The organism is Lysinibacillus sp. EB271-A1-10B, assembly GCF_058791335.1.
The window spans coordinates 57672-139872 of the sequence record NZ_JBYTDL010000011.1 but is presented as its reverse complement, the minus strand read 5'-3'; the positions used below and the strand labels follow the sequence as shown (position 1 = coordinate 139872).

The 82201-nt window shown below is 39.1% G+C and carries 94 protein-coding genes, 1 rRNA gene, 1 pseudogene and 2 other annotated features; of the genes and pseudogenes, 7 read left to right on the top strand and 89 right to left on the bottom strand.

Going from position 1 to position 82201, the window contains the following annotated elements; translation table 11 throughout:
* Nucleotides 1–152 (bottom strand): 16S ribosomal RNA (locus AC3WSK_RS15655); the annotation flags it as partial.
* Between the two features lie 399 nt (nucleotides 153–551).
* Here AC3WSK_RS15655 and AC3WSK_RS15650 point away from each other — a divergent pair.
* A complete protein-coding gene (locus tag AC3WSK_RS15650) occupies nucleotides 552–1211 on the top strand; it encodes a hypothetical protein (RefSeq protein ID WP_427483833.1) in 660 nt (219 codons plus the stop codon).
* 156 nt (nucleotides 1212–1367) lie between these two features.
* Here the strand turns inward: AC3WSK_RS15650 and AC3WSK_RS15645 are convergent, their stop codons facing one another.
* On the bottom strand, nucleotides 1368–2042 hold the full coding sequence (locus tag AC3WSK_RS15645) for a KinB-signaling pathway activation protein (RefSeq protein WP_079562349.1): 675 nt from the start codon (nucleotides 2040–2042) through the stop codon (nucleotides 1368–1370).
* 153 nt (nucleotides 2043–2195) lie between these two features.
* Between AC3WSK_RS15645 and gerD the strand changes: the two genes are divergently transcribed.
* A complete protein-coding gene (gerD, locus tag AC3WSK_RS15640) occupies nucleotides 2196–2798 on the top strand; it encodes a spore germination lipoprotein GerD (RefSeq protein ID WP_427483834.1) in 603 nt (200 codons plus the stop codon).
* Between the two features lie 53 nt (nucleotides 2799–2851).
* On the opposite strand, the gene AC3WSK_RS15635 is transcribed toward gerD, so the two are convergent.
* The 75 genes and pseudogenes from AC3WSK_RS15635 to AC3WSK_RS15265 form a co-directional block, all read right to left on the bottom strand.
* Nucleotides 2852–3907: a P-loop NTPase gene (locus AC3WSK_RS15635; protein ID WP_349660276.1), complete on the bottom strand. Its 1056-nt coding sequence runs from the start codon at nucleotides 3905–3907 to the stop codon at nucleotides 2852–2854.
* A gap of 71 nt (nucleotides 3908–3978) precedes the next feature.
* On the bottom strand, nucleotides 3979–4692 hold the full coding sequence (locus AC3WSK_RS15630) for an N-acetylmuramoyl-L-alanine amidase (RefSeq protein WP_079562352.1): 714 nt from the start codon (nucleotides 4690–4692) through the stop codon (nucleotides 3979–3981).
* A 233-nt stretch (nucleotides 4693–4925) separates the two neighbouring features.
* A complete protein-coding gene (locus tag AC3WSK_RS15625) occupies nucleotides 4926–5876 on the bottom strand; it encodes a DUF4822 domain-containing protein (RefSeq protein WP_427483835.1) in 951 nt (316 codons plus the stop codon).
* Between the two features lie 225 nt (nucleotides 5877–6101).
* The gene (gene rpsI / locus AC3WSK_RS15620) at nucleotides 6102–6494 is read right to left on the bottom strand and encodes a 30S ribosomal protein S9 (protein WP_004233744.1); all 393 of its coding nucleotides are present in this window, start codon (nucleotides 6492–6494) and stop codon (nucleotides 6102–6104) included.
* Nucleotides 6495–6519: 25 nt separating this feature from the next.
* Nucleotides 6520–6957, bottom strand: a complete 438-nt coding sequence (rplM, locus tag AC3WSK_RS15615) for a 50S ribosomal protein L13 (RefSeq protein ID WP_053596074.1) — start codon at nucleotides 6955–6957, stop codon at nucleotides 6520–6522.
* A gap of 567 nt (nucleotides 6958–7524) precedes the next feature.
* On the bottom strand, nucleotides 7525–8265 hold the full coding sequence (gene truA / locus AC3WSK_RS15610) for a tRNA pseudouridine(38-40) synthase TruA (RefSeq protein WP_492414222.1): 741 nt from the start codon (nucleotides 8263–8265) through the stop codon (nucleotides 7525–7527).
* A gap of 14 nt (nucleotides 8266–8279) precedes the next feature.
* Nucleotides 8280–9077 carry an energy-coupling factor transporter transmembrane component T family protein gene (locus AC3WSK_RS15605; protein WP_079562355.1) on the bottom strand — a complete coding sequence of 266 codons (798 nt, stop codon included), beginning with the start codon at nucleotides 9075–9077 and terminating at the stop codon, nucleotides 8280–8282.
* Nucleotides 9074–9946 carry an energy-coupling factor ABC transporter ATP-binding protein gene (locus AC3WSK_RS15600; protein WP_197142504.1) on the bottom strand — a complete coding sequence of 291 codons (873 nt, stop codon included), beginning with the start codon at nucleotides 9944–9946 and terminating at the stop codon, nucleotides 9074–9076. The genes AC3WSK_RS15605 and AC3WSK_RS15600 overlap by 4 nt, the downstream gene beginning before the upstream one ends.
* A complete protein-coding gene (locus AC3WSK_RS15595) occupies nucleotides 9922–10767 on the bottom strand; it encodes an energy-coupling factor ABC transporter ATP-binding protein (protein ID WP_079562357.1) in 846 nt (281 codons plus the stop codon). The genes AC3WSK_RS15600 and AC3WSK_RS15595 overlap by 25 nt, the downstream gene beginning before the upstream one ends.
* Nucleotides 10768–11279: 512 nt before the next feature.
* Nucleotides 11280–11660, bottom strand: coding sequence for a 50S ribosomal protein L17 (rplQ, locus tag AC3WSK_RS15590; RefSeq protein WP_012296051.1), 381 nt, complete (start codon nucleotides 11658–11660; stop codon nucleotides 11280–11282).
* Between the two features lie 57 nt (nucleotides 11661–11717).
* Nucleotides 11718–12662, bottom strand: a complete 945-nt coding sequence (locus AC3WSK_RS15585; RefSeq protein WP_004233733.1) for a DNA-directed RNA polymerase subunit alpha — start codon at nucleotides 12660–12662, stop codon at nucleotides 11718–11720.
* 140 nt (nucleotides 12663–12802) lie between these two features.
* Nucleotides 12803–13192, bottom strand: coding sequence for a 30S ribosomal protein S11 (gene rpsK, locus AC3WSK_RS15580; RefSeq protein ID WP_053482801.1), 390 nt, complete (start codon nucleotides 13190–13192; stop codon nucleotides 12803–12805).
* A gap of 25 nt (nucleotides 13193–13217) precedes the next feature.
* On the bottom strand, nucleotides 13218–13583 hold the full coding sequence (rpsM, locus tag AC3WSK_RS15575) for a 30S ribosomal protein S13 (protein ID WP_049662875.1): 366 nt from the start codon (nucleotides 13581–13583) through the stop codon (nucleotides 13218–13220).
* Between the two features lie 24 nt (nucleotides 13584–13607).
* Nucleotides 13608–13721, bottom strand: coding sequence for a 50S ribosomal protein L36 (gene rpmJ / locus AC3WSK_RS15570; RefSeq protein WP_000868344.1), 114 nt, complete (start codon nucleotides 13719–13721; stop codon nucleotides 13608–13610).
* Nucleotides 13722–13758: 37 nt separating this feature from the next.
* Nucleotides 13759–13977, bottom strand: coding sequence for a translation initiation factor IF-1 (gene infA / locus AC3WSK_RS15565; protein WP_004233690.1), 219 nt, complete (start codon nucleotides 13975–13977; stop codon nucleotides 13759–13761).
* Between the two features lie 86 nt (nucleotides 13978–14063).
* Nucleotides 14064–14141 (bottom strand): annotated as a pseudogene (locus AC3WSK_RS15560) (type I methionyl aminopeptidase); the annotation flags it as partial.
* A gap of 250 nt (nucleotides 14142–14391) precedes the next feature.
* Entirely contained in the window at nucleotides 14392–15045 is a 654-nt protein-coding gene (locus AC3WSK_RS15555; RefSeq protein WP_079562358.1) for an adenylate kinase, read from the bottom strand.
* A gap of 70 nt (nucleotides 15046–15115) precedes the next feature.
* Nucleotides 15116–16411 carry a preprotein translocase subunit SecY gene (gene secY, locus AC3WSK_RS15550; protein ID WP_492414221.1) on the bottom strand — a complete coding sequence of 432 codons (1296 nt, stop codon included), beginning with the start codon at nucleotides 16409–16411 and terminating at the stop codon, nucleotides 15116–15118.
* Nucleotides 16411–16851: a 50S ribosomal protein L15 gene (gene rplO / locus AC3WSK_RS15545; RefSeq protein ID WP_079562360.1), complete on the bottom strand. Its 441-nt coding sequence runs from the start codon at nucleotides 16849–16851 to the stop codon at nucleotides 16411–16413. The genes secY and rplO overlap by 1 nt, the downstream gene beginning before the upstream one ends.
* A gap of 34 nt (nucleotides 16852–16885) precedes the next feature.
* Nucleotides 16886–17068 carry a 50S ribosomal protein L30 gene (rpmD, locus tag AC3WSK_RS15540; RefSeq protein ID WP_049662869.1) on the bottom strand — a complete coding sequence of 61 codons (183 nt, stop codon included), beginning with the start codon at nucleotides 17066–17068 and terminating at the stop codon, nucleotides 16886–16888.
* Between the two features lie 13 nt (nucleotides 17069–17081).
* Entirely contained in the window at nucleotides 17082–17585 is a 504-nt protein-coding gene (rpsE, locus tag AC3WSK_RS15535) for a 30S ribosomal protein S5 (protein ID WP_053482806.1), read from the bottom strand.
* Between the two features lie 21 nt (nucleotides 17586–17606).
* Complete coding sequence (gene rplR, locus AC3WSK_RS15530) at nucleotides 17607–17966, bottom strand: 50S ribosomal protein L18 (protein ID WP_075807301.1); 360 nt, start codon at nucleotides 17964–17966, stop codon at nucleotides 17607–17609.
* Between the two features lie 32 nt (nucleotides 17967–17998).
* A complete protein-coding gene (rplF, locus tag AC3WSK_RS15525) occupies nucleotides 17999–18538 on the bottom strand; it encodes a 50S ribosomal protein L6 (protein ID WP_079562361.1) in 540 nt (179 codons plus the stop codon).
* A 30-nt stretch (nucleotides 18539–18568) separates the two neighbouring features.
* On the bottom strand, nucleotides 18569–18967 hold the full coding sequence (gene rpsH / locus AC3WSK_RS15520) for a 30S ribosomal protein S8 (RefSeq protein ID WP_008181717.1): 399 nt from the start codon (nucleotides 18965–18967) through the stop codon (nucleotides 18569–18571).
* A gap of 29 nt (nucleotides 18968–18996) precedes the next feature.
* The gene (locus AC3WSK_RS15515) at nucleotides 18997–19182 is read right to left on the bottom strand and encodes a type Z 30S ribosomal protein S14 (RefSeq protein WP_004233656.1); all 186 of its coding nucleotides are present in this window, start codon (nucleotides 19180–19182) and stop codon (nucleotides 18997–18999) included.
* A 21-nt stretch (nucleotides 19183–19203) separates the two neighbouring features.
* Entirely contained in the window at nucleotides 19204–19743 is a 540-nt protein-coding gene (gene rplE, locus AC3WSK_RS15510) for a 50S ribosomal protein L5 (protein ID WP_079562362.1), read from the bottom strand.
* 28 nt (nucleotides 19744–19771) lie between these two features.
* The gene (gene rplX, locus AC3WSK_RS15505; RefSeq protein ID WP_079562363.1) at nucleotides 19772–20080 is read right to left on the bottom strand and encodes a 50S ribosomal protein L24; all 309 of its coding nucleotides are present in this window, start codon (nucleotides 20078–20080) and stop codon (nucleotides 19772–19774) included.
* A gap of 35 nt (nucleotides 20081–20115) precedes the next feature.
* Nucleotides 20116–20484: a 50S ribosomal protein L14 gene (gene rplN / locus AC3WSK_RS15500; protein WP_004233650.1), complete on the bottom strand. Its 369-nt coding sequence runs from the start codon at nucleotides 20482–20484 to the stop codon at nucleotides 20116–20118.
* 45 nt (nucleotides 20485–20529) lie between these two features.
* Nucleotides 20530–20793: a 30S ribosomal protein S17 gene (gene rpsQ, locus AC3WSK_RS15495; protein ID WP_053482810.1), complete on the bottom strand. Its 264-nt coding sequence runs from the start codon at nucleotides 20791–20793 to the stop codon at nucleotides 20530–20532.
* An 18-nt stretch (nucleotides 20794–20811) separates the two neighbouring features.
* A complete protein-coding gene (rpmC, locus tag AC3WSK_RS15490) occupies nucleotides 20812–21012 on the bottom strand; it encodes a 50S ribosomal protein L29 (RefSeq protein ID WP_049662852.1) in 201 nt (66 codons plus the stop codon).
* Entirely contained in the window at nucleotides 21002–21436 is a 435-nt protein-coding gene (rplP, locus tag AC3WSK_RS15485) for a 50S ribosomal protein L16 (RefSeq protein ID WP_010860599.1), read from the bottom strand. The genes rpmC and rplP overlap by 11 nt, the downstream gene beginning before the upstream one ends.
* A 1-nt stretch (nucleotide 21437) precedes the next feature.
* Nucleotides 21438–22091, bottom strand: a complete 654-nt coding sequence (rpsC, locus tag AC3WSK_RS15480) for a 30S ribosomal protein S3 (protein WP_049662850.1) — start codon at nucleotides 22089–22091, stop codon at nucleotides 21438–21440.
* A 3-nt stretch (nucleotides 22092–22094) separates the two neighbouring features.
* Nucleotides 22095–22439, bottom strand: coding sequence for a 50S ribosomal protein L22 (gene rplV / locus AC3WSK_RS15475; RefSeq protein WP_004233639.1), 345 nt, complete (start codon nucleotides 22437–22439; stop codon nucleotides 22095–22097).
* A 22-nt stretch (nucleotides 22440–22461) separates the two neighbouring features.
* On the bottom strand, nucleotides 22462–22740 hold the full coding sequence (rpsS, locus tag AC3WSK_RS15470) for a 30S ribosomal protein S19 (protein ID WP_049662848.1): 279 nt from the start codon (nucleotides 22738–22740) through the stop codon (nucleotides 22462–22464).
* 60 nt (nucleotides 22741–22800) lie between these two features.
* Nucleotides 22801–23631 carry a 50S ribosomal protein L2 gene (rplB, locus tag AC3WSK_RS15465; protein ID WP_079562364.1) on the bottom strand — a complete coding sequence of 277 codons (831 nt, stop codon included), beginning with the start codon at nucleotides 23629–23631 and terminating at the stop codon, nucleotides 22801–22803.
* Nucleotides 23632–23678: 47 nt separating this feature from the next.
* Nucleotides 23679–23963 (bottom strand): 50S ribosomal protein L23, encoded by a 285-nt coding sequence (gene rplW, locus AC3WSK_RS15460; RefSeq protein WP_079562365.1) that lies wholly within the window; start codon nucleotides 23961–23963, stop codon nucleotides 23679–23681.
* Nucleotides 23963–24586 (bottom strand): 50S ribosomal protein L4, encoded by a 624-nt coding sequence (gene rplD / locus AC3WSK_RS15455; RefSeq protein WP_079562366.1) that lies wholly within the window; start codon nucleotides 24584–24586, stop codon nucleotides 23963–23965. Before rplD ends, rplW begins: the two co-directional genes overlap by 1 nt.
* Before the next feature lie 26 nt (nucleotides 24587–24612).
* Nucleotides 24613–25242 carry a 50S ribosomal protein L3 gene (rplC, locus tag AC3WSK_RS15450; RefSeq protein WP_079562367.1) on the bottom strand — a complete coding sequence of 210 codons (630 nt, stop codon included), beginning with the start codon at nucleotides 25240–25242 and terminating at the stop codon, nucleotides 24613–24615.
* 43 nt (nucleotides 25243–25285) lie between these two features.
* Complete coding sequence (gene rpsJ / locus AC3WSK_RS15445; protein WP_004233624.1) at nucleotides 25286–25594, bottom strand: 30S ribosomal protein S10; 309 nt, start codon at nucleotides 25592–25594, stop codon at nucleotides 25286–25288.
* A gap of 450 nt (nucleotides 25595–26044) precedes the next feature.
* Complete coding sequence (locus AC3WSK_RS15440; protein WP_492414220.1) at nucleotides 26045–27361, bottom strand: Na+/H+ antiporter family protein; 1317 nt, start codon at nucleotides 27359–27361, stop codon at nucleotides 26045–26047.
* A gap of 165 nt (nucleotides 27362–27526) precedes the next feature.
* Entirely contained in the window at nucleotides 27527–29494 is a 1968-nt protein-coding gene (locus AC3WSK_RS15435) for an FtsX-like permease family protein (protein WP_079562369.1), read from the bottom strand.
* Complete coding sequence (locus tag AC3WSK_RS15430) at nucleotides 29484–30245, bottom strand: ABC transporter ATP-binding protein (RefSeq protein ID WP_079562370.1); 762 nt, start codon at nucleotides 30243–30245, stop codon at nucleotides 29484–29486. The genes AC3WSK_RS15435 and AC3WSK_RS15430 overlap by 11 nt, the downstream gene beginning before the upstream one ends.
* A gap of 96 nt (nucleotides 30246–30341) precedes the next feature.
* Nucleotides 30342–31358 carry a sensor histidine kinase gene (locus AC3WSK_RS15425; RefSeq protein WP_079562371.1) on the bottom strand — a complete coding sequence of 339 codons (1017 nt, stop codon included), beginning with the start codon at nucleotides 31356–31358 and terminating at the stop codon, nucleotides 30342–30344.
* Nucleotides 31359–31364: 6 nt separating this feature from the next.
* A complete protein-coding gene (locus tag AC3WSK_RS15420; RefSeq protein WP_427483887.1) occupies nucleotides 31365–32048 on the bottom strand; it encodes a response regulator transcription factor in 684 nt (227 codons plus the stop codon).
* A 295-nt stretch (nucleotides 32049–32343) separates the two neighbouring features.
* A complete protein-coding gene (gene tuf / locus AC3WSK_RS15415) occupies nucleotides 32344–33531 on the bottom strand; it encodes an elongation factor Tu (protein WP_079562372.1) in 1188 nt (395 codons plus the stop codon).
* A gap of 139 nt (nucleotides 33532–33670) precedes the next feature.
* The gene (fusA, locus tag AC3WSK_RS15410) at nucleotides 33671–35749 is read right to left on the bottom strand and encodes an elongation factor G (RefSeq protein WP_492414219.1); all 2079 of its coding nucleotides are present in this window, start codon (nucleotides 35747–35749) and stop codon (nucleotides 33671–33673) included.
* Nucleotides 35750–35794: 45 nt separating this feature from the next.
* Nucleotides 35795–36265 (bottom strand): 30S ribosomal protein S7, encoded by a 471-nt coding sequence (gene rpsG, locus AC3WSK_RS15405; RefSeq protein WP_079562374.1) that lies wholly within the window; start codon nucleotides 36263–36265, stop codon nucleotides 35795–35797.
* 150 nt (nucleotides 36266–36415) lie between these two features.
* Nucleotides 36416–36835: a 30S ribosomal protein S12 gene (gene rpsL / locus AC3WSK_RS15400; RefSeq protein ID WP_008181595.1), complete on the bottom strand. Its 420-nt coding sequence runs from the start codon at nucleotides 36833–36835 to the stop codon at nucleotides 36416–36418.
* 98 nt (nucleotides 36836–36933) lie between these two features.
* Complete coding sequence (locus AC3WSK_RS15395; RefSeq protein WP_079562375.1) at nucleotides 36934–37182, bottom strand: ribosomal L7Ae/L30e/S12e/Gadd45 family protein; 249 nt, start codon at nucleotides 37180–37182, stop codon at nucleotides 36934–36936.
* Between the two features lie 138 nt (nucleotides 37183–37320).
* A complete protein-coding gene (rpoC, locus tag AC3WSK_RS15390; protein ID WP_079562376.1) occupies nucleotides 37321–41007 on the bottom strand; it encodes a DNA-directed RNA polymerase subunit beta' in 3687 nt (1228 codons plus the stop codon).
* Between the two features lie 208 nt (nucleotides 41008–41215).
* A complete protein-coding gene (gene rpoB, locus AC3WSK_RS15385; RefSeq protein ID WP_170938996.1) occupies nucleotides 41216–44791 on the bottom strand; it encodes a DNA-directed RNA polymerase subunit beta in 3576 nt (1191 codons plus the stop codon).
* Between the two features lie 241 nt (nucleotides 44792–45032).
* Nucleotides 45033–45635 carry a class I SAM-dependent methyltransferase gene (locus AC3WSK_RS15380; RefSeq protein ID WP_079562378.1) on the bottom strand — a complete coding sequence of 201 codons (603 nt, stop codon included), beginning with the start codon at nucleotides 45633–45635 and terminating at the stop codon, nucleotides 45033–45035.
* Nucleotides 45636–45712: 77 nt separating this feature from the next.
* Nucleotides 45713–46075, bottom strand: coding sequence for a 50S ribosomal protein L7/L12 (rplL, locus tag AC3WSK_RS15375; protein WP_079562379.1), 363 nt, complete (start codon nucleotides 46073–46075; stop codon nucleotides 45713–45715).
* Nucleotides 46076–46147: 72 nt separating this feature from the next.
* A complete protein-coding gene (rplJ, locus tag AC3WSK_RS15370; RefSeq protein ID WP_079562380.1) occupies nucleotides 46148–46648 on the bottom strand; it encodes a 50S ribosomal protein L10 in 501 nt (166 codons plus the stop codon).
* A gap of 32 nt (nucleotides 46649–46680) precedes the next feature.
* Nucleotides 46681–46827 (bottom strand) — a sequence feature (ribosomal protein L10 leader region).
* A gap of 61 nt (nucleotides 46828–46888) precedes the next feature.
* Nucleotides 46889–47587, bottom strand: a complete 699-nt coding sequence (gene rplA / locus AC3WSK_RS15365) for a 50S ribosomal protein L1 (protein WP_079562381.1) — start codon at nucleotides 47585–47587, stop codon at nucleotides 46889–46891.
* A 119-nt stretch (nucleotides 47588–47706) separates the two neighbouring features.
* Nucleotides 47707–48132: a 50S ribosomal protein L11 gene (gene rplK, locus AC3WSK_RS15360; protein WP_004233593.1), complete on the bottom strand. Its 426-nt coding sequence runs from the start codon at nucleotides 48130–48132 to the stop codon at nucleotides 47707–47709.
* A gap of 227 nt (nucleotides 48133–48359) precedes the next feature.
* Nucleotides 48360–48893 (bottom strand): transcription termination/antitermination protein NusG, encoded by a 534-nt coding sequence (gene nusG / locus AC3WSK_RS15355; protein ID WP_079562382.1) that lies wholly within the window; start codon nucleotides 48891–48893, stop codon nucleotides 48360–48362.
* Nucleotides 48894–49394: 501 nt separating this feature from the next.
* On the bottom strand, nucleotides 49395–49580 hold the full coding sequence (gene secE, locus AC3WSK_RS15350; protein ID WP_053596042.1) for a preprotein translocase subunit SecE: 186 nt from the start codon (nucleotides 49578–49580) through the stop codon (nucleotides 49395–49397).
* A gap of 47 nt (nucleotides 49581–49627) precedes the next feature.
* Complete coding sequence (gene rpmG / locus AC3WSK_RS15345; protein ID WP_492414218.1) at nucleotides 49628–49774, bottom strand: 50S ribosomal protein L33; 147 nt, start codon at nucleotides 49772–49774, stop codon at nucleotides 49628–49630.
* A gap of 76 nt (nucleotides 49775–49850) precedes the next feature.
* Nucleotides 49851–50498: an RNA polymerase sporulation sigma factor SigH gene (sigH, locus tag AC3WSK_RS15340; protein WP_079562384.1), complete on the bottom strand. Its 648-nt coding sequence runs from the start codon at nucleotides 50496–50498 to the stop codon at nucleotides 49851–49853.
* Nucleotides 50499–50566: 68 nt separating this feature from the next.
* On the bottom strand, nucleotides 50567–51079 hold the full coding sequence (locus tag AC3WSK_RS15335) for an NYN domain-containing protein (protein WP_079562452.1): 513 nt from the start codon (nucleotides 51077–51079) through the stop codon (nucleotides 50567–50569).
* Between the two features lie 2 nt (nucleotides 51080–51081).
* On the bottom strand, nucleotides 51082–51834 hold the full coding sequence (rlmB, locus tag AC3WSK_RS15330) for a 23S rRNA (guanosine(2251)-2'-O)-methyltransferase RlmB (protein ID WP_427483841.1): 753 nt from the start codon (nucleotides 51832–51834) through the stop codon (nucleotides 51082–51084).
* Nucleotides 51834–52253: a Mini-ribonuclease 3 gene (locus tag AC3WSK_RS15325; RefSeq protein WP_276207763.1), complete on the bottom strand. Its 420-nt coding sequence runs from the start codon at nucleotides 52251–52253 to the stop codon at nucleotides 51834–51836. Before AC3WSK_RS15325 ends, rlmB begins: the two co-directional genes overlap by 1 nt.
* Before the next feature lie 5 nt (nucleotides 52254–52258).
* A complete protein-coding gene (gene cysS / locus AC3WSK_RS15320) occupies nucleotides 52259–53659 on the bottom strand; it encodes a cysteine--tRNA ligase (RefSeq protein ID WP_492414217.1) in 1401 nt (466 codons plus the stop codon).
* Nucleotides 53656–54306 (bottom strand): serine O-acetyltransferase EpsC, encoded by a 651-nt coding sequence (gene epsC, locus AC3WSK_RS15315; RefSeq protein WP_079562388.1) that lies wholly within the window; start codon nucleotides 54304–54306, stop codon nucleotides 53656–53658. Before epsC ends, cysS begins: the two co-directional genes overlap by 4 nt.
* A gap of 159 nt (nucleotides 54307–54465) precedes the next feature.
* Nucleotides 54466–54684: a binding site (T-box leader), on the bottom strand.
* A gap of 50 nt (nucleotides 54685–54734) precedes the next feature.
* Nucleotides 54735–56195, bottom strand: a complete 1461-nt coding sequence (gene gltX / locus AC3WSK_RS15310; RefSeq protein WP_079562390.1) for a glutamate--tRNA ligase — start codon at nucleotides 56193–56195, stop codon at nucleotides 54735–54737.
* A 91-nt stretch (nucleotides 56196–56286) separates the two neighbouring features.
* The gene (ispF, locus tag AC3WSK_RS15305; protein ID WP_053482833.1) at nucleotides 56287–56763 is read right to left on the bottom strand and encodes a 2-C-methyl-D-erythritol 2,4-cyclodiphosphate synthase; all 477 of its coding nucleotides are present in this window, start codon (nucleotides 56761–56763) and stop codon (nucleotides 56287–56289) included.
* 273 nt (nucleotides 56764–57036) lie between these two features.
* Entirely contained in the window at nucleotides 57037–57729 is a 693-nt protein-coding gene (ispD, locus tag AC3WSK_RS15300) for a 2-C-methyl-D-erythritol 4-phosphate cytidylyltransferase (protein ID WP_079562453.1), read from the bottom strand.
* A gap of 12 nt (nucleotides 57730–57741) precedes the next feature.
* Nucleotides 57742–58827 carry a PIN/TRAM domain-containing protein gene (locus AC3WSK_RS15295; RefSeq protein WP_079562391.1) on the bottom strand — a complete coding sequence of 362 codons (1086 nt, stop codon included), beginning with the start codon at nucleotides 58825–58827 and terminating at the stop codon, nucleotides 57742–57744.
* 342 nt (nucleotides 58828–59169) lie between these two features.
* Nucleotides 59170–60546: a DNA repair protein RadA gene (gene radA, locus AC3WSK_RS15290; RefSeq protein ID WP_079562392.1), complete on the bottom strand. Its 1377-nt coding sequence runs from the start codon at nucleotides 60544–60546 to the stop codon at nucleotides 59170–59172.
* 96 nt (nucleotides 60547–60642) lie between these two features.
* On the bottom strand, nucleotides 60643–63087 hold the full coding sequence (locus AC3WSK_RS15285) for an ATP-dependent Clp protease ATP-binding subunit (protein WP_079562393.1): 2445 nt from the start codon (nucleotides 63085–63087) through the stop codon (nucleotides 60643–60645).
* Entirely contained in the window at nucleotides 63077–64186 is a 1110-nt protein-coding gene (mcsB, locus tag AC3WSK_RS15280) for a protein-arginine kinase McsB (protein ID WP_079562394.1), read from the bottom strand. Before mcsB ends, AC3WSK_RS15285 begins: the two co-directional genes overlap by 11 nt.
* Nucleotides 64183–64731 carry a UvrB/UvrC motif-containing protein gene (locus AC3WSK_RS15275; RefSeq protein ID WP_079562395.1) on the bottom strand — a complete coding sequence of 183 codons (549 nt, stop codon included), beginning with the start codon at nucleotides 64729–64731 and terminating at the stop codon, nucleotides 64183–64185. The genes mcsB and AC3WSK_RS15275 overlap by 4 nt, the downstream gene beginning before the upstream one ends.
* 14 nt (nucleotides 64732–64745) lie before the next feature.
* On the bottom strand, nucleotides 64746–65216 hold the full coding sequence (locus tag AC3WSK_RS15270) for a CtsR family transcriptional regulator (RefSeq protein ID WP_079562396.1): 471 nt from the start codon (nucleotides 65214–65216) through the stop codon (nucleotides 64746–64748).
* A gap of 202 nt (nucleotides 65217–65418) precedes the next feature.
* Nucleotides 65419–65724 (bottom strand): DUF4870 domain-containing protein, encoded by a 306-nt coding sequence (locus AC3WSK_RS15265; RefSeq protein WP_079562397.1) that lies wholly within the window; start codon nucleotides 65722–65724, stop codon nucleotides 65419–65421.
* Nucleotides 65725–65845: 121 nt separating this feature from the next.
* On the opposite strand from AC3WSK_RS15265, the gene AC3WSK_RS15260 reads away from it, so the two are divergent.
* Both AC3WSK_RS15260 and corA read left to right on the top strand, forming a co-directional pair.
* On the top strand, nucleotides 65846–66529 hold the full coding sequence (locus AC3WSK_RS15260) for a class I SAM-dependent methyltransferase (protein ID WP_079562398.1): 684 nt from the start codon (nucleotides 65846–65848) through the stop codon (nucleotides 66527–66529).
* Nucleotides 66530–66593: 64 nt separating this feature from the next.
* A complete protein-coding gene (gene corA, locus AC3WSK_RS15255; RefSeq protein WP_079562399.1) occupies nucleotides 66594–67553 on the top strand; it encodes a magnesium/cobalt transporter CorA in 960 nt (319 codons plus the stop codon).
* Nucleotides 67554–67625: 72 nt separating this feature from the next.
* On the opposite strand, the gene AC3WSK_RS15250 is transcribed toward corA, so the two are convergent.
* Nucleotides 67626–67835 (bottom strand): hypothetical protein, encoded by a 210-nt coding sequence (locus AC3WSK_RS15250; protein ID WP_492414216.1) that lies wholly within the window; start codon nucleotides 67833–67835, stop codon nucleotides 67626–67628.
* A gap of 306 nt (nucleotides 67836–68141) precedes the next feature.
* Here AC3WSK_RS15250 and AC3WSK_RS15245 point away from each other — a divergent pair, with 306 nt between their 5' ends.
* Nucleotides 68142–69452, top strand: a complete 1311-nt coding sequence (locus AC3WSK_RS15245; RefSeq protein WP_079562401.1) for a globin-coupled sensor protein — start codon at nucleotides 68142–68144, stop codon at nucleotides 69450–69452.
* 48 nt (nucleotides 69453–69500) lie between these two features.
* Here the strand turns inward: AC3WSK_RS15245 and AC3WSK_RS15240 are convergent, their stop codons facing one another.
* From AC3WSK_RS15240 to adh, 5 genes are all read right to left on the bottom strand, one after another.
* Complete coding sequence (locus AC3WSK_RS15240; protein WP_079562402.1) at nucleotides 69501–69980, bottom strand: acyl-CoA thioesterase; 480 nt, start codon at nucleotides 69978–69980, stop codon at nucleotides 69501–69503.
* Between the two features lie 67 nt (nucleotides 69981–70047).
* Nucleotides 70048–71475, bottom strand: coding sequence for an aldehyde dehydrogenase family protein (locus AC3WSK_RS15235; RefSeq protein ID WP_492414215.1), 1428 nt, complete (start codon nucleotides 71473–71475; stop codon nucleotides 70048–70050).
* Nucleotides 71476–71517: 42 nt separating this feature from the next.
* The gene (locus AC3WSK_RS15230) at nucleotides 71518–72480 is read right to left on the bottom strand and encodes a DUF4003 family protein (RefSeq protein ID WP_079562404.1); all 963 of its coding nucleotides are present in this window, start codon (nucleotides 72478–72480) and stop codon (nucleotides 71518–71520) included.
* Between the two features lie 176 nt (nucleotides 72481–72656).
* Nucleotides 72657–73016, bottom strand: a complete 360-nt coding sequence (locus tag AC3WSK_RS15225; protein ID WP_079562405.1) for a DUF779 domain-containing protein — start codon at nucleotides 73014–73016, stop codon at nucleotides 72657–72659.
* 21 nt (nucleotides 73017–73037) lie between these two features.
* Entirely contained in the window at nucleotides 73038–74558 is a 1521-nt protein-coding gene (gene adh / locus AC3WSK_RS15220) for an aldehyde dehydrogenase (protein ID WP_492414214.1), read from the bottom strand.
* Nucleotides 74559–74881: 323 nt separating this feature from the next.
* Between adh and rluF the strand changes: the two genes are divergently transcribed.
* Together rluF and AC3WSK_RS15210 are read left to right on the top strand one after the other, a co-directional pair.
* Nucleotides 74882–75583, top strand: coding sequence for a 23S rRNA pseudouridine(2604) synthase RluF (gene rluF, locus AC3WSK_RS15215; RefSeq protein ID WP_079562407.1), 702 nt, complete (start codon nucleotides 74882–74884; stop codon nucleotides 75581–75583).
* Nucleotides 75584–75605: 22 nt separating this feature from the next.
* Nucleotides 75606–76325 carry a DUF6904 family protein gene (locus AC3WSK_RS15210; RefSeq protein WP_492414213.1) on the top strand — a complete coding sequence of 240 codons (720 nt, stop codon included), beginning with the start codon at nucleotides 75606–75608 and terminating at the stop codon, nucleotides 76323–76325.
* Nucleotides 76326–76370: 45 nt separating this feature from the next.
* Here the strand turns inward: AC3WSK_RS15210 and AC3WSK_RS15205 are convergent, their stop codons facing one another.
* From AC3WSK_RS15205 to AC3WSK_RS15180, 6 genes are all read right to left on the bottom strand, one after another.
* Entirely contained in the window at nucleotides 76371–76865 is a 495-nt protein-coding gene (locus AC3WSK_RS15205) for a cupin domain-containing protein (protein WP_492414212.1), read from the bottom strand.
* 311 nt (nucleotides 76866–77176) lie between these two features.
* On the bottom strand, nucleotides 77177–77884 hold the full coding sequence (locus AC3WSK_RS15200; RefSeq protein ID WP_079562411.1) for an ABC transporter ATP-binding protein: 708 nt from the start codon (nucleotides 77882–77884) through the stop codon (nucleotides 77177–77179).
* A complete protein-coding gene (locus AC3WSK_RS15195; RefSeq protein WP_079562412.1) occupies nucleotides 77884–78663 on the bottom strand; it encodes an ABC transporter ATP-binding protein in 780 nt (259 codons plus the stop codon). The genes AC3WSK_RS15200 and AC3WSK_RS15195 overlap by 1 nt, the downstream gene beginning before the upstream one ends.
* A complete protein-coding gene (locus AC3WSK_RS15190; RefSeq protein ID WP_079562454.1) occupies nucleotides 78663–79598 on the bottom strand; it encodes a branched-chain amino acid ABC transporter permease in 936 nt (311 codons plus the stop codon). Before AC3WSK_RS15190 ends, AC3WSK_RS15195 begins: the two co-directional genes overlap by 1 nt.
* Before the next feature lie 13 nt (nucleotides 79599–79611).
* Nucleotides 79612–80487, bottom strand: coding sequence for a branched-chain amino acid ABC transporter permease (locus AC3WSK_RS15185; protein WP_079562413.1), 876 nt, complete (start codon nucleotides 80485–80487; stop codon nucleotides 79612–79614).
* Nucleotides 80488–80749: 262 nt separating this feature from the next.
* Nucleotides 80750–81967: an ABC transporter substrate-binding protein gene (locus tag AC3WSK_RS15180; protein ID WP_079562414.1), complete on the bottom strand. Its 1218-nt coding sequence runs from the start codon at nucleotides 81965–81967 to the stop codon at nucleotides 80750–80752.
* Nucleotides 81968–82201: the final 234 nt, after the last annotated feature.

The window sequence follows — 82201 nt, the reverse complement described above, 5'->3', positions numbered from 1 at the left end:
GTTATCCCAAACTATAAGGTAGGTTGCCCACGTGTTACTCACCCGTCCGCCGCTAACGTCAAAGGAGCAAGCTCCTTCTCTGTTCGCTCGACTTGCATGTATTAGGCACGCCGCCAGCGTTCGTCCTGAGCCAGGATCAAACTCTCCATAAAAGAAATTTGATTAGCTCAAATTGTTTTGCTGGCATCATGTTTGATGTCCAAAATTTTGTTTCGTTCACTAACTCAAGGTTAGCTACTAAAAACTTTATTGATTACGTTTTGCTTGTTCAGTTTTCAAGGTTCATTTTTTAATTTACTGTGTCACCTCTTGGCGACTTATACATAATAACATCGATTGTTCATGAAAGTCAACACTATATCATAAGTTTTTTTAAGACTTTATTTTTGTATCAATTATGCCTCGGCATAATTGCGTCCGGAATCGGCTTTGTACTTGCACAAAGCCGATTCCGTGACATCCGCCGAAGCATTGACTTCTGTAGCTGACGTTTCACTTTCGCTACGAAAACATTTGCTGAAAGAAGTTAAAAATTTAGAAACGAGGTTGTTATGATGATTCGTAAAACGTTGATTTCTCTGATTTTCATCGTAATATTGTTTGTCTTTATAAAGCCGATAAATTCTACTATGATTTCTGTATTCAACATCGCCGATGCTCCAGCAGTTGTAACAAAAGGACATTATGGCACATCACTTGTTGTCGAAATTTCTTTCTCTGATGAAGCCCTGCTGGACTGGCTTAAAACTGTAAAAGAACCTTATCCGCTTCTTTTGTTAGATGCTGAGTGGATTAAACGTTCACCTGAGCACATAAAAGTCATTCAAGAACGCAAGCTACCTACAGGATTATTAGGACCCGAGGATTCCTTGGATAAGCCAGTTGATCTTGCCGCCGTTCAAAAAGATATTAATATTTACGAAAAGTATTTACAAGAAACCCCACTTTGGTTTGCAACACGAAATCATCAGTATTCGCAGGATTTACAAAATAACTTATTTCAGCAGCAGATGAATATACTTTCTCCCTCCCTAATCTGGAAAGGTGAAAAGGCACCTAAATTACAAAAGGGAGATTTTGTTTTTCTAACTTTACACCAAAATAATAAAGTCTCAATTAAAGAGCTCAATACATTCCTACAACAAAATAAATTTATGTCGATTGAGGAAAATATATTCGGCTATAAAGTTCAAACTAAAAAATCACCATAAAGTGATACTTTAATCAATGGGGTTTTCTTCATCCCCACTAGTCTTCCCCAACGGACAGTTGATCTCCCATATACCTTTACTTTCAAAGTTACTACCCCTTAATGCGAGATAAAAAAAGTTGCCTCTACGAATATAGAGGCAACTTCTTTTTTATGATTATGCGTTTTTAGCTTGTTCACGACGTGCTTTACGGCGTGCTTCTAATTTTTGACGATCTTCTTCGGATTTTGCATTATATTTTGGTAATACTAATAATTGATAAGCATTTACAGCGAGTAGTGGGAATAGTAATAGTGCAACATACTCGTTAATATTTTCATCTCGACCCATTAATGCAATTGTCCATTCTAGTGTTGTAACAACAATCATAAAAAATAAAGCCGAAATGAAAACGTGTTTTTTTCCAGTTAATTTTACTTTTTGAATAGCTGTTGCTATAGCACCGAATATTAATAAAATTAACAAACCACTATAGAACACCCAGCTTTGTCCATCTTTCACACCAGGTATAAAACGGAAGAATATAATATCAAAAATAGTAATAGCAATTAATACTAGCTGTACCCAATTCCATAATGTAAGTGTTCTAAAAATATTAACCCCTACTTGATGAAGCGTTAAATAAGCAAAAAAGCCTGCCTGTGCAATAACACTCATTGTAAACCCTAAGAAAACCATCCATAAAAGCCCGGCCAAAAATTCTCCCCAGTGACCGTTTGCAATATATGGTTGGAAGAAGTCCCATCGAATAAACAAACTGCAAATTCCGTTGACTGCGCCACCAACGAGCATTGCAAAGAAGAAAAACTTAGCCCAATTTCGTATCGTCACAACTAAAAGTCCCCCAATTTCTTATGTATATCTGTACTTATTTTAACAATGCATTGTTAAAAAAGCTATTTCTCATCTTAACCAATACATAAAGTCCTCATAAATGTGAACAATAATTGAAAGAGTCTATCTATAAGAAAGGACTGATTATTCATGCGAAAATTCTTCTTACTACTAATTCTAATGCTGTTTCTTTCTGCCTGTTCACAAGAGAAAGCCTCTACCATGTCCTATGAAGAAATAAAAAAAATAATGATCGACTCTTTACAAACCGAGGATGGTAAAAAGGCGCTGCGAAAGCTTTTAGAGGAACCAAGTTTCCGTGAATTATTGGTTTTGGAACATGATGAAGTGAAGAAAGCTACTGAGGCTACCTTGCTTTCCAAAGAAGCAGAAGACTTTTGGAAGAAAACTTTCGAAGATCCAAAATTTAAAGAAACCGTAGCTAAAAGTATGCAGAAGCAACAACAGGATATTATGAAGGAATTAATAAAAGACCCCACTTTCCAAAAAGATATGGAGGCTTTCTTTGGCCAGCCAGATATGCAAAAGCAATTAGAGAACATTCTAAAATCCTCCAATATGAGAAAAGAAGTGGAAACTGTCGTCAAAGAAACGATTGAAAGTCCACTTATGCAAGCAAAATGGCAGGAGCTTATTAGGAAAAGCGGTGGCGAGACAAGTAAGGCTGGCGCTGGCGGTAAAAAAGAAGCTGGTAGCGGTGGAGAAGGTAGTGAACAAAAAGGCCCTCAGTAATCACTTATATGTAAAAACGGATTTCCTCCATTGTTTGAGGAAATCCGTTTTCATTATTTATTTAATTTATTAATGATGTTCGTCGCGATGTCTAAATAGATTTGTCCTGTTGTGTGTTTTTCAGCATAAACAGAAGGTGCAAAATCTTCTTCTGACCAATCAGGTTGACCAAGAGGAATTTGACCAAGTAGCTCTGTACGTAGCTCTTCTGCTAACTTTGGTCCTCCACCTTGACCGAATACGAATTCACGGTCACCCGATTTCGATTCATACCATGCCATGTTTTCAATAACACCTAAAATTTCATGGTCTGTTTGTAAAGCCATTGCACCTGCACGAGCTGCAACAAACGCTGCCGTAGGATGTGGTGTTGTTACGACAATTTCTTTTGATGAAGGAAGCATTTGGTGAATATCTAATGCAACGTCACCTGTACCTGGTGGTAAATCCAATAGTAGATAGTCTAGCTCGCCCCATTCTACATCACGGAAAAACTGATCTAACACTTTACCTAACATTGGTCCGCGCCATACAATCGGTGCGTTATTTTCAACAAAGAAGCCCATTGAAATCATTTTCACACCTAAACGATCAACAGGGAAAATTCGATTGTCTACCACTTTAGGCATATCTGTCACGCCCATCATATCAGGCACACTGAACCCATAAATATCAGCATCAATTAAACCAACCTTCTTACCTAGACGAGCTAATGCAACTGCTAAGTTAACTGATACTGTAGATTTCCCTACCCCGCCTTTACCAGAGGCAATTGAAATAACTTGTACTGTGCTAAGCGGAGATAAAATATCTTGTGCTTCAGCTTCAGTTGCTACACCACGGAAGCTCTGTAGTTTTTCTGCTGACAGCTCTTCGAAACGAATCCCAACTGTATTTGCACCCGCTTCTTTTAAAACTTCAACAATTTTCATTTGTAGCTGTAATTGTTCAGGTGTATTTGTTTTAGCAATCGCAATTTTTACACTCACATGATTCTTCTCTTCTTTTATTGTTACGTTTGTAATACCGTCTGTTTCAGCGAATGATTTATGTAAAAATGGATCTTGTAGTTGTCCTAGTATTTCTCGTACTTGTTGTTCATTTATCACGACGAACACTCCCCTTATATTATCTCAATGTTAGTATATCATAATGATTTGATTTCCGTTGTGTTGTTGCTCTATTCAATTTTTGCTAATAAATACTCTTCTATACCTTCAACAATGGCATCTCCCATTTTTTCTTGGTATTTCTTATCTATTAATAGTGCACGTTCCTCATCATTACTTATAAATCCTGTTTCTACTAGTGCAGCAGGTACCACAGCCTTTTTCAGTAAATATATTTGTTTGATAGACATTGCTTCTCGATCAGTATTTTTCAAATTAGTGCGAATGGAATCTTGAATACTCTTTGCTAAAAATTCACTTTCAGCATGTCCTTCTTGATGATAAAACACCTGTGCTCCACGCCATTTTGTTTCAGGAATGGCATTTGCATGAATTGTAATAAAAATATCCGGTTTTTCTTTTTCTACTATGTCTTTTCTTAAAAAGATGTCCTGCTTTTTTCGTTCTCTCAAAGTTCCAAACTTTTCTGAGGACGCATGCTCATCGATTACATCTCCATCTTTTGTTCGTGTCATTACGACTGTTGCGCCTTTTTTCTTTAATTGCTTCTCAACATGCTGAGCAATTGCAAGTGTAATCTCCTTTTCAATTACTTCACCCTTCGAAGCACCTCCATCTTGACCGCCGTGTCCCGCATCAATGACAATTTTTATGCCACCAAGTGGGTCCGGTAAGAAGAAGTTACGGTTCGAAGCATTCGTTTCATATGCCACGAACACTATACTCATTAGCATAATTACTCCTAGTGCAAGCCAGCGCTTCACCCATATCCACCACCCTTTTATATGTAGTGTACGAAGTTAGTGATTGAACTATGCTAGAAAGTAAAAAAACTCTTTAAGTAATTAGAAAGGAACTCTTAGCCTACTTTTTGCGGGTATTTGTTTATTGAAAGAAGTTAAAATTGAGTGTTTGATTAGTAGTAGAAGATACTTTTTGGGTAATGATAAAACGGCATTAATCCATTTGTACTCTAAGGACTAACGCCGTTAATTTCTTATTTTAGTGTAAATTCAGGTTTAATCTTACCTGTATAAGGTTCATGCTCAACAAATACTGTTATATCCTTACCATCTTTATCTTTCCCAGTTCTTTGATACGTGAATTTCTTATTATTTAACTCGGTAATTTCGAGCACAGCCCCATATTTATTGTCGCCAATTGAAACATGAGCTCTTAATTTATTTCCATCGATAACATTAAAGTACCCATAGTCACCGCGACTTTCACCTGTTTCAGGATTGAAAAATTCATATTTATTTGTATTAGCATCATATTTCGCAAGGCTAATGAAATTTCTATTATATTGTGTTACATCATTTTTATTTACATCTAATACAACGCTTCCTTGCCAAAGCGTATCAGCTAAGATCTTATCTCCATCCACATCCTTAACAACAGTGCCCGTCGAATTATTTAAAGCTTTAGCTGATTCAGTAAATGTTAGCTTTTTTTCCTTATAAGGGACATGCTCAACGAAGACCTCTACATCTTTACCATTTGCATCTTTACCCATTTTTTTATACGTAAACATATCATTTTTTATCTTAGTAATCTCTTCAATTGCTTGGTAATTTTTCGTTTCTGAAATCAATATTCTATGCTTTCCGTCATTCGTAAAAAAGAAAACCCCTTTATCGTCAAGACTTCCAGCTGTATTTGGATCGAAGAGTTCATAGCGTCCTGAGTCAGCGTCATATTTCGCAAGGCCCATTAAGTTTGAATTCTCTGCTGTTACATCTTTATTATTTTTATCGTAAACTTTTGAGGCTTGCCAGTTTGTACTACTAAGAATGTTGGCATTTGCTTGACCTTTTGTCATTTCTACTTGTCTCTGATCTTCAGTATTCCCTGTTTTTACTTCCTCCGTTTTTTTTACGTCAGTTTTATTCTGACATGCACCAAGAAGTGCCATTACTGCAAGTGATACTATTAGTAGCTTTTTCATATATTGACCTCCACTTTCAGAATAAACAACTTAAAAGTAGTATCCGCCATTTCTATATAAATTACACATCATAATCGCTACTAACATTACAGATAATAAAAGTGCCTCAGCACTTCTTGCAATACTTGAAGTTCACTAAGAACCCAGGTATAACTTTTTCCAAACAAAAAAACCCTTTCTCGAAAATATTCGAGAAAGGGTTTGGAAACGTTGATATACGTAATATTAACGTTTTGAGAACTGAGGTGCACGACGAGCGCCGCGTAGACCTGGTTTTTTACGTTCTTTCATGCGTGAATCACGAGTAAGTAATCCAGCAGATTTTAATGCAGCACGGAAATCTGGGTCTACTTGAAGTAGAGCACGTGCGATACCATGACGTACTGCACCAGCTTGACCAGTGTATCCACCACCGTTAACGTTTACGTGGATGTCATAGCTTCCTGTAGTTTCAGTAGCTACTAATGGTTGTTTAATTACTTCACGTAATGCAGCGAATGGTACGTATTCTTCGATTTCACGTTTGTTGATAACAATTTTACCTGTACCTGGTACTAAACGTACGCGAGCTACAGAGCTTTTACGGCGACCAGTGCCGATGTATTGAACTTGTGCCAAAGTAATATCCTCCTCTTAATTTATATTATCCGCGAAGCTCGTATGCTTCTGGTTTTTGTGCAGCGTGTGGGTGCTCTGTTCCAGTGTAAACGTTTAGTTTACCGAACATTTTGCGACCTAAAGAGTTTTTAGGAAGCATCCCTTTAATTGCTAATTCGATCATTCTTGTTGGGTACTTGTCTAACATTTCACCAGCAGTACGAGTTTTTAATCCACCCGCAAATTGAGTATGGTGACGGTAAAGTTTACCCTCTAATTTGTTACCAGTTAAATGGATTTTGTCAGCGTTGATGATGATTACGTGATCACCTGTGTCAACGTTTGGTGTGAATGTTGGTTTATGTTTACCACGTAAGATAGCAGCTACTTCAGAAGCTAAACGTCCAAGAGTTTGGCCTTCTGCATCAACTACTAGCCATTTACGGTCTACTTCGTGACCTTTAGCCATGAATGTTGTACGCATGTATATATCCTCCTAATCGATTCGATTACCGTTATTTTTCATTAAACTACACTATAAGTTTTCGGGGCTTATTTGTGGTGGTAATGAAAATACCATCTGTTATCATATAATGAATGACTTTTAAAGTCAAGCAATTTCAATAAACACCTGGAGAAGTTGTTCAGATTCATTTCTTGGTTAAATTAGGGCTTTCATTAGCCTTCATTTTTAAAATATAATGTTATTTCGTGTCAAGATTTCTATAACATTCGAGGGCACAATTCAAAATCCAGACGCAATTACGTAAGGGCGGAATTGATATAGGTTGATTGGAATGGAGACTGGGCGACTCCTTCGTGACCAACATCGGTGCTACTGCCACTACGTTAGCACTACGCTTTCGCACAAAAAACATCTGTTGGCCCGAGACCCTACAGCGAAGCGGCTCATCGGACGCCCCCAGGAAGCTCTGCTCTGTGCGAGAGCGTAGCGGCAGCAACAAATGTTTTCTGTAGCGAAAGCAAAGCGGCAGCGACAAAGCGCCCAGTCGGAACGGAAATCAACTACACGCTATGGTGACGAACCTTTTTAATAGAAGACTTTCTCAAGATATAGACCTTGTGGCGGTGCAGTTTTACCCGCCTTATCGCGATTCATAGATTTAACGATTAACTCCACGTTCTCCATATCACGACGTCCTATACCAACTTCCCAAAGCGTACCTGCGATAATACGGACCATATTATATAAGAAGCCATTGCCTTCAATTACCATATGTAGCTCCTCACCATACCATTCAAATCGTAGCGTAGTCACTGTGCGTACCTTATCTTTGACACTTGTATTAGCTGCACAAAAGCATGAAAAATCATGTGTACCGATAATAGCCTTTGCCGCCTCCTGCATTGCCTTAACATTTGGCTTCACACCATTTGTCTCTACTGTGTAATGTCTGCGGAATGGACTTTGTACAGCCTCACATGACCATATATATCGGTACCGCTTCCCTGTTACACTGTAGCGAGCATGAAAATCAGCAGCTTCTTCTTCAATCGACATTACTCGAATATCTCTTGGCAGTTGAACGTTTAATGCCTTCATGTATTTATCTACTGGAATCGCGAGTGGTGAATCAAAATGCAATGTTTGACCTGTTGCATGCACTCTTGCATCTGTACGTCCACTAGCTGTTACCTTGATCTTTTCCCCTTTATGCATAATGGCTAGAACACGTTCAAGCTCTGCCTGTACTGTACGCTCTCCAGGCTGTACTTGGTAACCAGAAAATTGCGTTCCATCATAACTTATAATTGCTTTTAATCGTCGCATAAAGATTACTCCTTTTAACTTCTATAGAAGAATAGTAATACGGCCATTCCTACTAATAACATAAGTGCAAATGTATCACTCATATCCCACTTTAGCTTGCGATATCTCGTACGCCCTTCGCCTCCACGGTAGCCTCTTACTTCCATAGCTGTTGCTAAATCCTCAGCTCGTTTAAAAGCACTTACAAAGAGAGGTACCAATAATGGCACAACCGCTTTAATACGATCCTTTATTGGTCCTGAAGATAAATCCGAACCACGTGCCATTTGTGCTTTCATAATTTTATCTGTTTCATCCATTAACGTTGGGATAAAACGCAATGAAATAGACATCATTAGAGCTAACTCATGTACTGGCACTTTCACCGCTTTTAATGGATTTAGCAGCACTTCAATGCCATCCGTAATGGAAATCGGTGACGTTGTAAGTGTTAAGATAGATGTCATAAACACTAGAACTAGAAAGCGTATCGAAATAAATATCCCTTGTCGGATACCTTCCTCATAAATAGTGATAAACTTCCACTCAAATACAATGGCGCCTTCTTTCGTCATAAATATATGAATTAAGAAGGTAAACGCCATTAAAAAAAGTACTGGCTTTAGACCGTTAATTAAAAAATACAATCGAATCCGTGACACTAGCACAATGAGTAAGGTAAACGCTAATAGCAAAGCATATGTCACAGTATTGTTTGCTAAAAAAACAATAATGATGAATGCAAACACAAATATAAGCTTTGACCGTGGATCGAGCTTATGAACGGGAGAATCCCCTGGAAGAAAGCGACCAAATATCATTTTCTCCATCATGACTGTCCACGCTCCTCTCTTAGGACCCGAGCAATTTCAATTGCTAACTCTTCTTCAGTTAAGCATATCTTCGAGAATGATTTGTTTATCATTTTTTCAATTTTTTGTTGAAATCGTACGATACGAGGTGGTTCTAAGCGGAAATTTTTTAATGTCTCTACATCTTTAAAAATTTCTTGAGGTGTGCCACTTAGTACATTTTTCCCTTCATGCATAATGACAATACTATCTGCATAACGAGCTGCGTCCTCCATACTATGGGTAACGAGTATCGTTGTTAGCCCACGTTCCTTGTGTAGCTTATAAAACATATCCATAATCTCTTTTTGACCACGAGGATCAAGCCCTGCAGTTGGTTCATCTAAAACAATCACTTCAGGTTCCATCGCCAAAACACCAGCAATTGCTACCCTGCGCATTTGTCCACCCGATAAATCAAAAGGTGATTTTTCAAGTACGTCCCCTGGTAAGCCTACTAAGCCTACTAGCTCCTTTGCTCGTGCTTCTGCCTCTTGCTCAGAAACACCAAAGTTCATAGGACCAAACATAATATCCTTTAATACCGTTTCTTCAAATAACTGATGCTCCGGGAATTGAAACACAATGCCAACCTTTTGACGTACAGCCTTTAAATCTTTGGCCTTTTTTCCAGCTACAACAACACGATCCCCAATATGTACTTCTCCAGATGTTGGTTTTAGAAGTGCATTAAAATGTTGAAGAATTGTCGATTTACCGGAACCCGTATGTCCGATAATTGCCTGGTACGTATGTGAAGGAATTTCAAAATCCACATCAAATAAAGCACGTTTTTCAAAAGGTGTACCCTGTGCATAAGCATAGCTTACTTGTTGAAGTTTGATGTCCATAAATCATTCACCAACTCTTCTTCTGTCATATGTTGTCCCATTAATGGAACACCTTCCTTTTGCAATAACTTTGATAACTTCATGGCAAATGGCAAGTCTAATCCAAACTCAACTAGCTTGTCCCCAAGTGTGAAAATTTCAGCAGGTGTACCCTCAGCAAATTTCTTTCCGTCATTCATAAAGAGAACACGATCTGCAAGCATAGCTTCTTCTAAATCATGCGTAATAGATAGTACTGTTAACCCTGTTTCAGCACGTAAAGTTTGAACTGTTTGTAGTACCTCAACACGACCTTGTGGATCTAGCATAGAAGTAGCTTCATCAAGAATAAGGAGCTTAGGTTTCAACGCGAGTGCGCCTGCAATGGCAACGCGCTGCTTTTGCCCACCCGATAAATGATGTGGCTCATGATCTAAAAAATTGTTCATTTTTACTTGGTCGAGTGCTGCATGGACACGTTCTACCATCTCTTCAAACGGTACTCCGTTATTTTCAAGAGCAAAAGCAACATCATCCTGCACTGTCGCTCCAACAAACTGATTGTCTGGATTTTGAAAAACCATGCCCATTTGTGAACGGCTTTCCCACAGGTTTTCTTCACTCAATGGTTGTCGTAAAATACGGACATCCCCTTGCTGTGGATAAAGCAAACCATTCATAAGCTTTGCAATAGTGGATTTACCGGAACCGTTATGGCCAACAATGGCAATCCATTCCCCTTCCTGTACCGCAAAGCTTACATTTTCGACAGCATTGCGACTTTCTTTTTCTTCTGGTGTATATGAAAATGTCACATTATTTAATGATAAAATTTCTGGCATTTCTAGAACTCCTCTCTACATGCTCAGCTCTACTAACTAACTTACACTTTTTTATGTATGAATTCTACTACAATCAGTATGTCAATAAAAGAAAAGTGCTAAAATCACTTTCCATTCTTTTGTCTGCCCTATATTAGTGTACGTATAATTTAAAGGTTATCTTTAAAAAATACATCATATATTGAGCGGGCCACCTCAATCGTCCCGGTGACTACCATTATAAAATCAGCCTATAAAAAAAAGCACCACTAAATTGGCGCTAACTCTTACTTCCCTAAAAAATAAAAAAGCGCGCACCTCATTCGATAGAAATGCGCTAGTCGTTACATTTTCAAGAAACACGGGTGCTCAAGCCCTTGTTCCCTCTGAATGAGGTGCGGAGAGCTAAACGAGACGCCACACAACAGTGTCCGCTCATCATAACGCTCAGCTTAATTATTTGTCGTATAAATCGTTTTATAAAGAAAGAGGGTGGTGATTCCACCCTCTTCACCACTTGTTTTCTCTTATGATTAAACTAATTCAATCACAACAACAGGTGCACCGTCACCACGACGAGGACCTACTTTAAGAATACGAGTGTAACCACCTTGACGTTCTGCATAACGTGGTGCAACATCATCAAATAACTTTTGAAGTGCAAATGAAGTTGTTTCGTTACCTTCAGCATCAGTAGTTGTTACTAGTTCACGACGGATGAATGCAGCAGCTTGACGGCGTGCGTGTAAATCTCCGCGTTTACCTAAAGTAATCATTTTTTCAACAGCTTTACGTACTTCTTTAGCGCGAGCCTCAGTAGTTTCGATACGCTCGTTGATGATTAAATCAGTAGCTAAGTCACGTAACATCGCTTTACGTTGAGAACTTGTACGACCAAGTTTTCTGTAACCCATGGATGTTTCCCTCCTTTATAAAAAATTATCTGATCTTGTAAGTTTTGTTTAAATCGCTTAGTCTTCTTTGCGTAACCCTAAACCAAGCTCTTCTAACTTCGCTTTTACTTCTTCAAGTGACTTACGTCCAAGGTTACGAACTTTCATCATGTCGTCTTCTGACTTATTCGCAAGTTCTAGTACTGTATTAATACCAGCGCGTTTTAAGCAGTTATAAGAACGAACAGAAAGATCAAGTTCTTCGATAGTCATCTCTAAAACTTTTTCTTTTTGATCTTCTTCTTTTTCGACCATGATTTCAGCAGTTTGTGCCTCATCTGTCATGCCAACGAAGATGTTTAGATGCTCGGTTAAAATTTTTGCTCCGAGCGAAATCGCCTCTTTCGGACCGATGCTACCATCTGTCCACACATCAAGAGAAAGTTTATCGTAGTCAGAAGACTGACCTACACGAGTATTTTCCACTTGGAAATTGACGCGTGATACTGGAGTGTAAATAGAGTCGATCGGGATCACGCCGATAGGAAGATCCTCACGTTTGTTTTGATCAGCAGGAGTGTAACCACGGCCGCGTTGAGCGTACATACGCATACGTAAATGACCGTTTTTAGCGATTGTTGCAATATATAGATCCGGGTTTAAAATTTCTACATCACTGTCATGTGTAATGTCAGCAGCTGTAACTGTACCATCGCCTTTTACATCAATCTCAATAACTTTTTCTTCGTCAGAGTAGATTTTAAGAGCTAGTTTTTTCACGTTCAAAATAATTGAAGCTACATCCTCTACAACGCCTTCTACAGTTGAGAATTCGTGAAGAACACCGTCAATTTGAATTGAAGTGACAGCAGCTCCTGGTAATGAAGACAGAAGGATACGACGTAAAGAATTACCCAAAGTGTTTCCATATCCGCGTTCAAGCGGTTCTACAACAAACTTTCCATATTTGGAATCTTCGCTGATCTCCACCGTTTCAATCTTTGGTTTTTCAATTTCGATCATTTTTATTTACCCTCCTTCAAAACATCGAATGTATAGGTTCTTTCCATCATAGATTCGATCGTCATTGACGTATCGTTTATTATCTGCACAAGACAGTCTGTACAAAAAATGATGTTCTCATACAATATGAGACGCACCCATTACACGCGACGACGTTTTGGCGGACGGCAACCATTATGAGGAACTGGAGTAACGTCTTTAATAGCAGTTACATCTAAACCAGCAGCTTGAAGTGCACGAATTGCAGCTTCACGACCTGCACCAGGACCTTTAACAGTTACTTCCAACGTTTTCAGACCATGTTCAAGGGATGCTTTAGCAGCAGTTTCTGCAGCCATTTGAGCAGCGAATGGTGTAGATTTACGTGAACCACGGAAACCAAGAGCACCAGCACTTGACCAAGATACAGCGTTACCTTGCATATCTGTAATCGTTACGATTGTATTGTTAAATGTAGAACGAATGTGTGCGATACCAGATTCGATATTCTTTTTCACACGACGTTTACGAGTTTGTTGTTTACGAGCCATGTTAAGAAGGAACCTCCTTTACTTATTATTTTTTCTTGTTCGCTACAGTTTTACGAGGACCTTTACGCGTACGCGCATTATTCTTCGTATTTTGACCACGAACAGGTAAACCACGACGGTGACGGATACCACGGAATGAACCGATTTCCATCAGACGTTTGATATTTAATGAAGTTTCGCGACGTAAGTCACCTTCAAGTTTGTAAGAGTCTAATTGTTCACGGATTTTGTTTAACTCATCTTCAGTTAAGTCGCGTACGCGTGTATCTTCTGAAATACCTGCGTCAGCTAATACTTTCTGAGCTGTAGTTTTACCAATACCGTAAATGTAAGTTAATGAAATTACCACGCGTTTGTCGCGAGGAATATCAACACCAGCAATACGTGCCATGTACGTTGTGCACCTCCTTTAGAATTAACCTTGTTTTTGTTTGTGTTTAGGATTTTCACAGATTACCATTACTTTACCGCGTCGGCGAATTACTTTACATTTTTCGCAGATCGGTTTCACAGATGGTCTCACTTTCATCTAACCTAACCTCCTTAGTAGTCCGGAGCGCAAAAGATTATTTAAAACGGTATGTGATACGACCGCGAGTTAAATCATAAGGAGATAACTCGATAGTAACCTTATCTCCAGGTAGAATGCGGATAAAGTGCATACGAATCTTACCAGAAACGTGTGCTAGAATCACATGTCCATTTTCTAATTCTACCTTAAACATCGCGTTTGGCAAAGTCTCAACAACTGTCCCTTCGACTTCAATTACATCATCTTTCGCCATCTACTCTGTCTCCTCTCTATATGCAAATTAAAGTTCTCATCGTTACATCAAACGGATATCTGCTGCAACTATAGAAGCAACCTCGTTTCAACATATGTTTGGATTGTATGAGAGATGTTTGAAAGACGCTCGTCTGGTTTCGCTTCACACAATCCACGGAATATACAGAACCATTTAGGGCACTGAACCTCCCATGTTTACACGAATACCGGAATGTCTTTGATGAGATATTCATACCCGTTACACAGATGCTTCCACGAAACCCATTATACTCTTTCAAAAGTCATGTTGCACTTTTTAAAAGAAATATATACCGGGCACAATATGCTTTTGCAACTCTCAAAAAAAATTATGTTTCGTTGTTGCTCCCGCATGCCTCCCGCGGAAGCAGTATTCTGCGCCCGGAGCCGGGTATCAGCTGCGGCTGCCCTGTAAAAGAGCATCAAGATCAGCAAACACTTTGTTAATATCTTGCTGTCCATCTATATTTGTTAACACACCTTTTACTTCATAGTAGTTCAGTAATGGTTGTGCTTGTTTCATATTTACTTCCAGACGGTTTGCAACCGTTTCAGGATTATCATCCGCACGTGTGTAAAGCTCGCCACCATCTTTATCACATTTTCCTTCCTCAGCTGGAGGATTGAAAATTAGATGATAAGATGTTCCACAAGTTTTACAAATACGACGACCTGATAGACGAGCAACTAGCTCATCTTTTTCAACTTGGATGTTAATTGTATGTTCAATAGCTTTACCAAGATCAGCAAGGATGCTGTCTAAAGCTTCAGCTTGAGGAACAGTACGTGGGAATCCATCTAATAAGAAGCCCTTTTCACAATCATGTTTAGCAAGTCGCTCGCGAACAATACCAATCGTTACTTCATCAGGTACTAGAGCACCTTGATCAATGAACGATTTAGCTTGCAAGCCTAGTTCTGTACCATCTTTCATAGCAGCACGGAACATATCGCCTGTAGAAATATGAGGAATCGCGTACTTCTCAACGATTTTATCTGCTTGAGTACCTTTACCAGCACCTGGCAGACCCATTAAAACGATATTCATACGGAAATATTCCTCCCACAAAAGGTTTGCTGATTTCAGGAAACGATGGAACGTTCCCTAAAAACCAACATTATTTCATAAAGCCTTTGTAGTGACGTTTAACAAGTTGAGATTCTAGCTGTTTCATCGTTTCGAGCGCAACGCCGACTACGATAATTATACTAGTACCACCGATCTGCACTGTGGCAGGTAGATTCATAAAGTTTATGATTATAATCGGCATTACTGATATAACAGTTAAGAAAATCGCACCGACAAATGTCAGACGATATAACACGCTTGTTAAATACGTTTGAGTACTTTCACCAGGACGAATACCTGGAATGTAAGCACCTTGCTTTTTCAAGTTATCTGCCACATTTTCTGGATTCACTTGTATGAATGCATAGAAATATGTGAACGCGATGATCAAGGCAACGTAAACAATCATCCCAACAGGTTTTGTATAATCAAACGTGTTTTGAATAAATGTTGATACGCCACTTTCACCAAAGAACGGAACTAACGTACGAGGTGTCATCAGAAACGCTGATGCAAAAATTACCGGAATAACCCCTGCAGCATTTACTTTTAACGGTAAATGCGTTTGTTGAGAACCTGTTTGTTGATTGCGTCCAGTAACTCGTTTTGCATATTGAATTGGAATTTTACGTAGTGCTTGTTGCACATAGATAACTCCAACAACAACTGCTAGCAAAACTAAAGCAAGTAAACCAAGAATCACTAGATTGATAAATAACTTATCACCAGCACCCTCGATTTGCTGTGCATAGATTTGGTTAATGCCAGTCGGTAATGCCGCAACGATACCTGCGAAAATTACAACTGAAATACCATTTCCAACACCATGCGCAGTAATTTGGTCAGCAAGCCATACTAGGAATGCTGTACCCGCAGTTAATACAATTGAAATCGTAACATATGTTATAATCCCTTCTTCTTTAATCAAAGATCCACCATACATTCTATTAAAACCAAATGACATTGCGAATGATTGGATAAAGGCAAGAATAATTGTAAAGTAACGAGTAAATTGTGCAAGTTTACGTCTTCCGACTTCACCTTGCTTTGCCCACTCAGCAAATTTCGGTACTACGTCCATTTGCAATAACTGAACAATAATTGAAGCAGTGATGTAAGGCATAATCCCCATCGCGAAGATTGAGAAGTTCTTTAAAGCACCACCGCCAAAAGTATTCAGGAAACCAACGAGGTTAAACTCATCAGTTGCCTTTAATACATTTGCGTCAACGTTTGGTACTGGTACGAACGTACCAATACGGAAAACGATTAACATTAAAAGAGTAAAAATGATTTTATTTCGTATATCTCGAACACGCATAAAGTTAGAGATCGTCTGAAACATTAAATCACCTCAGTAGTTCCGCCGGCATTTTCAATTGCTTCTTTAGCCGAAGCTGAGAATTTATGAGCTTTTACTGTAAGCTTTTTGTTAAGAGTTCCGTTTCCAAGAACTTTAATTCCAGCTTTTTCATTGCTCACTAAACCTGATTCAAGTAATAATGCAGTTGTTACTTCTGCACCATCTTCAAAACGGTTTAATGTGTCAAGATTAACGATCGCGTACTCTTTACGGTTAATGTTAGTAAAGCCGCGTTTCGGTAAACGACGGAATAAAGGGTTTTGACCACCTTCGAATCCTGGGCGTACACCGCCGCCAGAACGAGAGTTTTGACCTTTATGACCTCTACCTGCAGTTTTACCGTTACCAGAACCGATACCGCGACCTACGCGGTTACGTACTTTACGGGAACCTTCTGCTGGTTTTAACTCATGAAGTTTCATATTGGATGGCACCTCCTTGTTCGTTAATTAAAAATTAGTTTTCTTTTACAGTAACTAAGTGAGCTACTACATCAATCATACCGCGAGTAGCTGCATTATCAGCTTTCTCAACAGTTTGGTTTAATTTACGTAAACCTAGTGCTTCAATAGTTTTGCGTTGTGCTGGTTTAGAACCAATCACAGATTTTGTAAGGGTGATTTCTAATTTGTTAGCCATTATCTTTCCCCCCTTATCCTAATATTTCTTCCACTGATTTACCACGTAATTTAGCTACGTCCTCTACGCGTTTTAATTCAGTTAAACCTTGAATAGTTGCACGCACCATATTGATTGGTGTGTTAGTTCCAAGAGATTTTGAAAGAATATCAGTAATACCAGCAAGTTCTAGTACGGCACGTACTGGACCACCAGCGATAACCCCTGTACCAGGAGCAGCAGGTTTAATTAGGATTTCTCCTGCACCAAAGCGACCTTGCACTAAGTGTGGAGTTGTTCCACCTACGCGTGGCACTTCGATTAAGTTTTTCTTCGCATCTTCAACAGCTTTACGGATAGCATCTGGCACCTCTTGAGCTTTACCAGTACCGAATCCAACGTGACCGTTTTTATCGCCAACAACAACTAATGCTGTGAAGCGGAAGCGACGTCCACCTTTAACAACTTTAGCAACACGGTTAATAGTAACTACGCGTTCTTCAAGTTCTCCAAGTTTGTTTGCGTCAATTCGACTCATGAAATGTGTCCCTCCTTTTTATTAGAATTCTAAACCGTTCTCACGTGCAGCTTCAGCTAAAGCTTTAACACGTCCATGATATAAGTAACCACCACGGTCAAATACTACAGCAGTAATATTTTTTTCCGTAGCGCGTTTTGCGATTGTTTCACCGACTTTAGTTGCAGCATCAACATTGCTACCAGCAGCTTCAAAACCATTTTCTTGAGAAGATGCGCTAACAATTGTTACGCCTGCTACGTCATCGATAAGTTGAGCGTAGATGTTCTTGTTTGAACGGAATACGTTTAAGCGTGGACGCTCAGCAGTACCCGAAATTTTAGAACGTACGCGCGCATGACGTTTTTTACGAACCTGATTTTTATCTTGTTTCGTAATCACAAGGGTCACTCCTTTCTAATGCTTAGACAGCATTATTTACCTGTTTTACCTTCTTTACGACGAACATATTCGCCTTCATAACGGATACCTTTACCTTTGTAAGGCTCTGGTGGACGCACGTCACGGATGTTAGATGCAAGAGCACCAACACGTTCTTTGCTAATACCTTTAACGATGATCTTAGTGTTTGAAGGAACTTCAACTTCTAAACCATCTTCAGGTGTGAACTCAACTGGATGTGAATAACCTACGTTAAGAACAAGTTTTTTACCTTGTAATTGCGCACGGTAACCGACACCGATTAGTTCTAATGATTTTTCGAAACCTGCAGAAACACCAGTAATCATGTTCGCTAAAAGCGCACGTGTTGTACCGTGGTTTGTGCGGTGTTCTTTTGAGTCAGAAGGACGAGATACAGAAATCACGTTACCTTCTTGCTCAATTTTCATATCTTGGTGGAAAGAACGAACAAGTTCGCCTTTAGGACCTTTAACGGTAACTGTGTTGTCAGCTGCAACAGTAACAGTTACGTTAGCTGGTACCTCGATAATTTTTTTACCTACACGAGACATTTAGTTGCACCTCCATTCATTTATTGCTAATTACCAAACGTATGCTAGAACTTCGCCGCCAACTTGTTTAGCGCGAGCTTCTTTATCTGTTAATAGACCTTGTGAAGTTGACACTAAAGCGATACCAAGACCGTTCAGTACTTTAGGCACTTCATTTGTTTTAGCATATACTCGTAGACCAGGTTTAGAAATACGTTTTAAGCCAGTGATAACGCGTTCGTTATCTTTACCGTATTTTAAGAAGATACGGATAATACCTTGCTTGTTGTCTTCCACGTATTCTACGTCACGTACGAAACCTTCACGCTTTAAAATTTCAGCGATTTCTTTTTTCACGTTGGAAGCTGGTACTTCTAACTTCTCGTGACGAACCATGTTCGCATTACGAATGCGAGTAAGCATATCTGCAATCGGATCAGTCATTGTCATTACATTTACCTCCTTCCCAAATTAGGGGATTACCAGCTGGCTTTTTTCACGCCAGGAATTTGTCCCTTATATGCAAGTTCTCGGAAACAAATACGGCAAAGTTTAAATTTACGATATACAGAGTGTGGACGGCCACAGCGTTCACAACGTGTATATTCTTGCACTTTAAACTTTTGCTTACGTTGTTGTTTAACGATCATAGATTTTTTAGCCACGTTTTCGCCCTCCTTGTTTAATTACTTTTGGAACGGCATACCGAATTGTGTCAATAACTCGCGAGCTTCTTCATCAGAATTCGCTGTCGTTACGATCACGATGTCCATACCGCGTACTTTTGAAACTTTATCGTAATCGATTTCTGGGAAAATTAATTGCTCTTTAACACCTAAAGTGTAGTTACCGCGACCGTCGAATGCTTTTTTAGAAACACCACGGAAATCACGTACACGAGGTAGTGAAATTGAGATTAATTTGTCCAAGAATTCATACATACGCTCACCGCGTAATGTAACTTTAGCACCGATAGGCATACCTTCACGTAGACGGAAACCTGCGATCGATTTTTTCGCTTTAGTTACAACTGGTTTTTGACCAGTGATAATTGTTAATTCTTCTACAGCTGCATCTAATGCTTTTGAGTTTTGAACTGCATCACCAACACCCATGTTGATAACGATTTTGTCAACTTTCGGCAATTGCATAACTGATTTATATCCAAACTTGCTCATAAGAGCAGTTGAAACTTCATTTAAATATTTTTCTTTTAGGCGGCTCATTTGTGTACCTCCCTTCTTTTTATAGAAATTAGTCGATTACTGCACCTGATTTTTTTGCAACACGAACTTTTTTACCGTTTTCGATTTTATAACCTACACGAGTCGGCTCGCCAGATTTAGGATCGATTAGCATTACGTTCGAAACGTGAATTGCAGCCTCTTGGCTTACAATTCCACCTTGTGGATTCAATTGGTTAGGTTTTACGTGTTTTTTCACGATGTTCACACCTTCAACAAGAACGCGATCTTGTCTAGGGTAAGAAGCAAGGATAACGCCTTCTTTGCCTTTGTCCTTACCAGTGATCACCTTAACCTTGTCACCTTTTTTTACATGCATGCTGTCGCACCTCCTTGATTGGCACTATCATGAAATTAAAGAACTTCTGGAGCTAGAGAAACGATTTTCATGAAGTTGCTGTCACGTAATTCACGTGCAACAGGTCCGAAAATACGAGTTCCGCGTGGTGATTTATCATCACGAATAATTACACAAGCATTTTCATCAAATTTGATGTACGTACCATCTTTACGACGTACGCCTGATTTAGTACGAACGATAACAGCTTTAACAACGTCACCCTTCTTAACAACGCCACCTGGTGTTGCTTTCTTAACTGTACAAACAACGATATCACCGATGTTAGCAGTTTTACGGCCAGAGCCACCAAGGACTTTAATTGTAAGAACTTCACGTGCACCTGAGTTGTCAGCAACTTTCATACGACTTTCTTGTTGGATCACTTAGGTTACCTCCCTTCGGAAATTGGTTGTTCCGAAATAGTGTTATTAAATAATAACCGCTTTTTCTACAACTTCAACTAGACGGAAACGTTTAGTAGCTGATAGCGGGCGAGTTTCCATGATACGTACGATATCACCGATTTTCGCTGTGTTTAACTCATCATGAGCTTTAAACTTTTTAGAGTATTTTACACGTTTACCATAAAGCTTGTGCTTTTTGTGAGTTTCAACTAAAACAGAAATAGTTTTGTCCATTTTATCTGAAACAACGCGGCCCGTGTAAACTTTGCGTTGATTACGCTCAGTCATACTTGAAAACCTCCTTTATCAGTTATTTGCACTGATTTCTCTTTCACGAATAACAGTTTTCATACGCGCGATTGCTTTACGCACTTCACGAATACGAGCTGTGTTTTCTAATTGACCAGTCGCCAATTGGAAGCGAAGGTTGAAAAGCTCTTCTTTCAGTGATTTCACTTTCAATTCTAATTCAGAAGTGGCAAGGTCACGGATTTCATTAGCTTTCATTAGATTCACCACCAGTTTCTTGACGTTTTACGATCTTACATTTAACAGGAAGCTTATGTGATGCTAAACGAAGTGCTTCACGTGCTATCTCTTCAGATACACCAGCGATTTCGAACATTACTTTTCCTGGTTTTACTACTGCAACCCAACCTTCAGGAGAACCTTTACCAGAACCCATGCGGACTTCTAGAGGTTTTTTAGTGTAAGGTTTGTGTGGGAAGATTTTAATCCAAACTTTACCGCCACGTTTCATGTAACGAGTCATCGCGATACGTGCAGATTCGATTTGACGGTTAGTAATCCAGCTAGCTGTTTGAGCTTGTAAGCCCCATTCGCCGAAAGATACTTCTTTACCGCCTTTCGCTTCGCCACGCATGTTTCCGCGGTGTTCACGACGGTATTTTACGCGTTTAGGCAATAACATATTATTTGCCTCCTTCCACAGATTTCTTCGTAGGAAGAACTTCACCACGGTAGATCCATACTTTAACGCCTAATTTACCGTAAGTAGTGTCAGCTTCTGCGTGTGCATAGTCGATGTCAGCACGTAGAGTATGAAGTGGAACAGTTCCTTCACTATAGTGTTCAGCACGCGCGATATCAGCGCCACCTAAACGACCAGATACTTGTGTTTTAATTCCTTTTGCACCAGCACGAATTGTGCGTTGGATCGCTTGCTTTTGCGCACGACGGAATGATACACGGTTTTCTAATTGACGAGCGATGTTTTCAGCTACTAGACGAGCGTCAAGATCAGCACGTTTAATTTCGATAATGTTGATGTGTACACGTTTACCAGTTAAATCGCTAAGGTATTTACGAAGATTCTCAACTTCAGAACCACCTTTACCGATTACCATACCTGGTTTCGCAGTGTGAATTGTAATGTTTACACGGTTTGCAGCGCGTTCGATTTCTACTTTAGAAACAGAAGCGTCTTTAAGAGCCGTTTCAATATATTTACGCACTTTGATGTCTTCGTGAAGTAGAGTTGCATAGTCTTTTTCAGCGTACCATTTTGACTCCCAGTCACGAATAATACCAACGCGCAGTCCTATTGGATGTACTTTTTGACCCACGGATTAACCCTCCTTCTTCTCAGATACCACTAGAGTGATGTGGCTTGTGCGTTTGTTAATTGCGCTTGCACGTCCTTGTGCACGTGGACGGAAACGTTTTAATGTTGGACCTTCATCAACGAATACTTCAGAAACTACTAAAGAGTTGATGTCAAGATCGTAGTTATGCTCAGCGTTAGCAACTGCAGATTTTAATACTTTTTCAACGACTGGAGACGCCGCTTTTGGAGTATGACGTAAAATTGCAACTGCCTCACCAACTTGCTTGCCTCGGATTAAGTCTACAACTAGACGGACTTTACGAGGAGCAATGCGAACAGTACGAGCGATAGCTTTAGCTTGTGTCATTAGGATTTACCTCCTCTCAAAATTAGCGTCTTGTTTTCTTGTCGTCTGCACCGTGACCTTTGTAAGCACGTGTTGGTGCGAATTCACCAAGTTTGTGGCCTACCATATCTTCTGTTACGTATACAGGAACGTGTTTACGTCCATCATAAACAGCAATCGTTAAACCGATAAAAGTCGGGAAAATTGTAGAACGGCGAGACCAAGTTTTGATAACTTGTTTTTTCTCAGAAGCCTCTTGCGCTTCCACTTTTTTCATTAAGTGGTCATCAACAAAAGGTCCTTTTTTCAAGCTGCGACCCATGTAGGAACCTCCCTCCGTGATTCCACCACGGCTCTCACATAGAACCGTAGTTTAACCACTTTATTTTTTACGACTACGGATGATGAATTTATCCGTTTTGTTTTTCTTCTTGCGAGTTTTGTAACCAAGTGCTGGTTTACCCCAAGGAGTCATTGGTGATTTACGTCCGATTGGAGAACGTCCTTCACCACCGCCGTGTGGGTGATCGTTAGGGTTCATTACAGAACCACGAACTGTTGGGCGTTTACCTAACCAACGGCTACGACCTGCTTTACCGATGTGTACTAGTTCGTGTTGTTCGTTACCAACTTGACCGATTGTAGCGCGGCAAGTAGCTAACACTAAACGTACTTCACCAGATTGTAGACGAACGATTACGTATTTGTCTTCACGACCAAGTACTTGTGCAGAAGTACCAGCAGAACGTACTAATTGTCCACCTTTACCAGGTTTTAACTCGATGTTATGGATTGTAGTACCCATTGGAATGTTTGCTAATGGTAATGTATTACCTACTTTAATATCAGCATCTGGACCAGATACGATTGTTTGACCAACCTCTAGACCTTTTGGTGCTAAGATGTAAGCTTTTGCTCCATCAGCGTAGTTGATTAATGCGATATTCGCAGAACGGTTTGGATCATATTCAATAGTAGCAACTTTAGCCGGAATGCCATCTTTTACACGTTTGAAATCGATAACACGGTATTGCTTCTTATGTCCACCGCCATGATGACGAACAGTGATTTTACCTTGGTTGTTACGACCAGCTTTGCGTTTAGTTGGTTCAAGCAATGATTTCTCAGGCTTGTTAGTTGTAATTTCCGCAAAGTCTAAAGACGTCATATTACGACGACCATTAGAGGTAGGTTTATACTTTTTAATCGCCATTGTGTTTCCCTCCTTCTTGATTGTTCAAATCATAAATCCATAAAGGATTACATTTCGAATAATTCGATTTCTTTGCTATCAGTAGTTAATTTAACAATCGCTTTACGACGTTTGTTAGTGTAACCACCGTAGCGGCCAACGCGTTTGAATTTACCTTTGTAGTTAAGAACGTTTACTTTCTCAACTTTCACACCAAAGATTTCTTCTACAGCGTCTTTTACTTGAGTTTTGTTAGCGCGAGTGTCTACTTCGAAAGTATACTTTTTCTCTGCCATAAGTTCTGAAGAACGCTCAGTAATGACTGGACGTTTTAAAATATCACGTGCTTCCATTATCCAAGCACCTCCTCAACTTTTTCTACTGCAGACTTTGTGAATACAACTTTATCGTGACCTAATAGATCAAGAACGTTGATTCCGTTTGCAGTTAAAACTGTTACACCAGGGATGTTACGAGCAGATAATGCTACGTTTTCATCTAGGTCAGCAGTTACGAATAAAGATTTTTTCTCTAAAGAAAGATCTTTAAGGATTTTTGTGAATTCTTTTGTTTTTGGTGCTGCTAGTGAAAGAGCATCAAGAACTAAGAAGTTCTGTTCTACTACTTTAGCTGATAAAGCAGATTTAAGAGCTAAGCGACGAACTTTTTTCGGTAATTTATAAGAATAGCTACGTGGAGTTGGGCCGAATACGACACCACCACCGCGCCATTGTGGAGAACGGATAGAACCTTGACGAGCACGACCAGTTCCTTTTTGACGCCATGGTTTACGACCACCACCAGCAACTTCAGAACGGTTTTTAACCTTGTGATTACCTTGACGTAGAGAAGCACGTTGTGCAACTACAGCGTCGAATAATACTGCTTCATTTGGTTCGATTCCGAAGATCGCATCGTTTAATTCGATTTCACCAACTGAAGCACCTGTTTGACTAAGTACAGATACTTTTGTCATTCCTGTTTCCTCCTTTCCTTAGGTGATTACTTAGCTTTAATTGCAGTTTTAACTGTAACTAGAGCTTTTTTAGAACCAGGAACATTACCTTTAACAAGTAGTAAGTTACGTTCCGCATCAACTTTCACGACTTCTAAGTTTTGGATTGTAACTACTGTGCCACCCATTTGACCAGGTAATTTCTTTTGTTTGAATACGCGGTTCGGAGCAACTGGACCCATTGAACCAGGACGACGGTGGTAACGAGAACCGTGGGCCATAGGACCACGAGATTGACCATGGCGTTTAATTACACCTTGGAAACCTTTACCTTTAGTAACACCTGTTACATCAATTACATCGCCTTCTGCGAAAATTTCTACTTTGACTTCTTGACCAACTTCGTATTCTTCAACGTTCACGTTGCGGAATTCACGAATGAAGCGCTTAGGAGCAGTGTTCGCTTTTGCTACGTGACCTTGTTCTGGTTTGTTAGAAAGCTTAACGCGCTTGTCTTCGAAACCAACTTGGATAGCTTCGTAGCCATCTGTATCAGCAGTTTTCTTTTGAAGAACTACGTTTGGAGTAGCTTCGATAACTGTTACCGGGATTAAATCGCCGTTTTCAGCAAAAACTTGTGTCATACCAATTTTTCTACCTAAGATTCCTTTAGCCATTTGTCACACCTCCTGTAAGTTTTGAATAGTTATATTTTTACCATTAAAGTTTGATTTCGATATCAACGCCAGATGGTAAATCAAGTTTCATTAACGCGTCAACAGTTTGTGGTGTTGGGTTAACGATATCGATCAGACGTTTATGCGTACGCATTTCGAATTGTTCACGAGAATCTTTGTACTTGTGAACGGCACGAAGAATCGTGTACACAGACTTCTCAGTTGGAAGTGGAATCGGACCTGATACACTTGCACCTGAACGTTTTGCAGTTTCCACAATTTTCTCAGCAGACTGATCTAAAATACGGTGATCATACGCTTTTAAACGAATACGAATCTTTTGTTTTGCCATTATTTTCCCTCCTTCTCGCCTATTTTCTAGACATTCTCCACGAAAATTTTCCGTCACACCGCCATGGCAAAGCGGCCGGGTGTGTCGGCAACCTCTCGTTTCATCGCAGTCAAAGACCAACATTCAACATTATACCCAATAAAAAAAGAATAAGCAAGTCTTTTCGCTAAATTCTTTTAAATGTTGTTGATATTCTTACTACTAATATTTCTCGTTCCTCTAAACCGTTTACTAGTATATAAAATTCTCATGCACTTTGCAACACATAAGGTTGTTATATCAACGTTTTCGAATATTTCAAACAATAACAAACTGCAAGAACTAGTTTGTAAAGGACTGGTGAACTCAATTTGAAGATGATGCACTTAGTTATGACGGCATTAACAATCTATAATCTCATAAAGACAAAAAAAGCAGCCTCTAATAGTTAGAAGCCGCTCTTTCTATTACTTATAAGAAAAATACACATGCAACCCAGCCAAATATAATAAGTGGGATGTTTATAAAAATAAACGTTGGCACACATGTATCCCAAATGTGATTATGCTGTCCATCTACATTTAAACCTGCAGTTGGTCCAAGAGTAGAATCTGAAGCAGGAGAGCCTGCATCACCTAAAGCACCTGCTGTACCTATAAGACAGATAATCGCCAAAGGACTCATTCCTAACCCTTGTGCGAGAGGCACAAATAAGGTTGCAATAATAGGTACTGTCGCAAAGGATGAACCAATCCCCATCGTCACTATTAAACCGATGACCAACATTATCAATATAGCTAGACTCTTATTGCCTTGGAGAATTGATAGCGAGTTTGCGATTAAGCTATCTACATGACCCGTGGCGTTAATAACAGATGCAAAACCATTTGCAGCGATCATCACAAAACCGATAAAGGCCATCATCTTCATTCCCTCAGAAAGAATCTCATCTGCCTCTCTCCATTTAAGTGCACCAGTAAAATACATCATCATAATTCCTGCAAAGGCGCCTACAATCATCGAATCAGTATAAATTTGTGCACATAGAGAGACAATTAAAGCCACAGTCGTAGAAAAAATAACGAACTTACTGACCTGAACGTTTAAAGACTCTGTATCAACATCTTTATTTTGATATTGTCTAGGTTTTCGATATACGAAAAAGGCTACACATAATCCAATTAACATCCCCAGAACGGGTATAGCCATCGCTACTGGTACATCACGTGAAGATGCCTCCATACCTGCCTTGGTAACTTGAGTAGAAACGATATCTTGGAAAATAGCTCCGAAGCCAGCAGGTACGAAGCTATACGTTCCTATTAAACCAACAGCAATTAATGTAGCAATCACTCGTCGGTCTACTTCTAACATATTTAATACCCTTAAAATCGGAGGGATCAATAACGGGATAAAGGCTATATGAATTGGAATTAAGTTTTGCGAGAAAATAGACATCATAAAGATCAGTAGGAAAATTAAAACCTTTACTAAACCTTTTCGATTACTTGTACCATTTTTATTTAATATGTTTAAAATCCCTGCAATCATTAATTCAGGAATTCCTGTTTTTGAAATGGCAATAGCGAAACCACCAAGCAACCCATAACTTAAAGCAATCGTTGCGCCTGCTCCTAATCCTTCTGTAAATGATTGTACAGTTGCTTCAATACCCATGCCGCTTGTTAGACCTCCTGCGAAGGCGCCCAACACAAGAGAAAGAACAACATTGATACGGAGCAAGCTTAATATTAACATGACAGCCACGGCCACAATTACTGCGTTCATTTTAACACTTCACTTTCGTACACTAGATTACTAATATACTAAACTTTAATCGTCTAATACTTGAAAGTCAAGTTGTTTTTATACCCTGGAAAAATCCCCTAGATTCAAACAACAAAAAAACAGTATGACCTTAACTAATCATACTGCTTTTAGACTTCTTCCTATTTATAACGATCCACGAATGACTTTTTTATAATAACCAACAGAAAGTACAGCGAAGATAGCATATAACGCTATATAGCAGCTCATAGCAATCCACAATGGTGCGGTTAACTCTGAACCGAATAAAAACCATCCTGACTTAACAGCAAAGTAACTATGAAGTAGCCCTATTATTAATGGAACACCAAAATTAAAGGCTTGTTTCATATAAATACCTTTCATAATATCTTTTTCAGCGAAGCCAATTTTTCTTAATATCGTATAAGAGCCTCGCTCCTCTTCAGCCTCAGACATTTGCTTAAAGTATAAAATACTACCTGTTGTCATTAAAAATGCTAATCCTAAAAATGCTGCGGTAAATATTGTAATTCCTAATGATTCAATATTCCCCTTACGTTCTTCTTCATAGGATTGTATAAGGTTTGGATAATTTTCTTCATTTAATTGTATATATAACTTCTCTGCTTGAGCTAAATCACTTTTATTCTTTATCTTAATAGAAGTTTGTTTGTGCCATTCAGAAGCGCTTGAATAAGTAGCTAGTTTTTCAAACAATGCATCTGAAACTACAAAAATCGGTCCCCCAGGCCCAGCAGTCACAGTACCACTTATAATACTTTCATGTTGAACATCTTTGACATGAAGCGTTTCTTCTTTAGGTACCTCTGGACCTCCAGGAGTGACAACAACATCACGATCCTTTTCAAGTGGAAACATCTCTGCCATATAACCACCATAGTTTGTTAATATAACATCATTATCCGAAACGGAAGCTTCAGGAACTATTTGTTGATAATCAGAAAGTGGGATTGTATAAATGATTCCTTCTAAACCAAAAAGGGGATTATCTTTATTTTGCTGTTCTTTCGATAATAGCTGTGAAAAGGAAGCTGAAACACTCTGCAATCGGAAATCGCTTTTATCAAAAGCAATATGATTGTCCTCTAGCTTCTTTAAAAATTCCTGGTCCTTATCTTCAAGTAAAACGTAATCACCAGGTACTCGGCTATATGCCGACGATTCTGATGAATAATACGAAATATACGCTAAAGTTGTAACCCCAAGTGAAACACCTGTTAAAACCGTAATAAGCGTTAAGGATTTCGCATTACCCTTCATACGATGCATAATCGGTGTTAATGCTAATACATCACGCACAGTTAAATGTCCATTTTTCTTAAGACGAATTGAATTCATAATAAATGCTACAGAGAAACGGAAAACAAGGAACGTCCCACCTATGGTAGTTGCTAAAATAATAATCATATTAAGTGTTAAATTACCCTGAGAGTTAATATCAAAGAGCTTCGTTGATGCATAGTAGCCATATGCAATAAATACAAGTCCCAAAAAGCCAATAACCATTTGTAATGGGCTGAAACGTTTTACGCGCTCATCGGCTTGCTTAGAAGCACTGAATAATGATAGTAATGATACACGGTAAATCATCAAAGCCATTTGCACAAGTACGATGACTAGTAGAATGGCAAATACTGAGATAGACTGCTGTAATGCCTCTGTACTAAATGTCATCGTCACAAGTGCCTCTTTTTCGAGTACGCGCAGTAAAACCATTGCAAATAAGCGTGAACTAAAGAACCCTGCAAGTATACCTAAAACGACCGCGCCTACAAATAATAAGATACTTTCTACCGCTAATAAACGTACGATAAGCCCCTTTGTCATCCCTATTAGCTGATACAAGCCTATCTCCTTACTACGACGCTTCATAAATAGATGGTTGGCATATAGGACGAAAAATAAGACAATAAAGTACAGCATATAGGTTGCTGCTTTAAAACCCGCTGTGGCCGTACCGCTCTTCTCTACTGTAGCGAGCACTTCAGCATTATTTTGCAATGTCACAAAAGAAAAATATAAAGTCACACTAAAAATAAGTGCGAAAAAATATAAATAATAATGCTTCATATTTTTCTTCATACTGCGCAATACGAGTTTACTAAGACTCATAGCCGTCACCGCCTAGCACACTTTGCGTATGCATGATTTCTTGGAAAAATGCCTGTCTCGTTTTATCTCCTTTATATAGCTCACTATAAATAAGTCCGTCCTTTAAAAATAAAACACGTGTACAAAAACTTGCTGCTACCGCATCATGCGTAACCATCATAATTGTTGCTTTTTTTGACTCATTAATACTTTGTAGATTTTTCAAAAGTGCAGTAGCTGATTTAGAGTCAAGTGCGCCTGTAGGTTCATCAGCAAATACAAGTGAAGGATTTGTAATTAGTGCCCGAGCTGCCGATGTACGTTGCTTTTGACCACCTGATATTTCATTTGGATATTTGTTTAAAATCTCAGCAATACCTAATAAATGTGTAAGCTCCTTTACACGACTCTCTGCAACAGCCTTTGGTAGTCTGCCAATAGCTAATGGTAGTAGAATATTCTCTTTCACCGTTAGTGTATCTAATAAATTATAATCTTGGAATATGAACCCCAATTGTTCACGACGGAAATTAGCTAACTCCTTCTCCTTCATACCACGTAAGTTTTGACCATTTATTTCAATAACACCTTCTGTAGCAAAGTCGATTGAACACAAAACATTTAAGAGTGTTGTCTTCCCAGATCCTGAAGGTCCCATAATGCCAACAAATTCACCTTGATTTACTTCTACATCAATACCCTTTAACACTTCTTGGGCTGTTGATTTTTTACCATATACTTTTTTTACTTTACGACCAATTAAAACCGCCACTTGTAAACGCCCCTTTCTATAGTTCAAGTGTACCCTGTCTACGTCGGCAATTCGTGTGTTTTACATGACAATATAAAAAGGTAGGTGACAATTTCGTCATCTACCTGTTAGTTTGACATATTCATTTTGTAATGGAAAACGTAATGTAAATATCGAGCCTTCACCTACACTAGATTGGACGGTAATACGGACGCCAATTTTCTGTGCCACATTATGTGCTAAGTATAGACCCATACCTGTAGATTGTGCAGACTCCCTTCCGGCTGTTCCAGTGTACGATTTATTAAATATTCGTGGTAGATCCTCCTGACGAATACCAATACCTGCATCTTTTATATGTAATAGTGTTGCCCCAGTAGCATCTACTTCAGTAAATATCAATACCTCTGAATTTGCGGGACTATATTTAATCGCATTGGACAGAATTTGTCGGATGATAAAGGCTAGCCATTTGCCGTCCGTCGTCACTGTATCTGTTAACTCTTCCACATCAAAACCAATACCTTTTTCTATACACCATGCCTGCATAGCTCTTATTTCTTTATAGACAACGGTTTTTAGTTCAATGTCCATCATATAATTATCTTTTTCAATAGAAGCTAATCGTGTTTGGTGTAGCTGCTGATCAACCAATAAATGCAGTCTTAGCCATTCTGTCTCTAATTTACGACGTAATGTCAAATCTTCTACGCGATCCAGCATTAAATTAACTGCAGTTAAAGGTGCCTTTACTTCATGAACCCATGCTAGAAGTTCATCCGAATATTCCTGCAGCTGTACCTTTGCTTGATTTAACTCTGTGTTCTTACCGTAGAGAACTTCTTCAATTTTCGTAAAGTATGCCGTTTGAAAAGGCGATAACACTAAATTTTTGCTATGCACGTCATCAAATTGGTTTTCAACATTTCCTAGGAAATTTTTCAGCCGCCCTACTTCTACTACGTATCGCCAAAAAAGAAAGATCATAAAGCTAATAAGCATGCTAATGTTAATATACAAAATCGAGATTCCCACTAATCCAACGTCTAAAGAAAATAAAACATTGATCAAAACGATGATAAAAACAAAAAAGCCTATCCATGCGAGGCGTTCTCTTAAAAATAAAATGAGCATTGTCCATCACGTCCCTTGTGTTAAAGCCATATAACCTAGTCCCTTTTTAGTTAAAATCACTTCTTGTAACCCTATTTCCTCAAGCTTAGTACGTAATCGATTAACATTTACCGATAATGTATTATCATTGACAAAGCGTTCATCGTCCCATAACTTTCTCATTAAATCATCTCTAGAAACAATTTGATCGACCTTCTCCACTAATACACGTAAAATAAAGAGCTCATTTTTAGTTAATGAAGCAAGCTTACCCTCATACATAATTTCACTGCGCGCATAGTCAATAACTGCACCATTAAACCGTGTAACATCCATTGATTCTTCTATATAATCATATGTACGACGTAAAACGGCTTGTACCTTTGCAAGTAATACCTCCATATGGAACGGCTTTTGTACAAAATCATCTGCACCCATTTGCATTGCCATAACCATATCCATTGGATGGTCTCGTGAAGATAGAAAGAGAATGGGCACCTTTGAAATATGACGTAATTCACGACACCAATGAAAGCCATCATAGGCAGGTAGCTGAATGTCTATCAATACAAGCTGGGGTTTTTCCTCAATAAAATCGTCCATTACCTTTTGAAAATCTTTAGCACCTACAACTTGAAGAGACCACTGTGCAAAACGTGTCTGGATCATTTCGAAAATGGATGGATCGTCTTCTATCAACAATATTTTCATCTCCACTTGCAAACCCTCCTTCCAAGAAATGTTTATTATGTATATTGAAAGGGATGCGATTCTACACTCTACAGGCTGTATTAGATTTTATCCCCAGCAATTTCGTAGATAAAAGATTTTCTTCCCACTTTATCATGCTGAAATTCTTATGCTCTTTGGCATTTCAGCCAGTATGTATACATAAGATAATCTAATTAAAATAAAATTATCAAATGTTTTTAACTTATTTTAACATAAAAAACCAATCTGTAAGCGTCCCTACAGATTGGTTTTGAAAATAAGCTAAATGCTTAAATTATTTTTGGATAGAAGCAACTACGCCAGCGCCTACAGTACGGCCACCCTCACGGATAGAGAATTTAGTACCTTCTTCAAGAGCGATTGGAGCGATAAGTTCTACTGTCATTTCGATGTTATCGCCAGGCATTACCATTTCAACGCCTTCTGGTAAGTTACAGATACCTGTTACGTCAGTTGTACGGAAGTAGAACTGAGGACGGTAGTTAGTGAAGAATGGAGTATGACGGCCACCCTCTTCTTTTGATAAAACATAAACTTCAGCTTTGAAGCTTGTGTGTGGAGTGATTGAACCTGGTTTAGATAATACTTGACCACGTTGGATATCTTCACGAGCTACACCACGAAGTAAAGCACCGATGTTGTCACCAGCTTCAGCATAGTCTAATAATTTACGGAACATTTCTACACCAGTTACAGTTGTAGATTTAGCTTCTTCAGTAATACCTACGATTTCAACTACGTCACCAACTTTAACTTGACCACGTTCAACACGGCCAGTTGCAACTGTACCACGACCAGTGATAGAGAATACGTCCTCTACTGGCATCATGAATGGTTTGTCAGTTTGACGTTCTGGAGTTGGGATGTAAGAATCTACAGCGTCCATTAATTCAACGATTTTTTCTTCCCATTCTGCTTCGCCTTCAAGAGCTTTAAGAGCAGAACCTTTGATTACTGGAAGATCGTCACCTGGGAAGTCATATTCAGATAGTAGGTCACGGATTTCCATTTCTACTAATTCTAATAATTCTTCGTCGTCTACCATATCACATTTGTTCATGAATACTACTAAGTATGGAACACCTACTTGACGAGATAAAAGGATGTGTTCACGAGTTTGTGGCATTGGGCCGTCAGCAGCAGATACTACTAAGATACCGCCGTCCATTTGTGCAGCACCAGTGATCATGTTTTTAACATAGTCAGCGTGTCCTGGGCAGTCAACGTGTGCATAGTGACGAGTATCAGTTTCGTATTCTACGTGAGAAGTATTGATTGTGATACCACGTTCTTTTTCTTCTGGAGCGTTATCGATATCAGCGTATGATTTAGCTTCTCCACCCATTTTTTTAGAAAGAACTGTTGCGATAGCAGCAGTTAAAGTAGTTTTACCATGGTCAACGTGTCCGATTGTACCAATGTTAGCATGCGTTTTTGAACGGTCGAATTTTTCTTTAGCCATTAGAGATTGCCTCCTCAAAATTATATGTTTATATTTTTTAAAAATTTATAGAATGATTGCTGATGGCGAACGGGCCCATCCGCCATCCCACAATCATAGCTTACAAATTAGTTATACTTTATGCAAGATGAAAATTCAATTATTCACCTTTATTTTTTTTAACGATTTCAGCAGCGATCGATTTTGGAACTTCTTCATAATGATCGAATGTCATTGAGAATACCCCACGACCTTGTGTTGCTGAACGAAGAGTTGTTGCATATCCAAACATTTCCGATAAAGGAACCATTGCACGAACAACTTGTGAGTTACCGCGAGCTTCCATACCCTCAACGCGTCCGCGACGAGAAGTAATGTTACCCATGATATCACCAAGGTATTCTTCTGGAATTACAACTTCTACTTTCATCATTGGTTCTAAGATAACCGCGTCACATTGTTTAGCAGCTTCTTTAAGAGCCATAGATGCAGCAATTTTGAACGCCATCTCATTCGAGTCAACGTCATGGTAAGAACCGAATACTAATTTCGCTTTAATGTCGATAAGTGGGTAACCAGCTACTACACCGCGGTCAAGAGAGTCACGAAGACCAGCTTCTACAGCAGGAATGTATTCACGAGGTACTACACCACCAACGATAGCGTTTTCGAATTCGAAGCCTTTACCTTCTTCATTTGGAGAGAACTCAATCGTTACGTCACCATATTGTCCACGACCACCAGATTGGCGAGTGAATTTACCTTGAACTTTTGCAGAGCTACGGAATGTTTCACGGTAAGATACCATTGGAGCACCTACGTTAGCTTCTACTTTAAATTCACGGCGCATACGGTCAACTAAGATATCAAGGTGAAGCTCACCCATACCTGAGATGATTGTTTGACCAGTTTCTGTGTCAGTGTGAGCACGGAAAGTTGGATCCTCTTCTTGAAGTTTTTGTAAAGCTTGACCCATTTTATCTTGGTCAGCTTTTGATTTTGGTTCTACAGAAAGAGAAATTACTGGCTCAGGGAATTCCATTGATTCAAGAATAACTAGGTTTTTCTCGTCACATAGAGTATCACCAGTAGTAGTATCTTTAAGACCTACTGCTGCTGCGATGTCCCCAGCGAATACTTTAGATATCTCTTCACGAGAGTTTGCGTGCATTTGTAGGATACGACCTACACGCTCACGTTTACCTTTAGAAGAGTTTTGTACGTATGAGCCTGATTCTAATGTTCCAGAGTACACACGGAAGAAAGTTAATTTACCTACGAATGGGTCAGTCATAACTTTGAATGCAAGAGCTGAGAATGGCTCTTCATCTGAAGAATGACGTTCTAATTCTTCGTCGCCATCAACATCAGTACCTTTGATTGCTGGTACATCTAATGGAGATGGTAAGTAATCGATAACTGCATCTAACATTGGGCGTACGCCTTTGTGTTTGAATGCTGTACCACAGATTACTGGGTAGAATTCTACTGCGATCGTAGCACGACGGATAGCCGCTTTAAGTTCAGCAACAGAAATTTCTTCGCCTTCTAAATATTTTTCCATGATTTCTTCATCAACACTTGCAACAGCATCGATTAATTTTTCACGGTATTCTTCAGCTTGTGCGCGGTGTTCTTCAGGGATTTCACCTTCAGTCACTGCTGTACCTTTTTCGTCACCATAGAAAGTAGCTTTCATTTCAACTAAGTCAATGATTGCTGAGAACTGATCTTCAGCGCCGATAGGTAATTGGATAGGGTGAGCGTTTGCTTGTAAACGTTCGTGTAGAGTTCCTACAGAATATAGGAAGTCTGCACCTGTTTTATCCATTTTGTTAATGAACACGATACGTGGAACGCCGTAAGTTGTAGCTTGACGCCATACTGTTTCAGTTTGAGGCTCAACACCAGATTGAGCATCAAGAACTGTTACAGCACCATCAAGTACGCGTAGTGAACGTTCAACTTCTACAGTGAAGTCTACGTGTCCAGGAGTATCGATGATGTTTACACGGTGGCCGTTCCATTGAGCTGTTGTTGCAGCAGAAGTGATTGTAATACCACGTTCTTGCTCTTGCTCCATCCAGTCCATTTGAGAAGCGCCTTCATGAGTTTCACCAATTTTGTGAATCTTACCTGTGTAATAAAGGATACGCTCAGTTGTTGTTGTTTTACCAGCATCAATGTGAGCCATGATCCCAATATTACGTGTATTCTCTAGGGAGAATTCGCGTTTCATAGGTATTTCTCCTTCCATATTGGGCGTATGCGGTTTAGATATTGATTACCAACGGTAGTGAGCGAATGCTTTGTTCGCTTCTGCCATTTTGTGCATATCTTCACGTTTTTTAACTGATGCACCTGTGTTGTTAGAAGCATCAAGGATTTCGTTAGCTAAACGCTCTTCCATAGTTTTTTCACCACGAAGACGAGCGTAGTTAACTAGGTAACGAAGACCTAAAGTTGTACGACGTTCTGGACGTACTTCTACTGGTACTTGATAGTTAGAACCACCAACACGGCGAGCACGAACTTCAAGAACTGGCATTACGTTGTTTAGAGCAGCTTCGAATACTTCAATTGGATTTTCACCAGAACGTTCTTTAACGATATCGAACGCACCGTATAAAATCTTTTGAGAAGTACCTCTTTTACCATCAACCATCATTTTATTAATTAAACGAGTTACTAGTTTTGAACTATAAATTGGATCTGGTAACACGTCACGTTTGGAAACAGGACCTTTACGAGGCATGTGTTTTCCTCCTTTCGAATAGTTATCGATTTATTTTATAAGAATTATTTTGTCATAGTTGACTGGCAAATTCCCAATCTGCTAGCAAGATTAAAAATTTGCGACAACTATTTTAAAGTTCATTATTAAGCAACGCTTAATAATGTTAAATTATTTTTTTTCTTTAGGGCGTTTTGTTCCGTATTTAGAACGTGATTGTAAACGACCGTTTACACCAGCTGTATCAAGAGCACCACGTACGATATGGTAACGAACACCCGCTAAGTCTTTTACGCGTCCGCCACGGATAAGAACAACACTGTGCTCTTGTAAGTTGTGGCCTTCACCTGGGATATAAGCAGTTACCTCGATTTGGTTAGTTAAACGTACACGAGCGTATTTACGTAACGCTGAGTTTGGTTTACGAGGTGTCATTGTACCTACACGAGTACAAACTCCGCGTTTTTGTGGAGATTTAACGTCAGTTAAAGATTTTTTAAATGAGTTATATCCTTTGTTTAACGCTGGTGATTTTGATTTCGTGCTTTTAGATTGACGAGGCTTACGTACTAATTGGTTAATTGTAGGCATCGATTTTTCCTCCCTTCATTTATTCCTTGTTAATACCACACATCCAGGTGGTTCATTTTTTGGGTAAAAACAAAGTCTTTGTGTTTAATACACAAAAACTACTCTACAGTAATCGCAACTACTGCAGCTCCAACATGGATTCCACAGGCCTTGCCCAGTTTCTTTTTCGACTCAACAAGAGTAACTGGTATACCGATTTCTCTCGCGAAAGATATGGCCGAATCGGTTACCCAATTGTCTGCATCAAGTGCCACAAAAAGTTCTTTCACTGAACCGGCTCGCATTGCTTTTACTGTTTGCTTTGTACCTATGATTGTTTGACTATCCCTTACTCTATCATAAGACATTTTCATATCCTCCGAAGTACAGACAGTTAACTATCAACCTTCAATATATTATCATTACCAATTTCGACTGTCAACTCATATCTTTAAAAAGTCCGAAGAGATGATAAAAATACATCTCCTCGGCACTTATTTTAATGATTATTCAGCAGAAATTAGGTTTTCTGTCTCAAGCTCATCTTTTTCAATACGGATTTGACGGTAACGTTGCATACCAGTACCTGCAGGAACAAGTTTACCGATAATTACGTTTTCCTTCAGACCAAGAAGTTCATCACGTTTACCTTTAATAGCAGCATCCGTTAACACACGAGTTGTTTCTTGGAATGATGCAGCAGATAAGAATGATTCTGTTTCAAGAGACGCTTTTGTAATACCAAGGATCACAGGACGACAAGTTGCAGGGTTTTTGCCATTCATAACAGCATCTACGTTTGCCTCTGAGAATTGGTGAATATCTAGTAATGAACCTGGTAATAATTCTGTATCTCCAGCTTCAATTACACGTACTTTACGAAGCATTTGGCGAACCATTACCTCGATATGTTTATCACCGATTTCTACCCCTTGCATACGGTATACTTTTTGTACTTCTTTTAACAGGTATACTTGAACTGTTGAAACGTCTTTAACTTTTAACAATTGTTTTGGATCGATAGAACCTTCTGTTAATACTTGACCACGTTCTACAAAGTCGCCTTCTTGTACTTTCAGACGAGCATTGTAAGGTGCTGCGTATTTACGTGTTTCTACTTCACCTTCAATTGTAATCTCTTTTAGACCTTCACGAATTTCAGTGATGTCTGAAACAGTACCTGCGATATCAGAAATAACTGATTGACCTTTAGGATTACGTGCTTCGAAAATCTCTTGGATACGTGGAAGACCTTGTGTAATATCATCCCCGGCAACCCCACCTGTATGGAATGTACGCATTGTTAACTGTGTACCTGGTTCACCGATTGATTGAGCCGCAATAATACCAACTGCTTCTCCAACTTCAACCTCTTCACCTGTTGCTAAGTTCATGCCGTAACATTTTTTACATACGCCATGTTTTGTATTACATGTAAACGCAGAACGGATTGTAACTTCTTCGATACCTAGCTCTATAATGTTACGAGCGATATCTTGGTCGATTAAACCGTCTTTTTCTAAAATTACATCGCCCGTTTCTGGATGATGGATTGTTTTCTTCGTATGACGACCGATAATACGTTCATCTAACGCTTCAATTAGCTCTGTGCCTTCCATTAACGCACCGATTGTTAAACCACGGTCAGTTCCACAGTCATCCTCACGAACGATAACATCTTGTGCTACGTCAACAAGACGACGTGTTAAGTAACCTGAATCGGCAGTTTTTAGGGCTGTATCGGCAAGACCTTTACGAGCACCGTGAGTTGAGATGAAGTACTCTAATACCGTTAAACCTTCACGGAATGAAGATTTAATTGGAAGTTCGATGATACGACCAGCCGGGTTGGCCATCAGACCACGCATACCAGCTAACTGTGTAAAGTTAGATGCGTTACCACGGGCACCTGAGTCAGACATCATAAAGATTGGGTTTGTTTTCTCAAGCGACTTCATTAGCTTAGATTGAATTTCATCTTTCGCAGCACTCCAGCTTGAGATAACGCGATCATAACGCTCATCTTCCGTGATGAAACCACGACGGAATTGCGCTTGAACTTTATCTACTTTTTCTTGAGCTACCGCTAAAATTTCGCCTTTGTCTGGTAATACGACGATGTCAGATACACCTACTGTGATACCAGCGCGTGTTGAATATTTGAATCCTAGGTTCTTCATGCGGTCAAGCATTTTAGATGTTTCAGTAATGTGGAAACGTTTAAATACTTCAGCAATGATATTACCTAAGAATTTTTTACGGAATGGATTTACAACTGGTACTGATGCAAAGTGTTTGCGCAGTACAGCTGTGCGTTGTGCTTCTACTTTACCTTTTTCATCAAGTCCCTTATAAGCAGCATCTGCTTCAAGCTCTTTTAACGTTTCTTCATCAATTGTTAAGTTAACGAAGTAGTTGCTTGGTGTTTCTTGCTCTAAGTTGAAATCAGTTGGCTCATTAATGTATGGGAATGATTTAGGCAAGATTTCGTTAAAGATTACTTTACCAACAGTCGTTAATAAGAACATATTATTTTGTTCCTCAGTAAATGTTGGGTTATTTAACGAGCTTGCTTTAATCGCAATACGAGTATGCAAATGAACATGACCTGTATCATATGCAATTAATACTTCGTTTGGTCCATAGAAAATTGTTCCTTCGCCGCGAGCTGTTTCACGTTCAAGTGTTAAGTAGTAGTTTCCTAATACCATATCTTGAGATGGTGTTACAACTGGTTTACCGTCTTTCGGGTTCAGGATATTTTGTGCAGCAAGCATTAGAAGACGAGCCTCTGCTTGCGCTTCCGCTGATAATGGTACGTGAACCGCCATTTGGTCACCATCGAAGTCAGCGTTATAAGCTGTACATACTAATGGGTGAAGACGAATAGCACGACCTTCAACTAGTGTTGGTTCAAACGCTTGAATACCAAGACGGTGAAGCGTAGGTGCACGGTTTAGTAATACTGGATGCTCACGAATAACATCTTCTAAAACGTCCCATACATCGTTGTTTAAACGCTCTATTTTACGTTTAGCAGATTTAATATTATGAGCTAGGCCACGTTCTACTAACTCTTTCATTACGAAAGGCTTGAATAATTCAATTGCCATTTCTTTTGGTAGACCACATTGGTACATTTTTAAGTTTGGACCTACTACGATAACCGAACGACCAGAGTAGTCAACACGTTTACCAAGTAAGTTTTGACGGAAACGACCTTGTTTACCTTTCAGCATATGTGAAAGTGATTTTAATGGACGGTTACCAGGACCTGTTACAGGACGACCACGACGACCGTTATCAATTAATGCATCAACAGCTTCTTGTAACATACGTTTTTCGTTTTGTACGATGATACTTGGAGCACCAAGGTCTAGTAAACGTTTTAAACGGTTATTACGGTTGATTACACGACGATATAAATCGTTTAAGTCAGAAGTTGCGAAACGGCCACCATCTAATTGCACCATCGGACGAAGCTCTGGTGGAATAACCGGTAGTACATCTAAAATCATCCATTCAGGAGAGTTACCTGAGTTACGGAATGATTCAACAACTTCAAGACGTTTAATGGCACGCGTACGTCGTTGACCTTGTGCTGATTTTAACTCTTCTTTTAAAGAATGAGTTTCATCTTCAAGATCAATTTTGCCTAATAATCTTTTAATTGCTTCCGCACCCATAGATGCTTCGAATGTGTTGCCGAACTTTTCGCGATATGCACGGTACTCTTTTTCAGAAAGTAGTTGTTTACTTTCTAAGTTTGTAGCACCTGGCTCGATTACAACGTAAGAAGCAAAGTAAATTACTTCTTCTAGTGCACGTGGGGACATATCTAAAATAAGACCCATACGGCTAGGAATACCTTTGAAGTACCAGATATGTGAAACTGGTGCTGCTAATTCGATGTGGCCCATACGTTCACGACGAACTTTCGCGCGTGTTACTTCAACACCACAACGATCACAAACTACGCCTTTGTAGCGTACACGTTTGTATTTACCACAATGACACTCCCAGTCCTTAGTTGGACCGAAAATACGCTCACAGAATAAACCATCTTTTTCTGGTTTTAAAGTACGATAGTTAATTGTTTCAGGTTTTTTAACTTCACCGTATGACCAAGAACGGATCTTGTCAGGAGAAGCTAAACCAATTTTCATATATTCAAATTCATTAACGTCTATCAAGGAGCCTACCTCCCTCTAGTATAGGTCTTTATAAAGACTCTTTTACGCAGCTCGATAATCGTTTGCAAGAATCATTTCTCTTTAGCAAAAGATTAAAAATAGAATAATTTATTAAAAGAAGAAGCCGGACAGGGCGTTAAATCCTGCCCGACTAATTTGAAAAATAACTTTGACCGTGTTCACTAATAATGTGAATTAACGTTTTCCATTATTCAAAAGACTCTACTGGCTCTTCTTCTGTATCTTTCTGTGGTGCAATGTTAAGTGCATCAGCTGGTTGAAGATCTTCTTCTTCGTCTAAATCGCGAAGCTCTACCTCTTCATCATTGACTGTTAACATTTTCACATCCATACCAAGAGATTGAAGTTCTTTAATCAATACTTTGAATGATTCAGGAACGCCTGGCTCTGGTACACTTTCACCTTTAACGATTGCTTCGTATGTTTTCACACGACCAACAACGTCATCGGATTTAACTGTTAAGATTTCTTGAAGTGTATAAGCAGCACCGTATGCTTCAAGTGCCCATACCTCCATCTCACCAAAACGTTGTCCACCGAACTGTGCTTTACCACCAAGTGGCTGTTGTGTAACAAGTGAGTATGGACCAGTTGAACGCGCGTGAAGTTTATCATCAACCATGTGAGCAAGTTTGATCATGTACATGATCCCTACTGATACACGGTTATCAAATGGTTCACCTGAACGTCCATCATACAGGATTGTTTTACCATCACGGTTCATACCTGCTTCTTCCATCGTTTCCCAAACATCTTCCTCGTTGGCACCATCAAATACTGGAGTTGCCATATGAATGCCTAGGGAACGAGAAGCCATACCTAAGTGTAATTCTAAAACTTGTCCGATGTTCATACGAGAAGGTACACCAAGTGGGTTTAACATGATATCAACAGGAGTACCGTCTGGCATGAATGGCATATCCTCTTCCGGTAAGATACGAGAGATAACCCCTTTGTTACCATGACGTCCGGCCATTTTGTCCCCTACGCGGATTTTACGCTTTTGAACAATGTAAGCACGAACTAATTGGTTAACACCTGGTGGTAATTCATCGCCATCTTCACGGTTAAATACTTTTACGTCAAGAATAATACCGCCAGCACCATGTGGTACGCGTAATGAAGTATCACGTACTTCACGAGCTTTTTCACCGAAGATAGCATGTAATAAACGTTCTTCAGCTGTTAATTCTGTAACCCCTTTAGGCGTTACTTTACCTACAAGAATGTCACCGTCACGTACTTCCGCACCAACGCGAATGATACCACGTTCATCTAAATTACGAAGTGCATCTTCCCCGACGTTTGGAATATCACGAGTGATTTCTTCAGGTCCTAATTTTGTATCACGAGACTCTGATTCATATTCTTCAATATGAACAGATGTATAAACATCGTCTTTTACAAGGCGTTCGCTCATAATAACAGCATCCTCATAGTTAAAGCCGTTCCAAGTCATGAACGCAACAAGTACGTTACGACCAAGAGCAAGTTCACCATTTTCCATAGATGGACCATCTGCTAAAATGTCACGTGGTTTCACACGTTCGCCAACTTTTACAAGTGGACGTTGGTTGTATGAAGTACCTTGGTTAGAACGAATGAATTTTTGTAATTTATATTTTGTTAAATCGCCTTTAACCTCTTTACCGTCAACGACTTCAATACGGCGAACATGGATAGAGCGAGCTTCAACGTGCTCAACAATACCATCATATTTCGCTACTACAGCCGCACCTGAGTCACGCGCATCAACGTGTTCCATACCAGTACCAACAAATGGTGCTTCTGGGTTAAGAAGAGGAACTGCTTGACGTTGCATGTTGGCACCCATAAGTGCACGGTTCGAGTCATCGTTTTCTAAGAACGGGATACATGCAGTCGCAGCTGACACTACTTGTTTAGGTGATACGTCCATGTAGTCCATTTGCGATTTGTTAAATACTGTATTATCCCCACGGAAACGGCCTACTACTTCTTCTTTAGCAAAAGTACCATCAGGATTTAATAGTGAGTTCGCTTGTGCTACATAGTAGTTATCTTCTTCATCAGCTGTTAAATAATCAATTTGATTCGTTACTGCACCTGTTTCGTGGTCAATACGACGATAAGGTGTTTCAATGAATCCGAATTTATTTACTTTGGCAAATGAAGATAATGAGTTAATTAAACCAATGTTTGGACCCTCTGGTGTCTCGATTGGACACATACGACCATAGTGAGAATAGTGAACGTCACGTACTTCGAAACCAGCACGTTCACGTGTTAAACCACCAGGTCCTAATGCAGATAGACGACGTTTATGCGTTAACTCTGCCAATGGATTTGTTTGGTCCATGAATTGTGATAACTGAGAGCTACCAAAGAACTCTTTGATTGACGCAATTACTGGACGAATATTAATTAATTGTTGTGGTACGATTGCTGCTGTATCGTTAATAGACATACGCTCACGTACTACACGTTCCATACGAGATAAACCGATACGGAATTGGTTTTGTAGAAGCTCACCAACAGAGCGTAGACGACGGTTACCTAAGTGGTCGATATCATCTGTTGCCCCTACTTGGTAAAGTAAGTTGAAGAAATAACTTACTGAAGATAAAACGTCAGCAGGCGTAATATTCTTCACTTCTTCATCGATGTACGCATTACTAATAATATTGATTTCTTTTTGCGCTTCATCTTTTGGTGCATAAATTTTAATAGACTGGATTGTTACATCATCCTCAAGCACTCCACCTACTTGCGATAAAGTGCGGAAACCGATTCCTTTAGATGAATCTTCTAAATACGGTAAGATTTTATCTAAAGTACGACGGTCAAGAACTGTACCTTTTTCTACTAAAATTTCGCCTGTTTCTGGATCTACAAGCGTTTCAGCAATCGTTTGGTTAAATAAACGATTTTTGATATGAAGCTTTTTATTCATTTTGTAGCGACCAACATTCGCTAAATCATAGCGTTTCGCATCAAAGAAACGAGAGTATAATAAACTCTTCGCACTTTCAACTGTTGGTGGCTCACCTGGGCGTAAACGTTCATAGATTTCTAAAAGTGCTTTTTCAGTACTTTCAGAGTTATCTTTTTCTAACGTATTACGTAAAAATTCATTGTCACCGATAATATCGATAATTTCTTGGTCTGAACCGAAACCTAATGCACGAAGTAACACTGTTACTGGTAGCTTACGAGTACGATCAATACGCACGTATACTACATCTTTCGCGTCAGTTTCATATTCCAACCATGCACCACGGTTTGGAATAACTGTTGCTCCGAAACCTTTCTTACCGTTTTTATCAGTTTTATCATGGAAATACACACTTGGTGAACGAACTAATTGTGAAACGATAACACGTTCAGCACCATTGATAATGAACGTACCTGTTTCTGTCATTAATGGGAAGTCACCCATAAAGACATCCTGTTCCTTCACTTCGTCTGTTTCTTTGTTGTAAAGACGTACTTTCACACGTAATGGAGCTGCGTAAGTAACATCTCGCTCTTTACACTCATCGACTTCATACTTAGGATCTCCTAATGAATAATCGATGAATTCTAATGAAAGATTACCTGTAAAGTCCTCGATCGGCGAAATGTCACGGAACATTTCACGTAGACCTTCTTCAAGGAACCACTCGTAAGACGCCGTTTGAATCTCAATCAGATTTGGAAGCTCAAGCACCTCGTTAATACGCGCAAAGCTTCTACGCTGGCGGTGTTGTCCATACTGAACTAGTTGACCTGTCAACTCATTCACCCCTCAATAAAGCGATATTAGGTCTTTGCAAAATCATACAAATAGTGTATGATTTCGAAAGACAAAAAGAAAACGAGTCTTCAAAAAGATCTCATTTTCGGTTAACTAAACTTATCTTGGCAAGTATACCCACATTATAACAATCATATACAAAAGGGCATACGACCTCAAAATAATATTTTTGCATTTTACCATGTTATCATAGCCGATTTGTCAAGTCAATAATTTATGCATATTTCATTTATTTTTTTGCACGTACTATCCAGTAGCCTTTTTTCTTCTCCACAACATCGACTTCAGAAAATTTTTCTTCTAAATAACTTACCGTTGATGGTGCACCTTGCTTCTTCTGTATTACTACCCACAACTCGCCAGATGACACTAACTTATCATAAGCTCCATCGTAAAAACGGAAAATTGTTTCCTTTCCTGCGCGAATTGGAGGATTGGTTAAAATAGCTGCGGCTTTTACATCGTTGTCAACCATCGATAGTCCGTCACTCACAAATATCCGTACATTTTGAACACCGTTTATTTGCGCATTTTTTTGTGAGAGTGCAACTGCACGTTCATTTATATCCATCATAAGAACGGCACGATCTGGGTTTGTTTTGGCAATCGATAATCCAATCGGTCCATACCCACACCCCACATCAAAAATTGCACCATCAATATCTGGCATTTGAAAAGCATCTATTAATACACGGGATCCAAAATCTACTTCGCTTTTACTAAATACCCCTGCATCCGTTTCGAAGGAAAACGTATGCCCTAACAATTTGAATGTCCAGTGACGAGGTTTACTCTCAGTTTGAGGCTTACTTGTATAATAGTGATCTGACATTTTCACGCCTCCTCAGAATGAAGAAAAAAAGCTCGCCGCAATGACGAGCTTTCCTTTTGTTTAAAAGTAATACGAGATTACTTAACTTCTACAGATGCGCCAACTTCTTCAAGTTTAGCTTTGATTTGTTCAGCTTCATCTTTAGAAACGCCTTCTTTAAGAGCTTTAGGAGCGTTATCTACTACTTCTTTAGCTTCTTTAAGACCTAAACCAGTGATTTCACGAACCGCTTTGATTACTTTGATTTTTTCGCCACCAGCAGATGCTAGTACTACGTCAAACTCAGTTTTTTCTTCAGCAGCGCCAGCAGCAGCACCACCTACTACTGCTACAGGAGCAGCAGCTGTTACACCGAATTCTTCTTCGATAGCTTTTACTAAATCGTTTAATTCAAGAACTGTCATAGCTTTGATAGCTTCTAAGATTTGCTCTTTATTCATTATAATTTCCTCCTAATTGGATAATGTTTTTTTGTTGCGGGTTAAGCCGCAGAAGTTATAGTGCGTATGGAATTACGCGCCTTGTTCTTCTTTTTGTTCTGCAACAGCTTTTGTTGCAAGTGCGAAGTTGCGCACTGGAGCTTGAAGTACAGATAAAAGCATAGAAAGAAGACCTTCGCGTGATGGAAGTTCTGCAAGTGCTTTAACATCTTCAACAGAAGAGATTGTACCTTCAATAATACCTGCTTTAATTTCTAAAGCTTCATTTTTCTTAGCGAACTCGTTGATGATTTTAGCAGGAGCTACAACATCTTCATTAGAGAACGCAATTGCGTTAGGACCAACTAATACGTCATTGATTCCTTCAAGGCCAACAGCTTCAGTCGCACGACGAGTTAAAGTGTTTTTGTAAACTTTGAACTCAACGCCAGCTTCACGAAGTTGTTTACGAAGCTCAGTCACTTGTGTAACGTTAAGACCACGGTAATCCACAACTACTACAGAAGCAGCGTTTTGGAATTTCTCAGTAATCTCTTGAACTTGTACTTGTTTGTTTTCGATTGCTTTGCTCATGATGACACCTCCTATTAGAATGGGTCATTTATACCGACAAAAGAAAAGCCTCCGGGTCAAATAGACACAGAGGCTGAAAGTCATCATCTTTAAAATAAGAATCCGAATTCCGATGTCCTCGGTAGGATCATTAAGTGACAAGTCACTCCTACTGTCTACGGTACAAATGGATGATTCACAACAGCATCCATCATATCACAGATAGACAGAGCCGTCAACAGATTTATATAAAAAAACTAATTATTTTACTGCTACGCTTGAAGCGTCAACTTTAATAGCTGGGCCCATTGTAGTTGTAACGTTTACAGATTTCATGTAAGTACCTTTAGCAGCAGCAGGTTTTGCTTTTTGTACTACATCAAATACAGTTAAGAAGTTTTCTACTAATTTTTCTGCAGAGAAAGAAACTTTACCGATAGGAGCGTGGATGATACCAGCTTTGTCAGCACGGTATTCTACTTTACCAGCTTTAATTTCTTCGATCGCTTTAGTTACATCGAAAGTAACTGTACCAGTTTTAGGGTTTGGCATTAAACCTTTAGGTCCTAATACACGACCAAGTTTACCAACTTCACCCATCATGTCAGGAGTTGCAACGATTACATCGAAATCGAACCAACCTTGTTGGATTTTTTGGATGTATTCTGCATCGCCTACATAGTCAGCACCAGCTGCTTCAGCTTCTTTAAGTTTTTCACCTTTAGCGAATACTAATACACGTTGAGTTTTACCAGTACCGTTTGGTAACACTACTGCACCACGGATTTGTTGGTCGTTTTTACGAGTATCGATTCCTAGACGGAAAGCAACTTCTACAGTAGCGTCGAAGTTCACTGAGCTAGTTTTTTGAGCAAGTTCGATTGCTTCTTGTGCACCGTATACTGCGTTACGGTCGATTAATTTTGCTGCATCTTGCAGTTTTTTACCTTTTTTAGCCATTATATAATTCCTCCTTGATTGTGGTTATAGCGGATTTTACCTCCCACGAATAAAGGTTGCGCGTTCACAAAGAAACTCCGCAACCTTCCAAAAAACAAATACATCATCAAGTAATGGGATTAGTCTTCAATAACAATACCCATGCTTCGTGCAGTACCTTCAACCATTAACATTGCAGCTTCAACTGAAGCAGCGTTAAGGTCTGGCATTTTAGTTTCAGCGATTTCGCGAACTTTATCACGTTTAACCGTTGCAACTTTTTTACGGTTTGGTTCACCTGATCCAGATTGGATACCAGCTGCTACTTTAAGTAGAACTGCTGCAGGTGGAGTTTTCGTAATGAAAGTAAATGAACGGTCCTCGAATACTGAAATTTCAACTGGAATAATAAGACCAGCTTGATCAGCAGTACGCGCGTTGAATTCTTTACAGAATCCCATGATGTTCACACCTGCTTGACCTAATGCAGGACCAACCGGTGGGGCTGGATTTGCTTTACCAGCAGGGATTTGAAGTTTAACAACTTTAATAACTTTTTTAGCCACGAGACACACCTCCTTAAGTCCGTGATGTGGTAATTGGGTTGCCCCTCCCACTCAATATCTGTCTGTCAGCTAAGTGCCGATAACATTAAAATTATCATTGCAGACGTCAAACCAAAGTATGACAGTCTGACCTTTGAAATGATACCACTTTTATTTTTTTTAAGCAAGTAGTAAATAACAAATTCTGTGACATACTCATCAGACATATGGCACTTTAGTTGCTAAAACTACATTTTTTGTATTTGCTCAAAATCAAGTTCCATAATTGTTTCGCGACCAAACATGTCTACAGAAACCTTCACTTTTCCTTTTTCAGTGTCAATTTCTTCAACACGTCCTTGGAAGTGTGCGAAAGGCCCTTCTAATACTTCTACTGCTTCTCCAACAGAAATATCAATCTCGACAACTTTGTCAGTCATGCCCATTTGTTGTAGTAGACGGTCCGCTTCTTCAGGTAATAATGGTGTTGGCTTCGCACCACCGCCAGATGAACCGATAAAGCCAGTTACGCCTGGCGTATTACGCACAACATACCAAGAATCATCTGTCATAATAAGTTCTACTAAAACATAACCAGGGAAAACTTTACGCATCATTGTACGCTTTTTCCCATCCTTTAATTCCGTTTCTTCGTGTTCAGGCACAATAACACGGAAAATCTTATCTTGCATACCCATCGTTTCTACACGTTTCTCTAGGTTTGCTTTTACACGGTTTTCATACCCTGAATACGTATGAACAACATACCAATTTTTCTCCATAACTACTAGGACTCCTCGTCCGTCCCTCCCTTACTAAATCAATTACGCCTTGGCGTAATTGTGTCTGGATTTTGTATTGTGCTTGCACAATTAGTTCCTTTCAAAATCCGTGACATCTGCCAGCGGCTTTATCTTCATTCAGTCGGTGTTTGGACACCTACCAAAGAGGAACTGCATTTGCATTCAACCTACCACTTTTAGAAGCAGGAATCTTCTACTGAATGATGATAAAAGTGAAAAGAATCGGATATGCTAAGTGCATTCTTTACTCTTTTCACAAACTGCTATTAGAAAAACATAGCTTTCGCTAATAGCTAGCGAAAGCCTGATGATATATACCAAATCTAGCATAGTCATCTATCGCTACCCCCATACTATCCCGAGTAGCGTACTTATCATATTAAGAATATTTTACTGCTGATTACTTCATACAACAAACGAAAAAACCCGTTTATTGTAATGACGGGCTATTTCAGAAGTATTAACATGCTATTTACTAAATTATAACTCTAAGTACCAGCGGAATAATGATGAAATACCTAAGTCTACTAACACAAAAAATAAAGCCATAATTACAACAGTTGAAATTACAACGACTGTATATTTCGTCAGTTCTTTACTTTTTGGCCAGCTTGTTTTGCGCATTTCCGACATTACATTGCTGAAAAAGCCTTTAATCTTGCCCATTCTAGCCTAACCTCCGAATCAATCATATCTGTCTATTTACAAATTATTTATAGCGTTTGTTTATGCACTGTATGTTCATTGCAATGCGAGCAAAATTTCTTTAATTCGAGGCGTACAGTTGAATCTTCCTTAGCTGGAAACGTATAATTTCTCGATCCGCATTTTTCGCAATTTAGAACGACTCTTTTTGCCATATAATCACCTTTTCGGCACTTTGTCTTTTCAAGACTAACACCTATATTTGTCAATGTCAACAAAGGCATACAACTGCTAAGACATTTCTTCAAGAACTAAATGTCGCTCTAATTTACGCTTTACTCGTTGTAAAGCATTGTCAATAGACTTCACATGACGATTTAGTTTCGCAGAAATTTCATGATAAGACTGACCATCTAAGTAAAGAGCTAACACTTGTAGTTCTAGTTCACTTAAAATCTCACCCATCTTCTCTTCTAAGTAGCCAAACTCTTCTCTATGAATCATTAACTCTTCCGGATCATCCATAATAGCACCCGTTAATACATCCATTAAAGTACGATCTGACTCTTCGTCAAAAATAGGCTTGTCCAGAGAAACATATGAGTTTAGTGGAATATGCTTTTGTCTCGTAGCTGTTTTAATAGCCGTAATAATCTGCCTTGTAATACACAGCTCAGCAAAAGCTCGAAAAGAAGCAAGCTTATCTCCCTTAAAATCACGAATGGCTTTATATAAACCAATCATGCCCTCTTGCACAATGTCTTCCTTATCTGCACCAATTAAAAAATAAGATCTAGCCTTTGCTCTTACTAACAAACGGTATTTCGTAATTAAATAATCCAACGCATCTGTATTACCTTGATGCACCATTTCAATAAGTTCTTCATCATTGAATCGTTCAAAATCTTGTGTCACTTGTACAATACTATTTTTAAACATGGTATCACCTCAGCCACAACAGATAATTAGGAACAGTATAACGGAATTGGAAAATATGAGTCAATCAATCATTTCAATCCACGCCGCCATTTTTCAAAGGCCAAAGCAACATCCGGCTTAAGCTCCATGCGGGATGGCGGTCTGCTATCATGTTTTTGTTTCACCTCATGAGAAATTTTATGTTGGATAATACCCATATCAATTTCTAGCTCTCTTGCCGATTTTCGCAGAGCACCGTTACCAAAAATAACGTTTTGCTCTGCCATATCGGAAGTCGCTACGTGAATCTGTACATTTCTAGCCTTTAGTTCGTGAGTCATTTTTTCAATACGTTCATCTGCTGTTTCATTTTTCCGTGTATAAATGATTTCGACATCGTTTTCTAAATAAGTTTGCTCCACACCCGGTACAAGATGTGCGTCAAAAACTATAATTACGCGCCACCCCATAGCTGCCTTATACTCAGCCATAAGCTCAATCAATCTCTTACGGGCATCTTCAAAATTTGTATCACGTAATGGTCGTAGCTCTTTCCAAGCTCCTATCATATTATAGCCGTCAACAAGCAAAATAGTTTTCATTGTCAATCATTCGCTTCTTGACGTTTACGATACACTTCGTACATTAAAAGTGCAGCAGCTACCGATGCATTTAGTGATGTGACATGTCCAATCATCGGCAAATGATATAAAAAGTCACATTTCTCTTTTAATAAGCGGCCCATTCCTTTGCCTTCACTACCAATAATAATCGCAAGCGGCAATGTTGCATCCATTTTACGATAGTCTGCAGAACCCTTGGCATCTGTACCTGCAATCCATACCCCTCGTTCTTTTAGCTCATCCACCGTCTGCGCTAGATTGTTAACACGCACGACAGGTACATGCTCAATTGCCCCAGTTGATGCCTTTGCCACTACGGCTGTCAAACTCACAGAACGGCGTTTCGGAATAATAATACCATGCACACCTATCGCATCAGCAGTTCGCATAATAGAGCCTAAATTATGCGGATCCTCTAGCTCATCTAAAATTAAGAAAAATGGATCTTCTTGTTTTTTTGCCGCAGCCGCAAATAAATCCTCTAGCTCCGCATATTGATATGCCGCAACAGAGGCAACAATTCCTTGGTGATTGGCATCTGATAATTGATCAACCTTTTTCTTCGGGACAAATTGAACAATGACACCACGTTCACGTGCCAAATCTAGAAGTTCGTTAACCCCCGATTTTTTCACACCTTCTGCAATCCATACTTTATTCATATCGCGGCCTGAACGAAGTGCTTCTAACACTGGGTTTTTACCGGCAATCATTTCTCCATTTTGCTCTGCCATTAATTTGACACTCCTTTCGATTCCTCGATTATTTGAATAGCGTATGCAATGATTGCATAAACGCGTTCTAATTCATTTAATAAAAATAAACTACCAAGCACAGCCTCAAAGCCTGAGCTATTACGGTATGTTTGAACATCTGTATTTTTCGGCACAGAGCCGGATTTGGCATTGCGTCCACGACGGAACACAGCCAACTCCTCCTCTGTTAAAAAGCCTTCATCCATCATTCGATGTACAATCATAGATTGTGCTTTCGCTGATACGTAATGTGTCGCTTCCCTATGAAGTGTGTTAGGTTTGACGCGACCCGCACGTAGCAGATGCTCTCGTACCTTTTGTTCTAAAACTGCGTCCCCCATATAGGCTAACGCTAATGCATTCAATTGCTTAACATCTTCGTTGCGGAGTTTATCCAAATTACTTACCCTCGTTTCCATCTAGTTCCTTGTCGCGTATCTTCTAAAACGATACCTTGTGCTTGCAAATGGTCACGAATTTCATCTGAACGGGCAAAATCACGATTTTTACGAGCTTCTATACGCTCCTGTAAAAGCGCTTCAATTTCTTCGTCTAATAACTCTTCTTCTTTTGCAAATTCAATACCTAAGACGTCACCTAACACCTCAAAAGTTTCAGTAAAATGCAATAATACTTTTTCATCAGTATTCGTTTCATTTAAATAAATATTTGCGATTCGCGCTAATTCAAATAATACGGAAATAGCATTGGCTGTATTAAAATCATCATCCATCGCTTCTTCAAAATGCGCTTTTTGTTCAGCAATTTTTCCAAGCCATCCTTCTGAGCAATCACCTAAGCTTGCTGTTGCTGTTAAACGGTGTTTGACATTGTTGTAGGCAGTACGAATTCGTTCTAAACCATTTGCGGCTGAATCTACTAAATCCTTCGCAAAGTTAATCGGATGACGATAATGCACCGAAAGCATAAAGAATCGTAAAATTTGCGGGTCAATTTGTTTACGAATATCATTTACGAGTATAAAATTGCCAAGAGATTTGGACATTTTTTCATTATCAATATTAATATACCCATTGTGCATCCAATAACGCGCAAATGTCTTATCATTATGAGCTTCAGATTGTGCAATTTCATTTTCATGATGCGGGAATGTTAAATCTTGCCCACCAGCATGAATATCCATAGTATCTCCTAAATGCTCACGCGCCATTACTGAGCATTCAATATGCCAACCTGGACGCCCTTTGCCCCATGGACTTTCCCAGTAAATTTCGCCTGGCTTCGCAGCTTTCCATAGAGCGAAATCTAACGCATCATCTTTTTTCTCACCCGCTTCTATACGAGCACCGATTTTTAAATCATCCACCGCTTGGTGAGATAATTTACCGTAACCATTAAATTTACGAGTGCGGTAATAAACATCACCCGCTGACTCATAAGCATAGCCTTTATCGATTAAAACTTGAATGAATTGAATGATATCATCCATATGCTCTGTTACGCGTGGATGTACATCTGCTTTCTTGCAGCCTAACGCTGTAATATCTTCAAAGTATGCAGCAATAAAGCGTTCCGTTAATTCATGAACCTCTTCTCCAAGTTCATTTGCAGCCTTAATAATTTTGTCGTCCACATCTGTGAAATTTGAAACAAATTTCACATCGTAGCCTTTGTATTGGAAATAACGACGCACTGTATCGTAGACAATAACAGGTCGTGAATTCCCAATGTGAATGTAGTTATATACTGTCGGACCGCAAACGTACATTTTTACTTTGCCTTCCTCCAGCGGTACGAAAGTTTCCTTTTGTCGTGTTAATGAGTTGAAAATTTGAATACTCATTGTATTTCTCTCTCCTTTTGTAAGCGTTCGATTTCCTGATTCATTGCTGCAATCTGCTTCTCGAAAGCTTGACAACGTTCTTCTACAGGGTCAGGGATATTTTGATGGTCTAGTTTTTTCTCTAGACGGACTCCATCCTTAATCACTATTTTACCAGGAATACCGACAACCGTAGCATTTGGTGGCACTTCTTTTAAGACAACTGAGCCTGCACCAATTTTACTATTTTCACCAATTGTAATAGAACCTAACACTTTCGCACCTGTTGCAACTAGTACATTATCCTCTAATGTCGGATGGCGTTTCCCCTTTTCTTTTCCTGTACCACCTAAAGTTACACCTTGATACAACGTTACATTATCACCAATCTCACATGTTTCACCAATAACAACACCCATCCCATGGTCAATAAAGAAACGTCGACCGATTTTCGCTCCAGGGTGAATTTCAATTCCAGTAAAGAAGCGACTAATTTGTGAAATGGTACGGGCTATAAAATAAAAACGCTTTTTAAAGAACCAATGTGCAACTCGATGTGCCCAAGTAGCGTGCAAGCCCGAGTATGTTAATATCACTTCGAATACACTACGCGCAGCCGGGTCATTCTCAAAAATTGTTTCTACATCTTCCTTCATTCTTTTAAACACAAAAGCTCCCCCTTTTCATTTTGATCTACCTTGATCCTTCGAAATACTATAGCTGACGTTGATTTCACCCCAGAGTTACCGAGTGATTTTGGCGCATCCCCCACTTCAAGTCTATGTCTAGAAAATAAAAAAGCGCCCCTATCATCCCAAAAAAGGAATGACAGAGACGCTAAAATTTGCGCGGTTCCACTCTGATTGAAGGCGAATGCCTTCCACTCTGGACGTTCTATAACGGGAACGAATCGATAAAGCCTACTTTTTTTCAGCTTTATGCTCAAAGGTGCATTTCAGTTTTGCCTAGGCTCAGACCACTTTCAGCCGGTGATGGTCCTCTCTTTAGAGCATGCGCCACTTACTTCTCCTTATCAACGCTTTTTCAATGTAAATACATTTTACAACGAACTAATAAATTGTCAATCAATTTCTACTTATTGCGCAAATTTTTCTACACGGTCAATTATTTTCTGTTTGCCAATTAAGCAAATTGCGTTCGGAAGTTCTGGACCATGCGTTTCACCCGTCGTTACGACGCGAATTGGCATAAATAGATTTTTACCTTTGTGTCCAGTTTCTTTTTGAACAGCTTTAATAGCCGCTTTAATTGTATCAGGCGTAAATTCCTCTAAACTTTCAAGCTGCGCTTTAAATGCAGTCATTACCTCAGGTACCTGTTCACCTGCTAAAACTGCTTTTGCTTCTTCATCATATTCAATATGATCGTTAAAGAATAGGCGAGATAGTTCTACAATTTCAGCACCAAAGCTCATTTGATCATGATAAAGTGCGATTAAATCTGTAGCCCATGCACGTTCTTCTTCTGTTAATTCTTCTGGTAATAAACCAGCTTTTTGTAAGTGTGGTAAAGATAAAGCCACTACTTCTTCTAAAGATAATTTTTTAATGTATTGGTTATTCATCCAAGTAAGCTTTTGTTTATCGAACATAGACGGTGATTTTGAAAGACGTTTTTCATCAAAGATTTTAATAAATTCTTCTTTTGAGAAAATCTCTTCTTCCCCTTCAGGAGACCAGCCAAGTAATGCAAAGAAGTTAAACATTGCTTCAGGTAGGTAACCTAAATCTTTATATTGTGTTACGAATTGAATAATTGATTCATCACGTTTTGATAATTTTTTACGATTTTCATTAATGATTAATGTCATATGACCATAGCTTGGATATTCCCAGCCGAATGCATCAAAAATCATCATTTGTTTTGGTGTATTCGATAAATGCTCTTCACCACGGAATACATGTGAAATTTCCATAAAGTGATCATCTAGCACTACCGCATAGTTATACGTTGGGATACCGTTTGCTTTAACAAGTACCCAGTCACCAATATCTTTTGACTCAAATGATACTTGTCCACGTACTAAATCTTCAAATTCATATGTTACATTTTCAGGTACGCGCATACGAATTGTATATTGTTCACCAGCAGCTTCTTTAGCCGCAACTTCCTCTGCTGATAAATGACGGCAAGTACCATCATAAGTCGGAGCTGCTACACCTCGTGTTTTTTGTTCTTCACGAGACGCTTCTAATTTCTCTGAAGAACAGAAGCATTTGTAAGCTAAACCTTGCTCTAGTAGCTTTTCAGCGTGCTCTTTATAAATATCAAGACGCTCCATTTGACGATAAGGTGCATACGGTCCACCAATATCGATCGACTCATCATATTCAATACCTAACCATTTTAAGTTATCTAGCTGAGATGCTTCTCCGCCCTCTACATTTCGCTCAACATCTGTGTCCTCAATACGTACGATGAATTTACCGTTATGATGTTTTGCATATAAATAGTTAAATAACGCTGTACGCGCTCCACCGATATGTAAGAAACCAGTAGGGGATGGCGCGTAACGAACACGAACTTCTTTCGCCATAATTAAAAGCCTCCTAAATTTTCGTTCAAAAAATTGACTTTGTTCATTTTACCACTCTGTTACAGGAAATAAAAGCACTGAGAGCTCGCTTTTATTTCTTCATCAATAGGATTGTCGCCATCGCTGCAATCCCTTCCTCGCGACCTGTAAAACCTAAACGCTCAGTTGTTGTTGCTTTAACATTCACTTGAGAAGGCTCTGCATGAAGCAATTCAGCAATACGATTTTGCATTTGTTCAATATACGGTGCCATTTTCGGACGCTGTGCCATTATCGTACAATCCACATTACCTAAAACATAGCCTTTATCCTCAACAATTTTCCAAATATGCTCTAATAATTTCGCTGAATCAGCATCTTTGAACGCAGGATCTGTGTCTGGGAAATGACGACCTATATCGCCCTCACCAATAGCCCCTAACGCTGCATCTGTTACAGTGTGTAATAAAACATCTGCATCCGAATGCCCTACCAACCCTTTTTCATGAGGAATTGTTATACCACCAATAATTAATGGACGCCCTTCTTCAAATGCATGCACGTCAAATCCTTGTCCCACTCGAAACATATGATTTTGAGAATGTCTAATAAGATAAATAAAAAATCCACCAACTGAAGCTCATTTACTTCAAGAAATATGCAGACTTAAAAAGCTTCTATTCAGCTTATAAGACAGTCTCATTCACCTTCCTTCACTTTTATATTTACTCTATATTATACCCTCATATTTTAACATATTTCCTAGGAAATTGAGTTAACAGTAAACCTTACTCTAGACTAAAGTTCAATTAAAAAATAAAATCTCATCAGCATCTACTGCTAATGAGATTTTTGTATGCTATCATAATGTTTTCAAAGCACGTTTACGCAAGATCGCTTCACCAAACACTAAATCCTCTTGCGTTGTCATTTTTACATTTTCGTAGCTACTTTCTACAATATGCACCTCATGGCCCAGACGTTCAACAAGCATTGCTTCATCGGTACCAAGGAAGCCCACCTTCTCAGCGACATCCTCTGCCTCTACAATCAAATCAAATTGAAATGCTTGAGGCGTTTGAATCATCCATAAGCTTTCTCGATCAATCGTCTCCTCAATAACACCATCACGTACTTTTTTCATCGTATCCTTCGCACGAACACCCGCAATCGCAGCGCCAAAGTCATGCGCACTTCGCACAAGATTCGCTATAATGTCGTGCGTAATAAATGGACGCGCAGCATCGTGCACAAGCACAATATCAACCTGCTTCATTTCTTTCATGCAAGAATGGACGGAATGCTGTCGCTCTGCACCACCATCAGGTAAACCTTTAACTTTAGTAATTCCATACCTCTCTAGCATGTCCTGAATAAACACACGCTCTTCAGGCTTTACCGCAAGCCAAATACCTGTACACTGACTATCCTGTTCAAATACCTCCAGCGTGTGTACGAGGATCGGTTTTTCTAAAAGATTTAAAAATAACTTATTTTGCCCTGCGCCCATTCGCTTTCCGCTTCCCGCAGCAGGCAATACTACTTCATATTGCACATTTCCCACTTCCTAGTCATCCTTTGGTTTAGCAAAAATCATTCGACCTGCTGATGTTTGAAGAACACTTGTTACGGTTACTGTAATTGCCTGTCCTATATAGCTACGTCCACCTTCAACAACGATCATTGTGCCATCATCTAAATAAGCAACCCCTTGATTATGCTCTTTCCCATCTTTAATGACCATCACTTGCATATCCTCACCTGGAATTACGACAGGTTTGACTGCATTAGCTAAATCATTGATGTTCAGTACTTTAACGTGGTGTAGCTCGCAAACTTTGTTAAGGTTAAAGTCGTTCGTCACAATTTGTGTATCGTAGCCCCTTTTCTTTGCAAGGCGCACGAGCTTTAAGTCAACCTCTTGAACATCCTCAAAGTCCTCTTCAGTAATCTCAACATTCGTCATACGTTCATCTTGTAATTTTTTTAAAATATCTAAGCCGCGACGACCTCTTGTACGCTTTAACGTATCCGAAGAATCAGCAATATGCTGGAGCTCCGTAAGGACAAACTGTGGCACAACTAGTGTACCTTCTATAAAGCCTGTTTCTGAAATATCTGCAATACGACCATCAATAATAACACTAGTATCTAACAGTTTATAGCTCCCTCGTACTTCTTGAGGCTCTACACCTTCCGCTAGTTTTTTCTTTGTAGTGTTACCACGCAAAGTAAATAGCTGGATTAATTCATCTCGCTTTTTAAAGCCTACACGGAACCCTAAATATCCAAGCATAAATGACAGTATAATTGGTAAAACCTTTGTAATAATCGGTAAATCAATACTATCGATTGCGAAACCTAAGAAATAAGCAACGATTAGTCCGATAATAAGTCCAAGTGTACCAAAGAATAAGTCACCAACCGGTACTTTAAATAGCACCTCTTCCATCCAACTAATAAGCCGTACAAAATAATCCGAAAAGGCAAATGATAATGTAAATAGTAAGAGCGCTCCTAAAGCTACTGATACGTAAGGGTTATCAAGCCAAGGATTAGATGATAAATGAAGCAATTCGTATAATGGCGGTAAGAAAACAAGGCCTAATGCTCCTCCAATCAGTAAAAAAGCAATTTGAACAAATTTTTTCATAAACTGTCACCCCCCATTCTTAATATATAATTATACATAGTTTACTGCAGAAAATCTTTTATGACCCCATCAAAGCATCGGTAATTTCATCCATTTCCAGATCATCCCGAGTATACTGAAAATCAATGACTAAAAATTTTTCACACTAAAATCAGAAATGCTCTTTGACATTTGCTCTGCATTAAACAAACATTTTCACAGACATTATCATAGACGCCAATTCTCCTCTTTGAGTTTCCTATCTTCTATCTATAAAATTTAAAAGACCAACGCCCTGGTGTTTAATTGCTGAAAGATGTTAAAAGTGCATGTCAGAACATTGTCCAACATGCACAAACTACTTTATAGCTCTCTAAAGCAAGCATTCAATGCGTCCTTTATCGTTTCTACACCGACTATCTCAATACCTTGAGGAAAATCCCAACCACCGATATTTGAAGCTGGTATGATGGCGCGTTTAAATCCGAGCTTTGCTGCCTCAATCACACGTTGTTCAATACGAGATACACGACGCACCTCGCCAGTCAAACCTACTTCTCCAATAAAGCAATCCGTTGCCCTAACAGCTTGATCCTTAAAACTCGAAACAATACTTGTCAACACAGCCAAATCAATAGCCGGCTCATCAAGCTTCACGCCGCCAGCAACTTTAATATATGCATCCTGTGCCTGCAGCATGAGGCCCATTCTCTTTTCAAGGACGGCCATAAGTAGTTGCACACGATTTTGATCGACACCTGTTGCCATTCGTTTCGGATAATTAAAGCTTGTTGGTGTTACGAGCGACTGAATTTCAACTAGAATTGGCCGTGTACCTTCCATTGAGGCTACGATTGTTGACCCAGCCGCTCCCTGCGAACGCTCCTGTAAGAACAACTCAGACGGGTTTAACACTTCCTTTAAGCCCCCCTGAAGCATTTCAAAGATAGCAATTTCATTCGTAGAACCAAAGCGGTTTTTTTGGCTGCGTAAAATACGGTGGTTATGATGTCGCTCTCCTTCAAAATACAATACCGTATCAACCATATGCTCCAAAATACGTGGTCCTGCAATTTGCCCCTCTTTTGTTACATGCCCGACTAAAAATATGGCAATTCCTTTTGTTTTTGCTATTCGCATAAGTTCTGCTGTACATTCACGCACTTGTGATACACTACCAGGTGCACTCGTTACCTCTGGATGAAAAACAGTTTGAATAGAATCGACAATAACAAACTTTGGCTTCACATCATCAATGGTCTGATTTAAAAGCTCTAAATTTGTTTCAGAATATATATAAAGCTCCTGTGAGATTACCCCTAAACGTTCTGCACGCAGCTTTGTTTGACGGATGGATTCCTCACCAGAAATATAGAGCACACGATGTCCCTTATTTGAAAGCAACGCAGATACTTGTAATAATAATGTCGACTTCCCAATCCCAGGATCTCCCCCAATCAACACAAGAGAACCTGGTACGATGCCTCCACCTAATACTCGGTTAAGCTCACCCATTTCTGTTGCAACGCGTGATTCCTCAGCAGCTTCAATTTGCATAATAGGGAGAGCCTTTTGGGTAACCGTAGCAGAGTGTTGGAATGCACCTCGTGGCCCTTTTGCAACGACCTCCACCTCTTCAACCATCTTATTCCATTCCCCACAACCTGGACATCTTCCCATCCATTTTGCAGATTCATAACCACAGCCTGAGCATACAAATTTTGTTTTTTTCTTTGCCAAATTGCATCCACCTCGAATATTTGTTCTTATATTTATTATTGTACATAAAAAAAGACAGCTTGGCACTTAAAGCCTCGCTGTCTTTTTAAATCGCGATTATTTAGAAGTAGAAACTTCCTCTTTTTTCTTCACAACAAACTCATCATTTACATAATCAATGATTACTTGGTTACCCTTCTCTACATTGCCTTTCAGTAGTTCTTCCGATAAACGGTCTTCTACTTGTTTTTGTAATGAACGACGTAGTGGACGGGCACCATATTGAGGATCGTAGCCTTCCTCTGCAATTTTTTCAAGAGCTGAATCCGTTAACTCTAACGAAATGTCTTGCTCTTTTAGACGTTTTGTTAAAGAATTCGCCATCATCGCTACGATTTCTTTTAAATGTTCTTTTTCTAGTGAGTGGAAGACGATCATTTCGTCGATACGGTTTAAGAATTCTGGGCGGAATGCTTTTTTCAGTTCCTCCAGCATCGTACCCTTCATATCTTTATACTTCGTATCCGTACCACCGACATTGAAGCCAAGGTTTTTCTGATATTTTAAAGCATCCGCACCAACGTTTGATGTCATAATAACAACTGTGTTGCGGAAATCCACCACTCGACCTTTAGAGTCTGTTAAACGACCATCTTCAAGTACTTGAAGTAAAATATTGAAAACATCTGGATGAGCCTTCTCAATTTCATCTAGTAATACTACAGAATATGGTTTACGACGAACCTTCTCTGTTAGTTGACCGCCATCATCAAAACCTACATAGCCTGGAGGTGAACCAACTAAACGTGAAGTCGAATGTTTTTCCATATACTCAGACATATCAACGCGAATCATTGCGTCCTCATCACCAAACATAACTTCAGCCAATGCTCTAGCCAGCTCTGTTTTACCAACCCCTGTAGGGCCTAAGAAAATAAATGAACCAATTGGTCGTTTCGGATCTTTCAAGCCAGCTCTTGCACGACGAATTGCGCGAGAAATCGCCTCTACCGCTTCTCCTTGACCTACAACACGTTTGTGTAACTCTTCTTCAAGTTGTAATAACTTAGAAGATTCCTCGGAAGCAATTTTAGATACCGGAATTCCAGTCCACATAGATACTACCGCTGCTACATCATCCACTGTAACTTTTGATTCGGCTTTACCTTGCTCTTCCTTCCAATTTTTTCTCGTAGTTTCAATTTCATCTTTTAGCTTTTGCTCTGTATCTCTTAATGATGCTGCCTTTTCAAACTCTTGACCTGAGACAGCTGCATTCTTTTCAGAGCGTACATTTTCCAGCTTATCTTCAAGCGCTTTTAAGTTTGGTGGCACCGCGAATGAACGTAAGCGTACTTTAGAGCCCGCTTCATCAATCAAATCAATCGCCTTATCTGGTAAGAAGCGATCAGAAATATATCGGTCACTCATTTTTGCTGCCGCTTCAATAGCTTCATCTGTGATTTTCACACGGTGATGTGCTTCATAACGATCACGTAAGCCTTGAATAATTTGAATCGCCTCTTCTACAGTTGGCTCATCAACTTGAATTGGTTGGAAACGGCGCTCTAATGCCGCATCTTTCTCAATATATTTGCGATACTCATCTAGTGTTGTTGCACCAATACATTGAAGCTCACCACGAGCTAAAGATGGTTTTAAAATATTTGATGCATCGATGGCACCTTCTGCACCGCCAGCACCGATTAATGTGTGCAATTCATCGATAAATAAAATGACATTACCAGCTTGGCGAATTTCATCCATTACTTTTTTCAAGCGATCTTCAAATTCACCGCGATATTTTGTTCCAGCAACAACCGTCCCCATATCAAGTGTCATGACACGTTTATCACGAAGAATTTCTGGCACTTCATTATTAATAATTTGCTGTGCTAAGCCTTCAGCGATAGCTGTTTTACCAACACCTGGCTCACCGATCAATACAGGGTTATTTTTTGTACGGCGCGACAGTACCTCGATAACACGTGTAATCTCCTTGCTTCGACCAATAACCGGATCTAGAGTACCTTCACGAGCAATTTGTGTTAAATCACGCGCAAGGCTATCTAAGGTAGGTGTATTGGCAGCCTGTGCAGCTTGTTGACCCGATTGAGCATTGTCATTATTGCCTAATAGCAATAGCACTTGCTGACGAGCCTTATTCAATCCGACACCAGCATTATTTAATACACGAGCCGCTATCCCTTCACCTTCACGAATAAGCGCCAATAGTAAATGCTCTGTTCCAATATAGGAATGGCCTAATTTACGTGATTCATCAACTGATAGCTCTATTACTTTTTTAGCTCTAGGTGTGTAGTGGACAATTGGGCCAACATCCTCTTTACCCTTCCCTACAAGCTCTTCAATACCCGCTTCAATCATTTGTGGGCTAATATCAATGGCTTCTAATGCTTTTGCAGCAATACCGCCACCTTCGCGGATAAGCCCTAATAGAATATGCTCCGTTCCAATTGATTCGTGCTTCCAACGAATCGCCTCTTCTTGTGCAAGCTGTAATACTTTTTGCGCGCGTTGTGTAAAACGATTAAACATCAAATGAATCCTCTCCTTTTCCCCGAATAATAGGCTTACTCATATTTTCTTGAGATAGTGCCTCACGAAGCATTTCAGCTCGTACGCGATCTCGCTCAGCAGGCGGCAAAACGTCCCCTGCATAATTCTGTAAAAACCCAGGTTGCATACTGACTACACATTCGTTTAATTTGGTCGCTTTAATACCTTCAATTAACTGTAAATCTACTCCTAAACGAACATTGGATAAACAGGTAGCAGCTTCCTCACTCGTTAAAACTCGAGCATATGTTAACGTACCTAAAGCACGGTACACACGGTCTTCTAGGGCAAGCTCTGCTTTTTCCATTAACTTGCCTCTTGCATGTCGTTCTTTTTGAATTATTTTCTCAGCGACACTTTGGATGTCCGCTAAAATGTCATCTTCTGTTTTTCCTAGTGTAATCTGATTTGACACTTGGTAAACATTACCTATATTTTCGCTACCTTCCCCATATATTCCTCTTACCGTCATTCCTAATCGTGTCATTGCATTAATGATTTGATTCATCTGACCCGTAAGTGTAAGGGCTGGCAGGTGCATCATGACAGATGCTCGTAAACCCGTACCAATATTTGTTGGGCAACTTGTTAAATAACCAAATGTATCTCGGAACGCATAAGGCAGAGCTTTCTCTAAGGTACGATCAATTTTATTGGCCTGCTCGTATGCCTTTTGAAGTTGAAAACTCGCTGTCATACATTGAATGCGTAAATGGTCTTCTTCGTTCACCATAATGCTAATTGATTCGTCATCCGATAAGAGCATGGAGCCAACTTGCTCTTTTTTTGCAAGCTGAGGACTAATTAAATGTTTTTCTACAAGTATTTGACGTTGTAAAGGCGTTAAATCCTTAATAGCAAAATATGAATAATTTCCTTGAAGTTCTGTACTGTCCTTTATTGCATGTGTAACTGCCTGTTCTACATGTAATGCTTCATCCTCTGTAAAGGCTAATGGAAAACGATAACCATTTAAATTTCGAGCAAGGCGGATGCGTGTACTAATGACAATATCTGAATAATCGTCCTCCACACTCATCCATGTTGGTGTAGCACGCTCTAAAAACGATTCAATCATCACGACACATCACCACCTTCAAATTGTACCTGTTTCTCAAGTTCCTTCACTTCATCACGGAGCTCAGCTGCCTCTTCAAAATGTTCTTTATCTACAGCAATCTTCATACGTTTACGAATATCCTCAATTTGCTTTTTGATGACATAAACATTGCTCCTGGCGCCGGGCATTTTCCCTATATGTTGAGGTCCAGCCTGTATACGATTAAAGAGCTTCGGTAAGTGCTCACTAAAGGTGTCATAGCAGCTAGGGCATCCAAATTTACCTTCTTTTAAAAACCGTTTATACGTAAATCCACATTGTGGACATGTTTGCGGTTGTGGTGGTGCTTGCTGCTTTTCACCCACTTTTTGTTGCTGCCATGTAGGTGAGCCAAACCAATTAGATAATAGCTGTTGAATAGATACTGGCTCTTGCTTAAATTCAGCATGAAATGGATGGAACTGCGAGGCGCAGACGTCACAATAATGGTGCTCCACCTTTTGACCACTTTGAACTTGTGTTACAGTAACCGTCGCATTACGCTGCTTACAATGTTCGCAAATCATTTCCATCACCTCTTTTATTTTTGCTGTTCATATTTAATCGTTGTTAGCATCGCTCGTAAAATTTTTGCTCGAATATGATCCCGTAACGGGAGTTGCAAATCGATAGTTGAGCGATCAACTGCCGCTAATATTATTTTCGCTTCTCGCCTTGAAATTACCTGCTCATCAATTAGTCGATAAACTAAATCTTCTGCCATTATTTGCGATGCCCCACCTTCAATTTGCCTGAGGACATCATCGATTAGATCAATTTGTGAATTCGCGCGGACACGTAAAATTCGAATGTATCCACCACCACCACGTTTGCTTTCAACAAGGTAACCTCGTTCGGCAGTAAATCTTGTATTAATTACATAATTTATTTGTGAGGGCACGCACTGAAATTTATCTGCGATTTCACTACGTTTTATTTCAATATGCCCTTCTCCACCTAATTCAAGTACTTGCTTTAAGTAGCCTTCTATGATGTCTGATATATTACGCATTTTAGGAATACACCTCGCTTACTACACTGACTTTGACTATCTTTGACTTTCTTTGAGTATATTATACAAAACGCTTGAAAATAATTGCAATTATTTCGCACACAGAAAAAAATCCAACGAATGCTTTAGCTATAAGATACCCTTATTGGCAAAAGAAAAAACGCAAGCATATGCAACTAGCATATACTTGCGTTTATAGAAATTATACCCAGCGACCAACAATTGGATAACGCCAAGACTCATCAGATAAAGCCTTCACAATACCGATAATTGGCGCAATAAAATACATAATCCCAAAAACAATTAAGAACGGTAAACCAATGAGTAGGAAGCTAAAAATACCCGAAATTGTAAGTAAAACTATCATCACTACTTGGAACAACAAGGCTTGCATAGAAATGCTCTTTACCTCTTCCTCCGAACTAATTAAGAAAAATATAATAGGTACTAACCATGGCGCAAAAAATGCACTTGCGTGTATGATTACCTTAGACCATTTTGTTTCCATTTATATCAACCCTTCCATATAATTTTTTTATTTTATGTACTATTTTTTACGGAAATACACCTTAAATAGTTTCAATTTTAAATTGGATTTATAAATTTTTTTGAAAGGCATGTGATACTCGATGGAATTTAATAACACACTTGCAAATGAATATGAAAAAGGTATTCGTCGCACGCTACCTAGCTACGATGCAATGCTACGTTTAACACAAACCTTTTATCAATCTGCATTACCTGAGGACGCTGAATTTTTAATAGTTGGCTCCGGAAGCGGTAATGAAATTTTACAGCTCGCCGAGCAAAGACCTCATTGGTCATTTGTTGGTATCGATCCATCAGAAGCGATGCTACAAATTGCTGGCGAACGTTTAAAGTCTCTACCTAATAATATTTCTTTATATCAAGGAACTATACTGGATACTCAGCTACCTTCAGTAAAATTTGATGCGGCAAGCTGTGTACTAGTGCTTCACTTTATACAAGATGATCAAGAGAAGCTTGCAACATTAAAAAAAATAGCAAATAATTTAAAGCCTGGTGCTCCATTTGTGCTCGTCTCAAAATACGGGCAGCCGGGTACTTTAGAAACCGAGCTACAATTTGATTTATGGCGCGCTTATTGGCTACAGCATACAAAGCTATCACCATCAGACGTAGCGGAAATGGAGAAATCCATCCGTTCTCTTTCATTTATGTGTGAAGAGGACATATTAGCACTATTACAGCAGGCAGGCTTTACAAAACCATCTAGATTCTTTGCCACTACTTTATTTGGTGGTTGGATATGTTATAGAGAAAGCGTATAAAATTATTTCTTGTGAAGATCAATACACCTGTTAGGATAGAATTAAAAGAATTGAGGTGAATGCTGTGATACGCACTATTGGAATTACAAAAGATCAAAAACTTATAAAGGAATTTCCACTTGAAGATATACACAAAAACGAATTTGAATGGTACTGGGTCGATTTTAATTGTCCAACTGATGAGGAAGAACTACTGTTGGATTCGTTTTTCCACTTCCATCCACTCGCTATAGAAGATTGTTTAATGCGTTTACAGCGGCCAAAGCTCGATTTTTATGATGATTTCCATTTCTTTGTTATTCAAAGGATGAACGAAGAATTAACAGCTGAGGAAGTAAATATTTTTGTTTCTAATAAATTTATTGTTACGTTCCACAAAAATGTAGCACCGGAAATAGATCGAGTACAAATGATGTTAGAAAAGCAGCCAAAGAATTGGGAACGTGGCACAGTTTATTTAACGTACCAGGTAATCGATAAAATTGTTGATAACTATTTTCCACTTGTCTATAAAATTGAGGATCATTTAAATACACTTGAAGATGAGCTTACCTATCAAAGTAACCCCAATGCCATGAAAATTGTATTTGAATTCCGTAGTGATTTGCTCGATTTAAGACGCACCATTTTACCAATGCGTGATTTATTATATCGTATCCTTAACTCATACCGATTTTCACTTAAAAAATCAGAACGAGCTTATTTTGGAGATATTTACGACCATCTGCTAAAACTCACCGAAATGATCGAATCTAACCGCGAGCTCACTGCTGATATGCGTGATAGTTATATGGCGATGAGCTCTACTCGCATGAATGGCATTATGATGACCTTAACAATTGTTTCAACTATCTTTATTCCCCTAACATTTATTGCAGGTGTTTATGGAATGAATTTTGACCATATGCCCGAGCTACATGGGAAGTTTAGCTACTTTATCGTACTCGGAATTATGATTTTTATCGCATTATTCATGCTGGCAATCTTTAAACTTAAAGGCTGGTTCAATTTATTTAAAACTTAAAAGTAAACCATTTATTCATTTGTCGACAAGCTAAAGGCACCTTAGAGATTTTTTCCAAGGTGCCTTTCACTGTTAATAAGGACCGCGATCATCAACTTTATCATCACCTTGCTGTGGAAATAAAAAGTATGCGAGTACACCAGATACTAATGTTGCACAGATAGTAATTAATAGTTGATCTAAGTCTGGTACTTCAGCATAGTAGTTTCTTAACATGTAAACCGACCCAATTGCTACAATTACCATAACCGGAATGACAAATTTGAAACGTTTCTTCTCCATATAATACCTCCTCAACACTATTGTTACGTTCAAGCTAAACAGTTCGTATTTTACAGGTTTCCTATTTCAAATTCAATTTACCTATTACCTTTTTAGTAGTCTATTTCATGACTTTTAATCGACAATCATCTGTAACTAATAAAAAAAATATAGAAATAAACTAAAATTTCAACCAAAAACAGCACAAAAAATAGTAGAATATATTAAATACTATATATTCAGCAAATTAACAACCCAAGTAATTTAATAGGTATTTAGTTTACTATTCTATACATAATACGGACCTAAGGAATGGAGCAAACAACGATGAGTTGGTTTACAAAAAAGAACGATTCTAGCTACTCAATTACATTAGCACCTGAAAATTATAGGAGCGATGTACAATTGGATGTATCAAACCATCCAAAACTTCAAAAACAGTTACAGCTTTTAGATTTAACAATTGAGGATTTAGCCATCATTAAACAACTACAGCCTTTAGCTAAGGATTTAGTTCCTGAAATGGTGGATCAATTTTATGCAGCCATTAGTTTGAGCCAAGATTTGTTAAATATTATAAACAGAACATCACAAATCGAGCGTTTAAAAGTTACTTTACATAAACATTTAAGTGATATTTTTGAAAGTCATATTAATGACTCTTACATTAATGAACGAAAGGCAATTGCTGAAACTCATGTTCGAATTGGTCTACAATCGAAGTGGTATATCGCCTCATTCCAATCATTAACAACGACCTTTACACGCTTTACAAATGAGTTAGATGTATCAAAACATGATGCAATTCGTGCTATCAATGCCTTCTGCAAAATCATTAACTTCGAGCAGCAGCTTGTAATCGAAGCCTATGAAAAAGAAGAGGAACGCATTCGTACAGTAGAAGGTGAAACAAAGCATGCACTTGTTACTACCATTCAAAAAACGGCAGAGGAACTCAATGAGATTAGTGAAGAAACAGCAGCTTCTTTATTAGTCATTTCCTCTCAAACAGATGATATCGCAGTAGCTACGAAGCAAGGTTTAACCTTCGTTGCTGATACACAAGAAAAATCCAGACGTGGACAGCAGCAGCTGCAAGATCAAAATGATTTAATACAAGTAATTTTACAAAGTGTAAACAGTCTCGAAGTTACGATGAACCAGCTACGCACATCTTCTCAAAAAATATCGGAAATTGTAGGACTGGTCACAGGAATTGCCGATCAAACGAACTTATTAGCACTAAATGCTTCTATCGAGGCAGCCCGTGCAGGTGAGCATGGTAAAGGCTTCGCTGTTGTTGCAGAGGAAGTTCGTAAGCTTGCTGAAGAAACAAAAAATGCGGTACAAAATGTTTCTCATCTCATTAAAGAAACAGAAAGTAATATTACAACAATGTCGACTTCGGTTACTAACGTTGATCAAAAGATTCAACATAGTGTAGATACGCAAAACAGTTTATCTAAATCATTTAATGATATCGCCAATGCAGTTTCTGGCATTCAGCAGCAGTATGTAAATACATCCAGAGATATTTCAGCCATCTCTAATTTGATTACTGAACTGTCACAAGGCGCTACACTTGTTTCTTCTTCTTCCGATTCACTTATTAACGTGGTAAATGAATTACAAATGTAAGCACGAAAAAGGGAAACTGACAGCATACGTCAATTTCCCTTTTTATTTTTAATGCGGTAACTCGCGTTTTTGTTTACGATGTTCGCGTCTTGCTGGTCCCGTTTCAAACAGACGTTTTTCCGCATCTGTTTCAGGATAAATCGCCGGAACTGGCTTAGGTTTACCTTCATCATCCACTGCAACCATCGTTACAAAGGATTCCGTCGTTAATTTCTCCTCACCAGTTTCAATGTTTCGTGAAATAACTCGAACATAAACTTCCATTGAAGACCGTCCAGTTGACGAAACGATGCTTTCAATTTCTAAAATAGCCCCTACATGTGCTGGCGATAAAAAGTCAACCGAATCGATAGAAGCTGTGACTACATGACCTTTTGCATGTTTCATTGCTGTAATAGCAGCAATTTCATCAATATACGCTAACACTCTTCCACCAAAAATGGAGTTGTGATTATTTGTATCTGGCGGTAATACGAGACGAGTTTGAACAGTACGTGACTGGCTCATCGGTATTGCGTTGTTTGACATAATTCTTGCGACTTCCCTTCATGAATGTTCTTTCGTCATCGTATCGCAGAACAAGAGTTGTTGCAAACTAGAACGATTTTTTCATCGTAATTAATTTCATATCTGTCATTTCTTCGATTGCCCACTTAATGCCTTCACGACCGTAGCCACTCATTTTTACGCCACCATATGGCATATTATCAACCCTGAAAGTCGGAATATCATTAATCATAACAGCACCTGCCTGTAATTCATCCGCTGCATATAATGCATCTTGCAAAACATTCGTATAAATTCCAGCATTTAAGCCAAGGTCCGACTCATTCACTAGTCGAATAGCGTCATCTAATGTTTCATATGAAACAATTGAGACGATTGGTGCGAATGTTTCCTGACAAACAACTTTCATATTTGCCGTCACATTCGTCATTACAGTCGGCGTTAAAGTACGTTCCGTAAATGTTCCTCCTGTAGCAACTACCGCCCCTTGCGACTTTGCTTCCTCAATCCATTGACGAATACGCTCAACTTCTTTTTGGTTAATCATTGCACTAACATCAGTATTTGTATCTAGTGGGTCACCTACCACTAATTTCTCTGTCTCGGCAACAAACGCCTTTGTAAATTCATCCATAATAGATGTGTGTACATAAATACGTTGTAAGGAGATACAAACTTGTCCAGCAAAATTAAAGGCACCACTGACACAAAGCGAAATAATTTTATCAATTGGTGTCGACGGCTCGACAATTACTGCCGCATTGGAACCAAGTTCTAAAGTAACTTTACGCAAACCTACTTTTTCTTTAATGCTCAATCCAACTTTACCGCTTCCCGTGAATGTTACCTTTTTCACAAACGGGTGAGTCACAAGTGTATCACTTAGCTCTCCACCGCTACCTGTAATAATTTGAAGCGCACCATTAGGTAGACCTGCTTGCTGGAAAATTTCCGCCATTACGATAGAACTTAATGGCGTTTGCGTCGCTGGCTTTAATACAACCGTATTTCCAACTGCAAAGGCAGGACCTAATTTATGTGCCACTAAATTAAAGGGGAAATTAAAGGGTGTAATGGCTGAAATTACACCTAGAGGCTCTAGCTTTGTCCAGCCAATACGATCTCCTGCCCCAGGTGCAGCATCCATCGGTACCGTTTCACCCTTTGCTTGCTTAGCCCCCTCTGCAGCAAATTGGTATGTTGCTATTGTGCGTTCTATTTCAGTTAAACCTGCTGATATTGGTTTACCTGCCTCTAAAGCTAAAATTTCAGCTAATTCCTCTTTACGCTGGCGCATTATGTCGACCACTTTATACAATATTTCGGCACGTTCGTAGGCTGTTGTCTTTTTAAACGTTTGGAATGCCTCCTGAGCACCTTCGATTGCTCGTTCAACGTCAGAAATTGACGCCTTAGCTACCTTTGCAATAACCTCACCACTATAGGGTGATTTCAGTTCATATGTTTCCTTTGCGTTCTGCCACTCGCCATTCATCCAAAGTTTTGTTTCCTTCATCCTTCAAATGCACCTCCAAAAATCAAGTTCTTCTTTATTTTATCACGAAGAACTTGCTGCTACAGCTGCTGCACTTACTGCTGCGAACATTGCTGCCTGCTGTGCTTGAATTAGCAATTCAATGGATGACATGATTGACATTGATAAGGATTGTTGTACATTCGCCATATCATAAATAGCAATTTGTGTGGCCATAAATAACACAAATTCACGATGCCATTTTAAAAGTTTCATACCCTTTAACTCATGATATAAATCAACAATCTGTTGAAGCTGTGCTTGATTCACTTCAAGGATTGCTAAAAAGCCCAGTAATGGATAATGCATCGCCTTGACCTTTACATCTTGATTTTTTAGTGTGTCACGAATCGTTACAACATTAGGCACTAACTTATTATCATATTGAGGTGATAAGAAAGTCAGTACTTGTGATAGCCATTGAAGCTCATTGCCTGCATTAAAATTATACGTACGTAGTTCTTTATAATAACGATTCATTGTTTCTGCACGTAGCTCAACGTCGTCAGATTGGCTACTTAACAATACGGCATAGGGAATATCATCGTACGATGTTAAAAATCGGTGGTGCTTGCGGATTGCATCAAATAATGCGCGTGCTACCTGTGCATGTGCACGTTTCTCATTTTCCTCTTCCGTTAAAAACTGTGCACCTATAAAACTAAAATTCCCGCTTCTGAACTTTACCTCTTTCATTATGCTAACGTTCGTCAGTAAATTTCTCACCGCTCGTTCTGTATCCTCTTGCTCCATCAAATTTGCAGCAATACTATAACCTACCGTCGTTCGTAACGGAGATGACCATGACGTTTGCTTTTTCATTTCTTGTAATACTTTTTTATATTTAACGGAATCAAAGGGTTTCCCAGATGCCACATATTTGCTAGCGATTGCCAACACAATTTTACGATCAACCGTCCGACCGACAGCCTTTGAGACATCCTCCACAGTACTTGTAAACTGATTTTCAATCATAACAAAGTCCATGTTTAACACGCTCCTTTTTCCATATTTACGTAATATATTACCGAAAAGATTCAACTGTTTTTTTAAAAATTAAACCTTCCATACACTTTTTCCAGAAGAATGAACATAAAAAAAAGCGGCAATATTTTTGCCGCTTTCCATAAAAGAAAATTTGCTTAATTGCTTGTTCGGTGTACTTAAATTAATCCTAATTCTTTTAATTCCTCTGCGGAAAAGGCTCTTGATCTTGTTAAAAACCTCTTACCTTCAACGCCTTCCAGTGAAAACATACCACCTCTACCGTCGACGACGTCCAAGATTATTTGTGTATGCTTCCAATAATCATATTGATTTTTATGCATGTAGAAGGCAGCACCACCAATCTCTCCAAGACAAACATCCTGGTCACCTAATAGTAAGTCTCCCTCTGGATAACACATTGGCGAGGAGCCGTCACAGCATCCACCTGATTGATGAAACATAATGGGCCCGTGCTTTTCTTTCAATAATTCGATTAGTGCTAGCGCTTCTTCTGTTGCCAAAACACGCATGACCACGCTCATGCACCTCCCTACTAATTAGAAGAAGCCAAGTTTGTTTTCGCTGTAGCTAACTAATAAGTTTTTCGTTTGCTGATAATGCGCTAACATCATCTTATGGTTTTCACGACCAACACCTGACATTTTATAGCCACCGAACGCTGCATGTGCAGGATAAGCATGGTAGCAGTTTGTCCAAACACGCCCAGCTTGAATACCACGACCGAAGCGATATGCCGTATTCATATCACGTGTCCATACACCTGCGCCTAAACCGTATAGTGTGTCATTTGCAATTTCTAATGCTTCCTCTTTTGTTTTAAATGTTGTTACGGCAACAACTGGCCCGAAGATTTCTTCTTGGAAAACACGCATTTTATTATGTCCTTTGAAGACAGTCGGCTTAATGTAGTAACCATTTTCAAAACCTGATCCTACATTATTTTTCTCTCCTCCAATTAGACATTCTGCACCTTCTTGCTTACCAATATCTAAATAAGAAAGGATTTTTTCCATTTGCTCACTCGAAGCCTGCGCTCCCATCATCGTATTCGGATCAAGTGGATTCCCAACTTTAATCGCTTCAACACGCTGTAGGACGCGTTCCATAAATTTATCGTAAATAGACTCTTGAATGATTGCACGAGAAGGACATGTACATACTTCACCTTGATTTAGGGCGAATAATACAAAACCTTCAACTGCTTTATCTAAAAAGGCATCGTCTTCATCCATAATATCTTCAAAGAATATATTTGGTGACTTACCACCCAATTCTAATGTAACTGGAATAAGATTTTGTGAAGCATATTGCATAATTAAGCGACCTGTCGTAGTTTCACCAGTAAAGGCAATTTTGCCGATCCGTGGATTCGATGCTAATGGTTTTCCTGCTTCTAAACCAAAGCCATTCACAACATTAAGTACGCCCGATGGCAATAAATCTTCTATTAATTCAATGAACACCATTATCGAAGCTGGCGTTTGCTCTGCAGGTTTCAACACAACACAGTTTCCAGCTGCCAGTGCAGGTGCTAGCTTCCAAACGGCCATTAATAACGGGAAATTCCAAGGGATAATTTGACCTACTACCCCAATTGGTTCATGGAAATGATAAGCGACTGTATCATTATCGATTTGGCTTACCGCGCCTTCTTGTGCACGTAAAGCCCCCGCAAAATAACGGAAATGATCAATCGCAAGAGGGATATCTGCATTTAATGTCTCACGTACCGCTTTTCCGTTATCCCAGGTTTCGGCAACGGCTAGCTTTTCTAAGTTTTGTTCTATGCGGTCCGCAATTTTAAGTAAAATGTTTGCACGCTCTGTTGGAGATGTTTTGCCCCATTCTTCTTTTGCGGCATGTGCTGCATCAACTGCAAGTTCAATATCCTCAGCAGTAGAACGAGCTAATTGTGTAAAAACTTGTCCAGTAACAGGTGTAACATTATCAAAGTATTGTCCTTTCACTGGAGGTGTCCATTCCCCACCAATGTAATTTTCATATTTTTCTTTGAATTGAACTACCGACCCTTCAGTGTTTGGAAATGCATAAACCATTTTACTTCTCCCCTTTACACAAAATAATGAGAAAATAATCTACAAAAATCACCATTTTCATCGAAATAACGATATTTTCATAGATACCCTCTTACTCAATATATTGTCAGAAACAAAGAATAATTTCAACTTTTTAAAATTTTTTTAAATTAATACTGAAATCTATTCTTGAATCGATTATTCTTCGGCATAATAGCCTCTAGAATCGACTTTGTGATTAGGCTTGCAAAGTGGCTTATATTTGTTAGAAAAGCTTCTAGGATTCACGGTTTGACCAACTATAATGTATACTTAAAAATAATATAAATGTATAGGAGAACAGTATGCGGATTAATAAATATTTAAGTGAGACAGGCATTATATCTCGTCGAGGCGCAGATAAATGGATAGCAGAAGGTAAAGTAACGATTAATGGTGAACTTGCTACAGTCGGCAGTCAGGTTGAGGCTGGTGATATGGTTTGCGTTGATGGAAAAGAGGTAAAAAAAGAAGAACAGCTCGTTTATATTGCCTTAAACAAACCAGTAGGAATTACAAGCACAACTGAACGTCATATAAAAGGAAATGTCGTTGATTTCGTCAACCACCCTCTTCGTATTTTCCATATTGGACGACTAGATAAAGAGTCAGAAGGGCTATTATTATTGACTAACGATGGGGACATCGTCAATAAGATTTTACGTGCAGAAAACCATCACGAAAAAGAATATATCGTGCAAGTTGATAAACCTATTACGGAGCAATTTATAAAGAAAATGGGCGCTGGTGTAGATATTTTAGATACTACAACCCTACCTTGTCATGTTGAAAAAATATCTGATAAAGTCTTTAAAATCATTTTAGAGCAAGGCTTAAACCGTCAAATACGTCGTATGTGTTCAGCGCTTGGGTACTCCGTTAAACGTCTACAACGCATTCGTATTATGAATATAAAGCTTGGCAATTTAAAAGTTGGACAGTGGCGCGATTTAACAGACAAAGAACGAACAGAACTATTCAGACTACTTAATTACACACCAAAATAAAGCCATTTAAGGGGATGGGACTATGCTGTCAATTCAAAGCACTGAGCAGTTAACCGGTGCACGTATTAGCGGTGATTTTTGGGATTTAGATGAGCTGATTAATGCTATTTACAAAATAACTGGTGATGAAAACAAGTATTATGATTATCAAGGAGCGCGCTTTCGCATTCTTAGTGTTTGTTATAATCTCCGTCAAGCTGCCAAGGGGAAGCATCAGCTTGAGTTTGTTAGCAACGGGCTCAATAAAAGTGTTCTGACACAGCATGAACTAATTTTCCCTAACAAAAATGCTTATTTCGCAGCAGAGATTCTTTGGCCAGAGCTAATCTTTACTGCTATCGCATTAAACGATTTCATTCGCCTACATCAAGAGCTAATTGATTCTTCTGATTGGAATATTGACGTTGCCACAATTCGTAAATTCCAGGCAGCTGTTGCAAATTGTTTAGAGCAGGAGCTCCATGAAGATGAATACTTAGTATTTTTAAGAATGCTGCACACTAAAAGTCCATTAACATTCCGTTATGCCACACAGTATGTAGATGTTTTAAATCTTGAGTATATTCATTTAAATTTAGAGGCACGTAAAGCTCATTTAGCGGCATTTGCTCTGCGCTTGATGTTAGAAGATGATGAATATGTAGCGTTAAAATCACAGCTCATGGAAGTTGCGATGACTACAAAAAAAGCGTTACATGAAATTGAAATTAACACTAATTATCCTGAAACTATTTTGTGGTAGATAGAAAGAGCCGTCTCAATTAATTTTGAGACGGCTCCTTTTCTTCTATATTGTCGTGTAAGCCATTTTTCGAATAACTTCCTCGTGCTGTGGATAGTCAGCTAATAGCTCAACTTGTGTAAATAATTCGAAGTCTTCAAAGTCAAAGCCAGGTGCAACCATACAGCCTACTAAACTAAATGTATCTGCATCCTCTACGGATGAGCCAAATATAGTATTTTTCGGTACTGCGATTTGTGGTACTTCTCCTGCCTCTACATTTAATCCAAGCTTCTTCGCCTCATATGTACCATCCGGGAAAATCATATGGACCGTTAGTGGGCTGCCAGCATGATAATACCAAAGCTCGTCTGATTTCAAACGATGCAAATGCGATATATCCTGTGAACGTAGTAAGAAATAAATACTTGTATAAATAGGTCTCTGTACATCTCTTACAGCCATATCGTCCGATGCCCGAAACGAGGATATATAGTACCCTCCTTCAGGATGCTCTGCTAAATTTAATTTTTCGATAAAATATTGTGCTGAATACTTCATACAACATCACTCCTTTCTTCCACATTACCAAATAATAAAAGATGAAAGCTACTCCTATTTTGTCAATTTGATAAGTAGTATCCGTCGTTTGGGCCTTTCTTTCCGTCGCTTTGATAATTATCCGTCGCTCTGGACCTGCTTTCCGTCGCTTTGATTGTTCTATCCATCGTTCTGGACCTGCTTTCCGTCACTTTGATTGTTCCATCCGTCGCTCTAGCCCTTCTATCCTTCACTTTAACATTTCTATCTGTCGGTTCACTCCTCCGTTTATACGAAAAAAGACGTCCCAAAAATTGAGACGCCTTCTCCCTCTATAAACCACCTAAATAAGCAGCCTTTACTTGGTCACTCTCTTGAAGCTCTTTTGCTGTACCTGATAATACAATACGTCCCGTTTCAAGTACGTACGCACGATGCGCTACCGATAATGCCATATTCGCATTTTGCTCAACAAGCAATACAGTTGTGCCCTCTTTGTTGACTTGCTCAATAATATTAAAAATATTTTTTACCATGAGTGGCGCAAGTCCCATTGAAGGTTCATCCATTAATAACAATTTCGGTTTTGCCATTAATGCTCGCCCCATCGCTAGCATCTGCTGCTCACCGCCCGATAATGTACCTGATTGCTGTTTCCGACGTTCGAAAAGACGTGGGAATAGTTCAAACACATGATCCATATCTTTTTTTATGCCAGCCTTATCGTTGCGAAGGTATGCGCCTAGCTCTAAATTTTCCTCAACGGACATATTGGCAAAAACACGGCGCCCCTCTGGAACATGTGAAATGCCTGATTTTACTATTGTCTGTGCAGCCTTCCCTGCGATAGAGAAGCCTTCATATTCAATGATGCCACCCTTTGGTTTTAATAGGCCCGACAATGTTTTTAATAATGTACTTTTACCAGCACCGTTTGCACCGATTAACGTTACGATTTCACCCTCATTTACTTCTAAAGAGAGGTCCTTTAATGCTTGAATATTACCGTAAAATACATCTATATTTTGTACTTTTAGCATTAGCTGATAACCTCCTCACCAAGGTAAGCTTCAATTACCTTTGGATTGTTGCGAATCTCTTCTGGTGTCCCATCTGCGATTAATTGTCCGTGATCGAGCACGTATATACGTTCACAAATCCCCATAACTAAGCTCATATCGTGTTCAATTAGAAGAATTGTTAAGCCAAATTCTTTACGAATAAACGCTATTAATTCCATTAAATCATGCGTTTCCTGCGGGTTCATCCCTGCTGCAGGCTCATCCAATAAAAGTATCTTAGGTTTTGCAGCTAGGGCACGAGCAATTTCTAATCGGCGCTGCATCCCATAAGGTAAATTTTTTGCAAGCTCATCCTTATAAACATCTAAACCAAAGATTTTTAGAAATTCAATAGATTGATGCTCCATTTCTGCCTCACCTTTAAAATGATTCGGCAAGCGGAAAATGGAAGACCACATAGAATGCTTGGCAAGCGAATGGTTCGCTACCTTAACATTATCTAAAACAGATAGCTCCTTAAATAAACGAATATTTTGGAACGTACGGCTAATACCTTTTTGTGTTACTTGATATGGTGCAAGCCCGTTCAACTTTAAACCGTCAAATGTAATCGTGCCCTCCGTTGGCATATACACTCCAGTAAGCATGTTAAAGCTAGTTGTTTTACCAGCACCGTTGGGCCCTATAAGACCTACTAGCTCCCCTTGATTCAGGTACATATTAACGCCCTGTACCGCCTTTAAACCACCGAATTGAATGCCCATGTTTTCTACATTGATAAGAAGGTTTCCAGCCATTATTTTGTACCTCCTTTTTTACCAAACTTAAATAAGTCCGTAACTTCTTTTGTTCCCATTAACCCTGTTGGGCGATATAGCATTACGACTATTAATACTAAACTGTAAATAATCATACGTGTTTCTGGGAAGTTTGCTAGATATGCTGAGACTACTGTTAAGAAAATAGCTGCGATGACAGATCCTGAAAGACTTCCTAAGCCACCAAGTACTACAAAGATTAAAATATCAAATGATTTTAAGAACCCGAAAGTTGTCGGTTGAATAATGTAAAAGTTATGTGCAAAAATGGCCCCTGCAAGACCGGCGAAGAAGGAACCTATCGCAAAAGCTACAACTTTATAGTAGGTTGTATTAATACCCATTGCATCTGCCGCAATTTCGTCCTCACGAATCGATATACATGCGCGTCCATGACGTGAATTCGTAAAGTTCGAGATGACTAAAATTGTTAGAACAACACCTATGAATGCATAAGACCAGTTTGATAAATATAGAACCTGCATCCCTGCCGCGCCACCAACATAGTCCGTATTTAAAAAGATAATACGTATAATTTCCGCAAAACCAAGCGTGGCAATTGCTAAATAGTCACCCTTTAAACGTAATGTCGGAATACCTACGATTAAACCTGCTACAGCTGCTGCTAATGCCCCTAAGAAAATAGCTAATGGGAATGGAAGCAATAGCTTAGTGGTAATAATTGCAGAAACATATGCTCCAACTGCTAAGAAACCGGCATGCCCAATCGAGAATTGACCAGTAATCCCAATAACGATATGCAAGCTGACCGCAAGCATGATGTTAATACACATTGTGATCAACATATTTTGATAGTAAATATCGAGAATGTTTGTAGAAATAAGGATTTGAACAACTGCATAGATGACTAGCGCTAATACGGCATAGCCCCAGAAAACTTTAGACTTTTTCATCATTACCGCTCACCTACACTTTCTCACGGGCATTTTTACCAAAGATACCCGATGGTCTGAAGATTAAAATTAAAATTAAAATAACGAATGCCGCTGCATCGCGCCATAAAGAGAAACCAAGTGCACTTACTAATGATTCCACTACACCTAACAACATACCGCCAACCATAGCACCTGGAATAATCCCAATACCACCAAGTACCGCGGCGATAAAGGCTTTAACCCCTGGAATAACGCCCATTAATGGATCTATTTTCGTATAGTAAACACCAAAGATAACGCCTGCTGCTCCAGCTAGAGCAGAACCAATCGCGAATGTTGCTGAAATTGTATTATCTACGTTAATACCCATTAAACGTGCTGCATCTGCATCATGAGAAACCGCACGCATCGCTTTCCCGATTTTAGTTTTATGTACGATGAATTGTAAAAGAATCATCAGTACAATTGCTACAGATAAAATTAATATTGATGTACTACTGATTTGAACACCAAAAACATCAAATGATTTATTTGTAATGACTTCAGGATATGCAGCCGGTTGCGCACCTCTGAAGTAGATCGTTGTATATTCAATTAGTAGCGATACACCTATTGCCGTAATTAAAGCTGCAATACGTGTAGCATTTCGTAAACGCTTATAAGCAATACGTTCTATTAAAACACCAAAGATTGCACAGACCACCATCGCCAATAATAGCGCTGGGAAGAAGCCCAGCTCCCATTTAGCAATTGCGTAAAAGCCAATAAATGACCCAATCATGAAAACATCACCGTGGGCAAAGTTGATCAGCTTAATAATCCCGTATACCATCGTATACCCTAGCGCTATTAATGCGTAGATACTACCTAGTGAAATACCGTTCACAAGCTGCTGTATCCATTCCATAAGCGTTCACTCCCCTTTATTTTTCTGAAAAATGCAAAAATAGAATTTACTACTACATGTTATTATTGAAAATAGAGTAAATTGTGTCGTCTTTAAAAATTTTTTTCTTGGTCTATCTAGCAATCTCGCTTTAGATATTTTGAACACGGTAATGAAACTATATCCGCATTCATCTCATCACCTTCAATGGCGAGAGCCTCACTGAATGAAGGTAACATAAAAAGGAAGGCGTGTTTACCCGCCTCCCCTTGCCAAGAAAACATTAAGGATTAACTTTAGAGTTGAACACTTGTTTACCGTCTTTAAATTCAAGAACTGTTGCTGTTTTAATTGGGTTATGATTTTCGTCAACCGAGAAAGTACCTGTTACTAAAGAAAGATCTTTTGTGTCAGCTAAAGCAGTTTTAATAGCTTCCCCATCCGTAGAGCCAGCTCGCTTAATAGCATCCGCAATGTAGTAAATTGTGTCATAGCCAAGTGCATTGAATGCATCTGGTGCTTTATCACTGTTCGCTGCTTTAAACGCCTTTACAAAATCTTGAATTTTTTGATCTGGATCTTCTGCAGAATAATGGTTTGTGATATACGTGTTATTCAGCGCTTTCGCACCAGCTAGTTCAACTAAAGTTGGTGAATCCCAACCGTCAGCCCCCATCAATGGAACATCGATGCCCATTTCACGTGCTTGTTTAACAATTAAACCAACCTCTTCATAGTATCCTGGGATAAAGATAAAGTCTGGTTTAGCTGCTTTAATATTTGTTAATTGTGTACGGAAGTCAGTATCCTTAGCGACATATGCCTCTTCTTTTACAACTTTCCCACCATTTTTAGTGATTGTATCTTTAAATGATTTTGCTAAACCTTTTGCATAGTCAGATGCGTTGTCCGCAAAAATAGCTACATTTTTAGCTTTCAATTCACCTGAAGCGAAGTTCGCCGCTACAATCCCTTGGAATGGGTCAATGAAACAAGTACGGAATGCATATTCGTTAACGCTATCATCATCATTGACTGTAATGTTAGGAGCAGTACCTGAACCTGTAACAATCGGGATTTTATTGCTGTTCGCAATTTGAACAGTAGCAACTGTATTACCAGAAGTCGCTGGAGCTAGCATTGCTACTACTTTATCTTGTGTTGCTAGTTTAAGAGCTGCTGCAGTAGCCTCTGAGTTTTCAGATTTGTTATCTACTTTAACAAGCTCAATTTTTTTACCGTCGATTCCGCCTTTATCATTAATTTCTTTAACTGCTAGGTCTGCACCTACACCAATCGAAGAACCATAAGAAGCTACGTTCCCCGAAAGTTCTAAGTTTGCACCGATTTTAATAGTATCACCGTCAGAACCACCACCTGATGATGACCCTCCTCCTGAACTTGAACTATCTCCGCCACCACAGCCAGCAAGAACTCCTGCAAGTAGTGAAGATGCAACTAGAAGTGAGCCAAACTTTTTAAGCTTTTTGTTCTCTCTCATAATTTTATTCCCCCTAGAATTTTCTCAAATATTAGATATTTCAGATAATTATAAACAATTAATAGCATTTGCTCAATAACAAAAATAACCAAAATTATAATTTATAACTATCTATCTTTAAGTGAATCAAACTATTATTCATTTAGGACTTTTACATTGTAAAACATTCTTTATATTTAGTCTAGAGTGATTTTTCTGTATAATTAGTAATTTGTGAATTATCCATTAATTTAT

Bases quoted from the DNA above. Each gene is read 5' to 3' on its own strand.
- fusA (WP_492414219.1), bottom strand. From the start codon at position 35,749: ATGAAACGCGAATTCTCCCTAGAGAATACACGTAATATTGGGATCATG.
- nusG (WP_079562382.1), bottom strand. From the start codon at position 48,893: ATGGAGAAAAATTGGTATGTTGTTCATACGTATTCAGGGTATGAAAAC.
- AC3WSK_RS15235 (WP_492414215.1), bottom strand. From the start codon at position 71,475: ATGAAGGAAACAAAACTTTGGATGAATGGCGAGTGGCAGAACGCAAAG.
- adh (WP_492414214.1), bottom strand. From the start codon at position 74,558: ATGGTTTATGCATTTCCAAACACTGAAGGGTCGGTAGTTCAATTCAAA.
- AC3WSK_RS15605 (WP_079562355.1), bottom strand. From the start codon at position 9,077: ATGATGGAGAAAATGATATTTGGTCGCTTTCTTCCAGGGGATTCTCCC.
- rpmG (WP_492414218.1), bottom strand. From the start codon at position 49,774: ATGGCAAAAAGAGTCGTTCTAAATTGCGAAAAATGCGGATCGAGAAAT.
- rpsK (WP_053482801.1), bottom strand. From the start codon at position 13,192: ATGGCTCGTAAACAACAAACTCGTAAACGTCGTGTGAAAAAGAATATC.
- rplF (WP_079562361.1), bottom strand. From the start codon at position 18,538: ATGTCTCGTGTAGGTAAAAAAATTATCGAGGTACCAGCTAACGTAACT.
- ispF (WP_053482833.1), bottom strand. From the start codon at position 56,763: ATGTTTCGAGTGGGACAAGGATTTGACGTGCATGCATTTGAAGAAGGG.
- AC3WSK_RS15420 (WP_427483887.1), bottom strand. From the start codon at position 32,048: ATGAAAATATTGTTGATAGAAGACGATCCATCCATTTTCGAAATGATC.
- AC3WSK_RS15295 (WP_079562391.1), bottom strand. From the start codon at position 58,827: ATGAAAAAATTTGTTCAAATTGCTTTTTTACTGATTGGAGGAGCATTA.
- rplE (WP_079562362.1), bottom strand. From the start codon at position 19,743: ATGAGCCGCCTAAAAGAAAAATATTTAAATGAAGTTTCAACTGCTCTT.
- rplM (WP_053596074.1), bottom strand. From the start codon at position 6,957: ATGCGTACAACATTCATGGCTAAAGGTCACGAAGTAGACCGTAAATGG.
- AC3WSK_RS15250 (WP_492414216.1), bottom strand. From the start codon at position 67,835: ATGGAGAAGAAACGTTTCAAATTTGTCATTCCGGTTATGGTAATTGTA.
- AC3WSK_RS15380 (WP_079562378.1), bottom strand. From the start codon at position 45,635: ATGTCAGATCACTATTATACAAGTAAGCCTCAAACTGAGAGTAAACCT.
- sigH (WP_079562384.1), bottom strand. From the start codon at position 50,498: ATGTTTAAAAATAGTATTGTACAAGTGACACAAGATTTTGAACGATTC.
- AC3WSK_RS15585 (WP_004233733.1), bottom strand. From the start codon at position 12,662: ATGATCGAAATTGAAAAACCAAAGATTGAAACGGTGGAGATCAGCGAA.
- AC3WSK_RS15265 (WP_079562397.1), bottom strand. From the start codon at position 65,724: ATGGAAACAAAATGGTCTAAGGTAATCATACACGCAAGTGCATTTTTT.
- rluF (WP_079562407.1), top strand. From the start codon at position 74,882: ATGCGGATTAATAAATATTTAAGTGAGACAGGCATTATATCTCGTCGA.
- AC3WSK_RS15555 (WP_079562358.1), bottom strand. From the start codon at position 15,045: ATGAATATCGTTTTAATGGGTCTGCCAGGTGCTGGTAAAGGTACTCAA.
- rlmB (WP_427483841.1), bottom strand. From the start codon at position 51,834: ATGGCAGAGCAAAATGGAGAAATGATTGCCGGTAAAAACCCAGTGTTA.
- infA (WP_004233690.1), bottom strand. From the start codon at position 13,977: ATGGCGAAAGATGATGTAATTGAAGTCGAAGGGACAGTTGTTGAGACT.
- AC3WSK_RS15200 (WP_079562411.1), bottom strand. From the start codon at position 77,884: ATGCTAAAAGTACAAAATATAGATGTATTTTACGGTAATATTCAAGCA.
- truA (WP_492414222.1), bottom strand. From the start codon at position 8,265: ATGCGACGATTAAAAGCAATTATAAGTTATGATGGAACGCAATTTTCT.
- rpmC (WP_049662852.1), bottom strand. From the start codon at position 21,012: ATGAAAGCTAATGAAATCCGTGACCTTGCCACTTCTGAATTAGAATTG.
- gerD (WP_427483834.1), top strand. From the start codon at position 2,196: ATGCGAAAATTCTTCTTACTACTAATTCTAATGCTGTTTCTTTCTGCC.
- AC3WSK_RS15240 (WP_079562402.1), bottom strand. From the start codon at position 69,980: ATGTCAAACAACGCAATACCGATGAGCCAGTCACGTACTGTTCAAACT.
- rplO (WP_079562360.1), bottom strand. From the start codon at position 16,851: ATGAAACTTCATGAGTTAAAACCAGCAGAAGGTTCCCGTAAAGTACGT.
- rplQ (WP_012296051.1), bottom strand. From the start codon at position 11,660: ATGGGTTACAGAAAACTTGGTCGTACAAGTTCTCAACGTAAAGCGATG.
- cysS (WP_492414217.1), bottom strand. From the start codon at position 53,659: ATGAGTATTCAAATTTTCAACTCATTAACACGACAAAAGGAAACTTTC.
- AC3WSK_RS15625 (WP_427483835.1), bottom strand. From the start codon at position 5,876: ATGAAAAAGCTACTAATAGTATCACTTGCAGTAATGGCACTTCTTGGT.
- AC3WSK_RS15210 (WP_492414213.1), top strand. From the start codon at position 75,606: ATGCTGTCAATTCAAAGCACTGAGCAGTTAACCGGTGCACGTATTAGC.
- rpsL (WP_008181595.1), bottom strand. From the start codon at position 36,835: ATGCCTACAATTAACCAATTAGTACGTAAGCCTCGTCAATCTAAAAGC.
- AC3WSK_RS15595 (WP_079562357.1), bottom strand. From the start codon at position 10,767: ATGCCAGAAATTTTATCATTAAATAATGTGACATTTTCATATACACCA.
- rplC (WP_079562367.1), bottom strand. From the start codon at position 25,242: ATGGCTAAAGGAATCTTAGGTAGAAAAATTGGTATGACACAAGTTTTT.
- rpmD (WP_049662869.1), bottom strand. From the start codon at position 17,068: ATGGCTAACAAATTAGAAATCACCCTTACAAAATCTGTGATTGGTTCT.
- AC3WSK_RS15275 (WP_079562395.1), bottom strand. From the start codon at position 64,731: ATGATTTGCGAACATTGTAAGCAGCGTAATGCGACGGTTACTGTAACA.
- rplX (WP_079562363.1), bottom strand. From the start codon at position 20,080: ATGCATGTAAAAAAAGGTGACAAGGTTAAGGTGATCACTGGTAAGGAC.
- rpmJ (WP_000868344.1), bottom strand. From the start codon at position 13,721: ATGAAAGTGAGACCATCTGTGAAACCGATCTGCGAAAAATGTAAAGTA.
- AC3WSK_RS15260 (WP_079562398.1), top strand. From the start codon at position 65,846: ATGGAATTTAATAACACACTTGCAAATGAATATGAAAAAGGTATTCGT.
- rplW (WP_079562365.1), bottom strand. From the start codon at position 23,963: ATGGAAGCACGTGATATTTTAAAACGTCCAGTCATTACTGAGCGTTCT.
- tuf (WP_079562372.1), bottom strand. From the start codon at position 33,531: ATGGCTAAAGAAAAATTCGACCGTTCAAAAACGCATGCTAACATTGGT.
- AC3WSK_RS15650 (WP_427483833.1), top strand. From the start codon at position 552: ATGATGATTCGTAAAACGTTGATTTCTCTGATTTTCATCGTAATATTG.
- AC3WSK_RS15335 (WP_079562452.1), bottom strand. From the start codon at position 51,079: ATGAAAACTATTTTGCTTGTTGACGGCTATAATATGATAGGAGCTTGG.
- secE (WP_053596042.1), bottom strand. From the start codon at position 49,580: ATGGGCAAGATTAAAGGCTTTTTCAGCAATGTAATGTCGGAAATGCGC.
- AC3WSK_RS15270 (WP_079562396.1), bottom strand. From the start codon at position 65,216: ATGCGTAATATATCAGACATCATAGAAGGCTACTTAAAGCAAGTACTT.
- rpsH (WP_008181717.1), bottom strand. From the start codon at position 18,967: ATGACAATGACTGATCCGATTGCAGATATGCTTACTCGCATTCGTAAT.
- AC3WSK_RS15185 (WP_079562413.1), bottom strand. From the start codon at position 80,487: ATGGAATGGATACAGCAGCTTGTGAACGGTATTTCACTAGGTAGTATC.
- rpsJ (WP_004233624.1), bottom strand. From the start codon at position 25,594: ATGGCAAAACAAAAGATTCGTATTCGTTTAAAAGCGTATGATCACCGT.
- rplB (WP_079562364.1), bottom strand. From the start codon at position 23,631: ATGGCGATTAAAAAGTATAAACCTACCTCTAATGGTCGTCGTAATATG.
- rplP (WP_010860599.1), bottom strand. From the start codon at position 21,436: ATGTTATTGCCTAAACGCGTAAAATACCGTCGTGAACACCGCGGAAAC.
- AC3WSK_RS15195 (WP_079562412.1), bottom strand. From the start codon at position 78,663: ATGGCTGGAAACCTTCTTATCAATGTAGAAAACATGGGCATTCAATTC.
- rpsQ (WP_053482810.1), bottom strand. From the start codon at position 20,793: ATGACTGAGCGTAATCAACGCAAAGTTTACACGGGCCGCGTTGTTTCA.
- rplL (WP_079562379.1), bottom strand. From the start codon at position 46,075: ATGAATAAAGAGCAAATCTTAGAAGCTATCAAAGCTATGACAGTTCTT.
- rplA (WP_079562381.1), bottom strand. From the start codon at position 47,587: ATGGCTAAAAAAGGTAAAAAACTGCAAGATGCAGCAAAATTAATCGAC.
- AC3WSK_RS15245 (WP_079562401.1), top strand. From the start codon at position 68,142: ATGAGTTGGTTTACAAAAAAGAACGATTCTAGCTACTCAATTACATTA.
- rpsE (WP_053482806.1), bottom strand. From the start codon at position 17,585: ATGAGTCGAATTGACGCAAACAAACTTGGAGAACTTGAAGAACGCGTA.
- rplD (WP_079562366.1), bottom strand. From the start codon at position 24,586: ATGACAAAAGTATCTGTACTTAGTCAAACAGGTGCTTCAGTTGGTGAA.
- AC3WSK_RS15435 (WP_079562369.1), bottom strand. From the start codon at position 29,494: ATGAGTCTTAGTAAACTCGTATTGCGCAGTATGAAGAAAAATATGAAG.
- secY (WP_492414221.1), bottom strand. From the start codon at position 16,411: ATGTTTCAGACGATCTCTAACTTTATGCGTGTTCGAGATATACGAAAT.
- AC3WSK_RS15600 (WP_197142504.1), bottom strand. From the start codon at position 9,946: ATGGACATCAAACTTCAACAAGTAAGCTATGCTTATGCACAGGGTACA.
- AC3WSK_RS15180 (WP_079562414.1), bottom strand. From the start codon at position 81,967: ATGAGAGAGAACAAAAAGCTTAAAAAGTTTGGCTCACTTCTAGTTGCA.
- gltX (WP_079562390.1), bottom strand. From the start codon at position 56,195: ATGGCGAAAGAAGTTCGTGTTCGTTACGCGCCATCCCCTACTGGTTTC.
- AC3WSK_RS15205 (WP_492414212.1), bottom strand. From the start codon at position 76,865: ATGAAGTATTCAGCACAATATTTTATCGAAAAATTAAATTTAGCAGAG.
- rplV (WP_004233639.1), bottom strand. From the start codon at position 22,439: ATGACACAAGCTAAAGCTATCGCTCGTACTGTTCGCATTGCTCCTCGT.
- AC3WSK_RS15440 (WP_492414220.1), bottom strand. From the start codon at position 27,361: ATGAACGCAGTAATTGTGGCCGTGGCTGTCATGTTAATATTAAGCTTG.
- AC3WSK_RS15425 (WP_079562371.1), bottom strand. From the start codon at position 31,358: ATGCTCATTTTATTTTTAAGAGAACGCCTCGCATGGATAGGCTTTTTT.
- rpsG (WP_079562374.1), bottom strand. From the start codon at position 36,265: ATGCCTCGTAAAGGTCCTGTTTCCAAACGTGACGTGTTACCAGATCCA.
- AC3WSK_RS15395 (WP_079562375.1), bottom strand. From the start codon at position 37,182: ATGTCTTATGATAGAGTAAGGGATAGTCAAACAATCATAGGTACAAAG.
- rpsM (WP_049662875.1), bottom strand. From the start codon at position 13,583: ATGGCACGTATTGCTGGTGTTGATATTCCTCGCGACAAACGCGTGGTA.
- rplJ (WP_079562380.1), bottom strand. From the start codon at position 46,648: ATGAGCAAAGCAATCGAAAACAAACAAGTACAAGTTCAAGAGATTACT.
- AC3WSK_RS15190 (WP_079562454.1), bottom strand. From the start codon at position 79,598: ATGAAAAAGTCTAAAGTTTTCTGGGGCTATGCCGTATTAGCGCTAGTC.
- rpsS (WP_049662848.1), bottom strand. From the start codon at position 22,740: ATGGGTCGCAGCTTGAAAAAAGGACCTTTTGTTGATGACCACTTAATG.
- AC3WSK_RS15230 (WP_079562404.1), bottom strand. From the start codon at position 72,480: ATGGACTTTGTTATGATTGAAAATCAGTTTACAAGTACTGTGGAGGAT.